The organism is Streptomyces sp. SJL17-4 (assembly GCF_036826855.1).
Lineage (GTDB): Bacteria > Actinomycetota > Actinomycetes > Streptomycetales > Streptomycetaceae > Streptomyces.
In genome coordinates this window covers 4,471,063-4,583,635 of sequence record NZ_CP104578.1, presented here as the reverse complement: position 1 = coordinate 4,583,635, position 112,573 = coordinate 4,471,063, and the positions used below count along the sequence as shown (strand labels likewise).

Annotated in this window: 109 protein-coding genes, 1 tRNA gene, 1 pseudogene and 1 riboswitch (1 of these 112 cut by a window edge); of the genes and pseudogenes, 63 read left to right on the top strand and 48 right to left on the bottom strand. The window is 71.7% G+C overall.

The features are described 5' to 3' along the window. Positions 1 to 41: 41 nt before the first annotated feature. Positions 42 to 539, bottom strand: a complete 498-nt coding sequence (locus N5875_RS20590) for a phosphoribosyltransferase (RefSeq protein ID WP_030323619.1) — start codon at positions 537 to 539, stop codon at positions 42 to 44. A gap of 13 nt (positions 540 to 552) precedes the next feature. Further along, the gene (dcd, locus tag N5875_RS20585) at positions 553 to 1,128 is read right to left on the bottom strand and encodes a dCTP deaminase (RefSeq protein ID WP_017240230.1); all 576 of its coding nucleotides are present in this window, start codon (positions 1,126 to 1,128) and stop codon (positions 553 to 555) included. 402 nt (positions 1,129 to 1,530) lie between these two features. On the opposite strand from dcd, the gene N5875_RS20580 reads away from it, so the two are divergent. The 3 genes from N5875_RS20580 (at position 1,531) to N5875_RS20570 (ending at position 3,298) form a co-directional block, all read left to right on the top strand. After that, positions 1,531 to 1,601: transfer RNA gene (locus tag N5875_RS20580), tRNA-Gly, on the top strand. 342 nt (positions 1,602 to 1,943) lie between these two features. Next, positions 1,944 to 2,141: a hypothetical protein gene (locus tag N5875_RS20575; protein WP_338495330.1), complete on the top strand. Its 198-nt coding sequence runs from the start codon at positions 1,944 to 1,946 to the stop codon at positions 2,139 to 2,141. A 392-nt stretch (positions 2,142 to 2,533) separates the two neighbouring features. Then, entirely contained in the window at positions 2,534 to 3,298 is a 765-nt protein-coding gene (locus N5875_RS20570; protein ID WP_338495328.1) for an alpha/beta fold hydrolase, read from the top strand. 433 nt (positions 3,299 to 3,731) lie between these two features. Here N5875_RS20570 and N5875_RS20565 read toward each other — a convergent pair whose 3' ends face one another. Genes N5875_RS20565 through N5875_RS20555 form a run of 3 tightly spaced genes read right to left on the bottom strand, consistent with a single transcriptional unit; the run spans position 3,732 to position 4,773 of the window. Then, complete coding sequence (locus N5875_RS20565; protein WP_338495327.1) at positions 3,732 to 3,902, bottom strand: hypothetical protein; 171 nt, start codon at positions 3,900 to 3,902, stop codon at positions 3,732 to 3,734. Between the two features lie 26 nt (positions 3,903 to 3,928). Next, positions 3,929 to 4,285 carry a PRC-barrel domain-containing protein gene (locus tag N5875_RS20560; RefSeq protein WP_338495325.1) on the bottom strand — a complete coding sequence of 119 codons (357 nt, stop codon included), beginning with the start codon at positions 4,283 to 4,285 and terminating at the stop codon, positions 3,929 to 3,931. Beyond that, entirely contained in the window at positions 4,282 to 4,773 is a 492-nt protein-coding gene (locus N5875_RS20555) for a DUF5994 family protein (protein WP_338495323.1), read from the bottom strand. Before N5875_RS20555 ends, N5875_RS20560 begins: the two co-directional genes overlap by 4 nt. A 306-nt stretch (positions 4,774 to 5,079) precedes the next feature. On the opposite strand from N5875_RS20555, the gene N5875_RS20550 reads away from it, so the two are divergent. From N5875_RS20550 to N5875_RS20500, 11 genes are all read left to right on the top strand, one after another. Continuing rightward, on the top strand, positions 5,080 to 5,670 hold the full coding sequence (locus N5875_RS20550) for a DUF5994 family protein (protein WP_338495321.1): 591 nt from the start codon (positions 5,080 to 5,082) through the stop codon (positions 5,668 to 5,670). 4 nt (positions 5,671 to 5,674) lie between these two features. Then, the gene (locus N5875_RS20545) at positions 5,675 to 5,884 is read left to right on the top strand and encodes a hypothetical protein (RefSeq protein ID WP_338495319.1); all 210 of its coding nucleotides are present in this window, start codon (positions 5,675 to 5,677) and stop codon (positions 5,882 to 5,884) included. Positions 5,885 to 5,997: 113 nt separating this feature from the next. Next, the gene (locus N5875_RS20540; protein WP_338495318.1) at positions 5,998 to 6,264 is read left to right on the top strand and encodes a hypothetical protein; all 267 of its coding nucleotides are present in this window, start codon (positions 5,998 to 6,000) and stop codon (positions 6,262 to 6,264) included. 42 nt (positions 6,265 to 6,306) lie between these two features. Further along, complete coding sequence (locus N5875_RS20535) at positions 6,307 to 6,579, top strand: hypothetical protein (protein ID WP_338495316.1); 273 nt, start codon at positions 6,307 to 6,309, stop codon at positions 6,577 to 6,579. Positions 6,580 to 6,813: 234 nt separating this feature from the next. Then, complete coding sequence (locus tag N5875_RS20530) at positions 6,814 to 8,010, top strand: PP2C family protein-serine/threonine phosphatase (RefSeq protein WP_338495314.1); 1,197 nt, start codon at positions 6,814 to 6,816, stop codon at positions 8,008 to 8,010. A gap of 170 nt (positions 8,011 to 8,180) precedes the next feature. Then, on the top strand, positions 8,181 to 9,746 hold the full coding sequence (locus N5875_RS20525) for a sigma-70 family RNA polymerase sigma factor (protein ID WP_338495312.1): 1,566 nt from the start codon (positions 8,181 to 8,183) through the stop codon (positions 9,744 to 9,746). A 324-nt stretch (positions 9,747 to 10,070) separates the two neighbouring features. Beyond that, entirely contained in the window at positions 10,071 to 12,455 is a 2,385-nt protein-coding gene (locus N5875_RS20520; RefSeq protein WP_338495310.1) for a non-reducing end alpha-L-arabinofuranosidase family hydrolase, read from the top strand. Between the two features lie 40 nt (positions 12,456 to 12,495). Further along, the gene (locus N5875_RS20515; RefSeq protein ID WP_338495308.1) at positions 12,496 to 15,120 is read left to right on the top strand and encodes an RICIN domain-containing protein; all 2,625 of its coding nucleotides are present in this window, start codon (positions 12,496 to 12,498) and stop codon (positions 15,118 to 15,120) included. Positions 15,121 to 15,374: 254 nt separating this feature from the next. Further along, a complete protein-coding gene (locus N5875_RS20510) occupies positions 15,375 to 16,163 on the top strand; it encodes a hypothetical protein (protein ID WP_338495306.1) in 789 nt (262 codons plus the stop codon). A 17-nt stretch (positions 16,164 to 16,180) separates the two neighbouring features. Next, complete coding sequence (locus N5875_RS20505) at positions 16,181 to 17,350, top strand: sensor histidine kinase (RefSeq protein WP_338495304.1); 1,170 nt, start codon at positions 16,181 to 16,183, stop codon at positions 17,348 to 17,350. A 20-nt stretch (positions 17,351 to 17,370) separates the two neighbouring features. Beyond that, complete coding sequence (locus tag N5875_RS20500; protein ID WP_338495302.1) at positions 17,371 to 18,069, top strand: response regulator transcription factor; 699 nt, start codon at positions 17,371 to 17,373, stop codon at positions 18,067 to 18,069. A gap of 362 nt (positions 18,070 to 18,431) precedes the next feature. On the opposite strand, the gene N5875_RS20495 is transcribed toward N5875_RS20500, so the two are convergent. Continuing rightward, on the bottom strand, positions 18,432 to 19,625 hold the full coding sequence (locus tag N5875_RS20495; RefSeq protein ID WP_338495300.1) for a M23 family metallopeptidase: 1,194 nt from the start codon (positions 19,623 to 19,625) through the stop codon (positions 18,432 to 18,434). Between the two features lie 552 nt (positions 19,626 to 20,177). Here N5875_RS20495 and N5875_RS20490 point away from each other — a divergent pair. The 3 genes from N5875_RS20490 (at position 20,178) to N5875_RS20480 (ending at position 23,273) form a co-directional block, all read left to right on the top strand. Then, positions 20,178 to 20,381: a cold-shock protein gene (locus N5875_RS20490; RefSeq protein ID WP_020133169.1), complete on the top strand. Its 204-nt coding sequence runs from the start codon at positions 20,178 to 20,180 to the stop codon at positions 20,379 to 20,381. A gap of 219 nt (positions 20,382 to 20,600) precedes the next feature. Continuing rightward, a complete protein-coding gene (locus N5875_RS20485; protein ID WP_338495295.1) occupies positions 20,601 to 22,121 on the top strand; it encodes a DEAD/DEAH box helicase in 1,521 nt (506 codons plus the stop codon). An 810-nt stretch (positions 22,122 to 22,931) separates the two neighbouring features. Next, complete coding sequence (locus N5875_RS20480) at positions 22,932 to 23,273, top strand: MerR family transcriptional regulator (RefSeq protein WP_318208100.1); 342 nt, start codon at positions 22,932 to 22,934, stop codon at positions 23,271 to 23,273. Positions 23,274 to 23,340: 67 nt separating this feature from the next. On the opposite strand, the gene N5875_RS20475 is transcribed toward N5875_RS20480, so the two are convergent. Together N5875_RS20475 and N5875_RS20470 are read right to left on the bottom strand one after the other, a co-directional pair. Next, complete coding sequence (locus tag N5875_RS20475) at positions 23,341 to 24,111, bottom strand: GNAT family N-acetyltransferase (protein ID WP_338495294.1); 771 nt, start codon at positions 24,109 to 24,111, stop codon at positions 23,341 to 23,343. A gap of 241 nt (positions 24,112 to 24,352) precedes the next feature. After that, positions 24,353 to 26,554, bottom strand: a complete 2,202-nt coding sequence (locus tag N5875_RS20470; RefSeq protein ID WP_338495292.1) for a VCBS repeat-containing protein — start codon at positions 26,552 to 26,554, stop codon at positions 24,353 to 24,355. 292 nt (positions 26,555 to 26,846) lie between these two features. Between N5875_RS20470 and N5875_RS20465 the strand changes: the two genes are divergently transcribed. After that, on the top strand, positions 26,847 to 26,999 hold the full coding sequence (locus N5875_RS20465; RefSeq protein WP_318208103.1) for a hypothetical protein: 153 nt from the start codon (positions 26,847 to 26,849) through the stop codon (positions 26,997 to 26,999). Here the strand turns inward: N5875_RS20465 and N5875_RS20460 are convergent. After that, a pseudogene (locus N5875_RS20460) lies at positions 26,974 to 27,231 on the bottom strand (ketosteroid isomerase family protein); the annotation flags it as partial. The gene N5875_RS20465 and the pseudogene N5875_RS20460 overlap by 26 nt on opposite strands. Positions 27,232 to 27,300: 69 nt before the next feature. After that, positions 27,301 to 28,443: an MFS transporter gene (locus N5875_RS20455; protein WP_338495290.1), complete on the bottom strand. Its 1,143-nt coding sequence runs from the start codon at positions 28,441 to 28,443 to the stop codon at positions 27,301 to 27,303. Positions 28,444 to 28,667: 224 nt separating this feature from the next. On the opposite strand from N5875_RS20455, the gene N5875_RS20450 reads away from it, so the two are divergent. The 3 genes from N5875_RS20450 (at position 28,668) to N5875_RS20440 (ending at position 31,573) form a co-directional block, all read left to right on the top strand. Then, on the top strand, positions 28,668 to 29,174 hold the full coding sequence (locus tag N5875_RS20450) for a MarR family transcriptional regulator (RefSeq protein ID WP_338495289.1): 507 nt from the start codon (positions 28,668 to 28,670) through the stop codon (positions 29,172 to 29,174). A 164-nt stretch (positions 29,175 to 29,338) separates the two neighbouring features. Further along, complete coding sequence (sigJ, locus tag N5875_RS20445) at positions 29,339 to 30,283, top strand: RNA polymerase sigma factor SigJ (RefSeq protein ID WP_318208107.1); 945 nt, start codon at positions 29,339 to 29,341, stop codon at positions 30,281 to 30,283. An 81-nt stretch (positions 30,284 to 30,364) separates the two neighbouring features. After that, the gene (locus tag N5875_RS20440) at positions 30,365 to 31,573 is read left to right on the top strand and encodes an FAD-dependent oxidoreductase (RefSeq protein WP_338495287.1); all 1,209 of its coding nucleotides are present in this window, start codon (positions 30,365 to 30,367) and stop codon (positions 31,571 to 31,573) included. Positions 31,574 to 31,661: 88 nt separating this feature from the next. On the opposite strand, the gene N5875_RS20435 is transcribed toward N5875_RS20440, so the two are convergent. Then, entirely contained in the window at positions 31,662 to 32,651 is a 990-nt protein-coding gene (locus N5875_RS20435) for a YafY family protein (protein WP_338495285.1), read from the bottom strand. 170 nt (positions 32,652 to 32,821) lie between these two features. Here N5875_RS20435 and N5875_RS20430 point away from each other — a divergent pair, with 170 nt between their 5' ends. Then, complete coding sequence (locus N5875_RS20430; protein WP_338495283.1) at positions 32,822 to 33,604, top strand: NIPSNAP family protein; 783 nt, start codon at positions 32,822 to 32,824, stop codon at positions 33,602 to 33,604. Here the strand turns inward: N5875_RS20430 and sigJ (N5875_RS20425) are convergent. Then, positions 33,590 to 34,534, bottom strand: a complete 945-nt coding sequence (sigJ, locus tag N5875_RS20425; RefSeq protein WP_318208111.1) for an RNA polymerase sigma factor SigJ — start codon at positions 34,532 to 34,534, stop codon at positions 33,590 to 33,592. The genes N5875_RS20430 and sigJ (N5875_RS20425) overlap by 15 nt on opposite strands. 149 nt (positions 34,535 to 34,683) lie before the next feature. Here sigJ (N5875_RS20425) and N5875_RS20420 point away from each other — a divergent pair, with 149 nt between their 5' ends. Then, a complete protein-coding gene (locus N5875_RS20420; protein ID WP_338495281.1) occupies positions 34,684 to 35,151 on the top strand; it encodes a hypothetical protein in 468 nt (155 codons plus the stop codon). 17 nt (positions 35,152 to 35,168) lie between these two features. Here N5875_RS20420 and N5875_RS20415 read toward each other — a convergent pair whose 3' ends face one another. Beyond that, complete coding sequence (locus tag N5875_RS20415; protein ID WP_318208591.1) at positions 35,169 to 35,735, bottom strand: DM13 domain-containing protein; 567 nt, start codon at positions 35,733 to 35,735, stop codon at positions 35,169 to 35,171. A 214-nt stretch (positions 35,736 to 35,949) separates the two neighbouring features. Here N5875_RS20415 and N5875_RS20410 point away from each other — a divergent pair, with 214 nt between their 5' ends. The 6 genes from N5875_RS20410 (at position 35,950) to N5875_RS20385 (ending at position 39,189) form a co-directional block, all read left to right on the top strand. After that, entirely contained in the window at positions 35,950 to 36,360 is a 411-nt protein-coding gene (locus N5875_RS20410) for a VOC family protein (RefSeq protein ID WP_318208113.1), read from the top strand. Positions 36,361 to 36,434: 74 nt separating this feature from the next. Then, a complete protein-coding gene (locus N5875_RS20405) occupies positions 36,435 to 36,881 on the top strand; it encodes a helix-turn-helix transcriptional regulator (protein WP_318208114.1) in 447 nt (148 codons plus the stop codon). Positions 36,882 to 36,886: 5 nt separating this feature from the next. Then, a complete protein-coding gene (locus N5875_RS20400; RefSeq protein ID WP_338495280.1) occupies positions 36,887 to 37,516 on the top strand; it encodes a glyoxalase in 630 nt (209 codons plus the stop codon). 114 nt (positions 37,517 to 37,630) lie between these two features. Next, positions 37,631 to 38,086: a DUF1801 domain-containing protein gene (locus tag N5875_RS20395; protein WP_318208116.1), complete on the top strand. Its 456-nt coding sequence runs from the start codon at positions 37,631 to 37,633 to the stop codon at positions 38,084 to 38,086. Between the two features lie 436 nt (positions 38,087 to 38,522). Then, positions 38,523 to 38,726 carry a cold-shock protein gene (locus N5875_RS20390; RefSeq protein ID WP_015034705.1) on the top strand — a complete coding sequence of 68 codons (204 nt, stop codon included), beginning with the start codon at positions 38,523 to 38,525 and terminating at the stop codon, positions 38,724 to 38,726. A gap of 172 nt (positions 38,727 to 38,898) precedes the next feature. Continuing rightward, a complete protein-coding gene (locus N5875_RS20385; RefSeq protein WP_338495275.1) occupies positions 38,899 to 39,189 on the top strand; it encodes an SCO5918 family protein in 291 nt (96 codons plus the stop codon). Positions 39,190 to 39,234: 45 nt separating this feature from the next. Here the strand turns inward: N5875_RS20385 and N5875_RS20380 are convergent, their stop codons facing one another. Together N5875_RS20380 and N5875_RS20375 are read right to left on the bottom strand one after the other, a co-directional pair. After that, on the bottom strand, positions 39,235 to 39,594 hold the full coding sequence (locus N5875_RS20380; protein WP_318208118.1) for a hypothetical protein: 360 nt from the start codon (positions 39,592 to 39,594) through the stop codon (positions 39,235 to 39,237). Positions 39,595 to 39,613: 19 nt separating this feature from the next. After that, positions 39,614 to 40,216: an MBL fold metallo-hydrolase gene (locus tag N5875_RS20375; RefSeq protein WP_318208119.1), complete on the bottom strand. Its 603-nt coding sequence runs from the start codon at positions 40,214 to 40,216 to the stop codon at positions 39,614 to 39,616. A gap of 173 nt (positions 40,217 to 40,389) precedes the next feature. Here N5875_RS20375 and N5875_RS20370 point away from each other — a divergent pair, with 173 nt between their 5' ends. Then, on the top strand, positions 40,390 to 41,352 hold the full coding sequence (locus N5875_RS20370; RefSeq protein WP_338495273.1) for a helix-turn-helix domain-containing protein: 963 nt from the start codon (positions 40,390 to 40,392) through the stop codon (positions 41,350 to 41,352). A gap of 119 nt (positions 41,353 to 41,471) precedes the next feature. Next, positions 41,472 to 42,431, top strand: coding sequence for a D-2-hydroxyacid dehydrogenase family protein (locus N5875_RS20365; RefSeq protein WP_338495271.1), 960 nt, complete (start codon positions 41,472 to 41,474; stop codon positions 42,429 to 42,431). Between the two features lie 4 nt (positions 42,432 to 42,435). Here N5875_RS20365 and N5875_RS20360 read toward each other — a convergent pair whose 3' ends face one another. From N5875_RS20360 to N5875_RS20345, 4 genes are all read right to left on the bottom strand, one after another. Continuing rightward, positions 42,436 to 42,792 (bottom strand): GntR family transcriptional regulator, encoded by a 357-nt coding sequence (locus tag N5875_RS20360; RefSeq protein WP_318208122.1) that lies wholly within the window; start codon positions 42,790 to 42,792, stop codon positions 42,436 to 42,438. A 2-nt stretch (positions 42,793 to 42,794) separates the two neighbouring features. Further along, positions 42,795 to 43,796: a hypothetical protein gene (locus tag N5875_RS20355; protein WP_338495269.1), complete on the bottom strand. Its 1,002-nt coding sequence runs from the start codon at positions 43,794 to 43,796 to the stop codon at positions 42,795 to 42,797. 279 nt (positions 43,797 to 44,075) lie between these two features. Then, a complete protein-coding gene (locus tag N5875_RS20350) occupies positions 44,076 to 44,951 on the bottom strand; it encodes an alpha/beta hydrolase (protein ID WP_338495267.1) in 876 nt (291 codons plus the stop codon). A gap of 65 nt (positions 44,952 to 45,016) precedes the next feature. Further along, complete coding sequence (locus tag N5875_RS20345; RefSeq protein WP_318208125.1) at positions 45,017 to 45,493, bottom strand: MarR family transcriptional regulator; 477 nt, start codon at positions 45,491 to 45,493, stop codon at positions 45,017 to 45,019. Between the two features lie 92 nt (positions 45,494 to 45,585). Here N5875_RS20345 and N5875_RS20340 point away from each other — a divergent pair, with 92 nt between their 5' ends. After that, the gene (locus N5875_RS20340; RefSeq protein WP_318208126.1) at positions 45,586 to 45,933 is read left to right on the top strand and encodes a DoxX family protein; all 348 of its coding nucleotides are present in this window, start codon (positions 45,586 to 45,588) and stop codon (positions 45,931 to 45,933) included. A 123-nt stretch (positions 45,934 to 46,056) separates the two neighbouring features. Continuing rightward, on the top strand, positions 46,057 to 47,691 hold the full coding sequence (locus N5875_RS20335; protein ID WP_338495265.1) for an ATP-binding cassette domain-containing protein: 1,635 nt from the start codon (positions 46,057 to 46,059) through the stop codon (positions 47,689 to 47,691). Here the strand turns inward: N5875_RS20335 and cobN are convergent. Further along, a complete protein-coding gene (cobN, locus tag N5875_RS20330; RefSeq protein ID WP_338495263.1) occupies positions 47,688 to 51,320 on the bottom strand; it encodes a cobaltochelatase subunit CobN in 3,633 nt (1,210 codons plus the stop codon). The genes N5875_RS20335 and cobN overlap by 4 nt on opposite strands. A gap of 35 nt (positions 51,321 to 51,355) precedes the next feature. Further along, a riboswitch (cobalamin riboswitch) is annotated at positions 51,356 to 51,502 on the bottom strand. Positions 51,503 to 51,634: 132 nt separating this feature from the next. On the opposite strand from cobN, the gene cobG reads away from it, so the two are divergent. Genes cobG through N5875_RS20315 form a run of 3 tightly spaced genes read left to right on the top strand, consistent with a single transcriptional unit; the run spans position 51,635 to position 55,133 of the window. Continuing rightward, positions 51,635 to 52,990 (top strand): precorrin-3B synthase, encoded by a 1,356-nt coding sequence (gene cobG / locus N5875_RS20325; protein ID WP_338499218.1) that lies wholly within the window; start codon positions 51,635 to 51,637, stop codon positions 52,988 to 52,990. Between the two features lie 14 nt (positions 52,991 to 53,004). Then, positions 53,005 to 53,640, top strand: coding sequence for a precorrin-8X methylmutase (locus tag N5875_RS20320; protein ID WP_318208593.1), 636 nt, complete (start codon positions 53,005 to 53,007; stop codon positions 53,638 to 53,640). After that, the gene (locus tag N5875_RS20315; protein ID WP_318208129.1) at positions 53,637 to 55,133 is read left to right on the top strand and encodes a precorrin-2 C(20)-methyltransferase; all 1,497 of its coding nucleotides are present in this window, start codon (positions 53,637 to 53,639) and stop codon (positions 55,131 to 55,133) included. Before N5875_RS20320 ends, N5875_RS20315 begins: the two co-directional genes overlap by 4 nt. A gap of 31 nt (positions 55,134 to 55,164) precedes the next feature. On the opposite strand, the gene N5875_RS20310 is transcribed toward N5875_RS20315, so the two are convergent. From N5875_RS20310 to N5875_RS20290, 5 genes are all read right to left on the bottom strand, one after another. Further along, on the bottom strand, positions 55,165 to 55,581 hold the full coding sequence (locus tag N5875_RS20310) for a hypothetical protein (protein ID WP_318208130.1): 417 nt from the start codon (positions 55,579 to 55,581) through the stop codon (positions 55,165 to 55,167). Positions 55,582 to 55,712: 131 nt separating this feature from the next. Next, entirely contained in the window at positions 55,713 to 57,308 is a 1,596-nt protein-coding gene (locus tag N5875_RS20305; protein ID WP_318208131.1) for an alpha/beta hydrolase, read from the bottom strand. A 7-nt stretch (positions 57,309 to 57,315) separates the two neighbouring features. Beyond that, a complete protein-coding gene (locus N5875_RS20300) occupies positions 57,316 to 57,615 on the bottom strand; it encodes a hypothetical protein (protein WP_318208132.1) in 300 nt (99 codons plus the stop codon). A 206-nt stretch (positions 57,616 to 57,821) separates the two neighbouring features. Then, a complete protein-coding gene (locus tag N5875_RS20295; protein WP_338499217.1) occupies positions 57,822 to 59,336 on the bottom strand; it encodes a serine hydrolase in 1,515 nt (504 codons plus the stop codon). A gap of 123 nt (positions 59,337 to 59,459) precedes the next feature. Next, complete coding sequence (locus N5875_RS20290) at positions 59,460 to 60,191, bottom strand: cobalt-precorrin-6A reductase (RefSeq protein WP_338495262.1); 732 nt, start codon at positions 60,189 to 60,191, stop codon at positions 59,460 to 59,462. A 12-nt stretch (positions 60,192 to 60,203) separates the two neighbouring features. Between N5875_RS20290 and N5875_RS20285 the strand changes: the two genes are divergently transcribed. Further along, a complete protein-coding gene (locus N5875_RS20285) occupies positions 60,204 to 61,331 on the top strand; it encodes a cobalt-precorrin-5B (C(1))-methyltransferase (protein WP_338495260.1) in 1,128 nt (375 codons plus the stop codon). Between the two features lie 13 nt (positions 61,332 to 61,344). Here N5875_RS20285 and N5875_RS20280 read toward each other — a convergent pair whose 3' ends face one another. From N5875_RS20280 to N5875_RS20260, 5 genes are all read right to left on the bottom strand, one after another. Continuing rightward, positions 61,345 to 62,058, bottom strand: coding sequence for a hypothetical protein (locus tag N5875_RS20280; RefSeq protein ID WP_318208135.1), 714 nt, complete (start codon positions 62,056 to 62,058; stop codon positions 61,345 to 61,347). Between the two features lie 220 nt (positions 62,059 to 62,278). Further along, positions 62,279 to 63,565, bottom strand: coding sequence for an SGNH/GDSL hydrolase family protein (locus tag N5875_RS20275; RefSeq protein ID WP_338495257.1), 1,287 nt, complete (start codon positions 63,563 to 63,565; stop codon positions 62,279 to 62,281). 85 nt (positions 63,566 to 63,650) lie between these two features. Next, a complete protein-coding gene (gene cobM, locus N5875_RS20270) occupies positions 63,651 to 64,400 on the bottom strand; it encodes a precorrin-4 C(11)-methyltransferase (RefSeq protein ID WP_338495256.1) in 750 nt (249 codons plus the stop codon). Next, positions 64,397 to 65,623: a precorrin-6y C5,15-methyltransferase (decarboxylating) subunit CbiE gene (gene cbiE / locus N5875_RS20265; protein ID WP_338495255.1), complete on the bottom strand. Its 1,227-nt coding sequence runs from the start codon at positions 65,621 to 65,623 to the stop codon at positions 64,397 to 64,399. Before cbiE ends, cobM begins: the two co-directional genes overlap by 4 nt. 108 nt (positions 65,624 to 65,731) lie before the next feature. After that, entirely contained in the window at positions 65,732 to 65,860 is a 129-nt protein-coding gene (locus N5875_RS20260) for a DUF6126 family protein (RefSeq protein WP_318208139.1), read from the bottom strand. A 109-nt stretch (positions 65,861 to 65,969) separates the two neighbouring features. Between N5875_RS20260 and N5875_RS20255 the strand changes: the two genes are divergently transcribed. From N5875_RS20255 to N5875_RS20245, 3 genes are read left to right on the top strand one after another with little or no spacing between them, the layout of a single operon-like run. Then, the gene (locus N5875_RS20255) at positions 65,970 to 67,058 is read left to right on the top strand and encodes an LLM class flavin-dependent oxidoreductase (RefSeq protein WP_338499216.1); all 1,089 of its coding nucleotides are present in this window, start codon (positions 65,970 to 65,972) and stop codon (positions 67,056 to 67,058) included. 3 nt (positions 67,059 to 67,061) lie between these two features. Then, on the top strand, positions 67,062 to 67,700 hold the full coding sequence (locus N5875_RS20250; RefSeq protein ID WP_338495253.1) for an FMN reductase: 639 nt from the start codon (positions 67,062 to 67,064) through the stop codon (positions 67,698 to 67,700). Between the two features lie 51 nt (positions 67,701 to 67,751). Further along, a complete protein-coding gene (locus tag N5875_RS20245; RefSeq protein WP_318208141.1) occupies positions 67,752 to 68,180 on the top strand; it encodes a universal stress protein in 429 nt (142 codons plus the stop codon). Positions 68,181 to 68,190: 10 nt separating this feature from the next. Here the strand turns inward: N5875_RS20245 and N5875_RS20240 are convergent, their stop codons facing one another. Then, positions 68,191 to 69,390 carry a MerR family transcriptional regulator gene (locus N5875_RS20240; RefSeq protein ID WP_338495251.1) on the bottom strand — a complete coding sequence of 400 codons (1,200 nt, stop codon included), beginning with the start codon at positions 69,388 to 69,390 and terminating at the stop codon, positions 68,191 to 68,193. 149 nt (positions 69,391 to 69,539) lie between these two features. Here N5875_RS20240 and N5875_RS20235 point away from each other — a divergent pair, with 149 nt between their 5' ends. After that, positions 69,540 to 69,911 carry a VOC family protein gene (locus tag N5875_RS20235; protein WP_338495249.1) on the top strand — a complete coding sequence of 124 codons (372 nt, stop codon included), beginning with the start codon at positions 69,540 to 69,542 and terminating at the stop codon, positions 69,909 to 69,911. Positions 69,912 to 69,971: 60 nt separating this feature from the next. On the opposite strand, the gene N5875_RS20230 is transcribed toward N5875_RS20235, so the two are convergent. Then, a complete protein-coding gene (locus N5875_RS20230) occupies positions 69,972 to 70,838 on the bottom strand; it encodes an ABC transporter permease (RefSeq protein WP_338495247.1) in 867 nt (288 codons plus the stop codon). After that, complete coding sequence (locus tag N5875_RS20225; protein ID WP_318208145.1) at positions 70,835 to 71,803, bottom strand: ATP-binding cassette domain-containing protein; 969 nt, start codon at positions 71,801 to 71,803, stop codon at positions 70,835 to 70,837. The genes N5875_RS20230 and N5875_RS20225 overlap by 4 nt, the downstream gene beginning before the upstream one ends. Positions 71,804 to 71,998: 195 nt before the next feature. Between N5875_RS20225 and N5875_RS20220 the strand changes: the two genes are divergently transcribed. Further along, on the top strand, positions 71,999 to 72,574 hold the full coding sequence (locus N5875_RS20220) for a hypothetical protein (RefSeq protein ID WP_338495245.1): 576 nt from the start codon (positions 71,999 to 72,001) through the stop codon (positions 72,572 to 72,574). On the opposite strand, the gene N5875_RS20215 is transcribed toward N5875_RS20220, so the two are convergent. The 4 genes from N5875_RS20215 to N5875_RS20200 all read right to left on the bottom strand — a co-directional run bounded on the left by N5875_RS20215 (position 72,532) and on the right by N5875_RS20200 (position 75,390). Further along, a complete protein-coding gene (locus N5875_RS20215; RefSeq protein WP_318208147.1) occupies positions 72,532 to 72,936 on the bottom strand; it encodes a hypothetical protein in 405 nt (134 codons plus the stop codon). The genes N5875_RS20220 and N5875_RS20215 overlap by 43 nt on opposite strands. A gap of 139 nt (positions 72,937 to 73,075) precedes the next feature. Further along, positions 73,076 to 73,498, bottom strand: coding sequence for a RidA family protein (locus N5875_RS20210; protein WP_338495242.1), 423 nt, complete (start codon positions 73,496 to 73,498; stop codon positions 73,076 to 73,078). 25 nt (positions 73,499 to 73,523) lie between these two features. Continuing rightward, positions 73,524 to 73,997 carry an Rrf2 family transcriptional regulator gene (locus N5875_RS20205; RefSeq protein WP_338499214.1) on the bottom strand — a complete coding sequence of 158 codons (474 nt, stop codon included), beginning with the start codon at positions 73,995 to 73,997 and terminating at the stop codon, positions 73,524 to 73,526. 49 nt (positions 73,998 to 74,046) lie between these two features. Next, positions 74,047 to 75,390 carry a PLP-dependent aminotransferase family protein gene (locus tag N5875_RS20200; protein WP_338495240.1) on the bottom strand — a complete coding sequence of 448 codons (1,344 nt, stop codon included), beginning with the start codon at positions 75,388 to 75,390 and terminating at the stop codon, positions 74,047 to 74,049. A gap of 76 nt (positions 75,391 to 75,466) precedes the next feature. Between N5875_RS20200 and N5875_RS20195 the strand changes: the two genes are divergently transcribed. From N5875_RS20195 to N5875_RS20155, 9 genes are all read left to right on the top strand, one after another. After that, on the top strand, positions 75,467 to 76,279 hold the full coding sequence (locus N5875_RS20195) for an alpha/beta fold hydrolase (protein WP_338495239.1): 813 nt from the start codon (positions 75,467 to 75,469) through the stop codon (positions 76,277 to 76,279). Positions 76,280 to 76,316: 37 nt separating this feature from the next. Beyond that, complete coding sequence (locus N5875_RS20190; RefSeq protein ID WP_318208151.1) at positions 76,317 to 76,748, top strand: hypothetical protein; 432 nt, start codon at positions 76,317 to 76,319, stop codon at positions 76,746 to 76,748. A 14-nt stretch (positions 76,749 to 76,762) separates the two neighbouring features. Beyond that, entirely contained in the window at positions 76,763 to 77,200 is a 438-nt protein-coding gene (locus tag N5875_RS20185; protein ID WP_338495237.1) for a hypothetical protein, read from the top strand. Positions 77,201 to 77,258: 58 nt separating this feature from the next. After that, positions 77,259 to 78,326 (top strand): endonuclease/exonuclease/phosphatase family protein, encoded by a 1,068-nt coding sequence (locus N5875_RS20180; RefSeq protein ID WP_338495236.1) that lies wholly within the window; start codon positions 77,259 to 77,261, stop codon positions 78,324 to 78,326. Between the two features lie 18 nt (positions 78,327 to 78,344). Next, complete coding sequence (locus N5875_RS20175; RefSeq protein ID WP_318208154.1) at positions 78,345 to 78,581, top strand: DUF2630 family protein; 237 nt, start codon at positions 78,345 to 78,347, stop codon at positions 78,579 to 78,581. Positions 78,582 to 78,787: 206 nt separating this feature from the next. Continuing rightward, positions 78,788 to 79,642: an arylamine N-acetyltransferase gene (locus N5875_RS20170; protein ID WP_318208155.1), complete on the top strand. Its 855-nt coding sequence runs from the start codon at positions 78,788 to 78,790 to the stop codon at positions 79,640 to 79,642. A gap of 109 nt (positions 79,643 to 79,751) precedes the next feature. Beyond that, on the top strand, positions 79,752 to 81,704 hold the full coding sequence (locus tag N5875_RS20165) for an FUSC family protein (protein ID WP_318208156.1): 1,953 nt from the start codon (positions 79,752 to 79,754) through the stop codon (positions 81,702 to 81,704). Positions 81,705 to 81,901: 197 nt separating this feature from the next. After that, complete coding sequence (locus N5875_RS20160; RefSeq protein ID WP_318208157.1) at positions 81,902 to 83,377, top strand: APC family permease; 1,476 nt, start codon at positions 81,902 to 81,904, stop codon at positions 83,375 to 83,377. 106 nt (positions 83,378 to 83,483) lie between these two features. Further along, positions 83,484 to 84,473, top strand: coding sequence for a hypothetical protein (locus N5875_RS20155; RefSeq protein ID WP_338495234.1), 990 nt, complete (start codon positions 83,484 to 83,486; stop codon positions 84,471 to 84,473). A 38-nt stretch (positions 84,474 to 84,511) separates the two neighbouring features. Here N5875_RS20155 and N5875_RS20150 read toward each other — a convergent pair whose 3' ends face one another. Then, positions 84,512 to 86,599 carry a PhoX family protein gene (locus N5875_RS20150; protein WP_338499212.1) on the bottom strand — a complete coding sequence of 696 codons (2,088 nt, stop codon included), beginning with the start codon at positions 86,597 to 86,599 and terminating at the stop codon, positions 84,512 to 84,514. 256 nt (positions 86,600 to 86,855) lie between these two features. On the opposite strand from N5875_RS20150, the gene N5875_RS20145 reads away from it, so the two are divergent. Then, on the top strand, positions 86,856 to 88,850 hold the full coding sequence (locus N5875_RS20145; protein WP_338495232.1) for a VWA domain-containing protein: 1,995 nt from the start codon (positions 86,856 to 86,858) through the stop codon (positions 88,848 to 88,850). A gap of 123 nt (positions 88,851 to 88,973) precedes the next feature. Here the strand turns inward: N5875_RS20145 and N5875_RS20140 are convergent, their stop codons facing one another. Beyond that, complete coding sequence (locus N5875_RS20140) at positions 88,974 to 90,071, bottom strand: ATP-binding protein (RefSeq protein WP_338495230.1); 1,098 nt, start codon at positions 90,069 to 90,071, stop codon at positions 88,974 to 88,976. Then, positions 90,068 to 90,724: a response regulator transcription factor gene (locus N5875_RS20135; protein WP_318208161.1), complete on the bottom strand. Its 657-nt coding sequence runs from the start codon at positions 90,722 to 90,724 to the stop codon at positions 90,068 to 90,070. Before N5875_RS20135 ends, N5875_RS20140 begins: the two co-directional genes overlap by 4 nt. Positions 90,725 to 90,817: 93 nt before the next feature. On the opposite strand from N5875_RS20135, the gene metG reads away from it, so the two are divergent. Further along, a complete protein-coding gene (metG, locus tag N5875_RS20130) occupies positions 90,818 to 92,425 on the top strand; it encodes a methionine--tRNA ligase (RefSeq protein ID WP_318208162.1) in 1,608 nt (535 codons plus the stop codon). A gap of 90 nt (positions 92,426 to 92,515) precedes the next feature. Here metG and N5875_RS20125 read toward each other — a convergent pair whose 3' ends face one another. From N5875_RS20125 to N5875_RS20110, 4 genes are all read right to left on the bottom strand, one after another. Then, the gene (locus N5875_RS20125) at positions 92,516 to 92,869 is read right to left on the bottom strand and encodes a DoxX family protein (protein ID WP_338495227.1); all 354 of its coding nucleotides are present in this window, start codon (positions 92,867 to 92,869) and stop codon (positions 92,516 to 92,518) included. Positions 92,870 to 92,968: 99 nt separating this feature from the next. Further along, positions 92,969 to 93,535: a Uma2 family endonuclease gene (locus N5875_RS20120; RefSeq protein ID WP_338495225.1), complete on the bottom strand. Its 567-nt coding sequence runs from the start codon at positions 93,533 to 93,535 to the stop codon at positions 92,969 to 92,971. A gap of 121 nt (positions 93,536 to 93,656) precedes the next feature. Beyond that, on the bottom strand, positions 93,657 to 93,923 hold the full coding sequence (locus N5875_RS20115; RefSeq protein WP_338495223.1) for a DUF397 domain-containing protein: 267 nt from the start codon (positions 93,921 to 93,923) through the stop codon (positions 93,657 to 93,659). Beyond that, positions 93,920 to 94,795 carry a helix-turn-helix transcriptional regulator gene (locus N5875_RS20110; protein WP_338495221.1) on the bottom strand — a complete coding sequence of 292 codons (876 nt, stop codon included), beginning with the start codon at positions 94,793 to 94,795 and terminating at the stop codon, positions 93,920 to 93,922. Before N5875_RS20110 ends, N5875_RS20115 begins: the two co-directional genes overlap by 4 nt. A 152-nt stretch (positions 94,796 to 94,947) precedes the next feature. Between N5875_RS20110 and N5875_RS20105 the strand changes: the two genes are divergently transcribed. The 6 genes from N5875_RS20105 (at position 94,948) to N5875_RS20080 (ending at position 102,916) form a co-directional block, all read left to right on the top strand. Then, positions 94,948 to 95,379, top strand: coding sequence for an ATP-binding protein (locus N5875_RS20105; RefSeq protein ID WP_338495219.1), 432 nt, complete (start codon positions 94,948 to 94,950; stop codon positions 95,377 to 95,379). 290 nt (positions 95,380 to 95,669) lie between these two features. Then, entirely contained in the window at positions 95,670 to 96,530 is an 861-nt protein-coding gene (locus tag N5875_RS20100; protein WP_338495218.1) for a helix-turn-helix domain-containing protein, read from the top strand. Between the two features lie 56 nt (positions 96,531 to 96,586). After that, positions 96,587 to 97,150 carry an SseB family protein gene (locus tag N5875_RS20095; protein WP_338495217.1) on the top strand — a complete coding sequence of 188 codons (564 nt, stop codon included), beginning with the start codon at positions 96,587 to 96,589 and terminating at the stop codon, positions 97,148 to 97,150. Continuing rightward, a complete protein-coding gene (locus N5875_RS20090) occupies positions 97,147 to 97,797 on the top strand; it encodes a hypothetical protein (RefSeq protein ID WP_338495215.1) in 651 nt (216 codons plus the stop codon). The genes N5875_RS20095 and N5875_RS20090 overlap by 4 nt, the downstream gene beginning before the upstream one ends. After that, positions 97,797 to 102,461 carry a putative T7SS-secreted protein gene (locus tag N5875_RS20085; RefSeq protein WP_338495213.1) on the top strand — a complete coding sequence of 1,555 codons (4,665 nt, stop codon included), beginning with the start codon at positions 97,797 to 97,799 and terminating at the stop codon, positions 102,459 to 102,461. Before N5875_RS20090 ends, N5875_RS20085 begins: the two co-directional genes overlap by 1 nt. Before the next feature lie 11 nt (positions 102,462 to 102,472). After that, positions 102,473 to 102,916, top strand: a complete 444-nt coding sequence (locus N5875_RS20080) for a hypothetical protein (RefSeq protein ID WP_338495212.1) — start codon at positions 102,473 to 102,475, stop codon at positions 102,914 to 102,916. 99 nt (positions 102,917 to 103,015) lie between these two features. On the opposite strand, the gene aspS is transcribed toward N5875_RS20080, so the two are convergent. Continuing rightward, complete coding sequence (aspS, locus tag N5875_RS20075) at positions 103,016 to 104,824, bottom strand: aspartate--tRNA ligase (protein WP_318208172.1); 1,809 nt, start codon at positions 104,822 to 104,824, stop codon at positions 103,016 to 103,018. Between the two features lie 171 nt (positions 104,825 to 104,995). Between aspS and N5875_RS20070 the strand changes: the two genes are divergently transcribed. Next, positions 104,996 to 107,116 (top strand): SpoIIE family protein phosphatase, encoded by a 2,121-nt coding sequence (locus N5875_RS20070; RefSeq protein WP_318208173.1) that lies wholly within the window; start codon positions 104,996 to 104,998, stop codon positions 107,114 to 107,116. 173 nt (positions 107,117 to 107,289) lie between these two features. Continuing rightward, entirely contained in the window at positions 107,290 to 108,108 is an 819-nt protein-coding gene (locus N5875_RS20065; protein ID WP_318208174.1) for an MBL fold metallo-hydrolase, read from the top strand. A gap of 19 nt (positions 108,109 to 108,127) precedes the next feature. Here the strand turns inward: N5875_RS20065 and N5875_RS20060 are convergent, their stop codons facing one another. From N5875_RS20060 to N5875_RS20050, 3 genes are all read right to left on the bottom strand, one after another. Further along, positions 108,128 to 109,231: an AI-2E family transporter gene (locus N5875_RS20060; protein ID WP_338495210.1), complete on the bottom strand. Its 1,104-nt coding sequence runs from the start codon at positions 109,229 to 109,231 to the stop codon at positions 108,128 to 108,130. 246 nt (positions 109,232 to 109,477) lie between these two features. Continuing rightward, entirely contained in the window at positions 109,478 to 110,440 is a 963-nt protein-coding gene (locus N5875_RS20055) for a pirin family protein (protein WP_318208176.1), read from the bottom strand. 138 nt (positions 110,441 to 110,578) lie between these two features. Next, positions 110,579 to 111,070 (bottom strand): SseB family protein, encoded by a 492-nt coding sequence (locus tag N5875_RS20050; RefSeq protein WP_187621882.1) that lies wholly within the window; start codon positions 111,068 to 111,070, stop codon positions 110,579 to 110,581. Between the two features lie 129 nt (positions 111,071 to 111,199). On the opposite strand from N5875_RS20050, the gene N5875_RS20045 reads away from it, so the two are divergent. Together N5875_RS20045 and N5875_RS20040 are read left to right on the top strand one after the other, a co-directional pair. Beyond that, positions 111,200 to 111,655, top strand: coding sequence for a hypothetical protein (locus tag N5875_RS20045; RefSeq protein ID WP_318208177.1), 456 nt, complete (start codon positions 111,200 to 111,202; stop codon positions 111,653 to 111,655). A gap of 5 nt (positions 111,656 to 111,660) precedes the next feature. Continuing rightward, positions 111,661 to 112,573: the 5' portion of an alpha/beta hydrolase gene (locus N5875_RS20040; RefSeq protein ID WP_338495208.1), read on the top strand. Its footprint extends 881 nt past the window's final position; the window shows 913 of its 1,794 coding nt (coding positions 1-913); its start codon is at positions 111,661 to 111,663; the stop codon falls past the right edge of the window.

Genomic DNA, 112,573 nt, shown 5'->3' with positions numbered 1-112,573 from the left:
CCGCACCCGGTGGGGGCCTCTTGGCGTCTCGTCCCGCGGGCTCAGGCGTCGAGGACCTGGCCCTCGCGCTTGACGACGGGCGGCTCGACCGACCAGGGGAAGTTGATCCACTCGTCGGTCTTCTTCCACACGTACTCGCACTTCACGAGGGAGTGGGACTTCTCGTAGATGACGGCGGAGCGGACCTCGGCGACGTGGTCGACGCAGAAGTCGTGGACGAGCTTGAGGGTCTTGCCGGTGTCGGCGACGTCGTCGGTGATGAGCACCTTCTTGTCGCTGAAGTCGATCGCGTCGGGCACGGGCGCGAGCATGACCGGCATCTCCAGGGTGGTCCCCACCCCGGTGTAGAACTCGACGTTCACGAGATGGATGTTCTTGCAGTCGAGGGCGTAGGCGAGCCCGCCGGCGACGAACACCCCTCCCCGGGCGATGGAGAGCACGATGTCGGGCTCGTAGCCGTCGTCGGCGATGGTCTGCGCCAGCTCACGGACGGCGCGCCCGAAACCCTCGTACGTCAGGTTCTCGCGTACTTCACTCATGCCTGCGACCGCCTCACACCTGGGTCCGATGGAAGTTCATGAACGAGCGGGAGGCCGTCGGCCCCCGCTGGCCCTGGTACCGGGAGCCGTACCGCTCGCTCCCGTACGGGAACTCGGCGGGCGAGCTCAGCCGGAACATGCACAGCTGGCCGATCTTCATGCCAGGCCAGAGCTTGATCGGCAGGGTGGCGAGGTTCGACAGCTCCAGGGTCACGTGCCCGGAGAAACCCGGGTCGATGAACCCGGCGGTCGAGTGCGTCACGAGCCCCAGCCGCCCGAGAGAGCTCTTCCCCTCCAGCCGCGACGCGATGTCGTCCGGCAGGGTGATGACCTCGTAGGTCGAGGCGAGCACGAACTCGCCGGGGTGGAGGATGAACGCCTCGTCACCCTCGGGCTCGACCTCACGGGTCAGGTCGAGCTGCTCGACGGCGGGGTCGATGTGGGGGTAGCGGTGGTTCTCGAACACCCGGAAGAAGCGGTCAAGCCTCACGTCGATGCTCGAGGGCTGCACCATGGATTCGTCGTACGGGTCGATGCGCACCCGTCCGGCATCGATCTCGGCCCGGATGTCCTTGTCTGAGAGAAGCACGCCCCCACGATACGCAGAGGGCGCGGACCTGCCCCAATCGGCAGGCATCCGCGCCCCGGGCGCAGGTCAGCGCCGCCCGGTCTCCACCGGCACCGCGTGCCGCAGCCGCGCACACCGCGGACACCGGATGAGCCGCCCTGGCCCGATCCGCCCGGCCCCGAGCTGCTGCAACGGGAACGAAGCGGTACTGAACACATGCCCTTCGGCACAACGGACGACGGTGCGCTCCATCGAACCCATCAAGTCCCTTCCCCTACACACATGGTGGACGGGAAGCCACATTAGGGGATCAACGGGACACCCTCCAGACGGCACTCCGCACCCGAAAAAGCACAAGCTTCGCCTCAAGTGGCGCATGGGGTACAGTGTGCAACGATGCGGCACCGATCACCGGGCCGCTGCGCGGATGTAGTTTAATGGTAGAACATGAGCTTCCCAAGCTTATAGCGCGGGTTCGATTCCCGTCATCCGCTCTTCTACGAAGCCCCAGGTCAGCGACCTGGGGCTTGTTTGTTGTCCAGACCTATCCGGGGCTCGCGTGCCCTTCGCGTGCGGCTGCGTTGGAGCCAGGGGGCGGGGGCGGGAGCTTGCGGACGACGGCTCCGGAGCGGCCCGCCGAACCCGTACCGAGCCGGTGTCGAGGTCGATGCCGGCACGGCGCAGCTCGGCCGGTTCCTCCGGCCTCCGACGCCGCCACATCGGGACGGGCTTCACCCGTGTGCCTCGCTTCGCGGTCGACCTGATGCAGACGGTCGCTGTCCGTGTGAGCGTGATCCGAGGTAGTCCGTACCCACGCATCAGGAGGAGTCGCGGTCATGGGCGGTAAGCAGGACAAGCATCAGGAGCCGGGCAAGGGCCGCGAGGCACAAGGGCACCAGCGACCGGGAGACCCCGCGCACCCCCAGCCGGGCAGGCAGTCCCGCGAACGGGGACAGAAGCAGGGCCAGAAGGAGACCTCGCGCCGCGAGGACGAGCTGCTGCGCGAAGAGGACCTTCACGACGAGCCGCTCTGAGCCGCTCTGAGCCGCCCTGACCGGAGCAGTACTCGTCCGCACGTCCAGAGCCCGGTCGGTCCACAGTCACCGCGCCGAGCTCTGTAACGTCCAGGCCGACGCCCGACCTTGAGGCTCGCAGCCGCACACGGCGTCGACGTCATGCCTCATCGAGGCTGACCGCCGCACCCGGCGGGACCGCGCCGAGGCCGCCCGAGCCGGCAGGTCACGGCCCTGCCGGTCGAGGCGCGCCGGAAGCGACTGCGCACCTCCTTTCCCCGCTCTGCAGGTTCGACTCGACAGTGAATGCCCGCATCGCGGGGCGTCGCGTCGCATCCGCCGGACGGAGATCGCAAGACTTGGTCGCCGGTGACCGCCGGCAGCACACGACCACCTGATGAGCAGGGGATGTTGTGACACGACAGGTCATTCCGCACGACGTCATGGGCACCGGCTCCGAGCGAGCCCTCCTGCTCCACAACTGGTTCGGCGACAGGTCGAGCTTCGACCCGATGCGTGACCACTTGAACGGGGACGCGTTCAGCTACGCCTTCCTGGACTGCCGCGGCTACGGCGAGGCGATCGACGCCGACGGCGCGTTCACGATGGACGAGGTCGCCGGGGATGCCTTGGCCGTGGCCGACCATCTGGGCTGGGAGTCCTTCTCGGTCATCGGCCACTCCATGGGCGCCAAGGCGGCCCAACTGATGCTGCTGGAGACCCCGCAGCGCATCCGCTCGATCATCGGCATCTCGCCGGTACCTGCGTCCGGCTTCCCGCTCGAAGGGGAGATGTGGGAGCTGTTCGCCGGGGCCGCGAAGAATCCCGGCAACCGCAGGGCGATCATCGACAACACCACCGGCGGGCTGCGCGATGACGCCTGGCTGGACGGGATGGTGAGCCGCTCGGTGGGATGTTCCTCGGCGACGGCCTTTCGCACGTACCTGGACTCCTGGGCGCGTGTCGACTTCCACGAGCGGGTGAAGGACAACCCGGTCCCCGTCCTCCTCCTCGCCGGCGCGAACGACCCCGCGCTGGGGCCCGAGGCCATGCGAGCGACCTGGATCCAGTGGTATCCGAATGCTCAGCTGGAGGTGCTCCCGGACACGGGACACTACGCACCGGAGGAGTCCCCCGAGGCCGCCGCCGCGGCCATCGAGCGATACCTCGGCCGCTGAGGGTTCAGGATCGGGCTGTCGGGTCGGCGGTGGCACCGTCACACTGCGCGAACGCAAGACCTGTCGAGCTCTCCCTCCCGACCTGTCAGGCCCGCGGTCGTACAATGGGACATGGATCGAGCACGCTCACGTGTGACGATCCGGAAGGGCGGCCTCGGCGGAGTGAATGCGCTGGGGCCGTTGTGACGACCGCCGCCATGAGGCCCGCGTCGCACCCCAGCGTCCGCAGGGCCTCTTCGAGCGCGGCAGAGGTGACCGTGACCGGTGTGCGGTAGGCATCGCCGAGCATCAGCGTCCTCACAGCCAGCGGATCGGTCCCCTCCGGGACGACGGCGTCCAGGGCCCCGAGGCCAAGAGATGGGCACGGTACGTCGGCAGCGGGCTGGTCGCGGCAACCGCTGGCATCGGGGCTGGACCTGACCAGGTCCCGAGGTCACCGGAGCGGGCGGTGGCGGGCTGAGCGGCGGGTGCGCATGGCCATGTAGAGCAAGGCTGCCACGAGTACCGCGATGCCGATGAACAGCAGGAAGAGGAGTCCGTCGGCGACGGCGCCGATGAGGCCCAGGATGATCGCGATGATGATCAGGGCGAGGAAGAGTGTCATGGGGCCACCTCCCGGCGGTCGGGGGCTCAGCGTCTGGCGAGTTGCCGTTCGTCGTTCGTACCGGGTTCGTAGGTGAGGCCGTAGTGGCGGAAGACGGCTTCCTCGTCCTCGAAGGGCAGGACGTCGTCCGGGCCGATGGAGGGGCTCTGTTTCACCAGTTTCCTGTCGTGGGCGACCCGCACGTACCCCGGCCCCACCGTCGCCCCTTCCAGGGGGACGAACACCAGGCGGTGCCGGGTGGGCAGGCCGACGCGGACCGTGGCCATGGCCGGTTCGTCGGTGCTGGTGTCGACGTAGACGGATTCCAGTTCGCCTATCTTGTGGCCGCCGGGGTCCACCACGGCCTGGTTGCGCCACTCGCGGATGTCCGCCGTCTGGATCATGTCTCTCCTCCCTGTTCGGTCGTCGGTGGGGGAAGTGCGGCGACGAGGAGCTCGGTGGCCTGCGTGATGTTGTCCGCGCGGACCGCACGGGCCATGGCCGTGCGGGCGGCGTCGGGTTCCGTGTCCGGCGGCACCACCATCAGTGCGAAGTGGTCCTTGTCGCCTCGGGTGATCAGGACGGTGTCGTCGCCGACGGGGAAGGAGTCGAGGTGCACGACCTGGTCGCCGATGATCAGCCGGGGCGGGATCGCGTCCCACGCGGTGGCGTCCAGGCCGACCCGGGTGATGGGTCCGAGGTGTTCGGTCAGGGCTCCCACCAGCGCGGGAACCTCCTGCTCCACGTCTCGGGTGCGCGGCCACCACGCCCCGTCGAGGACGCCCTGCCGGGAGTGCGTCGTCTCCAGCCGGAGCAGAGCCGTACCGGGGCGCACCGCCTGGTGGATCTCGTCCGGCAGGAGCAAGGGGGGCGGGATGTCGGAGTCGGCCATGGTGGATCCGCTCGTCTACGGGTGAAGTGCCGCGGCCCGTCACGGCCGCGCCCACGGGGCGACAGGCCGCCGGCGGGGCGACCGTGCCGTCATCTCACGGTAACTCCGGCTCCCGCAGGTCCGCCCGTCGCCGCACACTCTTTCGTACGAACCGGAAGTCCCTCCCCGTATCGGGCCGTGAACGGACTGTTCGGACGTACGCTGGAAGTACCGGAAGTACTTCGAGCACCAGCTTTCACGCAGGTGTCATTTCCGGGGAAAACGAACAACCGGGCTGCCGACGGGCGGCCCGGGGGCAGGTCCGCCATGACCACCACCCTCGACAGGACAGCGAACCGCGCCCTCTCCCCAGGACTTCCGGCCCGCTTGTCGCTCACCCCGAAGACCACCCTTGCCGGTCGGCTCGACGGCGCCTGGTGGCCCCGTTCCCGCGACCTGGCAGCCGAGTTGCCGGCGCTGGCCGACGCCCTCGAAGGACGCTCGGGCCGCATCACCCGTGTCCTGGTGAACCCCGGCCACTGGCCCGTCGTCCCGCACAAGGTCGCCGCCACCGGCCACGTCCTGCACGTGGGCTGGTTCACCGAGCAGGACCCGGACAAGGTCATCCTGCTGTCCTACACGACCGGCCGCTGCGACCTGCTCGTCATTCCGCCCGAGACCGAACCCGCCTCCGCGGCCCGGCTGATGACTGCCGCCGCGCTCCCCGGCAGCGTTCTCACCGCGGGCTCGCTGATGTCCGGCGAGGCCGCGACCAGCCGCCGTATGCGGGAGGCACGGAGCAGCGAAGACGCCTGGGAGACCGACGGCGGGGCCGACCCGGCGCCCCGGTCGCACCCAGCGGCGCACCCCGTCGTCGGCGCGCGGATGATCCCGCTGCCGGGACACACCGGGAGGTGAGGACATGGAGACCGTGATCACGCTCCTGGCAGCCGCACTTCTGATCGCGCTCGGCACACGCCTGATCCACCGGCTCAACGCCCAGCACGACGCGCGCATAGCGGCCCACCACTTCAGCGACCCCTACCCCTCCCTCAGCCGTCCCCCCGGTCACAACAACCCCGGGGCGCCCGAACGGATCGCCGATCGGCGGCCTACAGGCACCTGGCCGTGACCTGCCCGACCTCAGACCACTCCTCCGGCCGAAGGCCGCGGGTGGGGCACCCGACACCCGGGACAACCCACCCGCCGGCCTCTCGCTTCTGTCCCGAACGGAGCACGCCCGTCTTGCACCCCACCGAGAACGAACCACTGCCGCAGGCCGAACACGCCGAGATCCGTATCGTCTCCGCCACCCCCGAGGCCGCCCGCGCGGTCGCCGAAGTGATCCGCCGGTGCTTCGCCGGGACGGAACAGCGCAGCTACCCCGTGCCGGGCGGCGGCACACGGCTCCACCTCACCGTCGACACCGAGACCACCGCCGGACCCGCCCGCACCTGGCTCGCCACCAGCAGACCACCCACCGGCACCGGCCCCCACCCCGAGGAACGCTGACCGGCCACGAACGGCACCACACCACGACAGGACCACGCGGCCATGGCGACACTCCACGAGCGGCAGCGGTACCGCCGACAGATCCTCCAGGCGCTCTACGCGGCCGCCGAAGGAAACCGCCTGCTCGGCATCACCGGAGCCGCGCTCAACCACGACCTGCGCATCCCGGAGCAGGATCTCGCCGCCGCCTGCTCCTACCTCGCGGGCGAGGGACTGGTCACCGTCGACTGGGAGCCGGGAAACACACCCGCGATGGTCTCGCTCACCCACCAGGGCATCCGCCTCATGGAAGCGGAGGAGGAAGAGGGCGGCTGAGCCGGTCCGCCTCCGGACCTGCCGGGCTCGAAAGGGCCCGGAGAGGGAGGCCCGGCCACCTGCAACCGGTGTCCCCACATGGTGGCCATGTGGCGTGACCTGCCGCCGAGGAGCATCCTGAAGGCCACATCTCTGGTACGGGCCGCTCCGGTACCCAGTCGCCGCGCGGCCGCGGCACCCGCCCCGTACGGCAGGACCGGGCGAGGTCATCGCCGCTCGGTTGGAGGCAACGGGATGACCCTCGGACGGCTCGGGAAACCCGATCGCTCGGAGAGCTTCGGAGAGGGACTCCTGGGCGCGGTCCTGGACCGGGCGCACGAGCTGCCGCCCGACCGGATCGGGCTGGTCATCGCCGAGACAGTGGGCCGGTTGGGGGGCAGGGATCCGCAGATCCTGCTTCAGGACTACGGGCAGCAGAGGCTGGTGCCCCTGCTCGCCGAAGGGCTGACGGGCGGCGAGCCCCTCTCCATCGACGACTCGGAGGCCGGCAGGTGTTTCCTCACGTCTCGCCCGGTCGAGCTGGCGCTGGCCGATGGGGTACGCGTCCACCTACCGCTGCTCGACGGCGGCGACCAAGCCGTCCTGGCCGTCACCCTGGACGCGGTCGACGACGACGACCGCCGCATCCTGCGCAGGATCGCGGGGTTGGCCGCCGACCTGCTGCAGACCAAGAACAACCACACCGACCTCTTCTTCCGCACCCGCCGCAGCGAGCCGATGAGCGTCGCCGCGGAGATCCAGTGGTCGCTCCTGCCGCCGCTGACCATGACCATGCCGCGCGTCGCCGTCGCCGGAGTCCTCGAACCCGCCTACGACATCGCGGGCGACAGCTTCGACTACGCCCTGAACGGCGACACCTTCCACCTCGCCGTGATCGACGCCATGGGCCACGGCCTGAACGCGGCCACCCTGGCCACCGTCGCCATCGGCGCCTACCGGCACGCCCGCCGCATCAGCATCGAGCTGTCCGAGATCTACCTCTTCATGGACCGGGCGGTGGCCGAGCAGTTCGCCCCCGACCACTTCGTCACCGCACAGATGATGCGGCTGGACACGACCACCGGCCGTCTCCAGTGGGTCAACGCGGGACACCCTGCCCCCGTCCTGATCCGCGAGCACCGTGTCATGGGCCGCCTGGACAGCCCCACCACCCTCCCCGTCGGCTTCGGAGGAGCCCAGCCACAGGTCAGCAGCGTGATGCTCGAACCGGGGGACCGCGTCCTCTGCTTCACCGACGGCCTGATCGAGGAGCACGAGAGCGGGCAGGAGCAGTTCGGCGAGGACCAGCTCATCGACTGGGTGAACCAGCTGGAGAAGGCGGACCGAGGCGTTCGCGCGGTGGCACGGGACCTGTCCCATACGCTCAAGCGAGCACGCGGCGAAGCCACCTCGGACGACGCCACTCTCGTCCTGGTCGAGTGGCGTGGCTGATCCGCCGTCGTGCCACAACGCGTGGTACCGGGCCCTCCAAGGTCGGCACGGGCCGGTCCGTCGGCCCACGGCTCAGGCTTTGGCCGCATACCTTGCCGACGCTAAGGTGAGGCGCCGTACTCGGCGGATCGCTTCCCTGAGGGAAGATCGCTCCCCTGAGGGAGGTGGGGATGGGGCTCATGGACGCGGACCACGCGGGGCTGGTCGTCGCGGCGCAGGCCGGTGACGATCGGGCGCGCGAGGAGCTGATCGCCGCGTACCTGCCGTTGGTCTACAACATCGTCGGGCGAGCGCTGAGCGGACACGCCGACGCCGACGACGTCGTCCAGGAGACCCTGCTGCGCGTGGTGCGCGACCTGCCTGCCCTGCGTGCCCCGGAGAGCTTCCGGTCCTGGCTGGTGTCGATCACGCTCCGCCAGATCAATACCCACTGGCACCGGCAACGCACCTTCTCCGACCGGACCACGGTCATCGACGAGGCACGCCAGATACCGGACGCCGGGGCCGAACCCGAGGACGTCACGATCCTGCGTCTGCATCTGTCGGACGAGCGCCGGCAGGCCGTCGAAGCCGGCCGGTGGCTCGACGAGGACCAACGGGCGCTGCTGTCGCTGTGGTGGCAAGAACGCGCCGGCTCGCTGAGCCGTGACGACATCGCCGCCGCGACGGGACTCACCGTCGCCCACGTCGGAGTACGCCTGCAACGCATGCGCGAGCAGTTGGAACTGAGCCGGGCGATCGTCGCCGCGCTGGAGGCCGACCCGCGCTGTCCGCAGCTGAACGAGACCGTCGCCGGCTGGGACGGTCTCCCCGCATCGGTGTGGCGCAAGCGGATCGCGCGGCACACCCGCGGCTGCCCGGTGTGCATGGCGACGACGACAGAACGGGTTCCGGCCGAACTCCTGCTCCTCAGCCTCGCGCCGCTGGCCGTCCCTGCCGGGCTCGTCGCCGCGCTGGCCGCCAAGGGCCTGCTGTCGGGTACGGCCGCGAGCGCCGCCGGGCTGGCCACGGCACACGCCGTCGTCGGCACGGCGACGGCGACGGCGACGGCGACGGCGACGGCGACGGCGGGAGGCGGTCTCCACAGTGCGCTGATCGGCAAACTCAGCGCGGTGACCGCTCATCCGCTGGTGAGCCTCGCCACCGGCGCGGTGCTCATCGCCGGGACCGCCACCTACGCGACCTGGCCCGAACCGGCGCATCGGCAGCCCGGCGTCATCGCCGCGCCCACGGTCGGCAACCCCACGGTCAGCACTCCCACGCCGATCCCGTCGCGCACCACCACCTCGGCCGAACCGTCCCCGGTGCGTCCGTCCGCCTCCGCGGGCACTGTTCCGCTGGGCGCACAGTCGCTGGAGTCCGTGGACCAGCCCGCCCTGTACCTCACGTACGCCGGCGACTTCGCGACGCTCGGCCGAGAGCCGGCCACGTTCACGGTCGTCGGGGGGCTGGCCGACACACGGTGCGTCACCTTCCGCGCCGCGGACGGCCGGTACCTCCGCCACCGTTACCTGCGGCTGCGGCTGAGCAGCGACGACGGCAGCGACCTGTTCCGTGAAGACGCCACCTTCTGTCCGCGGCCGGGGGCGGTCGCCGGGTCGGTGACCCTGCACGCGCACAACTATCCGGGATCGGTCATCCGCCACCGCGACGGCGGCGTCTGGCTCGATGGCTCCGACGGCACTCGGACCTTCGCCGGCCAGGCTTCCTTCATCCTGCGCAGGCCCGGGGCCTGAGAACCGCTCCACCTTCACCGGTGATCAGGGCGGTGCGCCCATTCCCAGCGACGACCGGACCACGGGGCTCGGCATAACGCTTTCTGCCCGCGAGATGCATCACTGAGCAATCGTCCGGACGGCGCGACTTTTCCGTTACGAGACCGCGAGCGCGGAAGCCTCCCATGCATGGGGTGCTCTTCCCGCCGCTCACCAAGACGGGCAGGCGTGGCGGGTTCCCCGATATCCCCCTTGGACGCATCCCCGGAAGAAAGCCCCTCCCATGACGCGACACGGCCCCACGATCACGGCACCCAGGGTGACCCGCGACCCCCGAGGAGAATCATGAAGGGCCTGCACCGGCTCAGCCGGCGTCGCCGAACAGTGACGGCAGGACTGTCGGCCGCAGCGGTGGTGGCCGGAGTCGTGACGCTCCTCCCCAGCTCCGCCGGAGCCGCGAGCCTGGGTACGCAGGCGGCCCCCTCGGGCAGGTACTTCGGCACCGCTGTGGCCGCCGGCAGGCTCGGCGACTCGGCGTACACCGCGATCGCCGACCGGGAGTTCAACATGATCACCCCGGAGAACGAGATGAAGTGGGACGCCGTCGAGCCGTCCCGCGGCACCTTCACCTTCGGCCCCGCCGACCGGATCGTCGACCGTGCGAAGGCGAACGGACAGCGCGTGCGCGGCCACACCGCGGTCTGGCACTCGCAGCTCCCCGCCTGGGTCGGCTCGATCGGAGACGCGAACACGCTCCGCGGCGTGATGAACCGTCACATCACCACCACGATGACCCACTTCAAGGGCAAGATCTACGCGTGGGACGTGGTCAACGAGGCGTTCGCCGACGGCCCCGGCGGCCAACTCCGCAGCTCGGTGTTCCAGAAGGTCCTGGGCAACGGCTTCATCGAGGAGGCGTTCCGCACCGCCCGTGCGGCCGACTCCTCGGCCAAGCTCTGTTACAACGACTACAACATCGAGAACTGGTCGGACGCCAAGACCCAGGGCGTCTACAGAATGGTCAAGGACTTCAAGGCCCGCGGCGTCCCCATCGACTGCGTAGGGCTCCAGAGCCACTTCGGAGCGGGCGGCCCGCCGGCGAGCTTCAGGACCACCCTGGCCAACTTCGCCGCCCTGGGCGTCGACGTCCAGATCACCGAGCTGGACATCGCCCAGGCATCGCCCACCCACTACGCCGGCGCGGTCAAGGCCTGCCTGTCCGTGGCCCGTTGCACCGGCATCACGGTGTGGGGCGTTCGTGACAGCGACTCCTGGCGCAGCGGCGAACGCCCGCTCCTGTTCGACAACAACGGCAAGCCCAAGCCCGCGTACACCGCCGTCATGAGTGCCCTCAGCTCCGGCCCGGGTACCACCCCGAGCAAGCCGGCCGACGGTACGGGTACGGGTACGGGTACCGGTACGGGGGAGATCAAGGGCGTGGCCTCCGGCCGCTGTATCGACATCCCCGCCTCCACCACCGCCAACGGCACCCAGGCGCAGCTGTGGGACTGCAGTGGCCAGGCCAACCAGCGCTGGACCCACACCGCCGGCAAGCAGCTGAAGATCCACGGCGACAAGTGCCTGGACGCCAAGAGCAAGGGCACCACCAACGGCACCGCGGTGGTCATCTGGGACTGCAACGGCGGCACCAACCAGCAGTGGAACATCCACACCAACGGCACGATCACCGGCGTCCAGTCCGGGCTGTGCCTCGACGCCGTCGGCGCGGCCACCGCCAACGGCACCAAGCTCCAGCTGCACGCCTGTGGGGGCGTCGGCAACCAGAAGTGGACCGCCCCGTCCGGATCGGGCGGCGGCACGTGCGCGCTTCCGTCGACGTACAAGTGGAATTCGACGGGTGCCCTGGCGCAGCCTGCGAACGGGTGGGCCTCGCTGAAGGACTTCACCCACGTGGTGCTGGGCGGCAAGCACCTGGTCTACGGGTCGAACTTCAACGGCTCGACGTACGGCTCGATGACGTTCAGCCCCTTCACCAACTGGTCGGACATGGCGTCCGCCGGACAGAAGGCGATGAGCCGGCCCGCGGTCGCGCCCACGCTGTTCTACTTCGCGCCCAAGAAGATCTGGCTCCTCGCGTACCAGTGGGGCCAGTGGCCCTTCATCTACCGCACGTCGAGCGACCCCACCGACCCCGACGGCTGGTCCGCCCCGCAGCCGCTGTTCACCGGCAGCATCCCCCGCACCGACTCCCCCACCGGCCCGATCGACCAGACCCTGATCGCCGACGACCAGAACATGTACCTGTTCTTCGCCGGTGACAACGGCAGGATCTACCGGGCGAGCATGCCGATCGGGAACTTCCCGGGCAACTTCGGCTCGTCGTACACGACGGTCATGAGCGACACGGAAGCCAGGCTGTTCGAGGCCCCCCAGGTCTACAAGGTCCAGGGCCGGCAGCAGTACCTCATGATCGTCGAGGCGAAGGGCGCGCAGGGGCGCTACTTCCGCTCGTTCACGGCCTCCAGCCTCAGCGGTTCGTGGACCCCGCAGGCCGGCAGCGAGAGCAGCCCCTTCGCGGGCAAGGCGAACAGCGGTGCCACCTGGACCAACGACATCAGCCACGGTGACCTGGTTCGCAACAATCCCGACCAGACCATGACCATCGACCCCTGCAACCTGCAGTTCCTCTACCAGGGCAAATCCCCCACCGCGGGCGGTCCCTACGACCGACTGCCGTACCGGCCGGGTGTCCTCACCCTGCAGCGCTGACTGCCCGATCCACGGTCATACGCAAGGAGAAACACCCCCCATGAAGAACCCCACGAACCGTGGGCGCCGCGGGCGTCACCGCCGTCGCTGGACCGCGACCGGACTGCTGCTCGGAGCGCCCGCCCTCGTCGTGCCGTATCTCCTGTTCGTGCAGGACGACTCGCAGGCCGCGACGGTCGACGGCAATGCCTACTACCGGCTGGTCTCCGTACGCAGCGGCAAGGCGCTGGACGTCAACGCCTTCTCCACCGCCGACGGCACCCGCATCCAGCAGTGGACCGACCAGAACACCGCCAACCAGCAGTGGAAGCTGCGGCCCACCGGGGACGGCTACTACGAGCTGGTGAACCGCAACAGCGGCAAAGTGCTGGGCATAGCGGGCGGTTCGTCCGCCCAGGCGGCCGCCGCCGAGCAGCAGACCGACAGCGCCTCCGCCTCCCAGGAGTGGCGGATCGACGAGGTGAGCGGTTCCGACGTCGTCACCTTCACGTCCCGCAGGAGCGGCCAGGTCCTGGACGTCTCCGGAGGCTCCACGGCCAATGGCGCGGTGGTCATCCAGTACCCCGGCAAGGGCAGCACCAACCAGCAGTGGAAGCTGGTGAAGACGGCCGAGTCCCCGGCGGCCGGGACCGGACCGTACGTGTGGAACAACGCCCAGGTGGTGGGCGGCGGTTACGTCACCGGGCTGGTGTTCAACCAGCGGGAGAAGGGCCTGCTGTACGCGCGCACCGACATGGGCGGCGCCTACCGCTGGGACCCCGCGGCCGAGCAGTGGATCCCGCTGACCGACTGGGTCGGCGAGAAGGACTGGAACCTGCTGGGCATCGACTCGGTGGCCACCGACCCCGTCGACCCCGAGCGGCTCTACCTCGGGGCGGGCACCTACACCAACGACTGGGCGGGCAACGGCGCGATCCTGCGCTCCACCGACAAGGGCCGCACCTTCAAGCGCACCGACCTGCCCTTCAAGCTGGGCGGCAACGAGGACGGCCGCGGGGCGGGCGAGCGGCTGGTGGTCGACCCCGCGAACAACGCCAACCTGCTCCTCGGCAGCCGCAAGAACGGCCTGTGGCGCAGCACCGACCACGGCGTCACATGGAGCCGCGTCTCCTCGTTCCCCGTCAAGGACGGGGCGAGCAGTGGCGGCGGCATCTCCTTCGTGACGTACGGCCCGGCCGGCAGCAAGACGGTCTACGTCGGCGTCGCCGACAGATCCACCTCCCTGTACCGCTCCACCGACGGCGGCAGCACCTGGCGGGCCGTCCCCGGGCAGCCCGCCGGCCAGCTGCCGCAGCACGGCGTGCTCTCCGGTGACGGCTCGCTGTACCTGACGTACACCGACAATCTCGGACCCAACGGCGTGACGGCGGGTTCGGTGTGGAAGCACACGCCGGGCAGCGGGGCGTGGAAGAACATCTCCCCGTCCCAGGGAAGTCACGGCTTCTCCGGTCTGGCGGTCGACCCGCGCAAGCCGTCCACGGTCATGGTCACCACCCTCGGCCGCTGGTGGCCCGAGGACGAGATCTACCGGACCACCGACGGCGGTACGACCTGGAAGGCGCTGGCCGGCAAGTCGGCGCGGGACGCCTCCGGCGCTCCTTACGTCGGCACGCACACCGGGCACTGGATGACCGCCCTGGCCATCGATCCCTTCGACTCCGGGCACGTGCTGTACGGCACCGGCAACGGCATCCTGCGCAGCAAGGACGCCCATGCCTCCGACAGCGGCGGCACCAGCCACTGGAGCATGGGTGCCCGAGGCCTTGAGGAGACCGCGCTGCTGGACGCGGTCGCCCCTCCCGGCGGCGCCACCGTCATCACCTCCATGGGCGACCAGGGCGGCTTCCGGCACGACTCCCTGACCAAGGTGCCCTCCGGGCGGCTGAAGAACCCGTTGATGACCAACAGCACCGATATCGACTTCGCCCAGTCCAAGCCCTCGATGATGGTCCGCGTCGGCCGTGGCGGCGAGCAGGACGGCGCCTACTCCACCGACGGCGGCAGCAACTGGACCGGCTTCAAGGCAGAGCCTGTGGCCGGTGCCCGGGACGGCCGTATCGCGCTGTCGGCGGACGGCTCCACCATCGTCTGGACCGAAGCCGGTCAGGCCCCGTACCGCTCGACCGACAACGGGGCGAGCTGGTCGAGGGTCAACGGCCTGGGCAACGACGCCGCAGTCGTCGCCGACCGCTCCTCGGCCAGGACCTTCTACTCCCTGTCGGGCGGCACGCTCTACGCCGACACCGACGGCGGCGCGACCTTCACCGCCCGCGCCGGCAACCTGCCCACCGGCCGGCTCACGGCCGCCCCCGGCATCGCCGGGGACCTGTGGATCGCCGGCGGTGACAAGGGGCTGCTGCACTCCACCGACGGAGGCCGCACCTTCACCACGCTCACGACGGTGCAGTCCGCCTCCGCCCTCGGCTTCGGCAAGGCGGCGCCGGGCGCCTCCTACCAGGCCCTGTACCTGATCGGTACCGTCAAGGACGTCACCGGCGTCTTCCGCTCCACCGACAAGGGCGCCACCTGGCTCCGCGTCAACGACGACGCCCACCAGTGGGGCAGCATCGGCGGCGTCGGCGTCATCACCGGCGACCCCGACATCTACGGGCGTGTCTACGTCGGCACCAACGGACGCGGTCTCCAGTACGGCGACCCGTCCTGACCCCAGCACACCCGAGCGGGGCCGCAGGCACCACTGCCTGCGGTCCCGCCATGGCTGAGGGAAGACGCCTCCCCGCCCCCTCGACGGCACGCCGTGCCCGATTCCCGTCATCCGCTCGTGAACGAAGCCCCAGGCCGGCGGCCTGGGGCTTCGTCGTTGTCCCGGGGGTCGGACCACGGTCCGATGTGGGAGCGGCGGGGGGATCGGACCGTGCTCCGACGCGGAGAGCACCGACGGGCGGCATCGTTCACGGCATGACGACAACGACACGGAGCACATCCGCCGGACACGGCGCCGCCGCTCCGGCCAAAGGCCGGCTCCTGCCCGTGGTGTGGAACGGCGACGCACCCTTTCCCGGGCGGTGGGTGGGCGGTGTCTCGCTGGTGGCGGCGCCCGTGCTGCTGGGGGTCGGAGTCCTGCTGCGGCTGCCCTACCCCTCCTTCTTCCCGGAGCAGCTCGCCGCCCGCGTGGAGCACCCCGGCCCGGTCGCGGTCTCCTACGGCGCCTTCGCGGCGGGGACCGTCCTGCTGTGGCCGGGCCTCGCCGTGTTGGCGGTGCGGATCGGCCGTCGCAGTCCCGGGGCTGCCCTGTGGGGCGGGGTCCTCGCCGTGCTGGGGCTCTTCGCCCGGACGTTCCACGCCGGCGTGGACCACCTCGCCTTCCAACTCGCCGACCGGCAGGGTGCGGAGGCAGCCGCCCGGTTCGTCGCGGACACGTACGGCGCCTTCCACATCTTCAGCGCCCTCAACGTCGCGATCATGGGAGGCTGGCTGATCCTCGCTGCCGGGGCCTGGCGGGCGCGCGTGCTGGGTCCCGTCCGAGCGCTCGCCCTGGCCGCCACGGCCGCGCTGCCGCTCGGCGTACTCAAGGGCACCACGCCGCTGTCGGTGGTGGCCGTCGCGGGCCTCTGTCTCGCGCTCGTCCCGCTGGGCGTCACCGTGCTGCGCGACGGCCCGGCGCCCGGCCGGGCAACCACGCTGTGCTGGTCCCTCGTAGTCACCGTCGTACTGGTTCTCATGACCCTGATCGGGCGGGCTGGTTGACGATGTACCGTCGGACCATGCGTGTCCCCCGGCGGCTGCACGGCATCGACCTGCTCGCGCTCGACCTGGCGACCGCGTTGCTCATCTCCGCCGTGTACGTCGGCTTCGCCCGGATGGCGGGCGACGGGGTGCAGCCCTCCTACACCGGCCCCGCGTGGGCGGGCGTGCTCGTGGCCGCGGCGGTCGGCCTCCCGGTCGCGGCCCGCCGGCTCTGGCCCGTACCGGCTGCGGCGACAGCCCTCGCCGGAGCCTCCGCCGCCGTCCTCCTGGACATCACGCGCGAGCCGTGGGCCGGGGCCGGCCTCGTCCTCTACGCGGTCGCCCTCGCCCGGCCCCCGAGGCGCTCGGTGCCGGTGCTCGCCGTCTCGCTCGTCCTCGCGGCGACCGCCGTCCTCACCGGGGAGGCCGTCGTCACCCCAGCCGAGACCTGGAGCGGGGCGGTCGGTGTCGCCGCCATGGTCTGGCTGGTCCTCGGCGGCGGCTGGGCGGCGGGCTTCGCCGTACGCGCCCGCCGGGCCCGGGAGGAGGATCGCGCCGCGTACCTCGCCGAACGCGCCGTCGTCGAGGAACGGTTGCGCATCGCACGGGAGTTGCACGACGTCGTGTCGCACAGCCTTGGCCTGATCGTGGTGAAGGCAGGGGTCGCCGGGCACGTGGCCAAGCACCGCCCGGAGGAGGCCGAGGACGCTCTGCGTGTCATCGAACAGACCGGCCGGGCCGCCATGACCGAGATGCGCCGCACCCTGGGTGTGCTCCGCACGGGCCCGGCAACGGCCCCGCTGGGCCCGGCGCCCGGCATCGACGCGCTCGGCGGGCTGGCCGAGCAGGCACGACAGGCAGGCATGGAGGTCGACTTGGACGTCCGGGTGCCGGACGGCGCCCTGCCCGCGGGCCTCGCCCTGTCCGTCCACCGGATCGTCCAGGAGTCCCTCACCAACGCGGTGAGGCACGCGGCCCCCGCGCGCTGCCGGGTGAGGGTCGAGGCCGACCTGCGCGAGGTGCGCATCGAGGTCACCGACGACGGCCTGCGAGGTTCCGGCCAGGACCGGGCGGCGGGTCACGGCCTGGTCGGCATGCGGGAGCGGGCGATGTTCCACGGCGGGACGTTCAGCGCGGGCCCGCGCCCCGAGGGAGGGTTCGCGGTCTCCGTCCGCCTGCCGCAGGACGGCACGACAACGACGATATGAGAGACGCGGGGGAGGACGGTGTGACGGGCGTGACCCGGGTGCTCGTGGTCGACGATCAGGTGCTGCTGCGCGGATCGCTCCGGACCCTCGTCGAGCACGAACCCGGCCTCACCGCCGTCGGAGAGGCGGGCGACGGGGCGGAGGCTGTCGAACTCGCCCGCCTGCACCGTCCGGACGTGGTCCTGATGGACGTCCGGATGCCGGTCATGGACGGGATCGAGGCGACCCGGCTGATCCGCGGCTCCCCCGAGACCACCGGCGTACGGGTGCTGATCCTGACCACGTTCGACCTCGACGAGTACGTCTACGCCGCCCTGCGGGCCGGCGCGGCGGGTTTCCTCCTCAAGGACGCTCCGCCCGCGGAAGTGCTGGCCGCCATCCGGGTCGTCGCCACGGGCGACTCCCTGCTGGCCCCGTCCGTGACCCGCCGTCTCATCGAGGAGTTCAACCGCCGTCCCGACCCGACCCCCGGCTCCCGCCACGCCCCCACAGCACTGACCGGGGTGACGGAACGGGAGCGCGAGGTCCTGGAACTGATCGCACGGGGCCTGTCGAACGACGAGATCACGGCGCGCCTGCACCTGAGCATGGGCACGGTGAAGACCCACATCGGCCGCCTGCTGTCCAAACTGTCCGCCCGCGACCGCGCCCAGCTGGTGATCGCGGCGTACGAATCGGGAGTCGTGTCGCCCTCCGGCGGCGGCCTGGGAACACACTGAGGGAAAGCCCCGGGGAGGGATGATGCCGTCATGGCAGACGAATCGAGACGCTCCCTCTGACGAAGGTTGACCATGCCCCTCACGTGCCCGATCGGACGGGAGACCGCGGGGAACAGCGGGGGCCCCGCGGGAACGTGATCGTGAACTGCCGCTCGCCGCTCTGGGCCACACCGTCAGGGCCTCGCGCTGATCGACGTCTTGTCCGTCCCACAGCCGTGCCGGCACGAGCAGGGAAGCACGAGCAACAGAGGGCGCCGACGGGGCTCGTGAGCAAAGCCCCAGGCCAGAGACCTGGGGCTTTGTCGTTGTCCGATCGAGCCGGTCCGTCGGTCACGCCGACGGTCGGTCCGGCCGGAATCCGGTCAGAACTCGAGCACCTCGCGGTCGAGGGGGTACCGCGCATGGTGAGGGCCGTCGTGCGGTGAGGGCGTGATCGGCAGGACGCCGGTCGGCTGCAGGCCCACGTTGTCGTCCCAGATCCGGGGTTCGACCTGGCCGACGACGCGGAACTTCCGGAAGGTGAACGGCGGGCTGTCGGTCGGGAAGAACTCGGCTGTGGTCATCACCTGGAAGTGCAGGTGCGGCGTGGTCGAGTTGCCGCTGTTGCCGATCAGCCCGAGAACCCGGCCGGGTTCGACGTGGTCGCCTTCCCGGACCTTGAGCGAGCCGGGCTTCAGGTGGGCGTAGAGCAGATAGCGGCCCGGCGCGACCTCCACGGTGACGTGGTTGCCGACGGTCTCCTCGATCGGCGGGACCGGCGGCGTGACGGGCGGCGCGTTGTCCGGGATCCCGTCCTGGACCTCCACCACTCTGCCGCCGGCCGCGGCGACGACCGGCTGCCGGTAGCTCAGGTAGCTGGCGAGCCGCGCGGGGTCGCCTTCCCAGGTCTGGCCTCGCTCGCCGACCCGGTACCAGTCGATCGCGAAGCGCTGCGGTACGTAGAAGCGACCGTTGATCGGGCCGAGGCCGCGCCGGTGGTGGGTGTTGCCGCAGCACGACTCGCTGGAGTACCAGGTGCCGGGGCGGACCGGGGCGTTCAGGTTCAGCGGGGCGGTGCGGCCCGTCGGGGTGATCTGGACCGTCTCCTCGAACGGGGAGGAGCCGGAGGCGGTGAGGACGGCACCCGAGAGATGGTGTTCGAGCACCTTGGGCACCCGCTGGCCGCGATCGAGGGCCAGGTCGAGCCAGATCACCCACTGCTGGGAGCCCGGGATGACGGTCGGCGTCGGCGCCGGGGGCGGCGGGGTGGACCCGTCCGCACCCGGCAGGGGGTCACCCACCGGATTGGCGGCCTGGGCCAGCGCCTGGCCGCTCAGCGAGCCCACCACCCGGTGCGTGCGGGCGTCCCGGACCTCGACACGGTCGAGCCGCACCCGCGAGCTGCTGGGCAGTGCGTTCGTGGTGAGCAGTTCGTACGAGAGGTGCGTCTTGCCGTCCGTGGCGTCGAACGGCGTCGGTTCGGTCATCACGGCCGCCGTCAACGGCGTGAACTGCGGACCGGGCGCCGGCGTGGCCGCGCCGGTCCCGTATCCGGCTGCCGTTGAAGCCGTCAGCATGCCGGCTGCGAGCACGGCGGCGGCGAGCCCGCGACGTAGTGGGCTGCGGCCGGTACGGTTCCGAGGTTCACGCTCTGCCATGGTGCTCTTCCCGTCGTCAGGTCCGGGGCCGTGAAAGGGCACCGGCACGCCCCGCGCCGAGGCGCAGGCCCATGTAATCCGGCGCAGCACCGTTCCGGGCGGACGGCGCCGGAGTCAGGTGCCGAACTACACCCGTCCAGCCGCCTCGACCACCGAGCCGGGCACGTGCCCGCAGGTTCGATTCGTGAACCGGGGATCCCGCTTCCGAAACACTGCGCTCGGGGTGAATCAATATCTACGCCCGCGGGCGCAGAGTTTAACTCGCCCCACCGGGAGAGAATTTACCCCGACGCGCAGAGCGGGATTATTCTTCGCGCCGAAGCCACTGCGGCATGCTACTGTCGATCTCAGTTGCAGTTTTGGTACCCAAAAAACTTAAAGTTTCCGGTCTTTTTCCGGGCGGGGCATCATCGCGGCGACACGGCATCCGCACAGTGTGGATGCCGGCGTAATGCCCAAAGGAGAAATGACATGGCTGCCGGCACCGTGAAGTGGTTCAACGCAGAAAAGGGCTTCGGCTTCATCGAGCAGGACGGTGGCGGCCCCGACGTGTTCGCCCACTACTCGAACATCGCCGCCCAGGGCTTCCGCGAACTGCAGGAGGGCCAGAAGGTCACCTTCGACATCGCGCAGGGCCAGAAGGGCCCGACGGCCGAGAACATCGTTCCCGCCTGAAGCTGACGCGCAGTTCGTAGCTGGGGCCCGCATCCCTCGGGGTGCGGGCCCCAGCTACACGCGTTTTCCGGCAGCGATTGCACCTGCGGGGCTCTCGGCGTTCGTTCGACATCACGCCATTTCGCTTTCGCATTCTCTTCGGCTCGTTCTTATGGTCCCCGCACTGCTCCACCGTTGCGGGAATTCCTTGATGACGTGCCGCATCAAGGAAGGTTCTGCATGAACCCCACACGTACGAACAGCCGCTCCTCCCGCAACCGCCGCCGCACCGGCGGCTCCGGTTTCGGCTCCACCGCCGCTCCGGTTCGGGCCGGTCGCTTCGGCTCGTCCGCCCCGAGCCGTTCGGGAGACCCCAGCCGTTCGGGAGACCCCAGCCGCCGGGGTGGCCACGGCCGCCGGCCCGTCCCGGTACAGGGAGAGTTCGCCCTCCCGAAGACGATCACCCCCTCGCTGCCCGCCGTCGAGGCGTTCGGCGAACTCGACATGCCTGCGGAGCTTCTGGCCGCGCTCACCGCGCAGGGCGTGTCCGTGCCGTTCCCGATCCAGGGCGCGACCTTGCCGAACTCCCTCGTGGGTCGTGACGTGCTGGGCCGCGGCCGGACCGGCTCCGGCAAGACCCTCGCCTTCGGCCTGGCCCTCCTGGCCCGCACCGCCGGGCAGCGCGCCGAGCCCCGCCGGCCGCTCGCCCTCGTCCTCGTCCCCACCCGCGAGCTGGCCCAGCAGGTGACCGACGCCCTCACGCCGTACGCACGCGCCGTCAAGCTGCGCCTGGCGACCGTGGTCGGCGGCATGCCCATCGGACGCCAGGCCGGCGCCCTGCGCGGAGGCGCCGAAGTCGTCGTCGCCACCCCCGGCCGCCTCAAGGACCTCATCGACCGAGGTGACTGCGGGCTGAGCGAGGTCGCGATCTCCGTCCTGGACGAGGCCGACCAGATGGCCGACATGGGATTCATGCCCCAGGTCACCGCCCTCCTGGACCAGGTGCGCCCCGAAGGCCAGCGGATGCTGTTCTCCGCGACCCTGGACCGCAACGTCGACCTCCTGGTCCGCCGCTACCTCACCGACCCCGTCGTCCACTCCGTCGACCCCTCCCAGGGGGCGGTCACCACGATGGAACACCACCTCCTGTACGTGCACGGCGCCGACAAGCACCGGGTGACGACGGAGATCGCGGCGCGCGAGGGCCGGGTGATCATGTTCCTGGACACCAAGCACGCCGTGGACCGGCTCACCCAGGACCTCCTCGACAGCGGAGTCCGCGCCGCGGCACTCCACGGCGGCAAGTCCCAGCCCCAGCGCACCCGCACCCTCGCCCAGTTCAAGACCGGACACGTCACCGTCCTGGTCGCCACGAACGTCGCCGCCCGCGGCATCCACGTCGACAACCTCGACCTCGTCGTCAACGTGGACCCGCCGACCGACCACAAGGACTACCTGCACCGCGGCGGCCGCACCGCCCGTGCGGGCGAGTCCGGCAGTGTCGTCACCCTGGTCACGTCCCACCAGCGCCGCGGCCTGACCCGCCTCTTGGGCGACGCCGGCATCGTCCCCCAGACCACCCAGGTCCGCTCCGGCGAGGAAGCCCTCCACCGGATCACCGGCGCCCGGACCCCCTCCGGCGTCCCGGTCACCATCACCGCGCCGGCGGCCGAGCAGCGTAAGCGCGGCCCGGTGTCCCGTGGTCGACGCAGTCCCGCTGCGACGGCCCGCCGCGTGAGCGGGCGGCAGTCCGCCGCATGAGCGCACGGCCGCGGCAGCCCGCCGCGTGAGCGCACGGCCGCTGCAGTCCGCCGGCGACACGGCGGCCTGAACACCGAGTGAGCCGGAGCAGCAAGAAGGGCCCGACCAGCACGCGCTGGTCGGGCCCTCCTGCGTGGCCGGTCCGAGCGCCTGGCCTGCGGTGCAGGCTGCTCTGCAGATCCTGGACCGGCCACCGAGGTCTACCTCTCCCCGGGAGCCACGAAAATCTATCTCGGCCAGAGTAGACATTGAACAGTGGCGTGGTTATGGTTTCTCTCGTAACCCAGCGAGACAAGAGGGCCTGGCAGAGACGAACTGCCGGGCAGCAAGACCGCAGGTGCAGTTGGCAGGACGGTGCGGTGGTGGAGTTCCGAAGCCAGGGTTGTCGCAGGACGGCGACGGGACTGACGACCGGACCGGGTGGCCCGCAGTGATCAGGGGCCGCCGTGAGCGGTACCGCTGTCATGGCAGTCGCGGTACCCGTAAGTGCGGTACGCAGTAGAGCAGTGCCGGCAGTACGCAGTACCCCGTTGGGTAGGCAGTGGATCACCGAGGGAAGAACGGAGGAGCCGAGCGCCATCAGGATCGCCCGGGCGGATTTCTTGAGCCCGGGTACCGCAGGACATCGATAGCGAGGTGGTCTCCGGTCGAGCAACCGCGATCCCCGCGCACCCGGCAGCAACTCGGTCGGGTCGGCGGAAACCGAAGGCCGGTGCAGTGTCAGGGCCGGCAGATGGTGTAGTAGTTCCTTCGGGGCCCTGGTGCCATACGGCACCAGGGCCCCTCAACGCGTTCACCGGAGAGGTGCAAGTGACAGCAGACGACTCGTTCAACCGGCTCGATGACGACGACTACCCCGCCTACACGATGGGCCGCGCCGCCGAGATGATCGGCACCACCCAGGGATTCCTGCGCGCCCTCGGCGAAGCCCGTCTCATCACCCCGCTCCGCTCCGGTGGCGGCCACCGCCGATACTCCCGCTACCAGCTGCGTATCGCCGCACGCGCCCGCGAGCTCGTCGACCAGGGCACCCCCATCGAGGCCGCCTGCCGCATCATCATCCTCGAAGACCAGCTCGAAGAAGCCCAGCGCCTCAACGCCGAGTACCGTCGCGCCGCCGAATCATCATCCCCTCCGCCGGCCTCGGACTGAGCTGAGTGTGCGCCCGCCGGTACCGGCGGGCCCCGCGAGCATCATGAGGGCCGACCCCTCGGTCGGATCACTGAGAGGCCCACCAGGTCGAGGGCGCGGCGACGGTGTAACCCAGCGACTCGTACAGCGGCCTGCCCAGCTTCGAAGCGGTGAGGGTGACCGGCAGGTCCGCCATGTGGGCGAGGGAGCCGAGCATGACGGCCCGCCCCACGCCACGCGACCGGAAAGCCGACGCCGTGCCGACCCAGTAGTGGCTGCCGACGCCGTCGCCCACGAGGCTGACGCCGGCTCCTGCGGGCACGCCATCGTGCAGGGCGACGAACACGTCCACGCCCGGCTGCTCGATCAGCGCCGCCGGGAACAGCTCGCCGGGGTGGTAGGGCGTGAATCCGGCCAGCTCGAAGCCCTCGATCACGATCCGCTCGGCCGCCTGGAGGTCCTCGGGCCGCCGTACCCGGATCACGTCCAGCGCCGGTTCGTCGACCGGCCCGGGCGGGCGCAGCATGACCGGCATCTGCCAGCTGCGCATGCCCAGGTGGCTCAGGTCGGTCGAACCGAACGGATCCTCGACGTTCACCGGGCCCGCGGCTCGGCGTACCAGCTCGCTCGACTCGGCCAGTTCGTCCGGGTCGAGGACCGGCTCCTGGATCAGGATCCGCAGGCCGGCCCGCAGGCCGCCGTCGACCGCGACGAATCCGCGGCGTCGGATGACCTCATGCCCCCGGCATCGGCCGGTCGCGGCCCAGAAGGCGGCGGAGTTACGGGCCTGACGCATCGGCGCCTGGGCCGAGGTCATCACGGACGTGGGCTGGTCGGCCGAAGTGGATCTCGTTGTCATCGGGCCAACGGTAGTGCCCAATGGACAGAGCACACGGGCCACTTGCGTACGAGCTGACTGGGCCACCTGCGTGGCTGCCGCGAGCAGGGCCGGCCGTGACGGTCGCCGAGACGGCGGACCTGAAAGCCACGTCAGGAAGAACGTGCCCAAGCCCCTGCGGACGGCGGCGGAGAGGCTCGCACCCGTGCGGTAAGGGGAGGCCGGGTGGTGCGGTGGCCTCCCCTCCGTGCGTACCGCGGGGTCAGAACACGAGGTCCGACTGGTTCGCGTTGACCTGCTCCAGGTGCATGACCTCGCCGGTTCGGAACGGGGCCTTCCAGTCGCCGGTGCTCTTGTACAGCTTCGGCGTCTCGTACGTCGCGCCGAGGCCCATGAGGTCGGGGCGCCCGTCGCCGTCCGCGTCACCGGCGGCGATCAGCGGCCGGAACGCGTTCCAGCCGCTGCCGATCTTCGTGCGGGGTGCGAACGTGCCGTCGCCCTTGCCCAGGTAGAGCCAGAGGATGCCGTCCTTGTCACGGGCGACGAGATCGCCGGCGGGGCCGCCCGCGATGTTGCCGACGGCCGTGATGTCGTTGTGGACCCCCCAGCCGGTGCCGATCTTCTTGCGGGGGAGGAACGGCTTCGTGGCGCTGCCGGTGCCGGTGTAGAGCCAGAGCGCGCCGGACCTGTCGGTGGCGAGCGCGTCCACGCGGCCGTCGTTGGTCAGGTCGCTGCCGGACGTGATCTTGTCGTAGACCTGCCAGCCGCCGCCGACGTGGACCCGGGTGGCGAAGTTGCCGGTGCCGTTGCCCTGGTACAGCCAGAGCACGCCGGACTTGTCGCGGGCCAGGAGGTCGCCGACCGGCGTACCGCCCAGGTTGCCGGCGGCCTCGATCCGGTCGTAGACGCCCCAGCCCGAACCGAGGTAGGTCCTGGCCCCGGCCTCGTTGATGCCGCGCCGCTCGTCGATCGGACGGTAGAAGAGGTCCGTGCGCCACAGGCGGCCGGCGGAGTCCCGGCTGAGCAGGTCGGGGCTGCCGTTGTCGTCGAAGTCGTGCGGCTGGGCCTTGCGGACGACCTTGAACGCGCCCTTGGCGGTGACGTCCGGACCGATGCCGTTGACCGGCTCGCCGGTGAACTCCCAGGTGTAGTCGCCGTTGGGGACGTCCGCGTCCCAGTTGTTGTCGACCCAGGCGAACGCCGGCGTGCTGCTGCTGGGGGCCCCGGTCATGGCGTAGGACTTCCCGGTCCGCACATGGCGGACGGTGAGCTTCGGGTTCCACACGTCGCGGGACAGCGTCCACTTGAAGACGAACCCGTTGACCCGGTCGAGGTCGAGGACCGCCGGGGGCACGGTGGAGGCCGTGGCGACGACCTCGGTGGGCTCGCCGGTCGCCGCGACCAGCTCGGCCGTCAGGGTGTCGCCGCCCGTGGCCGCGATCCGGTACATGCCCTCGCCCCGGCCGACGAGACCGCCGCGCGCGTACAGGCTGCCGTCGGGGGCGGACGTGAACTCGTAGGCGTGGTCGAGCACCTTCACCGTCGCCTTGGTGGTGAGGTTGTAGGCGGTGATGGCGTGGTGGACGCTCGGCTGGGCGAAGCCCATGCCGCCCTTCTGCCCGTACAGGACCCAGTCGCCGACCAGGCCGACCTGGAGGTTGCCGGACGAGGGCGCCTGCGGCACCGGGGCCTCCTGCACGGCGCCGGTGGCCCGGTCCGCGACGAAGACCCGGGGGCCCTGGTCCGTCGCCGCGGCGGCGGACCAGGCGGTGTGGGTCGCGGAGACCGCCTGCGCGCCGACGCCGGGGGTGCCGAGGGTGAGGACGCCGGTGGCGAGGTCGAGGAGACCCCACTTGCCCAGGCCGTTCTGCGTGAAGGCGACCTTGGCGTGCGCGGGGGTGGCGGGCGTGACCATGACGGAGCTCGCGTCGGCGGGGAGACCGGTGACCGTCACCGTGGGGGCCTCGTCGACGTGCTTGCGCAGCACCGTGCCCGCCTCGGTCACGACGGTCGTGAAGACGGCGTCACCCGCCGCGCCCGCCCACTTCGCGTCGGCGCCCGTCAGGGAACCGACGGGGACCTCCAGGGAGCCGTTCGTCGCCAGGTTCCGCTGCGTGATCTGGTACGCGCCCCTGAAGACCAGGAAGTCGGTGGTCGGCGTCGACCGCAGGTACACCGCGCCGTCGTACCCCTGCCCGGTGCCGTCCGCGTACCGCCGGAAGGTCGTGATGTTGGTGTTGGAGGTCGTCAGGAAGCCGGTCACACCGGCCCCGACGAGCCTGCCGCTCTTGGGGTACGCGATCGGGTCCGCGGTCGTCGCCGCCTCCGCCGCGAGCACACCGCCCGCGACCGGAGCGGCGTACGTGGGGGCGGTCAGCGCGGTCGCCCCGAGCGTGACGGCGAGAACGGTGGTGACGGCGCCGGCGAGCCGCCGTCGCGTCGAACGGGCCAGAGGCACAGGCATTCCTCCCGAGAACATCAGGCGCACCATGCGCCCCACCGGTTTTGACCCCCGAGCAGTCAAATGGTTGTACGCCTCCGGGGCCCGCATCGAGTGGACGGTCCGGCATGGACAACGGCGACGGAGACGCTTCGGCGCCCACGACGGAGACGCGTCGGCACCCGCGACGCCGTGATGGCGTCATCCGGCTCGGCAATGATCCGGTCCGAGCCGCTCGTACACCGTCACCCTGCGACCGTGGCTCTGCTCCTCGGCCACGAACGAGAAGCACTGCTTCAGCACGGAGATCTTCGTCTTGTCCCGCTCGGCGGTCACCGGTGTCGCCACCCGGGGTGCCCGCGACTGGGACACGGGCGTCGGCGGACTGCTCAGGGAGGCCGAGGCCGCGTGCGAGATCCCGGTCCAGGAGCTCGCGGACACGGTCACCGACCGGCTGTTGCCGCCTTGAACGAACGGGCGGAGGGCTGCGGCTTGTCGAGGGCGTTGTCGACGGCGAGGTTGCCGGTGACGTGAACCACGACGCTTTGGTTCGCCCCGGGCTGCGCGTCGGTCGAGTCGATCCGCGTCTTGACGTGCATCAGCTCGGGCTTCTTGAGCTGCGCGACGATGTCGCTCGCCCCCCGGTTCTGCGTGCCCTCCCAGGTGAGCATCGACTCCGGCCGGTAGAGACTCGCGAGGCTGTCCCGCGCGGACGATGCTGTTGAAGTCCGTCCCGCGCGGAACGTAGCTGGCCGACTATGTTGCGTGCGTCAGCCGCCCAGGGTGATCAGGGCCGCGATCGCCGGGCCGAAGGCGCCGCCCAGCTGGTAGCAGAGGTTGAACAGGCCGATCGCCGTGGGGCGTTGGGCGCTCGGCGCTGCCTGGGTGGCGTACACCGCGAGCGTGGCCTGGCCCGCGCTCGCGGTGATCACGGCCGGCGTCGCGACCAGCAGGAGCAGCGGCGCCCAGGGGGTCAGCACGGCGATGAGCGGGGCCAGCGCTCCCACCACGAGCAGGATCGTCAGGACCCGCGGGCGGCCCAGCCCGGCCGCGGCCGCGGCCAGCACCATGGAGAGCACGGATCCCACGAGGAGGGCGGCAAGTTGGCCGGCGCCGATCGTGGCGGTCGACCAGTCGGTTCGGTCGCTCAGCAGCTGCGGGACGGTGAAGAGCAGCGTGAAGTACGAGGTCGCGAAGGCGCAGGCGAGCAGGGCGGAGAGGGTGAAGGCCCGGGTGCGCAGCAGCGCCGCGGGGACGAAGCCCGTGGGGTGGGACCGGATGTGCAGGGCCAGCAGCGAGCTCGTCAGCAGCGCGGCGGCGACCGCCGGGAGCGGGTGGCGCGGGATGAGTACGAGGGCCGTCGCCGCCAGGACCAGCAGCGCGGCGCCCCGGCCGTCGAAGGGGGTGGTCCGCGCGGGTGCGGACAGGTCGGCGCGGCGCATGACCGCCGGCAGGGCCAGGAGGGCGACCGCCCCGACGGCGAGGGACACCCGCCAGGAGGCCGTGCCCGCGATCGCCGAGCCGAGCAGCGGTCCGACCGCGCCGAGTATCCCGAAGCCCGCCGTGATCACCCCCATGCGCCGGACCGAGCCCGCCAGGCTCATCGCCGCGGTGATCAAGCCCGCGCCGCCCACCGCCTGGGCCGCCCGGCCCGCCATGGCCAGCTGCAGCCAGGGCGCCACGGCGACGACCGCTGTGCCGGCCACGACCAGGGCCGCGCTCAGCCGGAGCGTGGCACCCAGGCCGCGGCGGCGCAGCAGGCCGGCCATCAGCGGGGTGCCGACGGCCATGGCCCAGGCGAAGACCGTGACGAGCCAGGTCGCCGTGGCCGTACGGATGCCGAGGGAGTCGGCCATGCCGGGCAGGATCAGGACCGGGCTGTTGGCGCTCGCGGCGATCGGGGTGGCCAGCAATGCCAGCCATCCGACCGGAACTTGACCCGGCGTCGGAGGGGCGGGCGCTACGGCGGGGCTGGGCGCTACGGCGGGGCGGCGGCGGAGGCGGAGAGCGAGCTCGGACACGGGGTGCTCCTGTCGTTCAGCCTTGATAATCTCAACGTTGAGATAAAAGCAGCCCGACTCTCTCAACGTCAAGTGTCTTAACGTTGAGAAGATGTCCATTGAGAGGAGTGTCGGCCATGAGCGATGCCGTGGACGCGATCATCGGCCAGTGGGCCAAGGAACGCCCCGACGTGGTGGAGGACCTCTGGCCGGTGCAGTTGTTCGCACGGATCCAGCGGCTGGCCCGGGCGGTCGACAAGTCGGCCAGAGCCGTGGCCGCCGCACACGGCGTGGAGCACGGCGAGTTCGACGTCCTCACCACGCTGCAGCGCTCCGGGCCGCCCCACACCCTCACCGCCGGCGCCCTCCTCAAGGCGTCCATGGTGACCTCCGGTGCGATCACCAACCGCATCGACAGGATGGAGGCCAAGGGCCTGGTCGAGCGCGTACGCGACGGCGACGACCGGCGCACCATCAAGATCCGCCTCACCGAGCACGGACACGAGGTCACCCGGGCCGCCTTCGCCGACCACCTGGCGAACTACGCACAGCTGCTCGCCGACGTGGACCGCGACGTGGTCGAGAAGACCGCCGAAGGCCTCCGCCACGTACTGGAGGCCTTCGGCGACACCACCATCAAGTGAGCGGACTCCGTACGGACTCCATACGGACCCCATGCGGTCTCCGTGCGGACTCCGTGCGGACTCCATACGGACTCCGTGCGGACTCCCTGCGGACCTCGCGGCTTCGTCACGGAGCGGACCCGGGCGGGTGGACGCGGCCCGCGTACAGGGCCGATCATGGGGCGATGCCGCTCCTTACGTACGAGGCCGATCTGTTCGAGCGTTCCAGGGGACGCCTGGAGGCGATCGCCTACCGCCTGCTCGGGTCCGCCGGCGATGCCGAGGACGCGGTGCAGGAGACGTACCTGCGGTGGCACGCGACCGACCGGGAGCGGATCGAGACGCCCGAGGCGTGGCTGACCAAGGTGCTCACCAACCTCTGCCTCAACCAGCTCACCTCCGCACGGGCCCGGCGGGAGACCTACGTCGGGCAGTGGCTCCCGGAGCCCGTGCTTGCCGGGGACCGGATGCTCGGTCCGGCCGACACCGCCGAGCAGCGCGAATCGGTGTCCCTCGCGATGCTCACCCTCATGGAGCGGCTGACGCCCAACGAGCGCGCGGTGTACGTGCTGCGCGAGGCCTTCGGGTACGCGCACCGCGAGATCGCGGAGATCCTCGACCTCACCGAGTCGAACTGCCAGCAGATCCACCGGCGCGCCCGACAGCACCTCGCCACCGACCGGGCCCGCACCGAGGTCGACGCGGTCGCCGCGCGGAAGGTCGTCGAGGAGTTCCTCGCCGCGGCCCTCAGCGGCGACACCGAGCCGCTGATCCGGCTGCTCACCGTCGACGCGGTCGGCGTGGCCGACGGCGGACCCCGCGTTCCGGCCCGCAGGACCCCGGTCATCGGCGCGCTCGGCATCGCCCGCTACCTGCGCGGGCTGTTCCGGCCGAGCGCCGCCAAGCGGGCCATCGCCGGCGGCGACGCCGTACTCCACGCCGGCGTCGTCAACGGCGGTCCCGCCGTGCTCGTCGCGATCGGTGAGCGGATCGCCGGCGTCATCTGCCTCGCCCCGACGCCCGACGGTGTCGAGGCGGTCCACATCCAGGTCAATCCCGACAAGTTGGAGCGCATCACCCGCCAGTGGGCGGCAGCCGGCCCCCATCACCCGCTCCGAGAGCTGTGGTGACCCAGGTCACATCCGATTCCTGTCAGGGATCGCGGGGCTGTCCGGTTCAGGAGGTGAGTCCAACCGGATAGGGAGCCAGCCATGAAGCACCGCATCGTTGTCCTCGGAGCCGGGTACGCCGGAGCGATCGCCGCCGGCCGCCTCGCCAAGCGACTGCACCGCGACGACGTCGAGATCACCCTGGTCAACGCCGAGCCCGAGTTCGTCGAGCGGGTGCGTCTGCACCAGCTCGCCGCCGGCCAGGATCTGCCGAGCCGCCCGCTGCGCGACGTGTACGCGGGCACCGGCGTGGAGCTCCGGTCGGCGTGGGTCACCGCCGTCGACGCGGACCGCAGGACCGTCCACCTCACCGGTGAGCACGGCGCCGAGACCCTCGGCCACGACACTCTCGACTACGACACCCTCGTGTACGCCCTGGGAAGCACCGCCGGAGCCCTCGGCGTCCCCGGTGTCGCCGAGCACGCCCACGGCGTCGCCGGGAAGCAGGACGCGCTGCGACTGCGGGCGCGCCTCGGCGAGTTGGCGCCGGGCGGGACCGTGCTGGTCGTCGGCGGCGGCCTGACCGGCATCGAGGCGGTCACCGAGATCGCCGAGGCCCGCCCGGACCTGGACGTCGCCCTCGCCGCCCGCGGCGGTGTCGGCGACTGGCTCAGCGACAAGGCCCGGCGTCATCTGCGCACCGTCTTCGACCGGCTCGGCATCACGGTCCACGAGCGCGCCGACATCACCCGTGTCGACGCGCACCGCGTCGTCACCGGTGAAGGGCGGGAGATCCCGGTCGAGTTGACCGTCTGGACGGCGGGCTTCGCCGTGCACCCGATCGCCGCCGCCACGACCCTGGAGGTGTCCGACACCGGGCGGATCGTCGTCGACGCCACCATGCGCTCGGTCTCCCACCCCGATGTGTACGCCGTCGGCGACGCCGCGTACGCCGAAGGGCCGGGCGGCAGGCCGCTGCGGATGTCCTGCGCCACGGCGTCCCCGATGGCCTGGCAGGCCGCCGACGCCCTCGCCGCGCGCCTGACCGGCCGCAAGGTTCCCGAGAACGCGATCGGCTACGCGGCGCAGTGCATCAGCCTCGGCCGCCGCGACGCCATCTTCCAGAAGGTGACCCACGACGACGAGGTCACGTCCACCGTCGTCACGGGCCGGGCCGGCGCCCGTATCAAGGAGCTGATCTGCGCGGGCGCGGCGTGGAGCGTCTCCCACCCGACGATGATGATGCCGAGCCGTCGCCACCGCCTCGTGACGACCGCCGAGCCGGCCGCACCCCGCCTCGCCACCCGGTGACGCGGGCTCTCTCCCGGGCGCTGTGGTCGTGGCGTACAGGCGCCACGACCACAGCGCACACAGCGCACACAGCGCACACAGCGACTGTTCACGCCTGCACGGACGCGTAGGTCCGGGCGAGCGCCCGAACCGTGTCGGCCATCGCCCGCCGGAGTTCCTCCGGTGCGACGACCTCGACGTCCGTGCCGAGACGGAGCAGTTCCCCGCAGGCGTGCCCGATGCTCTCGGTCGGGATGACGGCCTCGATCCAGCCCTCGCCGTCCGCCACCTCCGTCGCGGTGGCCTCACAGGCCCGCGCCACCTCGGGCGGCACGTTGTCGGCCAGCCGCTCTCGCCCCCTCGGCGACAGCCGGACGGTGGCGGTGCCCGTGTGGCGACGCGCCTCGAACTCGTCGAGGTACGACGACCAGTACGCCTCCAGGACGAACTCCTCCGGCCTCTCGAAACGTTCGTCGTCCCTCATCACCGCGTCGAGGATCCGGGCGATCCGAAAGGTGGCGGTCCTGCCGTCGACCCCCGCCACGAGGTACCAGGTGCCCGACTTGAGGACCAGGCCGTACGGGTGCAGCCGACGGTCCACCTCCCGCGGTTCGCGCCAGCGGCGGTACCGCACGTCCACCGCCCGCCGGCCGAACACCGCGTCCACGAGCAGCGGCAGATACGGAGTCGCCTCGGCCTCCCGGTACCAGCCCGGAGCGTCCAGATGGAACACCGCGTCGGTACGCGTCGCCTCCTCGCGCAGGGCGGCCGGCAGGGCCGCCAGCAACTTCAGTCTCGCCGCCGCCACTTCCGCCGCCAGCCCCAGATCGGCGGCGGGCGCGGGCAGCCCGGCGAGGAACAGCACCCTGGCCTCGCTCTCGCTCAACCCGGTGAGGTGCGTGCGGTAGCCGTCGAGCAGCTGGTAGCCACCGGTACGGCCCTGCTCGGCGTAGACCGGGATCCCGGAGGCCTGCAGGCGGTCGAGATCGCGGTACGCGGTCCGTACGGAGACCCCCAGCTCGGCGGCGAGACGTCGAGCCGACATACGGCCCCGGGTCTGGAGCAGCAGCATCATCGACAACAACCGGTCGGCGGGCATGGGGGGATTCTGCTCCAGGCACCCGAAGCACCGAAACCACCGAAGCCACCGAAGCCACCGAAGCCACCGAAGCCACCGAAGCCACCGAGAACACTGACAGGTGGTGGCACGCCCCGGCCCTAGCGTCTGTCCGGTCCGGCCCGCTCGAAACAACCACCCAGGAGCCCGTCGTGCCCAGCACTCCCCGTATCGCCCCCGCCGTCCACCCCGCCGTGATCGAGCTCCGCCAGTACACCCTGCGGCCCGGCCGCCGGGACGAGCTCATCGAGCTGTTCGACCGGGAGTTCGTCGAGACCCAGGAGGCGACCGGGATGCTCGTCCTCGGTCAGTTCCGGGACCTCGACGATCCCGACCGCTTCGTCTGGCTGCGCGGCTTCACGGACATGGAGACCCGGCGGGAGGCCCTCTCCGCCTTCTACGGCGGGCCGGTCTGGGCGGCACACGGCCCCCGGGCCAACGCGACCATGGTCGATTCCGACGACGTCCTGCTGCTGCGGCCGCTGCCGGTCGGCGCGGACGCCGGGAGCGGCTTCGCGGTGTCCCCGTCGGAACGTGGGCGGGAGGGCAGCGCCGCACCGGAACGGGGAGGCGTACCGAAGCGGTTCGTCGCCGTATCCCTGTGGCACTTCCCGCCGGGCGACGAGGACGGCCCCGCGCTGATCCACGACCGTCTCGTCCCCGCGCTGCGGGAGACGGGGCCCGCGCCCCTCGCCGTACTCGCCACCGAGCCGGCGGACAACACGTTCCCCCGGCTCCCCGTCCGCACCGGAGAGAACGTGGTCGCCGTCATCACCTCGTACCCGGACGAGCAGGCACACCGCCGCCACCTCGCCGACGCGACGGACCACCACCCCCTCGTACGCGACGAGATCCTCCCGGCCGTCGAACGGAGGCAGTCGGCGGCCCCCCGTCACCTCCGCCTGACGCCCACCGCCCGCTCACTCGTCCGCTGAGGGCGTCCAGGGCTGGAGCTTCTCCGGGTTGCGGACCGCCCAGATGTGCGTGATCCGGTCGTCCGCGAGGCCGAACGCCGCCACCGTCACGGTCGTACCGCCCCGTTGGGCCACCAGGCCGGGGCGGCCGTTGACCGAGCGGACCTGGAGCGTCATGCCGGGCGCCATGTCGCCGATCGCGACGATGTAGCGGGCGATCTCCCCGGCACCGGTGATGGGGCGGAGTGCCGCGCCGACCAGGCCGCCGCCGTCGACGACCACCGTGGCGTCGGGGTTGAGCAGACCGACGAGGGCCGCGATGTCCTGGGCCTCCCACGCCTGCTTGAAGTCCTTGATGACACGCGCCTGCACGCCGGTCGGCAGCTCCGGCGTCCGGGCCGCCCGGACGCGCCGGCGGGCCGACGAGGCGAGCTGCCGGCACGCCGCGGGTGTGCGGCCGACGATCGTGGCCAGTTCGGTGAAGGGGTACCGGAACACGTCGTGCAGGATGAACGCGACCCGTTCGGCCGGGGTCATGGATTCGAGGACGACGAGGAAGGCCATGTCGACCGACTCGTCGAGGGCGATCCGGTCGGCGGGGTCGGTCCCGCCGTCACCCGGCAGGCCGTTCAGCCACTCCACCGTGTCGGGCAGGGGCTCCGGGATCCATTCGCCCACATAGCGCTCGCGCCGCGCCCGCGCCGAGCCGAGGACGTCCAGGCAGATACGGCCGACCACCGTCGTCAGCCAGGCGCCGGGCGCCTCGATGGCCTCCTGCTGCCGGCCGGACATGGCGTACCACCGGGCGAAGGCCTCCTGGACGGCGTCCTCCGCCTCCGCCAGGGAGCCGAGCAGCCGGTAGGCGACGTTGATCAACTGCCGGTACTCGCCCTCGGGCCGGGCGGCGACGGGCGCGAGCCCGCGTTCTGGGTCCGTACGGCTGCCGCTCATGGTGATGGTGTCCCCCTCGTTCGATCTGCGCTCGCCATGATCGGCGAGACCCACATCACTCCGTAACCCCGGTACGGCGCCTCACATTCTCGGTGGCTGCGTCGTCGGACTGTCGAGAGAGCGACCGGCAGCGGAAGGACGGGATCATCATGGCCACGCGGACGACAGCGGAGACGGCGGCGGCAGCAGCGGCATCGACGGTGACGGTGACGGCGGTGGAGGAGCGTCGCGGCGGCCGGTTCGCGGGGTTCGTGCGCGTCTCGATCGCCCTGCAGACGGCGAGCATCTTCTTCCAGGCCGTCACCGCCGGAATGGCGCTGACCTCAGAGGCCGGAGCGACCGTGCACGACTTCGGGTCCAAGGGCACGTACGCGATGTCGATGCTGTACCTGATCGCCGCCGTCCTGGCGTGGCGGCCGGGCGGCGCCCCGGCCCGGCCGGTCCTCTACGCGACCGGATTCCTGGTCCTCGGGACCCTGCAAGTAGTGATGGGCGTCAACCATGTGATGGAGGTTCACTTCCCGCTGGGAGTCCTGATGTTCGGCCTGAGCCTGCTCGATCTGGGGCGGGTCGTGGTCCAGCGGATGCGTCCGGCGGCGGAGGCTGAGGCGGCCTGAACGAACTCCCTTCCGCGCTACACCGCCAGGAGCTTCGCCGCGCCGAAGGAGACGTCGAAGCGGTCGCACCAGATGGCGACGCTGGAGTAGTCGGCGACGTCCACTCCGGCCGGGACCGTGTAGTTCTGGTCGCCCTTGTTGCCCTTGAGCTTGCCGAGGCTGACGTACTTGCCGTCGTCGAAGACCCGCCAGCCGGCCGTGCCCTCCTTCACCGGTGCGTCGGTCAGCCAGACGCGCAGGTCGGGGCCGTTGCTGGTGTCGAGGTTCTCCAGGCGGAGGACGTGCGAGCCGTCGGGGAGGCGGACGAGCCTGGCCGTACCGGTGGTCGTGTGCTCGTGGCTGATCAGGGCGCCCTGGGCGACCGCCTTCGGGTCGGCCGGAGCCGGGGGCGCGGCGGGGTCTGCGGGGTTGGCCGAGTCCGCCGGGTTCGCGGGGCCCTCCGACGCCCCCGGCACCCCCGACGCCCCCGGCGCGGTCGGGAACGCCTCGTGCACCGTGTCGTCCTGCCACAGCTTCCACGGCTGGAACCAGTACACCCCCGCGCCCAGTACCAGCGTCAGTGCCACCAGTCCGGCGACCAGCAGCCGCCGCCGGCGCCCACCCGTCCGCCGCGGATCGTTCCCCGTGCTGCTGCCTGCCACAGTCCGTGCCTCTTCCTCGCGGGTCCCACCTGCTGCGTACCCCCATTCAAGTGCGGTCCGTGCCCCCGTACCAGAGCCATCGGCCGACAGAGGTCTTACGGCCACATTCGTCAGGAATCGAGAAGCGGTGGCGTGCGGGCCCAACTAGCTTGTGGACATGGACATCACCATTCACACCACCGTCCTCCCGCACGAGGATCCCGACGCCTCCCTCGCCTTCTACCGCGACGCCCTCGGCTTCGAGGTGCGCAGCGACGTCGGCCAGGGCAGGACCCGGTGGATCACCGTCGGACCCGTCGGACAGCCCGGTACGTCGATCCTGCTCGCGCCGCCCGGCGCCGACCCGGGAGTCACCGAGGCCGAGCGGCGCACCATCGCCGAGATGATGGCCAAGGGCACCTACGGCTGGATCCTGCTCGCCACCCCCGACCTCGACGCCACCTTCGAGAAGGTGCAGGCGGGGGACGTCGAGGTGGTCCAGGAGCCGACCGACCAGCCGTACGGCGTGCGCGACTGCGCCTTCCGCGATCCCGCGGGCAACCTCGTCCGCGTCCAGCAAGTGCGCTGACGCGTCCAACGACTGCGCCGACGCATCCAGCGAACTGCGCTGAAAGGATTCGCCCCATGTGTCATCCTGCGTGGATGAGCGCACTGACCGAGGCGCAGCGCCTGAAGGACCTGGCGCGGTTGCGCCGCGTTCGCGACCGGATCGACCGGGAGTACGCACAGCCGCTGGACGTCGAGGCGCTCGCCCGCGGGGTGAACATGTCGGCCGGGCACCTCAGCCGCCAGTTCAAGCAGGCGTACGGCGAGGCCCCGTACTCCTACCTCATGACGCGGCGCATCGAGCGCGCCATGGCGCTGCTCCAGCGCGGCGACCTCAGCGTCACCGACGTCTGCTTCACGGTCGGCTGCTCCTCTCTCGGCACCTTCAGCACCCGCTTCACCGAGCTCGTCGGCGTCTCGCCCAGCGTCTACAGACGCCAGGTCGCCGACGGCGAGGCCGGGCTGCCCTCGTGCGTGGCGAAGCAGGTCACGCGACCGGTCAGGAATCGAGAAGCACCGGTGGTCACCCCCCGCCTAGCGTGAGTCTCATGAACGCCATCGCCTCCATCACCCTCGAGGTGGCCGACCTCCCGGCCGCCGACCGCTTCTACACCGCCTCCGGTCTCGGCGCCCATGTGCGCCTGCGGGCCACCGACGCGCCGACCACCGGTTTCCGCGGCTTCTCGCTCTCCCTCACGGTGGACCGGCCGGCCGACGTCCGGCACTTCGTCGACGCGGCCCTCGCCGCCGGCGCCACCTCGCTCAAGCCCGCGTCGAAGTCCTTCTGGGGCTACGGCGGCGTCTTCCAGGCCCCGGACGGGACCATCTGGAAGGTCGCGACCTCGAACAAGAAGGACACCGGCCCGGCCACCGGCCGCGTCGACTCCTTCGTCCTCCTCGTCGGAGCCACGGACGTCGCCGCCAGCAGGACGTTCTACGTCGAGCACGGCCTCACCGTCGGGAAGAGCTTCGGCCGCAAGTACGTCGAGTTCGCCGCCGCCGAGGGCAGCCCGGTCAAGCTCGCCCTGTACGGGCGCCGCGCCCTCGCGAAGGACGTCGGCGTCCCCGCCGACGGCGAGGGGTCCCACCGGATCGTGCTCGGCGGTCAGGGCGCCGGCGCCTTCACCGACCCTGACGGGTTCACCTGGGAGGCCGCTTCCGTGGCCGCCGCGTCCTGACCCGTACGCGGTAGTCCCCCTCCTCCCTCAGCTCCATCTCCCGCGCCATCTCCCACTCCATCCCCGCACCATCTCCGCACCATCCCCAGCCGGCCTTGTGAGAGGAACCCCGTCATGTCGAACACGCGGTCGTCCGCCAAGAAGTACGACGGTTTCACCGAGGAAGAGCGGGACGCGATGAAGGAGCGCGCCACGGAGCTCAAGAGCACCACGCGGCGCGGCTCGCGCTCGGCCAAGGCCGACGGGGAGGCCGATGTCCTGGCGAAGATCGCCGAGATGACGGGCACCGACCGCGTCCTCGCCGAGCGGCTCCACGCGATCGTCAAGGAGCACGCGCCGGGCCTGGCGCCGAAGACCTGGTACGGGATGCCCGCGTACGCCAAGGACGGCAAGGTCGTCTGCTTCTTCCAGAGCGCGCAGAAGTTCAAGAGCCGCTACGCCACGCTCGGCTTCAGCGACCTCGCCCAGCTCGACGACGGCACCATGTGGGCGACCAGCTACGCCCTGACCGAGCTCACGGCCGCCGACGAGGCCCGGATCGCCGCGCTCATCGCGCAGGCCGCCGGCTGACACCCCCGCCCGACACCCGCCCACGCCCGCCCGACGCCCGCCCGCCCGACGCCCGCTCGACGCCCGGTCGACGCCCGCCCCGGGACGGGCTCGGGACGGGCTCGGCCCGTCTCCGGCCCGCGTCCGACCCGTGCCCCACGCGGGCGAATAGCTGCGATCGCCCCGTGAGAATTCGAAGCTACGCGCGGTGAAAATTTGTCATGTAAACACACGGGATGCGACAGGGCGAAATCTTCACCCGGCACACTCCGCCCCATCGTGCTACTGTCGATATCAGTTGCAGTTGTGGGTCCCGAACGTACGAGTGCCCTTCCGGTTTTTCCGGCGCTGGGCACCCTTTTTCATTTCCGGGCTTTTTCCGGACGGGGCGATCATCGCAGCGACACGGAGCACACACAGTGTGAGCTCCGAGCACTGCCCCGAAGGAGAATTTGGCATGGCGACTGGCACCGTGAAGTGGTTCAACTCGGAAAAGGGCTTCGGCTTCATCGAGCAGGACGGTGGCGGCCCCGACGTCTTCGCCCACTACTCGAACATCGCCGCCTCCGGCTTCCGTGAGCTGCAGGAAGGCCAGAAGGTGAGCTTCGACATCGCGCAGGGCCAGAAGGGCCCGACCGCCGAGAACATCGTCCCCGCCTGACACCCGGCGCTGACGCGTAGCACAAGCTGACGAGCTGAGGCCCGCACCTTTGGGGTGCGGGCCTCAGCTCTTTGCAACCCTGAGAACCTCGGTACCCTTCAGTACCCCTCATCGGCTGCGGGAATTTCCCTGGCAGGCCCCCCTTCTGGACCACTTCTCCGCAGGAGTCACCATGCGCTGTGTCATCGCCCGCTTCCCCTTCGAGCTGACCAAAGCAGGCGTGCTCGAATCCATGAAGGGCGTCAAGCCCGAACCCGCCATCGGTGACGTCGTCGTCATCGGGCGGCGCCAGTACCCCGTGAAGCAGGTCGGCGAGGTCGTCACCCGTCAGGACCGCCGCGACTTCAGCGTCGGCGAGGTCGTGCGGGCCATGACGAAGCTCGGCTTCACCTGCCTCACGGTCACCGCCGAGGAGCAGGCCTCGCCCTCGCCCTCGTCCTCACCCTCCGAGACGACCTTCTGACCGGTCAGTGGCCGAAGTACCGGCGCTCTGTGGCCGACGTACCGGTCAGTGGTCGAAGTAGCTGAAGTCGCCCACCGTCCAGGCACTGACGTCCTCGAGGGCGACCCGGTACATGCCGCCGGTCTCCGGGATGCCCACCGTGCCCTGGAGGATCCGGGCGAGGTGGAAGTGCAGGTGGGTGGGTGGCCCGTCGGCGCGTTCGGAGGGGCTGAAGACTCCGGAGAACTCGCCCAGGCGGGCGGAGTCCGTCAGGACCTCCGACACACGCTGTCGCCACAGGGCTTCCGGTGCCAGCCGTCCGGTGAGGACCGCACCCCCCACGATCACCGTCATGGACATCTGATTGCTCTGCCCGGACTCCACCGTGGCGGCAATGTCAACGAGCAGCTCGTCAGGCTTCGACATGGAAGTCCATTCTAGGCGGCTACAGCGGCGCCGTGTCGTCCGCCGGGAACGCCGGGCCGTGGCCCGGGACGATCACGTCGGCCGCGGCCAGGACGCGGAGGCGGGAGTCCTTGAGGACCGTGTGGTCGGGGGCCACCGGGTCCTCCACCGGGCCGTTCGGCCGCCACCACAGGTCACCCACGAAGGCGACGACACCCGCGCCGGTGCCGGCGAGGAGGGTGATGTCCTCGGGGCTGTGGCCGGGGGTACGGATCAGCCGCAGCGACGGGGCCAGCTCGTGGCCCTCCGCGTCGCGGTCGGTCCACTGGTCGTCCTGGTAGATCGCCTTGTGGTCGTGGACGCGGGCCCGGCCGAAGAGGCCGACGTTCATGGTGTTGTCGGGGTGGTGGTGGCTGAGCACCACGTCGGTGATGTCGTCGGGTCCCAGGCCGAGTTCGGCGAGCGGGCCGAGGATCCGCTCGCGGCTCGCCACCATGCCGGGGTCGACGATCACATGGCGGTCGCCGTCCCGCACGTACGAGACCGTGGCGGCGACCCCTGGGCCCGTGGAGAGCGTGTATCCGGTGGTCAGGATCGTGTAGGTGGCGGTGCGGGCGCTCGGTGCGTCGTCGTGGTTCGTCATGCCCCAAGTCTTCTGCGCGGTACGGATCTTCACGAGTGGCCGTACTGCCACCGATCGCGGGAATCGTGCCAACGCCGTGCCGCAGTCACCGCTGCCGCCGTCACCGCTGCCGCCGTCCTCGGTACCACTCCCGGCCCCCGTGCCACTCCCGGCCCCCGTGCCAGACTCGGCCCATGCCGCCCTTCGTCACCGTCGCCGCCTACGCCCCGCACGGGGTCGGCATGCTCGGCGCGGGCATCGTCTCCGAGGTGTTCGACGCGCGCGGCGGGGGACTTCCGCTCTTCGACTTCGCGCTCTGCACCGACCGGCCGGGGCACGTCCGTACCGACGTCGGTCTGCCCCTCGTCGTCGAGCACGGCCTGGACCGGCTGGCCGCCGCGGACCTGGTGATCGCCCTCCCCTGGGCGGAGTTCCGTACTCCCCCGCCGCCCGCGGTGCTCGACGCGCTGACCGCCGCCCACGCGCGCGGGGCGCTCGTCGCGGCCCACTGCGTCGGGGCGTTCGCCCTCGCCGCGGCCGGGCTGCTCGACGGGCGGCGGGCCACCACGCACTGGCGGTTCGCCGGGCTCCTGGCCGAACGCCACCCGGACGTCACCGTCGAACCCGACGCCCTCTACGTCGACCAGGGCACCGTCGTCACGGGCGCGGGCGCCGCCGCGGGCTTCGACCTCTGCCTGCACCTGCTGCGCCGGGAGTACGGGGCCACCACGGCCAACGCCATCGCCCGGGACCTGGTGCTCCCCTCCCACCGGGACGGCGGCCAGGCCCAGTACCTCGCCACGCCCGTACCCGAGGACAGCAGGGACGACCGGCTCACCGACGTCCTCGCCTGGGCCCGTGAGCATCTCCACGAGCCGCTTCCCGTCGCGGAGCTGGCCCGCAGGGCGCTGATGAGCCGCCGCTCCTTCGCCCGGCGGTTCGCCGCCTCCACGGGGACCACCCCGCACGCGTGGCTGCTCTCCCTGCGCCTGAGCCGGGCCGAGGAGCTCCTGGAGACCACGGACCTGCCGGTCGAGGAGGTCGCCCACGCGGTCGGCTTCGGCAGCGCGGCGGTGCTCCGCGCCCAGTTCGTCCGCCGCCGCGGCGTCCCGCCCCGGTCGTACCGCCGTTCCTTCACCCGTACGCCCACCGCCTGAGGCGCCCGGGAGGTCGGACGAGAGCCGCGGCCGTCAGGGCCAGGGCCGAGCCGGCTCTGCAGGATCGCGATGTCGGCAGGAGGGCGATCCGGCCCCGGGGCGTGCGCGATCATGCCGTCATGAAGCTGCGCTGCGCCGTACTCGACGACTACCAGGGCGTGGCCCTGGCATCCGCCGACTGGAGTCCGCTCGCCGACCGCGTCGACGTACGCGTCCTGCGCGAGCACCTCGCCGACCGGGACGCGCTCGTCGCCGCCGTCGAGGACTGCGAGATCCTCGTCGTCATGCGGGAACGGACCCCCGTCGACGCCGGGCTCCTGGCCCGGCTCCCCCGGCTCCGGCTCCTGATCACCTCCGGGATGCGCAACGCCTCCGTCGACGTCGCCGCCGCACGCGCGCGCGGGGTCACCGTCTGCGGCACGGCCAGCAGCTCCGAGCCGCCCACCGAACTCACCTGGGCGCTCCTCCTCGGCCTCGCCCGGCACGTACCGGCCGAGGCGCGCGCGCTGCGCGAGGGCGGGCCCTGGCAGTCCACCGTCGGCGCCGACCTGGCCGGCCGGACCCTCGGTCTCGTCGGCCTCGGCAAGATCGGCGCCCGGGTGGCCCGGATCGGCCTCGCCTTCGGGATGGACGTACGCGCGTGGAGCCCGAACCTGACGGAGGAGCGGGCCGCCGAGCACGGCGTACGGCCCGCGAAGGACAAGCGGGAGCTGTTCGCGGAGAGCGACTTCGTCTCGCTCCACATGGTGCTCTCGGACCGCACCCGCGGCCTGGTCGGGGAGCGCGAGCTACGGGCGATGCGCCCGCACGCGTACCTCGTCAACACCTCCCGGGCGGGGCTCGTCGACGGCGGTGCGCTGCTGCGGGCGCTGCGCGAGGGGTGGATCGCGGGGGCCGGGCTCGATGTCTTCGAGACGGAGCCACTGCCCGCGGACGACCCGCTGCGGTCCCTGCCGAACGTGCTGGCGCTGCCGCACCTCGGCTATGTGACGGAGGGGAACTACGGGCGGTACTTCGGGCAGGCGGTGGAGGACATCGAGGCGTTTCTGGCGGGGTCGCCCGTACGGGAACTGTCGTGACGGCCTAGCCCAGGCTCGTCCGCGCCAGTTCCACGAACTCCTCGTCCGTCAGTCCCAGTTCGCGGGCGTCCGCCGCCGCCTCGCGGAGCCGGGAGACCAGGCGGGCGCGGTCGGGGGCGGTGACGCCCGGGACGATGAGGGCGCCGCGGCCCCGGCGGAGTTCGATCAGGCCCTCCTCCCGGAGCCGCTGGTAGCCGCGGAGGACGGTGTGGACGTTGACGCCCAGGGAGTCGGCGAGTTCCCGGGCGGCCGGGAGGCGCTCGCCGGGTGCGGCGGAGCCGTCGGCGAGGGCGCCCCGGACGCAGGCGGCGATCTGGTCGCCGAGGGGCACGGCGGAGGCCGGGTCGACACGGAAGAGCACGGTCAGACCTTCCCATGCCGCTCGGCGAGCGTGTTGAGGAGGGCGGCGGCGGTGCCCGCGTCGGGCACGGTGACCGCGAACTCGCGCCCGCTGTCCCGCCGTACGACGAGGGCCTCGCCGGAGTGCAGCACCACGCCCGTACGCCCGGCGCGGACCCGGTAGCCCCAGCCGCCGAAGTCGGCGAGCACGGCGGCGGTGTCGAGCTCCCGGACGCTCGCGCCCGCGACCTCGTCGAGCGGCACGCGCACGCGTGGCCGGGAGACGAGGGAGGGCCGGACGGTGACGCCGCGCCGGTCGACGGTGACCCGGACCCGGGCGAGGGCCAGCCCGGGTACGCCGACGACCAGGCCGAGCAGCGCGAGCAGGGCGCCGGGCCAGGGCGCGAGGACCAGGCCGGCCGGGACGGCGGCGAGGGCGAGCACGGAGAGCACGGTCAGCGGCCGGGAGCCGGTGGCGCGGGTCCAGCCGGCGACCTCGCTCGCGCCGAGCGTGAGCCGGGGCGCGTCGGGCTCGCCCTCGGGGGCGTCCGGCCCGTCCCCGGCCGGTACGAGGCGGGTCAGCGCCCAGCCCGCGAGGGCGCAGAGGGCGGCCACGGCCGCGCCGAGCGCCAGGGTGGTGAGCGGGGCGACGACCTGGGCCGGGTCGACGGCGTCCAGGTTCTCCCGTACGAGGAGGCCGAGCAGCGCTCCGGCGAAGCCGGCCGTCGCCCAGGCGCCCCAGAGCGCGGTACGGCGGACGAGGACCGTCCAGCCGGTGCCGAGTCCGATGAGCAGGGCGACGCCGATGACGGCGAACGCGGTGCGGCCGGTGAAGCCGTCGGCGCGGCCGCCGTCGACCCCGGAGAAGTGGGTGGCGAGGGTGTCGGGGATGCGGTCGTCCCAAACGGCGAGCAGCGTCAGGTGGCCGACGAGGGCGAGGAGGAACGGGAACGCGGCGAGCGCGCGAAGAAGCCCTGTGGCGGGCGTTGCTGATGTTGCCGGAGTGGTCGGCCTGGCTCGGTTCATGAGAAACCCTCCCTTGTTCGCATCAGCATAGAACAAGTTGTTCGCACTGCGCTAGAACAACTAGTCCTCCTTTCGGATGCGGACCCTGTCCACAGGTTGTCGAACGGCACACATGCTGATGAATGGGGAGATCTTCATGCGTCGACGCGGCGGCGGTGAAGGCCGCCGCCGCGACGAAGAGCTGACGTAGCCGGTCGGCCGACGTATCCGGTCAGTCGGCGCGGCCGGTCAGCTGCCCCACCCGCTCAGTCGGCGCGGCCGGTCAGCTGACCCACCCGCTCAGTTGGCGCTCTCGTCGAGGACCGCGCGCAGTGCCTCCGCGAACTCCACCGGAGCGCCCTGCTGGCCGAACTCGCCGCCCAGGAAGCCGCCGTGGTGGCTCGGGAAGACGGCGAGCGGGGTGCCGACGCCCTCGGCGACGGCGACCGCCGCGCGGGCGGCGAAGGTGCCCTCGGACTCCTTGCCGGCCGCGACGACGATCCGGGTCGGCGCGGCGCGCAGGGCGGGGAAGTCGGGGACGTAGGAGGTGCAGCCGCGGATGTTCTGGCCGAGCAGCGGGTCGCCGCGCGAGCCGTCGTCCTCGGCGGGCAGACCGAACGCGGCCGGGGAGGGGGCGGGCTCCTCGGCCCAGTTCGCCGGGAACTCGCCCGTGCGGGCGGTCAGTGCCAGGAACTTGGCCATCGCGGGTCCCCAGCCGTCCCGCAGATAGGTCGCGTGGACGTCCGCGCAGACCTCCAGGGCCGCCGCGCGGTCCGGGACGACCTGGGCGGTCGGGGGCTCGTGCGCGACCAGGGTGTGCACCAGGTCGCCGCGCCGGGCGACGAGCGCGAGGGCGTTGACCGCGCCGCCACTGCTCGCGAAGACGTCCACGGGTCCGGCGCCGAGCGCCTCGATCAGCCGGGCCAGGTCGTCGGCGTGCTCCTCGGGGAGCGTCTCCGTCGCGCCGTCGGTGCGCTCGCTGCGGGACACCCCGCGCGGGTCGTACGTGACGACGGTCCGGTCGGCGAAGTGGGAGGCGAGCGTGGTGAAGCCGGTGGCGTCCATCGGGGAGCCGATCAGCAGCAGGGGTCGCTCGGCGGTCCCGGTGCCGGGGCGTACGTCGTAGCGCAGGGTCGCGCCGGCGGTGTCCAGGACGCGGGTGTCGGTCTCGACCATGGTGGTCTCCTCGGTGGTGGGCCGTTCGGCTGTTCATGGGGGTGGACCCCCGGCCCCACCGGAACTCATCGGTCGCGTGCGCCCTCCGGCGATCCTTCCTGCCCGCCGTCGCAGTCGTGCTCGGCCGCGTCCACGACGACTCGGTCCAACAGGCCGCGCAGCAGGACCTGTTCGGCCTCGGTGAGGTCGCCGAAGAGTTCGCGCTCGGCCGCGCTCACGGCCGCGTCGACCCGCTCCAGGGCGGCGGCGCCCGCCTCGGTGATCTCCACGATGTGACGGCGCCGGTCGGCCGGATCGCGGCGCCGCTCGGCGAGCCCCTCCGATTCCAGCTCGTTGAGGATCGCGACGAGTTGGCTGGGGTCGATCTCCATGGCGGCGGCCAGCTCGCGCTGGCTCATCGACCCGGGGGCGAGCTGCATCAGCGTCATCGCGTTCCTCGGGTGGAGTCCGGCCACGCCCAGGGCGGCGCGGATGCGCGCGCCGGTGAGCTCCCCGCGGAAGGAGAGGAGGAAGCCGAGGCGGTCGGTCGGGAGAGCTGCCATGTCGTCCACCGTAGCAGCGGCCCTATTGTGGAGCGAGGGAAACCGTTGATACAGTTCAACGATTGAAGCTGTCGGACCATCGGAGCTGATCCATGTTCATCGCTTATGCCGTCGTCGCCGCGCTGCTCGCTTTCGCCCTCTCGGCCTCGGCCTTCCTGACCTTCACCCGCAACCCACAGATCGTCGGCAGCATGACCAAGCTCGACGTGCCGGATTCCTGGCTGCCACGCCTCGCGACACTGAAGGCGGCGGGCGCGCTCGGCCTGCTCGCGGGGCTCGCCGTGCCGGTGCTCGGCGGGGCGGCGGCGATCGGCGTCACGCTCTACTTCATCGGCGCACTGATCACCCACCTGCGGGCGAAGGACTACGAGATAGCGCCGGTCGTGGTCATCACGCTGCTCGCGATAGCCGCGCTCGCGCTGCGCACGGTCTCGGCCTGACGAGACGGAGCGTCTTGCGAAGGGGTCACATCCGGAGTACCGTCGACGACATGAGACGAGACGTCTCGTTTCGATTGCGCTCGATCTCGCCCGATCTTGTCGTCGACGAACAGGAGTCACCCTTTGTTCCGTGCCCAACTCACCGACGTCACCAAGCGCTACGACGACCGGCACGTCCACCACCGGACCGTGCTCGACCGGGTCTCCCTCTCCGTCCGAGCCGGTGAACGCCTCGGCGTCGTCGGGGACAACGGCTCCGGGAAATCGACCCTCCTCCGACTCCTCGCCGGCCTGGAGACCCCCGACAACGGCACGGTGACGGTCGAAACCCCCGGCGGCCTCGGTCACCTCGCCCAGACCCTGGACCTGCCCGCGACCGCGACCGCGACCCCGGCCCCGGCCCCGACCCCGGCTCCGACCGTCGGTGACGCCGTCGACCACGTGCTCGCGGACATACGGGAGCTGGAGCGGGCGATCCGGGCGGCGGAGTCGGCGCTCGCCGAGACCGGTGACCTCGCCGGATACGAGGAGCTGCTCGCCGCCTACGAGGCGCGGGGCGGCGCGGGAGCCGACCGGCGGGTCGAGACCACCCTTCGGCGGCTCGGCGAACCCGGCCCGCTCGACCGGGCCCGGCCCCTCGGCACCCTCTCGGGCGGGCAGCGGTCCCGGCTCGCGCTCGCCGCCGTCCTCGCCGCCGAGCCCGAACTGCTGCTGCTCGACGAGCCGACCAACGACCTCGACGACGCGGCCGTGGCCTGGCTGGAGGAGCGGCTGCGCGCCCACCGGGGCACGGTCGTCGCCGTCTCCCACGACCGGGTCTTCCTCGACCGGGTCGCCACCGCCGTCCTCGAGGTCGACGAGGACCGCCACACCGTCCGCCGCTACGGCGACGGCTACAGCGGCTACCTCGCCGGGCGGGCCGCCGAACGGGCCCGCAGACAGCGGGAGCACGAGGAGTGGAGGGCCGAACTCGTCCGGTACAGGGCGCTCGCCGACACGAACATCGACCGTTTCTCGGCCATCCCGCGCAAGGCACCGGCCGCGTTCAGCGGGGCGGGCGCCTTCCGGGCCCGGTCACGGGCGCACGGGGCGATGAGCCGCATCCGGGCCGCCCGCGAGCGCCTCGACCGGCTGACCACCGACCCGGTGCCGGCGCCCCCGGAGCCGCTGCGGTTCCACGCGGAGCTCCGTGGGGAAGGCGCGCCCGTCGACCTCGCCGACGTCCGCGTGGACGGCCGGCTCCGGCTCGACGCCCTGCACCTCGACGCGGGCGAGCGGCTCCTCGTCACCGGCCCGAACGGCGCCGGGAAGAGCACCCTCCTGAAGGTGCTCGCGGGCGAACTCGTCCCGGACGCGGGCACGGTGGACGTGCCTGCCCGGGTCGGAATGCTCCGCCAGGAGACGGCCCCACCCACCGACCCCCGTACGGTGGGCGAGGCCTTCGGAGCGGACCGTACGGACCACCTGCTCGCCCTCGGTCTCTTCTCCGCCGGGGACCTGACAACCCCGGTCCGGTATCTGTCGACAGGACAGCGCCGGAAACTCGAACTGGCGCGCCTCGTCACCGAACCGGCCGATCTGCTCCTCCTCGACGAGCCGACCAACCATCTGGCCCCGGCGCTCGTGGAGGAGATCGACGCCGCGCTCGCGCACTACCCGGGCACGCTGGTCGTGGTCACCCACGACCGGCGCCTCAGGGCGGGCTTCCGGGGCCGCCGCCTCGAACTGGCACCGGCCCCGGAGCTGGTGACGACCTAGTCGTCGTCGGAGGAACCCTCCAGGTCGCCCTCGGTCTCCAGGAACACCTGGCGCAGGGCGGCCAGGGTCTCCGGGTCCGGCTTCTCCCACATGCCGCGCGACTCGGCTTCGAGGAGCCGCTCCGCGATGCCGTGCAGGGCCCAGGGGTTGGCCTCCTTCAGGAAGGCCTGGTTCTCCGGGTCGAGGACGTACTCCTGGGTGAGCTTGTCGTACATCCAGTCGGCGACCACGCCGGTCGTGGCGTCGTACCCGAAGAGGTAGTCGACGGTCGCCGCCAGCTCGAACGCGCCCTTGTAGCCGTGGCGGCGCATCGCCTCGATCCAGCGCGGGTTGACCACGCGGGCCCGGAAGACCCGGGAGGTCTCCTCGACGAGCGTCCGGGTGCGGACGGTCTCGGGGCGGGTGGAGTCGCCGATGTACGCCTCGGGGGCCGTGCCCTTGAGCGCGCGGACGGTCGCCACCATGCCGCCGTGGTACTGGAAGTAGTCGTCGGAGTCGGCGATGTCGTGCTCGCGGGTGTCGGTGTTCTTCGCGGCCACCGCGATCCGCTTGTACGCCGTCTCCATCTCGGCGCGCGCCGGGCGGCCTTCGAGCCCGCGCCCGTACGCGTACCCGCCCCACACCGTGTACACCTCGGCGAGGTCGGCGTCGGTGCGCCAGTCGCGGGAGTCGATCAGCTGGAGGATGCCCGCGCCGTACGTGCCCGGCCGGGAGCCGAAGATACGGGTCGTGGCGCGCCGCTCGTCGCCGTGCTCGGCGAGGTCGGCCTGGGCGTGCGCCCGGACGTAGTTGTCCTCGGCGGACTCGCCCTCAAGACCGGCGACCAGCCGTACGGCGTCGTCCAGGAGCCCGATGACGTGCGGGAACGCATCGCGGAAGAAGCCCGAGATGCGCAGGGTGACATCGACGCGCGGGCGGCCCAGCTCGGCGAGCGGGATCGGCTCCAGGCCGTTCACCCGGCGCGAGGCCTCGTCCCACAGCGGGCGGACGCCGAGCAGGGCGAGCGCCTCGGCGACGTCGTCGCCGGCGGTGCGCATCGCGCTCGTACCCCAGAGGGAGAGGCCCACGGACGTCGGCCACTCGCCGTTGTCGGTGCGGTAGCGCTCCAGGAGGGAGTCGGCGAGCGCCTGACCGGTCTCCCAGGCGAGCCGGGACGGCACGGCCTTCGGGTCGACGGAGTAGAAGTTCCGGCCGGTCGGCAGGACGTTGACCAGGCCGCGCAGCGGCGAACCGGAGGGGCCTGCCGGGACGAAGCCGCCGTTCAGGGCGTGCACGGCGTGGCTGAGCTCGTCGGTGGTGGCGGCCAGGCGCGGCACGACCTGCTCGCAGGCGAACCGGAGCACGGCGTGCACCTCGGAGCCGTACGCGGCGGCGACCGCCGGGATCGCGTCCACGGACCAGTCCGCCGCCTCCATGGCCTCGACCAGCTCGCGGGCCTTGGCCTCCGCCTCGTCGGCGGTGGTGCGGGTCGCGGCCGACTCGTCGAGACCGAGGGCCTCGCGCAGGCCGGGCAGCGCCTGCGTGCCACCCCAGATCTGACGGGCGCGCAGGATGGAGAGGACCAGGTTGACCCGGGCCTCGCCCTCCGGGGCGCCGCCGAGGACGTGCAGACCGTCGCGGATCTGGGCGTCCTTGACCTCGCACAGCCAGCCGTCGACGTGCAGCAGGAAGTCGTCGAAGCCGTCGTCCTCGGGGCGCTGCTCCAGACCCAGGTCGTGGTCGAGCTTGGCGGCCTGGATCAGCGTCCAGATCTGGGCGCGGATCGCGGGCAGCTTCGCCGGGTCCATCGACGAGATCTGCGCGTACTCGTCGAGCAGCTGCTCCAGACGCGCGATGTCGCCGTACGAGTCGGCACGGGCCATCGGCGGCACCAGATGGTCGACGAGCGTGGCGTGCACGCGCCGCTTGGCCTGGGTGCCCTCGCCCGGGTCGTTGACCAGGAACGGGTAGATCAGCGGGATGTCACCGAGGGCCGCGTCCGGGCCGCAGGCTGCGGACAGGCCGGCGTTCTTGCCGGGCAGCCACTCCAGGTTGCCGTGCTTGCCCAGGTGCACCATGGCGTCGGCGCCGAAGCCGCCGTCCTCGGCGCGGGCGGCGATCCAGCGGTAGGCCGCCAGGTAGTGGTGGGACGGCGGGAGATCGGGGTCGTGGTAGATCGCGATCGGGTTCTCGCCGAAGCCGCGCGGCGGCTGGATGAGGATCAGCAGGTTCCCGCGGCGCAGCGCCGCGAGGACGATGTCGCCCTCCGGGTTGCGGGAGCGGTCCAGGAACATCTCGCCGGGCGCCGGGCCCCAGTGCTCCTCGACGTGGGTCCGCAGCTCCTCGGGGAGCGTCGCGTACCAGCGCTTGTAGTCGGCGGCCGGGATGCGGACGGGGTTCTTGGCGAGCTGCTCCTCCGTCAGCCAGTCCTGGTCGTGGCCGCCGGCCTCGATGAGGGCGTAGATCAGCTCGTCGCCGTCGCCGGAGACCAGGCCGGGGAGGTCCTCGGCGGGCCCGAAGTCGTACCCCTCCTCACGGAGGCGGCGCAGGAGGGAGACGGCGGAGGCGGGGGTGTCGAGGCCGACGGCGTTGCCGATGCGGGAGTGCTTCGTCGGGTACGCGGAGAGGACGAGCGCCAGCCTCTTCTCGGCGTTCGGGATGTGCCGGAGCCGGGCGTGCCGTACGGCGATCCCGGCGACGCGGGCCGCGCGCTCGGCGTCGGCGACGTACGCGGGCAGGCCGTCCTCGTCGATCTCCTTGAAGGAGAACGGCACGGTGATGAGCCGGCCGTCGAACTCCGGGACGGCGACCTGGCTGGCGGCGTCCAGCGGGGAGAGACCCTCGTCGTTCTCCTCCCAGGCGGCGCGCGAACCGGTCAGGCAGAGCGCCTGGAGGATCGGCACGTCGAGCGCGGCCAGCGCGCCCGCGTCCCAGGCCTCCTCGTCGCCGCCGGCCTGCGCCTCGGCGGGCTTGGTGCCGCCGGCCGCGAGGACGGTGGTGACGATCGCGTCAGCGGTACGGAGCCGGTCGAGCAGCTCCGGCTCGGGGGCCCGCAGGGACGCCACGTACAGCGGGAGGGCCTGGGCGCCGGCGTCCTCGATCGCCTCGCAGAGCGCGTCGACGAACGCGGTGTTCCCGCTCATGTGGTGGGCGCGGTAGTAGAGCACGGCGACGGTCGGGCCGTCGGTCCGCTTCGGGGTGCGCTCCAGCGGACCCCAGGTGGGGGCGGCGGCCGGGGCCTCGAAGCCGTGGCCGGTGAGGAGCACGGTGTCGGAGAGGAAGCGGGCCAGCTGCTCCAGGTTCGCGGGGCCGCCGTGCGCGAGGTAGGCGTGCGCCTCGGTGGCGACGCCGACGGGGACGGTGGACGCCTCCATCAGCTGGGCGTCGGGGGCCTGTTCACCGCTGAGGACGACCACCGGCTTTCCGGCGGCGCGGACCGCGTCGAGGCCCTCCTCCCAGGAGCGGAGGCCGCCGAGGAGCCGTACGACGACGAGCTCGGCCTCGGCCAGGAGGGCGGTCAGTTCGGCGAGGGGGAGACGGGCGGGGTTGGCGAAGCGGTACTCCACCGGGCCGCCGGCCGCGGCCGCGTTCGCGTTCGCCGCGCGGGCGCTGAGCAGGTCGGTGTCGGAGTGCGACAGCAGCAGAAGCATGGCGAGCGCAGGCCTTCCTCGGGGTTGTCCGCGCCCCGGGTGGTCGTATGGACGGCGGGAGTTCCTGACTCACCCGTTCCGTCGTGCCTGGTACGGGCTCACAGTGGCGGGACCGCGCCGGATTCTCACCGGGCTTCCTCCCCGGGGTCCTGGGACCCCATGCCGTCTGCATAGTAGATCGTGCGGTCGACGACCCGGGCCGGGTGAGGCAGTCGGCCGGATCACACCTGCCGACGGCCGGGCACCGGGTGGGGCGGACGCAGGGCGGTCGGGCGGCCGGATCGCGGCCGGTGGCCGGCCGGCGGCCCGTCGGTATGCTCGCCGCCATGCCGCCCACCCCGCCCCCGACGCCCGAGCCGGGCGAACCTCGCATACGGGACCGTGGCGACGCGTGCCCCGGGGCGCTGCGCCTGCACTCCGCCGACGACGGCCGCCTCGCCCGACTCCGCCTGCCCGGCGGCCGCTTGACGTCCCGTCAGGTCGAGTTCCTGGCGGACGCGGCGGAGTCCCTGGGCGACGGACGGCTCAGCATCACCTCCCGCGGCAACGCCGAGCTGCGCGGCCTCGCCGACGACTGCGGGGCGGAGCTCGCCGCGCTCCTCGCCGAGGCGGGCCTGCTGCCCTCCCCCACCCATGAACGCGTCCGCAACATCGTCGCCTCCCCGGCCGCGGGGCTCGACGGACTCGGCGCCGCCGACGTGCAGTTGTGGGCCCGCGAGCTGGACGCCCTGTTGTGCTCCGCCCCCTGGGCGGCGGCCCTCTCCGGCCGGTTCCTCTTCGTCCTCGACGACGGGCGCGGCGACGTGGCCGGGCTCGGCGGCGATGTGACCTTGGTCGCAGTGCAGGGCGGAGGTGCCGAGCTGCACGTCGGCGGGCGGGCCTTCCGTGTCGCCGACGCCGACGCGGCCCGCGCGGCCCTGGCCGCGGCGGGCGCGTTCCTGGACGCGGCGCGGGACGCCGGGACCGGCGCCTGGCGGGTCCGGGAACTGCCGGAAGGCACCGAGATCGACGCGACGGGAGCCCTGGCTGCCGCGGGACTGCCGACCGAGCCGGTCACGGCGCAGAGCCCGGGACTGCCGACCGAGCCGCTCGCACCGCAGCGCGTGCCCGTGGTGCCCGCCCCCGCCTCCGCCTCCGCCTCCGCTCCCGGAGCCGTACCCCCGCCGCCGCTTCCCCACGGTCCAGCCCCCTCCCCCGGCCCCCTCGGCTCCGCCGCCCTCTCCGTGCTCGCGCCCCTCGGGCGGCTCACCGCCGCCCAGCTGCGCGCACTGCTCCCCGCCGACGAGGTGCGGCTCACCCCCTGGCGCGGCGTCGTCGTGGTCGGCGCCGGGGCCGAACGGCTGCCCGCCCTCGACGCGGCCGGGCTCGTCACCCGCCCCGACTCCCCCTGGGCCGGCGTCACCGCCTGCACCGGACGGCCCGGCTGTGCCAAGTCCCTCGCCGACGTCCGCACCGACGCCACCACCACCGCCACGGCTGCCGGAACCGCCACCGCTGCCGCGCCCGGTCGCCCCGTGCACTTCTCCGGGTGCGAGCGCCGCTGCGGACACCCGCACGGTGCCTGGACCGACGTCCTCGCCACCGCCGGCGGCGACTACCTGGTGGACGGCGTCCCCACCCCCCGTACCGCCCTGCCCGAAGCCGTGACCGCGGCCCGCACGACGAGATGAGCGAGAGCAACAGGATGTTCGACTACGAGAAGGACGGGGCGGAGATCTACCGCCAGTCCTTTGCCACGATCCGCGCCGAGGCGGATCTGGCGGGCCTGCCCGCCGACGTCGCCCAGGTGGCGGTCCGGATGATCCACGCCTGCGGCATGACCGACCTCGTACGCGACATCGCCTGGTCGCCGCGGGTCGTCACGAACGCCCGCGCCGCCCTCCGGGCCGGAGCGCCGATCCTCTGCGACGCGCAGATGGTCGCGAGCGGAGTCACCCGGCGTCGGCTTCCCGCCGACAACGAGGTGATCTGCACCCTCTCGGACCCGTCCGTGCCGGCCCTCGCCGCCGAACTCGGCACCACCCGCTCCGCCGCCGCCCTCGAACTGTGGCGGGACCGCCTCGAAGGCTCCGTCGTCGCCATCGGCAACGCGCCGACCGCCCTCTTCCACCTCCTGCAGATGGTCGCGGAAGGGGCCGGGAAGCCCGCCGCCGTCCTCGGCATACCGGTCGGCTTCATCGGCGCCGCCGAGTCCAAGGACGCCCTGGCCGCACAGGACCTGGGCCTCGACTACCTCGTCGTACGGGGCCGGCGCGGCGGCAGCGCCATGACGGCCGCCGCGATCAACGCGATCGCCCACGAAGCGGAGATCCAGAAGTGACCGAGAATCCGACCGGCAAGCTGTACGGCGTCGGGCTCGGCCCCGGCGACCCGAACCTGATGACCGTCGCCGCCGTGAAGGCCATCGCCGCCGCCGACGTGATCGCGTACCACTCGGCCCGCCACGGCCGTTCCATCGCGCGCTCCATCGCCGCCGAGCACCTCCGTCCGGACCACATCGAGGAGCGGCTGATGTACCCGCTCACGGTGGAGACCACGGACCACCCGGGCGGCTACCGGGGCGCCCTGAACGACTTCTACGAGGAGGCCTCGGCCCGCCTCGCCGCGCACCTCGACGCCGGCCGCACCGTCGCCGTCCTCGCCGAGGGCGACCCGCTGTTCTACGGCTCGTACCAGCACATGCACAAGCGGCTCGCGGACCGCTACGACACCACCGTCATCCCCGGTGTCACCTCGGTGTCCGCCGCCGCCGCGCGGCTCGGCGAGCCGCTGTGCGAGGCGGAGGAGGTCCTCACGATCATCCCCGGCACCCTGCCGGAGGACGAGCTGACGGCCCGTCTCGCGGGTACCGACTCGGCGGTCGTGATGAAGCTCGGCCGCACCTTCCCCACCGTGAAGCGGGCCCTGGAGCGGGCCGGCCGGCTCGACGACGCCCGGTACGTGGAGCGGGCGTTCATGGCGGGCGAGCGGACCGGCGACCTGGTGGACGTCGACCCCGAGTCCGTCCCCTACTTCTCGGTCGCGGTGCTGCCCTCCCGTATCGACGCGGAACCTCCCGTACGGGAGCGGGGCGAGGTCGTCGTCGTCGGCACCGGCCCGGCGGGGGCGCCCTGGCTCACCCCCGAGTCGCGCGGCGCGCTCGTCAACGCCGACGTCCTCGTCGGCTACACCACCTACCTGGACCGGGTGCCGGTGCTGCGCCCCGGGCAGATCCGGCACGGCTCCGACAACAAGGTCGAGTCCGAGCGCGCCGAGTTCGCCCTCGACCTGGCCCGCCGGGGCCACCGGGTCGCGGTCGTCTCCGGCGGCGACCCGGGCGTCTTCGCGATGGCCACGGCCGTCCTGGAGGTCGCCTGCGAGCCGGAGTACGCGGACGTGCCCGTACGGGTCCTCCCGGGGGTGACCGCCGCCAACGCGGCCGCCGCCGCCGCGGGCGCCCCCCTCGGCCACGACTACGCGACGATCTCGCTCTCCGACCGGCTCAAGCCCTGGGACGTCATCGAGGCCCGGCTGCGCGCCGCGTCCGCCGCCGATCTGGTCCTCGCGCTCTACAACCCGGGGTCGAAGTCCCGTACGCACCAGGTGGCCGCCGCCCGCGACCTCCTGCTCGAACTCCGGTCGCCCGAGACCCCGGTGGTCGTCGCCCGCGACGTCGGCGGCCCCGAGCAGTCGGTCCGGGTGGTGACCCTGAAGACCCTGGAGCCGTCCGAGGTCGACATGCGCACCCTGCTCCTCATCGGCTCCTCGCAGACGCGGGCGGTCGAGCGGGCCGACGGCCGGACGATCACCTGGACGCCGCGCCGGTACGGCTGACGGCCCCGACGCCCCTGACGGCTGACCGAGGTCAGAACTCCTGCTGCTCGACGTCGGGCGGCAGGAGGCAGGGGGTGCTCACGACGAGCACGATCAGCTGGTCGTCCAGGTCCTCCGCGGAGACGGCGAAGCGCTGCTCCGGCTGCCTGGCGTCGACCAGGTTCACGGGATCCTTGGCCGGGTCGGACCGGTAGCCCTGGATCTCGAAGCCCTGCTTCTCCAGCTCGTCCTTGATCGCGCTGATGCCCGCCTTCTGCCGGTCCCTGGGCAGCTTCGCGCGGAGGTTGTACCGCAGGGTGAAGCGGCCGTCGCTCGCCGACTCCCCGCCCTTGCCCAGGCAGTTGGAGAAGTTCGCCTGCCGGGTCGACGCGACGATCTCCGCCCCGGCCGTGCGCGCCATGGAACTCGTCCAGTGCTCGGCCCACTCCTCCGCCTTCTGCTTGCTCATGCGGGGCAGAGGATCGTTCTTCGCTTCGTCGGACACACAGCCCCCCAGGAGCAGTACGAGAACAGGTACGAGGGCGAGCGAAGCCCTCCGGACAACGGGTCGGGTCACGGAACTCCTCAGGGTCACGGGCGTCATGAGGCGGGAGCGCCCTCCGGCTGCTTCCCGGCGATGATGCGACCCTGGTTCGCCAGGCTCTGGCTGCCATCGTCCCAGTAGTCGCTGTGCTCGCTGGTGTCGACGTACATGTGCTCGGCTCCGAAGCCGGGATCCGCCGGGTTGGGACCGAGGGTCTTGTCGGCGGCCCAGTTGACGACCCCGTCGTCGGAGCCGATCCCGACGTAGAGCCGCGAGGGTGAGACGTGGAGCTGGTCGGCGCGCTCCACGTTCATGCCCGGGCTGCCGACGACGATCATGTCATCGGTGTCCAGTCCCCGGCCGCCGGAATCGGCCGTGCCCACCATGGTGGATCCATAGCTGTGACCGATGACGGTCATATGGGTCCGCTCGCCCTCGTGCGAGACGCGCAGACCGTGCGTGAAGTCCCGGAGGGTCTCGGCGTCGTTCTCGGCCCGGGCCGGCGTGGCGACGCTGGCGTCCAGCTCGGGGGCGTCGTAGTCGAGCCAGGCGATGACGGCGACATCCTTGCCCTGGCCCGGGGTGCGCTCACCGGCCGAGTCCTGCAGCTTCTCCGCCCGGTCGATCGAGTCGGTGAAGTTGTCGAGCTGGTTGTCCGTGCCCGGCACCGACACCGCCGTGTGCGCCGCCTTGTCCGGGTTGCCGACCGAGACGACCGCCCTGCCGTCCCCCTCCGTGCTGAAGCCCAGCAGGTGGAGCCGCTTGTGCTCCGGGGCCGAGTCCGACTTGTCCAGCCGGTCCTTCATCGCCTGGAGGCCCCGGTAGCTGGAGCGGTCGTGGTAGCCGAGGTCGTTCTCGCGCAGCGCGTAGTCGTTGAGGCGCATGTCGAGGACGGTGCGGTTGGCCTGGTCGCGGGTGGTCGCGGGCAGGCCGTCGAGGCCGCCGACCTGCTCCGGGTACGCGGCCAGGTACATCCGCTTCTCCTCCTCGTCCAGACCCTTCCACCAGTCCGCCGAGCGCTGCGGGTCCGTGCCGTCGGGGATGTCCTTCTTGTCGAGGCCGGCGAAGGCGGCGACGCGGGCCGCGTCCTCCTGGGCGTGGGCGCCGCCGTACCGCTTCTCGAGGTCGAACGGGTCTATCTGGCGCAGGACTTCGGCGCCCTCGTTGCTCGCCGCCTCCGCCTCCGCCACGGCCGCGTCGATCCGGGCGCGGAAGCCGCCGAGCCCGGAGTTGGCCTCGCGCTGGACGTCCGCGTAGTCCGGGTCGTTGTGGTACTTCGGGTCCACGGCCTGCTTGGGCTCGACCCAGCCGTCGTCGCGGACCACGTGGCCCGCCGCCTCCGCGTCGGCGACGGCGGCGCGCAGCTTGCGCTGTGCCGCCTGCATCTTGGTGTTGAGGGTGTCCAGGGTGGTGGCGATCAGCTGGGCGTTGGTGCGGCCCGTCCCGAGCTTGCTCTCGGTGGCCTCCATGGCGTCGAAGCCGTACGAGGCGCTGACACCCGTCCAGCCCGCCCGGTGCAGCGGTCCTGTCACGCGCCTGCCGCTGCCCGTCTGCGTGTTCGTCAGGGCGTCGGCGAGCTTCTTCCACGAGCCGACGGCGCTGTCCAGGTCCGCGAAGTCCTGCTTCATCAACTGGGCGAAGTGCTCCGTCACGGCGCCGTCACCAGCCCTGGAAGCAGGAGATGACGTCCTGTTCCATGACGTCGCGCCCGTCGGCGAGATGGCGCATGCCCTGGGCGTGCTCGGAGAGCCTGCCCCGCAGGGTCTCCAGGGCCGTGCCCCAGCCTTCGCCCGTCTGTCCCATGCGCGGGCCCACGGTCCACGGCCCGAAGGCCGCGGCGGCCGACGCCAGATCGGCGCCCGCCTTGCGCAACGGCTCCCGCAAGTCCGCCGCCAGAGCGTCGGCGGCGCCGGCCGAAGCCCGCAGTTCCCCCGCCGAGACGTTGAGATCCCAACCCACGTGTGTCCCCCGATGCGCACGCCATGCTTCCGATACCCGGGCGAGACTAGCCGACCCCACCCGGTCGTGATCAAGAGCAAATCCGAAACCGTGATCTGCCCGCTCACCGCATGGGCCGGCACGGTGCCACCGTTCGCAACTGCACCCGAGCCGCCGCCTCTTGGCGAGCCTCGGTCAGGCTCGCGGACAGTCGCGGTCAGTGCCGGTCAGTCGCGGGTGAAGGTGCCCAGCCCCTCCTGGTCCAGGTACTCGACGCGGACGGTCTTGCCGTCCGGGGAGAACGTGACGCCGGTCGGGCCGACGGCGTTCTCCCCGCGCGTCGGAAAGCTGAACGTGTCGCCGTCGTAGTGGGTGAGCTTGTACGACTGGGGCTCCGGCCCCAGTCGCAGGACCAGCCCGCCGCCCTCCTCCGCCACCGTCAGACGACCGTAGTAGTCGCTGGTGTACGTGCCCGTGTAGGAGTCGGCGGCCTTCGCGGGGGTCGCGTCCGCCGGGGGCTTCGCGAAGTCCGTGTCGGAGCGGCCGGCGTCCGCCTCCTGCTCGTACAGGGCGTTGACGATCGGCAGCCAGTCCCGGCTCGGCTTCCCGTTCTGCGCGGTGTCGAAGAAGTCGAGGGCGACGGTGTCGGCGACGCCGACCGGCGCGCCATTGGTGAGGACGACGATGCCGAGCTGCTCGCCCGGCAGCATCGTGACGTTGGTGTGCGCGCCGAGCGCGAACGCGCCGGTATGGGAGAGGCGGAGGCGGCCCTCGTCGTCGTACGACACGTTCCAGCCGAGGCCGTAGAAGCCGGTCCGCGCGGCGGGTGCGTGCGCCGGGTTGGCGACGGACTCGGGGTGGTGGGTGAGGTCGAGGGCGTCCTCGGCGACGATCCGCTTCCCGTCGAGCTCGCCGTTGGCGAGCTGGAGCCGCAGCCAGACCGCCATGTCACGGGCCGAGGAACTGACGCCGCCGGCGGGGGACTGCGCGTCCGGGTCCCGTACGAACTGTGCCTTCCAGGTCCCGTCGGCCTCCTTGACGTGGCCGTGGGCCCGGTCCGGGTTCGAGAGGAAGTCCTGGAAGGTGGAGCTGGTGTCGTTCATGCCGGCAGGCTTGTAGAGGGTGTCCTCGGCGAGCTTCGCCCAGGGCACGCCCTTCTCCGCAGCGACGGACTCGGCGGCCGCCGTCAGGCCGAAGTTGGTGTACGCGTAGCTCGCGCGGAACGGTGCGAGGGGCTCGTACCGCAGATGGGACAGGATGTACTCCTGGTCGTAGCCGAGGTCCTCAAGGAGGTCGCCCGCGTGGTCGGGGAGGCCGCTGCGGTGCGAGAACAGGTCGGCGACGGTCACATGGGAGGTCACCCACGGGTCCTTCAGCCGGAACTCGGGGAGTTCGGGGTTGGCCGGCTTCTGCCAGCCCTCCACGCCGACCGCTCCGGAGACGACGGTGGAGGAGACCGGCTTCGACACGGAGGCCAGCTGGAAGACGGTGTCGGCGTCGACCTTGCCGTCCTTGCCGACCTCGCGGACGCCGTACCCCTCGATGCGGACGACCTCGTCCTTGTACACGACGGCGACGGAGACCCCGGGCACGCCGGTCTTCCTCATCAACTCCGCGACACTCGGATCGAGCCGACCGACGGCGCGGTCCACGTCCGCCCGGTCGAGCTCGGGCGGCGGCTGGGCCGGGGGAGGCTCGGGTGTCGGCGTCGGGGTCGGACCGGTCCCGGCGAGGGAACCCATGCCCAACACGGACACGATCCCCGCGGTGACCAGCCATCGGACGGTAACCACGCTTCCATTGAACGCTTGCCGGGGCCGCCTGTCGCGTGGAGAGGACGGGGCCCTGGCGTACCGGGACTCGCCCTACGGCATGCGCAACTGCACCCAGGCGGCGGCCTCCTCCGGGGTCGCCGCCGTCGGTACGCCCTCCGGGACCGGGGGGCGGTGGACCACCACGACCGGGATGCCCGCCTCGCGGGCCGCGGTCAGTTTCGGGGCGGTCGCCGCGCCGCCGCTGTCCTTCGTCACCAGGACGTCGATCCGGTGGCGGGCCAGGATCTCCCGCTCGCCGGCCAGGGTGAACGGCCCCCGGTCGAGGAGGACCTCCGCGCGGGCCGGCATCGGGGCCTCCGGGGCGTCCACCGAGCGGACCAGGAACCACTCCGGGCGGTCCGCGAAGGCCGCGAGGCCCATCCGGCCGGTCGTCAGGAAGACACGGTCGCCGAGGCCGTCCAGGGCGCCGGCCGCCGCCTCCAGGGACGCCACGGAGACCCAGTCGTCGCCCTCCCCCGGGACCCAGCCGGGGCGGCGCAGCGCGAGCAGGGGAACATGGGCGGTGGCGGCCGCCCGGGCCGCGTTGAAGCTGATCCTCTCGGCGAAGGGATGCGTGGCGTCGATGACCGCGTCCACGGCGTGCGCGCCGATCCACTCCGCGAGCCCGTCGACACCGCCGAACCCGCCGATCCGCACCTCGCCCTCGGGCAGCCGGGGGCTCGCCACCCGCCCCGCGAGGGAGCTGGTGACCCGGGCCTCGCCGTGCAGCAGGCCCGCGAGGGCGCGGGCCTCGGTGGTCCCCCCGAGAATGAGTATGTGCACAGGAGCCTCTTCGTGACTTCAGGCGGCGGGCGTGAGGCCCAACTCAAGCACACGGGTCTCCGCCCGGGGTGGACGACGGGTGCCTGCGCGACGGCGGCGACGACGGCCGCGTACACGGCGCTCCTGACCGGCGATTTCCCCGACCCGGTGACCATCACGCTGCCGAAGGGCCAGACGCCGTCCTTCGCGCTGACGGCGGAGTCCCTCGGCGGCGGTACGGCCATGGCGGCGGTCACGAAGGACGCGGGCGACGACCCGGACGTCACGCACGGCGCCGTGATCCGTTCGACGGTACGGCTCCTCCCGGCGGGCTCCGGCGTCGTCTTCCGGGCCGGCGAGGGCGTCGGCACGGTCACCCTGCCGGGCCTGCCCCTGGAGGTCGGCGAACCGGCGATCAACCCGGTGCCCCGGCAGCTCATGCGGGAGCACGTGGCCGAGGTCGCGGCCCGGCACGGCGGCGGCGGGGACGTCGAGATCACCGTCTCCGTCGACAACGGCGCCGAGATCGCCCGCTCAACCTGGAACCCCCGGATCGGCATCCTGGGCGGCCTGTCGATCCTCGGCACGACGGGCGTCGTCGTCCCGTACTCCTGCTCGGCGTGGATCGACTCGATCCGCCGGGGCGTGGACGTGGCCCGCGCGGGCGGCCTGACGCACGTGGCGGGCTGCACGGGCTCGACGTCGGAACGGACGGTCTCGACCCTCTACGACCTGCCGGAGATCGCGCTCCTCGACATGGGTGACTTCGCGGGCGCGGTCCTCAAGTACATCCGCCGCCATCCGGTCGACCGCCTCACGGTCTGCGGCGGCTTCGCCAAGCTCTCCAAGCTGGCCGCCGGCCACCTGGACCTCCACTCGGCCCGCTCCCAGGTCGACAAGGGCTTCCTGGCGGAGCTGGCCCGCACGGGCGGCGCGTCGGAGTCCCTCGCGGCGGAGATCGCGGACGCCAACACGGGCCTCGCCGCGCTCCGCCTCTGCGAGGCCGCCCACGTCCCCCTGGGCGACCTGGTCGCCGCCCGCGCCCGCGACGAGGCCCTGGCGGTGCTCCGGGGCGCCCCGGTGGCGGTGGACGTGATCTGCATCGACCGGGCGGGGACGGTGGTGGGACGGTCGGCGGTGGCGGGCCCGGGCGGCGCGTAGCCTGCCGCGCCCGTCAGGCCGTCGGGTAGCCGATCTCCCGTACGTCCTCCGCGAGGTCCGCGAGTGTCACCTCCGGGTTGAGGGCGGCGACGAGCTCCGCCGTCAGGGGGCGCAGGGCGAGGACGTGCCGGACCGCCTCGACGTCGACCGGGCGCTCGTAGTAGTCCGAGGCCCACTCCGCGTACGCCTCCGCCGAGCGGTCCGTCAGCAGGTGCATGAGGCGGGCCGAGCCGTCCGGGTCCTCGCGGTCCTCCAGGTCCGTGAACTCCACCGGGCCCGTGTGCCAGGCCCTGTCCGCCGGCTCGCGCCACAGACAGGCGGTGGTCACGTGGACCCCGTCCTCGTCCGTGAACGCGGGCTCCGTCAGGTACTCCCGGAAGGCCTCCGGGACCCCGTCGAGCACCCCGGGCCACGTCTGCCCGTCCGCGAGCGGGCCGAACGGGCTCATCGGCGACTCGTGGTCGAAGACGCGCGCGAACGCCCCCGCCGGGGAGAGGACGATCGTGTACTCGTCACCCGAACCGTCCTTCATCGACGCCAGCTGCTCGGTCTCCGACCAGTGCGCGTCGAAGGAGTAGTACCGGCTCTCCCACTCCGGGCACAGCACGGCCTCCACCATCGCGAGCCCCCGGCTGTGGTCGCGCAGTTCCTCGATGCCCGGCAGCGCCCGGGCCACGTCGTAGACAGTCACCCCTCCATGAGACCGCATGCCGCTGACAGCCGACATGCGGCCCCCGGGCCACGAACCTAGGCTTACCGGCACATACCCACCGAGCGAGAGGCAGCCCCATGGCCAAGCGAGGCAACAAGCGGCGCGCCCGCAAGAAGAAGAACGCCAACCACGGCAAGCGGCCGAACGCCTGAGTCGTGGAATGTTCCACGTGAAACGTGAACATGAAACGTGGAACGGACGGTGGCCGGGCCTTTCAGGCCCGGCCGTCGGCGTGTCACAGCGCGTCGAGGTCCACCGCGCGCGCCATCGCGTCGTAGCCCGCCGCGTTCGGGTGGACGCCGTCGCCGAAGTCGTACTCCGGGTTCAGCAGGTCCGACTTCCCCGGGGCCGGGTCGGACAGGGCACGGTCGAAGTCGACGACCGCGTCGTACGCGCCGCTCGTCCGGATCCAGTCGTTGACCTCGTCGCGGACCGCCTCGATCGCGCCGTACGCCTCCGCCGGGTACTGGAGCACGTCGGTCTTCGAGCCCTTGAGCGGGATCATCGTGCCGCCGACCGCCCGGATCCCCTTGGCGTGGGCCGCGCGGATCAGCGCGCGGTGGCCCTCGATGAGTTCCGCCGCCGTCACCCTGGTGTTCGGGGCGGTGCAGGGGAACCTGCTCGCGTCCGCGTACCCGAGGATCAGGTCGTTGGTGCCCTCCAGGATGACGACCGTGCCCACCCGCGGCTGGTTGAGGACGTCCCGGGCGAAGCGCGTGGTGGCCTTCTCCCCGAAGCAGGGGGAGTCGTTCAGGATCCGGTTGCCGCCGATGCCGAGGTTGAGGACGGGCCGGGGGCGCCCGTCGGCGGCGAGGCGCCGGGACAGCTGGTCCGGGTACCGGTCGTCGGCGCCGAGCGTCGCGCCGTAGCCGTCGGTGAGCGAGTCGCCGAAGGTCACGACCGCCTTCCGCGTCGGCGCGCCCGTCACCTCCACGCCCTCCAGGTAGTACCAGGACAGGCTCGACTCGGTGTACGCGCCCGCGCCCGTGTCCCGCAGGTGCTCGCCGCTCGCGCGGTACGAGAACGCCCCCTGGGCCAGGTCGTGGTACGTCGCCGGGCCGGTCGCCGCGGCGAAGTACAGGGTCACGCTCAGCCGCTCGCCCGCCTTCACCGGAAGCCGGACCACGTCGCTGACCGCCTTCGCCCCCGCCGGGACCGTCACCGAGGCGGCCCCCGCGAAACGCACGGTCCGGACCGTCCCGGGCTTCACCGCCGCCCCGTCGCCCGCCCGGGCCACGCTCGCCCCGGTCAGCCGCAGCGGGGCCGTGCCGTAGGCGTTGGAGACCCGGATCCGCAGGTCGGTTCCCTCGGCGGACATCCGGACCACCTGGCGTACGGAGTGGTTCTCGAAGCCCTGCTGGGACCAGTTCGGGTAGAAGTTCGTGGAGGGCCGCTGCACGGCCGCCGTCCACGCCCCGTTCCAGCGCGTGCCACCCCGCTCGGCGGATTCGGCGGACGCAGGGGGGATCGCCGCTCCGGCGAGGAGCAGGGCGGCCAGGGCGGTTACGGGCAGGGTGCGCATCTTCGTTTCCTCTCGTCGGTCAACTCACTGACGCGTCACGGCGATCCGATGTGACCGACGGGAGGAAAAGATTCGGAGAAAGCGGTCAGCAGACGTGGCGGTCCCGCGCCGGGTCGTACAGGTGGCTGTCGCGGAACTCCGACGCGCCCAGCGTGCGGCCGACCAGGATCACGGCCGTCTTCGTGATGCCGGCCTCCTTCAGCTGGGCCGCGATGTCGTCGAGCGTGCCCCGCAGCACGATCTCGTCGGGGCGGCTGGCCATCGCCACCACCGCCGCCGGGCAGTCCCGGCCGTAGTGGGGGACGAGTTCGGCGACGACCCGGTCCACGTACCGCGCGGCCAGGTGGAGGACGAGCAGCGCGCCGCTGCGGCCGAGGGTCGCCAGGTCCTCGCCCTCGGGCATGGGCGTGGCCTGCTGTGCGATGCGGGTGAGGATGACCGTCTGGCCGACCGTGGGGACGGTCAGCTCCCGCTTCAGCGCGGCCGCCGCGGCGGCGAAGGCCGGGACGCCGGGGACGACCTCGTACGGGATGCCCGCCGCGTCCAGGCGGCGCATCTGCTCGGCCATCGCGCTGAACACCGACGGGTCGCCCGAGTGCAGCCGGGCCACGTCCTGGCCGGCCTCGTGGGCCGCGGTGATCTCGGCGACGATCTGGTCCAGGTCCATCCGCGCCGTGTCGACGAGCCTCGCCTCCGGCGGGCACTCGGCGAGCAGCTCGGTCGGGACGAGGGAGCCCGCGTACAGGCAGACCCCGCACGCCGCGAGCGTCCGCGCGCCGCGCACGGTGATCAGGTCGGCCGCGCCGGGACCCGCGCCGATGAAGTAGACGGTCATCGCTCTTCAGAACCTTTCGTTACGGACCACTGCGTGACCGGCATCGCCTGGCGCCAGCCGGTGAAGCCGCCGACGGGGACGGCCGCGGCCACGGCGAGCCGGATCAGTTCGCCGCCGTGGCGGCGGTAGCGGTCGGCGAGCAGCGCCTCGGACTCCAGCGTCACGGTGTTCGCGACGAGCCGGCCGCCGGCGGGCAGCGCGTCCCAGCAGGCGTCGAGGAGGCCGGGAGCGGTGAGGCCGCCGCCGATGAAGATCGCGTCGGGGGTCGGGAGACCGGCGAGACCCTGCGGGGCCGGGGCCGTCACCACCCGCAGGGAGGGGACGCCGAGGCGGTCGGCGTTGCGGGTGATCCGCGCCGCCCGTTCCTCCGACTTCTCGACCGCGACCGCCCGGCAGGCGCGGTGGGCCCGCATCCATTCGATGCCGATGGAGCCGGAGCCGCCGCCGATGTCCCAGAGGAGTTCGCCGGGCGCGGGCGCGAGGGCGGCGAGCGTGGCGGCGCGTACGTAGCGCTTGGTGAGCTGGCCGTCGTGCTCGTACGCCTCGTCCGGCAGTCCGGGCACCGCGCCGAGCCGAAGCGTGTCCGGGTCCCGTACGCAGTCGAGGGCGAGGACGTGGAGCGCGTCGGTCCGCTCGTACGGCCAGTCGGCGGCGGTCCCGTCGAGGAGCTGCTCGCGCTCCCCGCCGAGCTGCTCCAGGACGCGGATCCGGGTGCCGCCCCAGCCGGTCTCCCGGAGCAGCGCCGCGACCCGCGCGGAAGTGTCGGGGCCCTCGCCGAGGACGAGGAGCCGGCGCCCGGGGTGGAGCGCGGCGGACAGCGCGGCGAGGGGCCGGGCGACGAGCGAGACGGTCTCGACGGCTTCCAGGGGCCAGCCGAGCCGGGCGGCGGCGTACGAGACGGAGGAGGGGTGCGGGTGGATCCGGAGGCGGTCGGCGCCGACGGTCTCGGCGAGGGTGCGGCCGATGCCGTAGAAGGAGGGGTCTCCGCTGGCGAGGACAGCGGTCGTCCGGCCCTCGTGGGCGGCGAGCAGTCCGGGGACGGCGGGGCGGAGCGGGGAGGGCCAGGTCACGCGCTCGCCGGGGCAGTCCTCGGCCGGGAGGAGGCCGAGCTGACGGGGGGCGCCGATCAGGACCTCGGCGGTCCGCAGGACACGGCGGGAGCTCTCGGGGAGCCCGTCCCAGCCGTCCGCGCCGATTCCGACGACCGCTATCGCACCGTTCACCCGCGTGACTTTACGTGAGGGCCGTTTTCCGGCGGTACGTGGCGGGCCCCACTCGGGCCCCACTCGGGCCCCACTCGGGTCTCCCTCCCGCCGTCCCTCGCGCGGCGCCTACTTCTGGGCGTTCTGCCCCACGTAGAACAGGATCCAGACGAAGCCGGCGAACGCGTGCGTCGCGAAGACGTAGATGAAGACGCGGAGCATCACTCCGCGTTCTTTCCAGCGCTCCAGATCAGTCATGCGCTCCAGGGTACGGGCAGGAATAGACGGCGGGGTGGCACCGTTGAGCGGGATAGTTTAAGCTTCAACCACTAGCCGCGAGGCACCAGGAACGCGAGAGGTGAGCACGATGCAGTTCGGGATCTTCACCGTCGGCGACGTGACGACCGACCCCACCACCGGCCGCACCCCCACCGAGCACGAGCGGATCAAGAACACCGTCGCCATCGCGCTCAAGGCCGAGGAGGTCGGACTCGACGTCTTCGCGACCGGTGAGCACCACAACCCGCCGTTCGTGCCCTCCTCCCCCACCACCCTCCTCGGGCACATCGCCGCCCGCACGGAGAACCTGATCCTCTCCACCTCCACCACGCTGATCACCACCAACGACCCGGTGAAGATCGCCGAGGACTACGCGACCCTCCAGCACCTCGCCGACGGCCGCGTGGACCTGATGATGGGCCGCGGCAACACCGGCCCCGTCTACCCGTGGTTCGGGCAGGACATCCGGCAGGGCATCCCGCTCGCCATCGAGCACTACGCGCTCCTCCACAGGCTGTGGAGGGAGGACGTGGTCGACTGGGAGGGCAAGTTCCGCAGCGCCCTCCAGGGCTTCACCTCCACCCCGCGCCCGCTCGACGACGTCCCGCCGTTCGTCTGGCACGGCTCCATCCGCTCCCCCGAGATCGCCGAGCAGGCCGCCTACTACGGCGACGGCTTCTTCGCGAACCACATCTTCTGGCCCAAGCAGCACACCGAGAAGATGGTCCGCCTCTACCGCCAGCGGTACGCCCACTACGGCCACGGCACCCCCGAGCAGGCGATCGTCGGCCTCGGCGGCCAGGTGTTCATGCGCAAGAACTCGCAGGACGCGGTACGGGACTTCCGCCCGTACTTCGACAACGCGCCGGTCTACGGCCACGGCCCGTCCCTGGAGGAGTTCTCCCGGGAGACCCCGCTGACCGTCGGCTCGCCGCAGGAGGTCATCGAGCGCACCCTGTCCTTCCGCGACTACGTGGGCGACTACCAGCGCCAGCTGTTCCTCGTCGACCACGCCGGACTGCCCCTCAAGACGGTCCTGGAGCAGCTCGACATCCTCGGCGAGGAGGTCGTACCGGTGCTGCGCAAGGAGTTCGCCAACCTGCGCCCGGCCGGCGTCCCCGACACCGCGCCGCTGCACCCCGCCGTGATCAACTCCCGTACGCAGAAGGAGTCGTAAGCCATGCAGACCCTGAAGCTGGTCGCCGTCTCCGCCGGCCTCAGCTCCCCCTCCTCCACCCGGCTGCTCACCGACCGGCTCCTCCAGGCGGCCCGGTACCGGCTGGCCGAGCAGGAGTACGCCGTCGACGTCCAGGTCGTCGAACTGCGCGACCTGGCCGTCGACATCGCGAACAACTTCGTGACCGGCTTCCCCTCCGGGCGGCTCCAGGACGCGATCGACGCGGTGACCGGCGCCGACGGGGTCATCGCGGTGACCCCGGTCTTCACCGCCTCGTACAGCGGGCTGTTCAAGTCCTTCTTCGACCTGATCGACCCGGCCGCGCTGACCGGCACCCCGGTCCTCATGGGGGCGACCGGCGGCACCGCCCGGCACTCGCTCGTCCTGGACCACGCCCTGCGGCCGCTCTTCGCCTACCTGCGGGCCCTCGTCGTGCCGACCGCCGTCTACGCGGCGTCGGAGGACTGGGGCACGGGCGGCGACGAGGCCTCCCCGACGGGATGGGGCGAAGGGCTGCCCACCCGGATCACCCGGGCGGGGTACGAGTTCGCGGACACGGTCGCGGCCCGGCCGTCCCGGCGGACGTTGGACGACGAGGTCGTCCCGTTCGAGAAGCAGTTGGCCGATCTGCGACTGGATTGATCGGTTTGTTACGTTGTGGGGGAGTTTCCCGACAACGGACGGAGGTCGGCGATGGCCGGCAGGATCGTGGTGGGCGTGGACGGCTCGGAGCCTTCCCTGAAGGCGCTGACGTGGGCGGCCGGACAGGCCGCCCTCACCGGGGACTCCCTGAACGCCGTCATCGGATGGGAGTACCCGGCGGCCTGGTCGACGGCGCCCGGGGTACCGCCGGACTTCAACCCCGAAATGCTCGCCGAGCAGATCCTGGACGAGTCCCTCGCCAAGGTGCTGGACCCGGCCGTCGCCGCCGGCGTGACCCGTACGGTCGTCAGCGGCAGCCCGGCCCAGGCCCTGGTCGACCAGGCCGAGGGCGCGTCCCTGCTGGTCGTCGGCGACCGAGGCCACAGCGGCTTCAAGGCGGCGGTCCTCGGCTCCGTCTCCACCAGGGTGGCCCAGCACGCCCCGTGCCCGGTGGTGGTCGTCCGGGGCACGGGGGACTGACAGGGCGTCCTCAGGCGGGCACCACGTCCGCCACCACGCACGCCACGTTGTCCGGCCCGCCCAGGTCCCGCGCCAGCGCGACCAGGGCTTCCGCCGCTTCGTCCGGACCGACGCCCGCGGCGAGCGCGCGGCGGATGCCCTCGGCCGGCGCGACCGCCGAAAGCCCGTCCGTGCACAGCAGATAGCGGTCGCCGGGCCGCGTCTCGTGCACTCCGAGCTCCGGCTCGGGCGGCACGTCCCCGCCGTCCAGGGCCTTCAGGAGCAGCGCCCGGTCGGGGCGGTCCGCCGCCTCGGCCGGGTCCAGTTCGCCCGCGTCGACGAGGGCCTGGACGACGGTGTGGTCGCGGGTGAGGCGCACGAGCGCGCCGTCCCGCAGCAGGTACGCCCGCGAGTCGCCCACGTGCGCGAGGGCCAGGCGGCCGCCCGTCCACACGGCCCCGGTCAGGGTCGTGCCCGAATCGGCCAGCCCGGAGACCGCGCCGTCGGCCGTGCGCACCGCGTCCTCCAGGGCGTTGAGCACGTCCCCGGCGCGCGCCGAGGGGGCCGGTGGCGGTACGGCCTCCAGTGCTCCGACGGCGGCCAGCGCGGCCCGCTCGCCCTCGGGGCCGTACCCGTCGGCGACGGCCAGCAGGTGCGGGCCCGCGTGGGCCGCGTCCTGCTGGGCGGCGCGGACCAGGCCGCGGTCGAGACGCACGGCGGTCCGCAGGACGAAGGCGGGCGGGCCGGCCGGCCCGGTGGCCGCCCAGGCGTTCGTGGCGGCGTGCACGGCGCTCACCTCGTCGGTCATCGCGCCGGGCGTCTCGCCGGCCGTGTCGTCGGTCATCTCGTCGGTCGTCTCGTCGTTCATCTCGTCGGGTCCCTTCAGCCGGTCCACCAGGGAGGCCGCCAGGTCCCGCCGCGCCGCGGTCTCCGTCTCGACCCGCGCCCAGTAGCCGCGGATCGCGCGGGCCGCGCCCGCCGCGTCCGACGCGTACAGCGCGCAGACCCGTCCGACCTCGGCGAGCGGCATGCCGATCCGCCGCAGCCAGGCGATCAGCCGGGCCCGTTCGAGCTGTTCCACGGCGTAGTAGCGGTAGCCGGTGAACGGGTCGACGCGGGCGGGCGGCAGCAGGCCGAGCTCGTCGTAGCGGCGCAGAGCCTTGGCGGAGAGCCGGGAGGCACGTGCGAAGTCCCCGATGGTCAGCATCGGCCCGGACACGGGCACAGGCATGGGCTCTTCGTCGCGCACGGCTCGATTCTCCTCCCTGTGCCGGGCCTTCCGCCCGGCACGCCCGATGCTGGGCCTTCCCGGCGGGGGAAGGTCAACCGCGAGGCGGCGCACGCCGTGCGCCGGGCCGCCTCCCGGCGCATGATGCCCTCATGGACATCAAGCTGGAACTGGTCGCCGTCCCCGTCACCGATGTCGACCGCGCCAAGGCCTTCTACGAGAAGGTCGGATTCAACGCCGACCACGACGTCCTCGTCAGCGACGACATCCGGTTCGTCCAGATGACCCCGCCGGGCTCGGCCTGCTCGATCGCCTTCGGCAAGGGCCTCACCGAGATGACCCCGGGCTCCCTCGACAACATGCAGGTCGTCGTCACCGACATCGAGGAGGCCCACCGCGAACTCACCGCGCGCGGCGTCGAGGTCGGCGACATCGCCGACATGCCGTGGGGTTCGTTCGTCTTCTTCGCCGACCCCGACGGCAACCGCTGGGCGGTCCAGCAGACGACCCCGCGCGACCAGTAGCGGTAGCGCGGGGCCGGTCCGTCACTTGCGACCGTCGATCGCGGCCGTCGATCGCGGTCGTCACTTGCGGTTGTAGAGCCGCATGGTGATCGCTCCGAAGACGACGATCAGCACCGCCGACCACCCGAGCGACCAGGCGATGTCCGCGGCCGGCCAGTTGCCCGCCATCAGTTCGCGTACCGCCGTCGCCAGATGGGTCACCGGGCTGTTGTTGACGAAGGCCTGGAGCCAGCCCGGCATCGTCTTCGGGTCGACGAAGACGTTCGAGAGGAACGTCAGCGGGAAGATCACCATCATCGAGACGCCCATGACGGACTTCTCGCTGCGCAGCAGCAGACCGAACATGGTCCAGATCCACGAGAACGCGAACGAGAAGACCACGAGCAGCGCGACCCCGAGCAGCACGCCCACGATCCCGCCGTCCGGCCGGTAGCCGATGATCATGCCGACGGTCAGCATCACGGCCGAGGCGATCAGATAGCGGACGACGTCGCCGAGGAGATAGCCGACCATCGGCGCGGGCCGCCAGATCGGCAGCGTGCGGAAGCGGTCGAAGACACCCTTCTCGATGTCGGTGTTGACCGAGACCCCCGTGTACATCGTGATCATCACGACGCTCATCACCAGGATGCCGGGCAGCAGGAACTGGATGTACGAGGAGACCGACCCGGCCAGCGCACCTCCGAAGAGGTACGTGTACATCAGCACCATCATGATCGGGAACGCCGTCACGTCGAACAGCTGCTCCGGCACGTGCTTGATCTTCAGCATGGCCCGCCAGCCGAAGGTCATCGAGGCGGAGAGCGCGCTGGGGCGCGGCGGGCGGGAGTGACCCACCAGCAGCGCCGCGAGTTCGTCGGCCTTCGGGGCGACGAAGTCGAGCGTCTCGGTCGTCCGGGTGTCCTTGCCGTTGGTGACGGTGGTCATGCGGTCGTTCCTTTCCTGTCCGTCAGTGCCAGGAAGACCTCGTCGAGGCTGGGCTGGCCCAGCGCGAAGTTGTCGACGGTGATCCCGGCCCGCGCCAGCTCCGCCAGCGCCCGCGCGGCCTGCTCGGCGGCGCCCAGGTCCGTCCCGTGGCCGTTGACGGTGGCGGTGAGCGCGACCGGGTCGGCGTCGAGCTGGACGGTGGCGTCCAGGGCGCCCACGATGACCCGCTCGGCCTCGGGCCGCTGCTCCGGGTCCCGGAGGCGTACGTGCACGGAGCCGGAGCCGACGGAGGCCTTCAGCTCGCCCTTCGTGCCCTCCGCGATCACCTTGCCGTGGTCGATGACGGCGATCCGGGAGGCCAGCTGGTCGGCCTCGTCGAGGTACTGGGTGGTCAGCAGGACGGTGGTGCCCTGGGCGACGACCGCGCGGACGATGTCCCAGACCTGGTTGCGGCTGCGCGGGTCGAGGCCGGTGGTCGGCTCGTCGAGGAAGAGCAGGTCGGGGGTGTTGAGGATGGACGCGGCGATGTCGATACGGCGCCGCATGCCGCCCGAGTAGTTCTTGACCTGCTTGTCGGCGGCCTCCGCGAGCCCGAACGCGGCGAGCAGCTGCCCGGAGCGCTCGCGGGCGGCGGGGCGGGTGTGGCCGAGCAGCCGGCCGAGCAGGACGAGGTTCTCGGTGCCGGTCAGGTCCTCGTCGACGGAGGCGTACTGCCCGGTGAGGCTCACCCGGCCCCGCACGGTGTCGGCGTCCTTGACGACGTCCTTGCCGAAGACGCGGGCCCGGCCGCCGTCGGGCCTGAGCAGGGTGGCGAGCATCTTGACGGCGGTGGTCTTGCCGGCGCCGTTGGGCCCGAGGACTCCGTACACGGTCCCGGCGGGGACGCGGAGGTCGATGCCGTCGACGGCGCGGTTGCTGCCGAAGACCTTGACCAGGCCCTCGGTCTCGATGGCGAGGTCGGTCATACCGTGGATCCTCCAGGGGAAGAGGGCGCGGAGCAGACGCGCTCGAAAAAAGCGCTTCTCCCAGTCTCCGTCGACCACGGCCGGATCGCCAGAGCGGCGGAACCTCGTCGGATGACGCCGTCTCCCCCGCCCGGCGGAGGCGGACCGGTCTCCGGAGCGACGTCCGGGGGCGGGGCCCGGCGGGACGCTGGTCCCATGCTGAGAATCAAGGCCCTTCCCGACGTGCCCCGTTGGGCCGTCCTCGCCGCCCATGCCGTCCCGCTCGTCACCCTCCCGTCAGGGCTGTGGCGTCTCGCGCTCGTCGCCGGGCTGCCGGTCACGCAGGACGCCGAGTGGGGCGTCATGAGCTGGGGGGAGTCCATGTACGTGGTCTCCCTCAGCGTCGTGTCCGAGCTCCTCGCCTTCCTCACCCTGGGGCTCGTCCGCTCCTGGGGCGAGGTCTTCCCGCGCTGGATGCCGTTCCTCGGCGGGCGCCGGGTGAACCCGGCCGCCGCGACCGGCGCGGCCCTGGCCGGGGTGACGGGGCTGGGCGCGATCGTGGCCTGGGGCGTGTACGCCTCGTACGCGGACCTGGGGCCCGGCATCCCCGCCACACCGGCGCAGGACGCCCTCCTGGCCGTCTGCTACACGCCGCTCCTGGCGTGGCCGGTGCTGCTCGCCGTCGTCGCGGTCGCCTACCACCGGCGCCGCCGGGACGGCGGGAAGCGTCCGGCCGGGGGTGGGACCCGTCAGTACGGCGCGGGCCGTCCCTCGGCGTCCTCGTGGGTGTAGAAGAGGTAGTAGGCGCCGATCCCGTTGAGCGCGGCCACGGTCAGCCCGAGTCCGCTCGACGAGAGGACGCTGGCGCCCGACAGGCTGAAGAGGAAGCCGACCGCGATGCCCGACAGCGACCCCCAGGCGGCGGCCCGTGCCTCGCGGGGGAGGGCGCGGCCGTAACGCCGGAGGACGTAGATCCCGGCGCCGAGCACCACGGCCGAGATCAGGCCGAGCCACAGCTGCCCCAGGGTGGTGGGGCCACCCTGGCGGACCACGGTCGCCGCGTAGAGGCCGTACAGGACACCGACGACGATCGGGGTGGCCAGGCCGTGGGTGCTGAACGGCTTCCGGACGGGTATCGCTGCGTGTGCGGCCATGGCAGGAGCTCCTTCGTCTCTCGCCCCCCTGCTGCTTCCCGCACCCTCAAGGGCACACCCGCGCCGTACGCCCCGCAAGTGGATCAGGCGGCGGGGGCGGGGCGGCGGCGTCGGGCGGGCGGGAGCGGGGCGTACGGCGTCAGGCGGCGGGGCGTACGGCGATCGCGTCGATCTCGAAGAGCATGCCCGGCAGGGCGAGCGCCGCGACGCCGCTGAGGGTCTGGGCCGGGAGCCGCTCGCCGAAGTGGGCGTGCAGGCCCTTGCCGAGGGCCTCCAGCTTGGCCATGTCGTGGTCGACGACGTACGAGCCGAGACGGACGACGTGCTCCAGACCCAGGCCGACGCCTTCGAGGGCGAGCCGCAGGTTGGTGAGGGAGAGCTCGACCTGGGCGGCGAAGTCGCCGGGGACGGGCGAACCGGACGCGTCGGAGGCGTACTGGCCGCCGATGAAGACGAGCTCGCCGGGCGCGGAGACGGCGTGGCTGTAGCCGAAGGGGGTCGGGTCGTGGAGCGTGTCGGGGTTGGTGATGACCCGCTGGTCGGCGGAGGTCTTGGCGGTCATGAGCGATCGTTCCTTCCGGAGAGTGTCAGGCGTTGGCGAACCAGTGGCGGAGCCGTTCGGGCGCGGCCGGTGCCTGGAGTTCGGCCCGCAGCCGGACGTCGTCCAGGGTCTGGGCCATGAGCTCCCGGCGCCAGGCCAGGTCGGCCCGCCCCATGGCCCCGGCGATGGCGCACTCGGCGGCGTACGTCTCCGGCGTCCCCGCGCCGGGCCCCTTCCGCCGGATCTCGGTGCAGCGGAAGGCCTCGTCAGGGCCTTCGACGGCGGCGACGACGTCCATCAGCGTGATCCGGTCGAGGGGGCGCGCCAGCCGGAAGCCCCCCTTGGGTCCGGAGACCGAGGTGACGATCCCGGCGCGGGCGAGCGCCTGGAGCTGCTTGTTGAGATAGGCGGGGGGCAGCTCGTGGTAGGACGCGAGGCGCGCGGCGGTGACCGCCCGCTCGGCCCCGATCCAGGCCAGGTTCAGGCAGCTGTGCAACGCCCACTCCACGCCCTCACTCATCTTCATATCCTGGACCTTACATGTCCAGGATATGAAGGCCCAGGGGTTTTCAACCCTCCTCCGCCGCCAGCGCCGCCAGCCGCCCCAGCGCCTCGTCGAGGACCGCTCGCGGCGGGGACGCGAGCCCGATCCGGATCGCGTCCGGCGCCGTCCCCGTACCGTCCCGGCCGCCCACCGCGAAGGCGCCGCCCGGGGTGACCGCCACGCCCGCGCGTGCGGCGGCCGCCGCCGTGAAGGTCTCCGCCCGCCAGGGCGCGGGCAGCTCCCACCAGCAGTAGTACGCGTACGGGGAGGTCCGGACGACCTGCCCGGCGAGCCGTCGCCGGACCAGGGCGTGCCGGGCCCCCGCGTCCGCCCGCTTGGCCGCGACCACCTCGGCGACCGTTCCGTCCGAGGTCCACCGGGTGGCGGCCGCGAGGGCGAGCCCGCCCGCCGTCCAGGCGCCGGAGCGCAGGGCCTCCGCCACCGCCGCCCGGAACCGTCCGGGGACGACGAGGTAGCCGACGGTCAGGCCGGGGGCGAGACGCTTGGAGAGGCTGTCGACGAGCAGGACCCGCTCGGGGGCGTGCGCGGCGAGCGGCGCGGGCGCGTCCGGCACGAGGAAGGCCCAGGTGGTGTCCTCGACGGCTGTCAGGTCCAAGCTCCTGAGCAGCTCGGCCAGTTCGGCCCGGCGCACCTCCCCCGCGGTCGAGGAGAGCGGGTTGTGCAGGGTGGGCTGGAGGTATACGGCGGCCAGCGGCGCCGCCCGGTGGGCCGCCGCGAGCGCCTCGGGCCGTACCCCCTCGTCGTCGAGGGCGAGCGGTACGAGCCGGATGGAGAGCGTCTCGGCCACCGCTTTGACCAGGGGATACGTGAGGGCCTCGACGCCCAGTCGGCCGCCGGGCGGGACGAGGGCGGAGAGGGCGGCGGCGATGGCCTGCCGGCCGTTCCCGGCGAAGAGGACGCTCTCGGGGTCGGGCGCCCAGCCGGGCCGGGCGAGCACGGTCGCCGCCGCGTCGCGGGCCTCCGGGGTGCCGGTGGCTGCGGCCGGCCGGGACACGGCCTCGGCCAGGACGTCGGACCGGGCGAGGGCGGCGAGGGCCCGGGCCATCAGCTCCGACTGCCCTTCGGCGACGGGGTAGTTGAGCTGGAGGTCGACGGGTGCGGCGCCGGTCGCCTCGGCGAGCTCGGGCCCCGGGAGCGGGGGCGCGGCCCGGACGAAGGTGCCGCGCCCGACCTCCCCGACGACGAGGCCGCGCCGGGCGAGCTCGCCGTACACACGGATGGCCGTCGAGTTCGCGATGGCGTGCCGGCGGGCGAAGACCCGCTGCGGCGGCAGCCGGTCACCGGGCTTCAGCCGCCCGTCCCGTACGGCCGCCTCGACGCGATCGGCGATCCTCCGGTACTCCTCCATACCCAGCCCCTCCCTCATTGCACCGAGAGCAAAGATCTTATTGCACCGAGCAGTTGCGCCTGCCTAGCCTCCGACCATGGACTTCGTACAGATCGACGACACCCCGATCGCCTACGAGGACCGAGGCTCCGGCCCCGCCCTCCTGCTCGTCCACGGCCATCCCTTCGACCACACCATGTGGCAGCCCCAGATCGACCGTTTCTCCCGCACGTACCGGGTGATCGCCCCCGACCTGCGCGGCTACGGCCGCACCCCGCTGGGCACGCACCCCGCCTCCACCGCCCCCGCCTCCACCGGCCTCGGCGTCTTCGCCGAAGACCTCGCCGGCCTCCTCGACCACCTTGAGATCGACGACTACGTCGTCGTCGGCCTCTCCATGGGCGGCCAGATCGCCATGGAGCTCTACCGCCGCCACCCGGAGCGCGTCCGGGGCCTCGTCCTCGCCGACACCTTCCCCGCCGCCGAGACCGACGAGGGCAAAGCCGCCAGGAACGCCATGGCCGACCGGCTCCTCGCCGAGGGGATGCGGGGGTACGCCGACGAGGTACTGGACCGGATGGTGGCCCCGTACAACACCCACGCCGCCCCGCACGTGCACCGCATGATGTCCGCGACCGACCCGGCCGGCGCGGCGGCCGCGCTCCGGGGCAGGGCCGAGCGCCCCGACTACCGCAAAACCCTGGCCACGGTCCCGTTCCCCGCGCTCGTCGTCGTCGGCCGGGACGACTCGTACACCCCGGTCGCGGACGCGGAGGACATGCACGCGCTCCTCCCCCACTCCACGCTCGCCGTGATCGAGCGGGCCGCGCATCTGCCGAACCTGGAGCGCCCCGACGACTTCGACGCCGTACTGGAGAACTACCTCCGCTCACTCGTACGGCCCAACTGAACGTTCGGAACGGAACGAACGCTCCGACGATGGGTCCATGAGCCACAACACGGCACCACCCCGCAGGTCCACGTCCTCCTCCGCCGCCTGGGCGAGCGGCGGCACGCTCTTCGCGGGCGTCCTCATGCTCGTCACCGGCTTCATGGACGTCTTCCAGGGCATCGCAGGCATCGCCGAGGACGACATCTACACACGCGTCGGCGACTACGTCTTCAAGTTCAACCTGACCACCTGGGGCTGGATCCATCTGATCCTCGGCGTCGTGGTCGCGATCGCCGGCTTCGGCATCCTCAAGGGGGCGGAGTGGGGACGGGTCGCCGGTATCGCGCTCGCGTCCCTGAACATCCTGTTCCAGTTCCTGTTCCTGCCGTACCAGCCGTGGTGGGCGCTGTTCTCGATGGCCATCTCGGTCTTCGTGATCTGGGCGCTGGCGACGGACGAGGCGTACGGCCGGGAAGAGAAGTTCTGAGGGGCGGGCGGGCGATGAGACGCACGACGGCGGCGGCCCTGTCCCTGGCCGCCACCACCGCGCTCACCCTCACGGTCACCGGGTGCGACACCGTCAAGGAGACGGCGGGCGACATCGTCTCCTCCGCCACGGCGGCGGTCGCCTCGGCCGCCGAGGAGAAGATGAACGAGGTCAAGGACGGGGTGAACGCCACCGGCGACGTGAGCGCCGGGCCGACGAGCACCGACGGGGACCGGACGGTCTCCGAGATCACGGCGACCAACCCGAAGGACAAGAACGCCGACTACACGATCATGGTCACCTTCCGGGACGCGGACGGGAACTTCCTCGACTCGGTCGTCCTGAACATCGACGGAGTGGAACCGGGGAAGTCCAAGACCGGTACGGCGCGCAGCAATCGGTCCCTGTCGGGCGGACCGAAGGCGGAGATCGCGCAGGCCCTGCGACACTGACGGGGTGGACCGAGTCCAGACCGCAGATCACGCAGAGCACGGGGAGACGGCGGAGCCCGTGAACAGCAGTCCCGCCGATCCGGCCCCCGAGGCGACCCCCGAGCCCCACCCCGGGGCCACCCGCGAGCCGGCTCCCGAGGCGACCCGCGAAGTGGCCCCCGCACCGCCGCCCCTGCGGCCCAGGCACCGCGTCATGGCCTGGGCCGCAGGGCTGCTCATGGTGGTACCGGCGCTGATCACTGCCTGCCGCGCCCTGGACACGGACGCGGTGACCCCGGTCCCCCAACTCCTCGCGTTCCTCCCCTGGCTGACCGTCCCCGCGGGCCTCGCCCTGCTCCTCGCCGCCGTGGCCCGGCGCCGGGTGCTCACCTTCGTGGCGGTCCTGGTCCTGGGCGCGACCGCCTGGAGCACCGTGCCGTACATGCCGCAGACCGTCATCTCGTACGGGCTGCCGCTGGCGCGGGTGAAGGTCATCGCGTCGAACGTCGAATTCGGCCAGGGGACGGGTTCGTTGATCGAGCTGATGCGGCGGGAGCGCCCCCAGCTCGTCTTCGTGTCGGAGTGCGACCGCGCCTGCCGGGGCGCCCTCACGAAGACCTTCGCCACGGAGCTGCCGCACTACGCCTCCGTCGAGGGCGAGGGCTCGGTCGGCTCGATCCTGCTGAGCTCGTACCCGCTGCGCGACTGGCGGATGATTCCGTCGACCATGGGCATGCCGGGTGCCACGGCGGAGATCGCGGGCGTGCCGGTACGGCTCCAGCTGACGCACCCGATGCCGCCGGTGCCCGGGCAGGTGTCCCTGTGGAAGCGGGAGCTGGGCCGGGTGAAGGCGGCCGTCGCGGCGCAGCCCACCGGCCCGATGCTGGTCGCGGGCGACTTCAACGCCTCGCAGGACCACGCGGCGTTCCGCGGCATCCTCGCGGCGGGCGGGCTCCAGGACGCGGCGCGGCGGGCGGACGAGAGCCGGGCGCCGACCTGGCCGGCGGAGGGCCCGCTGCCGCCGTTCGTCCAGATCGACCACGTCCTGGTGAGGGACTTCAGCGTCCGCGAGGTCCGCTTCCCGGACCTCCCGGGCTCCGACCACCGGGCGGTCGTCGCCGATCTCGACCTGCGCGGGCCGCGCTGATCGGCGACGCTGGAGGACATGGAGAACGAGGAGATCCTGGACGACATCGGCGCCCTCGTCGAGGAGGAACGCACCCTCCGGCAGCGCACGGGCGGCCTCCTCCCCGAGGAACGCGCCCGCCTGTCGGAACTGGAGGTCCGGCTGGACCAGTGCTGGGACCTGCTGCGGCAGCGCAGGGCGAAGGCGGAATTCGGCGAGGACCCGGACACGGCGACCCTCCGCCCGGCGACAGAGGTCGAGTCCTACCGCAACTGACGCCCCCGCACGGGGTGCGGCGGCGCCGTGCGCGACCGTGCGCACCAAAGCCGTCCGGCGCCGTGCGCGACCGTGCGCGCCGAAACCGTCCAGCGGCTGCGCGTGGCTGCGCGCCGCTTCGTACCCGTACCTAGGCCGAAAGAACCAGGTGAGGCACCGCACCCGGCCCGAGGCCGCCGCATGCCACGCTGCGTAGGGTCGGAAGCATGACGAGTCACGACGAGACCCCGCAGGACTCCGCCCCCCGGCCGGACATCGACGCCTATCTCGCCCGCACCGGCTGGACCGGGGAGCGACGGGCGGACGCCGCGACGCTCCGGTCGCTGCACCGTGCCCATCTGTACGGCATCCCCTTCGAGAACCTGGACCCGATCGCCGGTTCCGCCCCCTCCCTCGCGCTGCCGGACCTGGAGGCGAAGCTGGTCCGCGGCGGCCGGGGCGGCTACTGCTACGAGCACAACACCCTGCTGGCCGCCGTCCTGGAGGCCTTCGGCTTCGGTGTGACGCGCATGGCCGCGCGGGTCGTGCTCGGCGCCCGCGGCGCGATCCGGCCGCGGACCCACATGCTGCTGCTCGTCGACGTGCCGGGCGAGCCGGACCCGTACCTGGCGGACGTCGGCTTCGGCTCCTCCGGATCGCTGCTCGAAGCGGTCCCACTGGTCGCGGACACCGAGTTCCGGGCCGCGAACCGCCGTCACCGCCTGGTCCACCGGCCGCACCGCGGGCCGCTGGAGCTGTGGGTGCTCCAGGCGTACGAGGACGACGAGTGGACCGATCAGTACGCGTTCACCGTGGAGCCGTACGAGGCCCCGGACTTCGAGGTCATCAACTGGCACGTCGCGACCAACCCCCGCTCCCCGTTCTCCCACCTCCTCTACGTCCAGCGCTCGACACCGGACCGCCATCTCGCGCTCAGCGGCCGCCACCTCGTCGAGACCCGCGCGGACGGCTCCCGCAAGGAGCGGGAACTCTCCGGCCGCGAGGAGATCACCCGGGTGCTGACCACCGAGTTCGGCATCGCGGTACCGGACGGACTGCCGCTGGACGCACCGGCCGACTGACCGTCCCGCGGAGGCTCCCCGGGAAGGACGGCGCGCGGACCGCGGAAGCTCCCCTCGAAGGACAGCGCGCGGACCGGGGCCCTCGGCGGCAGAGACGTAGGTTGGGCGCATGGCACGCCCCGCAAGGACCGCACGGCTCTCCCCGCCCGCCTGGCTCACCACCGGCTTCAAGCCCGCGCCCGCGCCCGTCCCCTGGGCCGCCGTCGGCCGCGCCGCCGTCGCGCTGTCCGTGCCGCTCGCCGTCGGTCTTGCCGTCGGGCAGCCCGCCTACGGGGCGCTCGTGTCCATGGGCGCGCTGTCCGGGGTCATCGGCGACACCGCCGACGCCTACCGGATGCGGATCCTCAACATCGCCGTGCCGCAGCTCTTCGGTGCCGTCGGAGTCACCCTCGGGACCCTTGTCTTCGGGCACGGCTGGGTCGCCGTCGGCGTGCTCACGCTCGTCGCGCTCGTCTCCGGGATGATCTCCTCGATCGGCGCCGTCGCCTCCGTCTCCGGGCTGCTCCTGCTCCTCAACGCCGTCGTCGGCGCCGGACTCCCCATGCCCGACCCCTGGTGGAAGGCACCGCTGCTGCTGGGCCTCGGCGGACTCTTCGTCCTCGCCCTGACCCTGCTCGGCTGGCCCCTGCGCCGCGCCGCCCCCGAGCGGTCGGCCGTCGCCGACACCTACCGGGCCGTCGCCGATCTGTACGAGGCCACCGGAACCGACGCGTACGACGAGAAGCGGCAGGCCGTCACCGCCTCCCTCAACCAGTCCTACGACCTCGTCCTCGCCCGCCGCGCCCGCCAGCACGGCCGCGCGTCCTCCCTCGTCCGGCTGCTCGCGCAGCTGAACGTCGTCATCCCGCTCGTCGAGGCCGCCCCCGCCGCCCACCTCCGCGCCCGGCTCCACGGCCCGCTGTCCGCCACGATCCCCGCGGCCGTGCGCGAACTCGCCGACGCCGTCGAGGAGGGCCGGACCGGGGCACCCGTACTCGATCTGCCGACCCCCGAGCGGCCCGCCGAGAAGGCCGTCGACCACGCCCTGCGGCACGCCGCCGCCGTCGTCCACAAGGCCGAGCCCGACGTGCACAACGTCGACGACCGGCTCGGCCGCCCCGCCGCGCTGCGGGTCCGCGTCCGCCGGGCCACCCGCGCCGTGCTGTTCTCCGAGGCGTCCTGGCGGTACGGGCTCCGGCTCGCCCTCTGCATCGGGCTCGCCCAGGCGCTCGTCTCGCTGATCGCCGTCCCCCGCTCGTACTGGGTCGCGCTCACCGTCACCTTCGTCATGAAGCCCGACTTCGGCTCGGTCTTCTCCCGTGCCGTGCTCCGCGCCTTCGGCACCGCCGCCGGCCTGCTCCTCGCCGCGCTCGTCCTCGCCGAGGTGCCGCGCGGCTGGTGGGACGTCCCCGTGATGTGCGTGCTCGCCGCCCTCATCCCGGCCTTCTCCGCGAAGGGGTACGCCTTCCAGACCGCGGCCATCACCCCGGTCATCCTGCTGCTCTCCGACACCCTCAACCAGCAGGGCTTCGACCTCGTCATGCCCCGCCTGTACGACTCCCTCATCGGCTGCGGCATCGCGCTGATCGCCGGCTACCTCCTCTGGCCCGAGTCCTGGCACTCCCGGATCGGCGACCGGCTCGCGGACGCCGTCGCCGACACCGCCGCCTATGTGACCTGCGCGTTCGGAGGGACGGAGGACCAGGGCGGGCGGCTGCGCGCCCGGCGGAAGCTCTACCGTGACCTCTCCACCGTCCGCTCCGAGTTCCAGCGCGCCCTCACCGAACCGCCGCCCACCGGGACCCGCGCCGCCGCCTGGTGGCCGCTCGTCGTCGCCGTCGAGCGGATCGTGGACGCCACGACCGCCGCCCGGATCCGGGTCAACCACGGCGCTCCCGACCCCGATCCCGCCGAGGTCGTCGCCGTCGAGCGTGAGCTGCGCGAACTCGCCGAGGGAATCCGGGAATCGGAGACCCTCGTCGAGGTCCGCAGCGAGCTTCCCGGCGACGAGAACGGAGTCCTCGCACCGCTCCGCCAGGAGGTCCGCGCGGCCCGCGCCATCGCCGGTCCCGACCTGCGGTAAACCTCCCCACAGGGGCGTACGGGAGGACTTACCGGCGGTCACGGAACGGAACCCTCCCCACCGCCGTTACCCGAAGCCATCCGGGCGACTACGATGCGCTCGATCTCACCGTGATCCGCGCCCGCCGCGGTCGGGAACCGGCCCGGCGGACGGGCCACTTCGTCCTGCCTCACCCCCCGCGCCCCGAGGACACCGCCATGCGCACCACCACGAACAGAGGGCTCCAGCCCAATGTCCTCGGTACCTTCGACACGATCGTGATGGCCGTCGCAGGCAGCGCCCCCGCCTACTCGATGGCCGCGACCACCGCCGTGCTCTTCGGCGCCGTCGGCTACGCGGGGCCCGCCGCCCTGCTCTACTGCGCGATACCGATGTTCGGCATCGTCCTCGCGTACGCCCGCCTGGGGCGGATCGACGTCAACGCCGGTGCCGGCTACTCCTGGGTGGGCCGCACCCTCCACCCCTTCCTCGGCTTCCTCTCCGGCTGGGCCCTCGTCTTCGCCGCCACCGTCTTCATGGTGGCCGGTTCGCTGCCCGCCGGCGCGCTCACGCTCGCCCTGTTCGACCAGGACCTCGCCGACAGCACCCCGCTCGCGGCGGCCGTCGGCGCAGGCTGGTTCCTGATGATGCTGCTCGTGGTCATGGGTGGCGCTCGGCTGACCGTCCGGGCCCAACTGATCATGTCGGGCGTCGAGATGCTGATCCTCCTCGGCTTCATCCTGGCGGCCGTCGCGCACCGCGGGCGGGCCACCGCCTTCGACTGGTCCTGGTTCGGCCTCGGCCAGTTCGACGGGCCGCAGGGCTTCGCCGCGGGCGCGCTGATCGCCGCGTTCTACTACTGGGGCTGGGACGTCACCAGCAACCTCAGCGAGGAGACCCGGAACAGCCGCCGCACCGCCGGACTCGCCGCGCTCGTCGGCGTCGGCTTCGTCTTCCTCCTCTTCGTCGCCGTCACCGTCATCGTCAACGTGCTGCTGAGCGCGGAGGAGATCCGTACCGCGGGACCCAACGTCCTCGCCGTCATCGGCCAGCAGGTCTGGCCCGGGATCGGCGGCAAACTCCTCGTCGTCGCCGTCCTGCTGTCCACCGTCGCCACCCTGGAGACCACCCTCCTCCAGGTCACCCGCTCGCTCTTCGCGATGGGCCGCGACCGGACCCTGCCGTCCGCGCTCGGCACCGTGCACCGCCGCTGGAACACTCCGTGGGTCGCGATCGTCGCCGTCGGCGGCGCCGCCCTGCTGATGTTCGCGGCCGCCGCGGCCGCCGGCTCCGTGCAGCAGATCCTCCGGGACGCCGTCTCCGCGATCGGACTCCAGATCGCGTTCTACTACGGGCTCGCGGGCATCGCCGCCGTCGTCGCGTACAAGTCGGTCCTCCTCCGCTCCGTACGGAACCTGCTCCTCGGCGGAGTCTGGCCGCTGCTCGGCTCGGCGTTCATGCTCTGGGCCTTCGTCGAATCGCTCGGCGAACTCTCCACCACCGCCCTCACGATCGGCCTCGGCGGCCTGCTCCTCGGCGTCGTCCCGCTGCTCGTCCACTGGCGCAAGGGCAGCGACTACTACCGCCCGGCCCGCCTGGACGCCGCCCGCGCGATGGCGGCAGCGGAGGGCTCGGGCCCGGCCACCCGCACGCGCGGCGGAACCAGGGACAAGAGCTACGCAACGGATTTCTGATCCACGCCCTCACCAAGGGCACAGAACCAACAGCACAGCACCAACAGCACGGGAACCCAAGCGAGTCACCACTTCTGACGGCAGCCGAACCCGAAGGAGGCCCCCGATGGCCGTACGCCGCCGTTCCGCGCGCTCGGCGCGTGCGGAGCGCTTCGCGCCCGACTTCGACCCGGACTTCGGGGACCGCGCGCTGACCGAGGCGCGCCACGACATCGTCATCGGCCGCTGGCAGGGCGTACGGGACCTGCTCGCCGCCACCGGTGACCGGTGGGCGCGCCGCACCCACCGGCTGCGGCTCCTCTCGCACGCGGCCGCGAGCAGCTCCACCGTGGAGACCTGGCGGGCCGCCGAGCCGGGCAATCCCGACGCGGCGGTGCTGCGGGCGGCGACCGAGGTGGTACGGGTCTTCGACGCGGCCATCGCGGCCGGCCGGGGCGCGGCCGTCGAGCGGGGCAGGATCGACGCCGCCGTCGACGCCTGCCGGGGCGCGGCCGAGGCGGCGCCCGCCGACCCGATGCCGTGGGTGTCGCTGCTCTCGGTGGCCAGGCTGTACGAGGGCGGGGTGCAGCGCCGTGAACTACGGCACTGGTTCGACGAGTTGCGGCGCCGGGACCCGTACAACACGGAGGGCCACATCCAGGTGCTGCGCTACTGGTCGGCGCGGTGGCACGGGACGCACGGGAGCATGTACGACTTCGCGCGGGACGCGGCGGGGGTGGCGCCGCCCGGCTCTCCGCTGCCCGTGCTCGTACAGGTGGCCCGGGTGGAGGAGTACCGGTACATCGCGGACGGGGCGCTCGGACGCGGCCCGGTGCGCGGCTTCGACCAGCACTGGAAGCACGAGCTGGCGGTGACGGAGCTGCGGCGCACGCACGCGCGGTGGATCGGCGGGCGCGAGCCGGGGGCGCCGGTGGCGCCGGAAGAGGTCGGTGACCTCAACTTCCTCGTCCACGCGGCCTGCTACGCGGGCCAGGTGGAGATCGCGCGGGAGCTGCTCGGGATGCTCGGCGCACGGGCGGCGTGGGTGCCGTGGGCGTACACCGGGGACCCCGAGGAGCAGTTCGTACGGTTCAGGGAGGGCCTGGGGGTGGAGTGAGGGTGACGTGAGCACTCCACCCCCGGGCGCCGGTGGTGCTAGACGCCGATGTCGCGGCCGTCCGTACGCCACACGGCGACGACCGACGGGCGGACGAGCTTGCCCGGTCCGTCGGGCCACTCCGACTTCGGGTTCTCGACGGAGGCGCCGTCGATCTCACCCGGGTGCTGCACGGCCACCAGGACGCGACGGTCCTGGATGATCGGGCCGCAGGTCTCGGCACCCTTGGGCACGGTCAGGAACTGCTTCAGCTCACCGCGGCGCTCGCCCTGCGTGGCGACGCCGAACAGACCGTCGTGCGAGCCGAGCTGGGCACCGTCCGTGGAGATCCACAGGTTGCCGTGCGGGTCGAAGGCCACGTTGTCCGGGCAGGAGATCTGGGAGACCTTCTCCTTGGGGTAGCCCGCGAAGTAGGTGGCCGGGTCGTTCGGGTCACCGGCGACCAGGAAGAGGCGCCAGGCGAAACCGTCGGAGGACGGGTCGTCCCAGTTCTCGGCGAGTTCGAGGATCTGCCCGTGCTTGTTGAGGTTGCGCGGGTTGGCCTCGTCGGCGCCCGGGTTGGTGCCCTTGCCACGGTTGGTGTTGTTGGTGAGCGCGACGTAGACGCGACCGGTGCGCGGGGACGGCTCGACGTCCTCGGGGCGGTCCATCTTGGTGGCGCCGACCTTGTCACCGGCGAGGCGGGTGAAGACGAACACCTCCTCGGCGGTCATGCCGGGCACGTGCGACTCGGCGCCGTCCGGGCCGGCGGTGGCCAGCGGGATCCACACACCGGACCCGTCGAACTCGCCGTCGGTGGGGTGCTTGCCGGTGCCGTCGATCTCGGCGGCCGGGGAGTCGCCGGTCAGCTTGGCGACGTACAGCGTGCCCTCGTCGAGCAGCGTGAGGTTGTGCTCACGGGCGGCCCGCGAGTTCCCCTTCTTCATCCGCTTGCTGGACACGAACTTGTAGAAGTAGTCGAAGCGCTCGTCGTCACCCATGTAGACGACCGGGCGGCCGTCGTCGGTGAGACGGGGCTGCGCGGCCTCGTGCTTGAAGCGGCCGAGCGCGGTGCGCTTCTTCGGGGTGGAGTCGGGGTCGTACGGGTCGAGCTCGACGACCCAGCCCTGACGGTGGACCTCGTTCGGCTCCTGCTTGAGGTCGAAGCGCTTGTCGAACAGCTCCCACTTGCGCTCGGTGGCACCGGTGCCGACGCCGTACCGCTTGTCGGTGGCGCTGGAACCGTTGGCGAAGTACTGGTTGAAGTTCTCCTCGCCGTGGAGGGTGGTGCCCCACGGGGTGGTGCCGCCGGCGCAGTTGTTGAGCGTGCCGAGGACGATACGGCCCTCGGGGTCGGCCGAGGTCTTGACCAGGTCGCCGCCGGCGGCGGGGCCGGTCAGCTCGAACTCGCTCGTCGTGTGGAGACGACGGTTGAGGTGGTGGCGGGAGACCGGGGAGAGCTTGCCGGTGCGGTGCTCCTCCTGGACGACGACGACCGAGAGGCCGTGCGCGGCCCAGGCGATCTCGACCTGCTCGCGGGTCGGGTTCGCGGCGTCGTAGTTGCGGAACATCAGGACTTCGTCGGTGTACTCGTGGTTCGCGACGAGGACCTGGCGGTTGTGCTCCCCGCGCAACGGCAGCAGGGAGAGGAAGTCGTTGTTGTAACCGAACTGGCCGGCCTGGGCCTTCGCCGTCTGCTTCTCGGAGTCGAAGGCCGGGGCGCCGCGGAGGATCGGCTCGCCCCAGCGGATGACCACGTTCTGCGAGTAGCCGGAGGGGACGGTCACCTGGTCGGCGGTGTTGGGCGCGACCGGGGTGAAGCGGAGACCGCGGGCGCCGTCGGCCTTGCCGCCGTGGCCGTGGCCGTGACCGTGGCCGTGACCGTGCTTGTCGGGACCGGCGACGGCCTCGGGCGCGGTGCTCAGCGCGAGGGCGCTGCCGGCGGCGGAGGCGACCGTCACGACGGCGGCGGCGCGGAGGGCCGAACGGCGGGAGAGGACACCGGCTATGACGTCGCCGGCGTACTCGTTGTCGCTGGTGTTGGGAACCTCGTGGAAGCAGGCGTCACCACAGCGGTAACGGCAGGTGAGAGCGGAACGTCCGCCTCCGTGGGGGTTCGTGCTCAGCAGCGGCAGCAGTTTGCGCACTTCGTCCTCCTCCGGCGCACGCTGCGCCGACATGGTGTCGGGTAAACCTTCGGCGCGACGCTATGTGCGCACATCTGCACAGGGACGGCGACGGAGTGAACGACGAATGAATGCACGGCAACCGGGGGCGACCGGGTCGCCGAGAAGGGGAGGGGTGGCCGCTAACCTTACGTGTCCGCCCTGGCCAGGGATGAACGTCCCGAAACACCCAGTACGGACATTCACACGCACCCCACTCATGCGAAAGGGTTCGCCCATGGGTATTCGGAGCATGCTGCGCAAGGTGTTCGGCCGAGACCGCGAGGAATCCCCGGCGACCTCCGTCGTCCCGCCCCAGACGCGTGAGACCACGTTGACGGCTTCGCCTGCGGAGGCGACGACGGCTTCGGCGACGGTGCCGGTGCCGGCCAGGTCGACGGCGTCGTCCGGGGCCGGGTCCACGTCGGAGTCCAAGTCCGGGGACACGTCGGAGGCGGTGGCGCGCCGGGCGGCGGACGACTTGGTGGCGGCGTCGTTCGACAACCCGCAGATCCCGCGGGCCCGAGCGAAGACACCGTCGGCCACGCCGGAAGCGCCTGCGGCGGAGACGCCTGCCGCTGAGGCGAAGGTGACGGCCGAGGCGGAGACGCCTGCTGCCGCTGCTGAGGCGGCGCCGGTCGAGGCGGACACGGCGGACGTCGAGTCGACGCCCACTGCCGCTGCCGAGGCCAAGGCGGAGCCGGAGTCGTCGGCCGACGCCGAGCCCGAGGCGGAGACCGCGTCCCCGGAGGCGGCCGAGCCGCAGGCCGAGGAGTCGGTGGAGGCGCCGGTGGCCGAGGAGTCGGCCGAGCCGCAGGCCGAGGCCGAGGCCGCCGAGGTGGAGCCGGAAGCGACCGCCGCTGCCGAGGCCGAGGCCGCTGACGCGGTGGAGGAGCCGGAGGCGGCTCCCGTCGCCGAGGCGACCGAGGTCGTGGCGGACGCTCCCGCAACCGAGGCCGAACCCGCCCCGCAGGCACAGGACACCGAGCCCGAGGCCGCTGTCGTCGCCGACGAGGCGGAGCCGGAGGCGACCGTTACCGCCGACACGGCAGAGGAGCCGGAAGCGGCTCCCGTCGCCGAGGCGACCGAGGTCGTGGCGGACGCTCCCGCAACCGAGGCCGAACCCGCCCCGCAGGCACAGGACACCGAGCCCGAGGCCGCTGTCGTCGCCGAAGACACGACCCCGGCGGCAGAGGCCGCCGAGGACTCGCCGGCCGAGGCCGCCGAGGTGGAGCCGGAGGCGACCGCCGAGGCCGAGGCCGAGGCCGACACGGCCGTGGCCGCTGACGCTGACGCGGTGGAGGAGCCGGAGGCCACCCCCGCCGCCGAGGCGACCGACGTCGTGGCGGACGCTCGCGCGACGGAGGCCGAGCCCGCCCCGCAGGAGCAGGAAGCCGAGCCCGAGGCCGACACGGCGGAGCCGCAGGCCGCCGAGCCCGCCGAGGCCGAGCCTCAGGCCCAGGCCGAGGCCGAGGCCCAGCCCGAGCCCGTCGTCTCCGAGGCGCCCGCCCCGGAGCCCGAGTTCGCCGCAGCCGCAGCCGCTGCCGCGGCAAAGGCGGAGCCCGAGCCGGAGGAAGTCACCGTCCCGGCCGCCGGCGACCGCCTCCCCCCGCACCTCGCCGACGCCTACGACGCCGCCGCCGCGCAGCTCAAGGCGCAGGGGCTCGCCGGAGCACGGGCCGCCGTGTACCTCGTGGTCGACCGGTCCGGTTCGATGCGCGGGTACTTCAAGGACGGGTCCGTGCAGCGGCTCGCCGAGCAGGTGACCGCGCTCGCGGCGCACCTCGACGAGGACGCCACCGTCACGACCGTGTTCTTCTCGACGGACATCGACGGAACGGTCGACCTGACCCCCGCCGACCTCACGCCCACCCGTATCGACGAGGTCAACGCCACCCTCGGTCGCCTGGGCCGGACCAACTACCACCGCGCCGTGGAAGAGGTCCTCGCCCACCACGAGAAGGCCGACCCGACCCGCACCGCCCTGGTCGTCTTCCAGACCGACGGCGCGCCGGAGTCGAAGACCGCCGCCACCCAGGCCCTGGCCGAGGCGGCGGAGCGTCCGCTGCACTGGCGGTTCGTGGCCTGGGGCGAGGAGGACAACAAGGCCTTCGACTACCTCCGTAAGCTCGACGGCACTCCCCGTACCGGCACGTACTTCGCGGGCGCGACCCCGGTCGAGACCGCGCACGCGGCCTTCTACGGCGGCCTGCTCGCGGGCCTGGAGTTCTGAGGGCCCTAAGAGGAGTAGTTCAACGGCGCGGGCCGGGTACGGGATCTTCCCGGACCCGGCCCGCGGGCGTGAGGCCCCAACCCCCACGAGCCGGGAGGTGAAGCGACCTTCAGGAGGGGACCTTCAGGAGGCGACCGGCAGGGTCACCGTCACCACCAGCCCGCCACCCTCCCCCGCGCCCCGCGCCACCGCGCCCACGCACCCCCCGTGCGCCTCCGCGATCGACCGCACGATGGACAGTCCCAGCCCCGCGCCCGGCCCCATCCGGTCCCGCCCCTCGCCGCGCCGGAAGGGTTCGAAGAGCCCGGCCACCTCGTCGGGCGGGACGACGGGTCCCGTATTGGTCACCGTCAGGACGCCGCCCTCGGCCCGTACGGCGACTGTGCCGCCCTCCGGCACGTTGTAGGCGACCGCGTTCGCGACAAGGTTCCGTACGAGCTGCCCGAGCAGTACCCGGCTGCCCCGTACGACACCGCCGTCGGCCACCACGTACGCGTCCGCCCACTCCTCCTCGGCGAGCTCCCCGAGCCGCACGTCCTCGCGTTCGGCGAGCCCCCGCTCGCTGCGGGCGAGGAGCAGCAGACCGTCGATGAGGCGTTCGCTGCGCCGGTTGGCGTCGAGGAGCACCTGCCGTACGTCGCAGTCGTCGTCGAGGCCGACCTGGATCGCGACGCGCTGGGTGGCGAGCGGGGTGCGGAGTTCGTGGGAGGCGTTGGCGATGAACCTGCGCTGGCTGTCGAAGGCGGTCTCCAGGCGGCCGAGCAGCGCGTCGATCGTGTCGCCGAGCTCCTTGAGCTCGTCATCGGGCCCGGTGACGGCGATCCGGTCGTGCAGGTTGCGTTCGGAGAGGCGCCCGGCGCGGGCGGTCATCTCGTGCACGGGCCGGAGCACGCGACCGGCGGTCCACCAGCCGACGACGACGGCGCAGCAGGCCATGACGAGCAGGGCGAGGCTCGACCACATGAGCATCTGCTCGCCGGCGGCGCGGCTGATGTCGTCCCCCAGCTCGTACGCCTCGACGACGGCGACCCCGTTCGCCACGCTGTCCGCACGGGCGACGATCGCGTCGGTCTCGTCGTCCGTCCCGGCGAGGACGAGCAGGTTCACGACGAGCAGCAGCACGGTCCCGAGGACCAGGAAGGCACCCCCGTACACGAGCGCGATCCGCGTCCGGATGGTGGACCCGGACCCCAGGTATCCCGAGTCGCCGCCCGGTCTCACAGCTGGTACCCCACGCCCTGCACCGTCCTGATCAGCCCCGGCTCGCCCACCTTCGCGCGCAGCTTGCTCATGCAGACGCGTACGGCGCCGGTGAAGGGGTCGGCGTGGGCGTCCCAGGCGCGGTCGAGGAGCTCCTCGGCGGAGACGGCCGCCCCGTCGGCCTCCAGGAGGATCTGGAGGACGGAGAACTCCTTCGGGGAGAGGTCGAGGTCCCGCCCGTCGCGGGTGGCGGTCCGCCGGACGGTGTCCATGCGGAGCCCGTACCGCTCCAGGAGCGGCGGCAGGGCCGCGCGGGCGGAGCGGCGCCGCAGGGCGCGGACCCGGGAGACCAGCTCGGGGAACTCGAAGGGCTTGCCGAGGTAGTCGTCGGCGCCGAGGTCGAGGCCGGTGACGCGGTCCTCGGTGGCGGCGGCGGCGGTCAGCATGAGGATGCGGGTCGGGGAGCCCTCGGCGACGAGGCGGCGGGCGACGTCGTCGCCGTGGACGCGCGGCAGGTCGCGGTCGAGGACGAGGACGTCGTACGGGTGGAGCCCGAGGTGGTCGAGGGCGGCGTCACCGCTGTGGACGGTGTCGACGGCGAAGCCCGCGCGCCGCAGTCCGGTGGCGACGAGCTCGGCGAGGGGTCGTTCGTCCTCGGCTACCAGTACACGCATGGGGGCCATCCTCCGCCCACGGCGGGCCCACCACCCCGGCGCCCCCGGATATCGATGTGAGTGGATCTTCGTGGGGCCGTTAGGATTTCGACCATGGCGGCCACTGGATCCGAGAAGCAGGGGGCGAAGGCGTTCTACGTCACGACCCCCATCTACTACGTCAACGACGCTCCTCACCTGGGCCACGCCTATACGACCGTCGCAGGCGACGTGCTCACGCGCTGGCACCGTCAGCGCGGCGAGAAGGTGTGGTACCTCACCGGCACGGACGAGCACGGTCAGAAGATCATGCGCACGGCCGAGGCGAACAACGTCACGCCCCAGGCCTGGTGCGACAAGCTCGTCGAGGAGGCGTGGAAGCCCCTCTGGGAGCACCTGAACATCGCGAACGACGACTTCATCCGCACCACGCAGAAGCGTCACACGGACCGCGTCCAGGAGTTCGTGCAGGACCTGTACGACAAGGACGAGATCTACAAGGGCGGCTACGAGGGCCCGTACTGCGTGGGCTGTGAGGAGTACAAGCTCCCCGGCGATCTCATCGAGGCCGAGGACGGCACGAAGCTGTGCGCCGTCCACAAGAAGCCGGTGGAGATCCTCAAGGAGGAGAACTACTTCTTCAAGCTGAGCGAGTACGGCCCGAAGCTGCTGGAGTTCTACGAGGCGAACCCGGGCTTCATCCAGCCGGAGTCGGCCCGCAACGAGGTCGTGAACTTCGTCAAGCAGGGCCTGGAGGACCTCTCCATCTCGCGCTCGACGTTCGACTGGGGCGTCCCGGTGCCGTGGGACGAGAAGCACGTCATCTACGTGTGGATCGACGCGCTGCTCAACTACGCGACGGCCGTCGGCTACAACGAGAACCCGGAGAAGTTCGAAGAGACCTTCCCGGCGAACGTCCACCTCATCGGCAAGGACATCCTGCGCTTCCACGCGGTGATCTGGCCGGCGATGCTGATGGCGCAGGGCCTGCCGGTCCCGGGCCGGGTGGCGGCCAACGGCTGGCTGATGGTCGGCGGCGAGAAGATGTCGAAGTCGAACCTGACCGGCATCAAGCCGCAGGACCTGACCTCGCACTTCGGCGTGGACGCGTACCGCTGGTACTTCCTGCGGGCGATCGCGTTCGGCCAGGACGGTTCGTTCTCGTGGGAGGACTTCTCCGCCCGCTACACGAGCGAGCTGGCGAACGACTACGGCAACCTGGCGTCCCGCGTCGCGGCGATGGTCGGCAAGTACTTCGACGGCGCGCTGCCGGCCTCGACGGCCGACGGTGACGCGGAGAAGGCGATCCACGAGGGCCTGGCCAAGGCCGTCGCGACGGCCGACGCGAAGATCGGCGAGGAGCTGGACTTCCAGGCCGGCATCCTGGCGATCTTCGACTTCGTGAAGCAGGTCAACGGCTACATCACGGAGCAGGAGCCGTGGAAGGTCGCGAAGGACGAGTCGGAGGAGGGCCGGGCCCGCCTGGCGACGATCCTCTACACGGCCGCCGAGTCGCTCCGCGCCGTCGCCGTCCTGCTGAACCCGATCATGCCGGAGACCTCGCAGGCGCTGTGGGACTCGCTGGGCGCCGAGGCGTCCCTGGGCGCGCTGGCCGCGCAGCCGGTCCAGGACGCGGCCGAGTGGGGCAAGCTCCCGGCGGGCGCGACGGTGACGAAGGGCGCGGTGCTGTTCCCGCGCCTGGAGGAGCCGAAGAAGGACTGACGTACGTACGACTGACGTAGGACTGACGTACGAAGAAGGCCGCCGTCTCCGCTGAGCGGGGACGGCGGCCTCTTGCGTACGGTCACCAGGTCACCTGGTCAGCACGAGGGCGGCGACGGCAGGGGCCATGTAGACGAGCGGGAAGGGCACGTGGCCGTAGGAGCGGGCCCGGACGATGGTGATCACGGCGCCGGCGAAGTACAGGATCAGCCCGATCGCGGCGAGGGTGCCGACGACCGGGAGCCAGAACCCGGCGACGAGCCCGAGGGCCCCGGCGGCCTTGGCGGCCCCGAGCCAGTTCCACCACGAGCGCGGGACGCCGTACTGGGCGAGGGGCTCGACGACGAAGGCGGCCTTGAAGAAGATCGCCGCGGCGGAGAACCCGGCCATGAAGGCGGCGACGGCGGTGATGACGACAGCGGTGGTGGACATCTCGGTGAACATCGCGACGGCTCCTTCAGCCTCTCCGTATCCGCCTCGACCGAGCCGGACACAGCACTGACGGAGCGGGGGAGGGATGTGTGACAGCCCGCGCGAAAAACTTCACCGAACCCAGTTCTTCAACGGCTCCGTGTCCAGCTCCATCCCCACCGGCTCCGGCAGGGTGACCGTCTTGCCGAAGGGCACGGTCACGACCATCTCGTACCGTTCGCCGTCCGGCTGGGAGTGGACCTTGACCTCACCGGCGGTCCTGTCGATCAGCAGGTAGACGGGGATCCCGGCCTCGGCGTAGGCGTGCGGCTTCTCCACCCGGTCCCGCCGCCCGGTGTCCGAGTCGCCGGACGTGACCTCGACCGTCATGAGGACCCCGTCGGGACTGGCCCACTCTCCCTGACCGACGAAGGTGTCGAGTGGCACGAGGCAGCCATCGGGGCGGGCGTTGCCCTTGCGGTACTTCTCGACCCTGAGACCTTGGTCGGGATAGAGCCACCAGCCGGCGTCGGCCTGGATGCACAGGCGGGTGAGCCACTCGACGATCCGCCCGTGGTTGCCGTCCGGGGCGGCCCTCTCCCCGATCCTCCCGCCGATGAACTCCAGGCGCAGGGACTCGTCCACGCGTTCGCCAAGACGGGCGAGTTCCTCGAACCCCTCCTGAGACAGAACGCTCACGGCAGACTCCTCCTGGATCGGCGGCGCAGTCGCCACGCCGACACCGTGGCATATGCCAAGAGCCCGGGATCGAGGGATCCGGGCTCTTCACACATGTGGGTTACGGAGGCGGGGCGGGGGATCAGCCGATCGCCGCGTACGAGACGAAGCCCGCCCAGGCACCTGGGGTGAGCGCGAGCTGCGGGCCGTCGAGGACCTTGGAGTCACGGACGTGGACGGTGGCGGGGGTGGTGGCGACCTCGACGCAGGACTCGCCGTCGTTGCCACTGCTGTAACTGCTCTTGCGCCAGGCGACCTCGATGCAGGAGTCACCCTCGCTGCCGCTGCTGTAGCTGCTCTTGAACCAGGCCAGTTCGGAGGCGTCCCCGGCCGAGGTGTTGCGGATCATGTCTCTCCCAGCAGTTGCTCGATGAGGGCCGACGACTCACGGGGGGTGAGAGCCTGAGCCCGGATGATGCCATACCGCAACTCCAGGATATGGAGCTGTTTCCGCTCGGTCACCGGCCGACCGTTGGCCACCACCGGCGAGCGCCCGACCACCGATCCGTCCCCGAACTTCAGCACCTCGATGCCGCCGTCTACTCCTGCGTGTTCCTCGCGGTCCATCGGCATGACCTGAAGCTCGACGTTCCGCATCCCCCCGACCTCCAACAGTCGCTCCAATTGGGGGCGCCGCAGGCTGCGCCCGCCCAGCGGACGGCGCAACGTCCACTCCTCCAGGACGAAGCTGATCTCTGGCGCCGGGTCCCTCTGGAAGATGCTCTGCCGTGCCACACGCCCGGCTGCCATCCGCTCCACCTCGTCCTGCGTATACGCCGGCCGCCGCATCAGCAGCAGCCCGCGCGCGTACTCCGGCGTCTGCAGCAAGCCATGGATGTTGAGCGGGTCGTACAGCTGGATCTCGACCGCCTTCCCCTCCATCTTCGCCAAGGCCCGGACCTTCTTCGGGTAGCGGACCTTGGCCACGTCCTCCTTCATGGCCGAGAGCAAACCCCCCGCCCCCAACACCTCGTCCGCCTTGTCCAGGAACTCGGGTCGTGGGATCCGCTTCCCGCTCTCGATCTTGTAGATGAGGTCCTCGCCGTACCCGGTGGCCGTCCCCAGCTCGACGGCCCGCATCCCCACCGCCTCCCTCCGCAGCCTCAACTGCCGCCCCACAGTCGCGACTACGGCCACACCCCAGTCATCGTCGGGATCGACCTCCCACCCCGGCTCGTCCGCCTCGGTCTTGAGCCGCTGCGCCCCACCGTCCACCGACATACCCGCACCCTTCCCTCGCCCCTTCGTGGCGCGACACCTCCCCCGGGAGGGCTCCGGACAGCCCGGACAGCAGTGGACAAGCCCCGGACAGTCACCCTACGCATCGGCGTCGTCACTGTTCACGCTAAGCGGGGGCGGCCACGCTCGGTGATGTGAATCAGCAGAACACCACCCAAGTCCTTTCGCTCGCACGCCACTTCACGGTCCTCCTGTCACCCACGCCACGCGGGGCCCGGCTCGCCCGACTGCTCGCCGTCGAGTGGCTGCGGGACCAAGAGGTGCCGTACGAGGCGACCGAGGCCGCCACCCACGTCGTCGCCGAACTCGCCGCGAACGCCGCCACGCACGGCCGGGTCGCCGGCCGGAGCTTCCGGCTCGCGCTCCTGGGCCGGGAGGGAGTCCTGCGGATCGAGGTCACCGACACCCGGGGTGAGCGCCTCCCACGCGCCCAACCGCCGCGCCCCGAGGGCGACTCCGGGCGCGGGCTGATCCTGGTCGAGGCGCTGGCGGACAGGTGGGGCGTGGAGCTCGGCCCCGTACCCAGGAAGACCGTATGGGCCGAACTCGATCTTCGGCACCGCTGACCTGCGAAAACGACGCACGCACCGAAACCCGGGAACCCGGGATCCGGTGGGGCGGGCGGTCCTTCCAAGAAACGACGAGAGAGAAAGAACCCTCACCAAACCCCACCCCTCCCGCCCCACCGGCACGCACTCACTCATGCGGGTGAATGACACCAACTCGGCTGGATTCGAGAGGGGTTGCCTGCAATACGCTCAGCCCGATCGGCATATGCCACCGGACATAGGTCGGCCCCCGCAGGGAGGGCAATCCCAAGGCGAGGGCCTGACCACAAGGAAGTAGGAGCTTCCCCATGGGTACCCAGCACACTAGCGCGCAGCCCTCCACCGCGTCCCGTAAGGGCGCGAAGAACCCCACCCCTCGGCGTTCTTGCGGCGGTGTGATTCACGACAACGTCCGGCACACCACCCGCTTCACCGTGGTCGGCAACCACCTCACGCAGCACGCCGCGCTGTCGCTCGTCGCGATCGGTCTCTCCGCGCACATCCAGTCGCTGCCCGCCGGCTCCCCGGTCGACATCAAGACCCTCTCGCAGCGCTTCCCCGAGGGCAGGACGCGGATCGCCGGCGGCCTGCGCGAGCTTGAGGTGCACGGCTACGTGCGCCGGATTCGTGAGCGCACGGAGGACGGCCGGATGGTGACCCGTACGGTCTCCTGCAACCACCCGGGCCGGAGGGGCGACGAGGAGGAGGAGTCGGCGGAGGCGCCCAAGCCCAAGCCGCCCACTCGCCGGACGGCGGAGCCGAAGCGCCGCGCGCTGCCCGCCGTGCCGCAGCCCGCGTACCCGGCGCCCGACCTCCTCGTCACCGCTCTCGGCGTCCTCTCCGGCCTCCGCCGCGAGGACGCGCGCCTGCACCTCTCGGCCACGGACGTGGAGCACCTCGCCCCGGGCGTCGCGGCCTGGCTGGAGCGCGAGCTCACCCCCGCCGACGTACGCCGCGTCCTGACCTTCGGTCTCCCGGCGGAACCCCTGAGCCGCCCGGCCGCCCTCCTGGCCCACCGCCTGAACGCCCAACTCCCGCCCCTCCCGCCCTTCCGCACCCCGGGAGACACCCCGCCCGTCCGACACCCCCTCCAGAACTGCGACACCTGCGACCGCGCCTACCGCGCCCCCGAACCCGGAACGTGCGAAGCATGCACGCCCACGACGTGACGAAATCGGGCGCTTGTTCGTTGCTCGTGCGAATGGCCGCGTGGCAACATGCGTGAGTGAGTCGGAACGGGGACGAAACACCGAAGCCTCAACAATTTGCGCGGCTGGCCGAGTTGGCAGAGGAGCCAGCTCCATTGGTGCGGCCGGAGCCGGAGCCGGAACCGGAACCGAATCCGGCGACCGCGCACGCGCGGACTACCCCGAATGCAAGCCCTGCGGACGAGGCGGCGGTGGCGCGGCGGGAGTTTGCGCGATTGCTCGGTGAATTTCGGCGTACGGCCGTGCTGGTGCCGTTCGACGACCACGGAAGTCTGTGGACGGCGGACTTCAACGGGGTCCGGTGGATCTGCGCCTTCTCGGACGAGGAGGCGCTGGCGCGGTTCGCGGTGGCCCGGGGAGACGCCGGTCGCGAATGGACGTACCGGACGATTCTGGGCGCGCGGCTGCTCGACGTGATGGTGCCGATGCTGCCGGGCCCGGGCGGGGTCGCGCTGGACGCGGGCAGCGCGGACGGGATGGTGTTTCCGCCGGTGGCGGGGATCGTCCCGGACGAGGTGGCGGTGGATCTCGGGGGAACTGCGGAGTTCACGGGGACGGGGATGGGGACGGGGACACGATGAGCGGCGGGAATCAGCCTGATCTCGCGGCGCCGGCGGCGGCGCTTGCGGAGATAGCGAAGGGCATCGACCTGGCGCATGCCGAGCTGAAGGAGCTCGGCATGATCGGAGAGGCGTCGACGGGCCGGGGATTCTCCGATCTCGCCCTGTCCGGCCTTGAGTTGGGGCACGGCGGCCTGACGTCGGAGTTCGAGACGTTCTGCAACCGGTGGGAGTGGGGCATACGTGCGCTGACCCAGCGGGGAAACGGTTTCGCGCAGGCGGTCGGCCTGTCGGCGGGCTCGTTCGCGGAGCAGGAGCAGTACATCAAGGACTCGATCAAGATCGGCGTGAACTCCCTCAACGGAAACCCGCACCTCTCCGAGGACGACGTCAAGAAGATGAGCTGGGACACCGTCCGCGACCAGCACATGTGGGACGACGCCGACTGGAGCCCGGAGTCGTTCGAGGGCGCGCACCAAGAGGTCAAGCAGACCTGGAAGAACACCGCGTACGACGTCGAGGACTCGATGCTCGACGGGCTGGAGCGCTCGGGTGTGATCGATCCGACGACGCGGGACGGAGCGGACCGGAGACTCAAGGACCTGCTTGATCCCGACCAGGCGACCGTCGACCAGGCCGAGCAGCCGCGTTGGGGGGAGAACCGCTGATGGTGGACTTCGGAGGTCTCCTCGACAAGGGCATCGACAAGATCGGTGACGGCATCGACAAGGGCAAGGAGCTGCTCGGCGAGGGCATCGACCACGCCACCGACAAGGTCGGCCAGGGCCTGGAGAAGATCGGTGCGCATGAGATCGCGGACAAGGTCGAGGACTGGGGCGACGAGACCGCGTCCTCCCTGGGCGCGCAGGTCGGGGAGCAGCAGCTCGGGCAGACCGAGGAAGCGAACGAGCTGATCCACGGCAAGCCCGAGAAGATCGCCGAGGCGGTGAAGAACCTCCGGGACTTCCAGCGGGCGTTCGACCTGGTCGGCGGCGGGATGAGGAAGCTCGACGCCGGCCACTGGAAGGGCGAGGCGGCCGACGCGTTCCGGGAGAGGTTCCAGACCCTGCCGACCGACTGGCTGCGCGCGGCGGACGCGATGGAGAACGCGGCCAAGGCACTGGAGACGTACTCCCAGGCGGTCGTGAGCGCGCAGGGCAAGGCGCGTGAGGCGATCGCGCTGTACAAGGAGGGCGACGGGGACTCCAAGGCGGCGGTCGACACGTACAACAAGAAGGTCGACGCCTACAACGCGGCCCGCACCGGCGACAGTCCGCTCCCGGACCCCGGGCCCTTCTCCGACCCCGGCAAGGCCAAGCGGCAGCGGGCAAAGGAGATCCTCAACGACGCGCGGAAGGCACGGAACGAGGCCGGGGACACCGCGAAGGCAGCGGTCGGTGCCGCCCTCGCGCACGCGCCGAAGGAGCCGACGGGCCGCGAGCGGGCCAAGCAGGAGCTGATGGACTACGCCCTGGGCCAGGGCATCGAACTGGCCCACTTCGGCGGCGGAGTCGTCAAGGGCACGGCCGGCCTCCTCAACTTCGTCCGCTCGGTCAACCCGGTGGACCCGTACAACCTGACCCACCCGGCGGAGTACTACAAGGGCGTCAACATGACGCTCGCGGGCCTGGTGTCCACGGCGGCCAACCCGGACCGGGCACTGAAGAACGCCTGGGAGGCTGCGAAGGGCGACCCGTCGGAGTTCCTCGGCCGACTGGCACCGGAGCTGCTCGGGACGAAGGGCGCGGGCGTGATCCGGGGAGGCCTGCGCGCCGGCCTGAAGGACGCGACCACGCACGTGCCGGACACGAGGAAGGCGGTCGGGGACGGGCCGGGCAGCAGCCGTGGGGACCACGAGAAGGACCCGCCGACCACCTGCAAGCAGGGCAAGGAGACGAAGTGCGACCGCGACCCCGTGGACATCGCCTCGGGCCGGGTTCTGCTGCCGCAGAACGACATCGCCCTGCCCGGTTCGCTTCCCCTCGTCTTCCGGCGGACCTTCGACTCCTCGCGCCGCTCGGGACGCTGGTTCGGCCCGACGTGGTCGTCGACGGTGGACCAACGTCTTGAGATCGACTCGGAGGGCGTGGTCTTCAGCTGTGACGAGGGCAGCCTGCTCGCGTACCCGCACCCGGCACCCGGCGTCCCGGTCCTGCCCACGCACGGCAGGCAGTGGCCGCTGGACCGGGTCGGGGACGGCTACACCGTCACGGACCCGGACAGCGGCACGGTCCGGCACTTCACCGACCACGGCGACGAACTCGCGCTCCTGGCCCAGATCGACGACCGCAACGGCCGCTGGATCGGCTTCGAGCACGACGAGTCGGGTGCCCCGACGGCGATCGTCCACCACGGCGGCTACCACCTGAAGCTCACGACGAGCGAGGGCCGGGTCACCGCCCTGCACCTCGCGGGAGCGGCGGCGGACGGCTCCGACCAGGAGATCCTGCGGTACGGCTACACGGACGGCCACCTGACCGAGGTAACGAACTCCTCCGGACGCCCGCTGCGCTTCGGCTGCGACGAACACGGCCGCATCACCTCGTGGACCGACACCAACGGCAGCCGCTTCGACTACGTCTACGACGAACAGGACCGCTGCACCTACCAGTCGGGCACGAACGGACACCTCGAAACCAGCTTCACCTGGGACGACGTCGACCCCGCGACAGGCCTCCGGACGACCTCTCTCACCGACGGACTGGGCCACACCAAGCGGCACGCGATCAACGACCTCGCTCAGGTCGTCGCGGAGATCGACCCGCTGGGCGCGGTCACGCGCTTCGCGTACGACCGCCGCAACAGACTGCTGTCCCGGACGGACCCGCTGGGGCACGTCAGCTCCTTCAGCTACGACGAGCAGGGCCGCCTGACGCTCCTGGAGCGTCCGGACGGCCGACAGGCGCGGGTCGAGTACAACGCCGACGGATTCCCGATACGCATCACCGGCACCGACGGCAATGTCACGCGGCAGACCTTCGACGAGCGGGGCAACCGCACGTCGGTGACGGACCCGTCGGGCGCCCGCACGGAGTTCGCGTACGACGACTCGGGCCGGCTCACGTCGGTGACGGACTCGCTCGGCGCCACCACTCACCTGGTCCTGGACGGCCGGGGACTGCCGGTCGAAATCACGGATCCCCTGGGCGCCACCACCCGCTACGCGCACGACGCCTTCGGCCGCACGGTCCGGATCACCGACGCTCTCGGCGCGGAGACCCGGATGGAGTGGACGGTCGAGGGCAGGCCGTCTCGGCGCACCGCACCCGACGGCACGACGGAGTCCTGGACGTACGACGGCGAGGGAAACTGCCTCAGCCACACGGACGCCATGGGTGCCACGACCCACTTCACGTACACCGACTTCGACCTGATGACGTCCCGCACGGGCCCGGACGGTGTCAGGTACGAGTTCGCCCACGACACCAACCTGCGACTGAAGCGGGTGACTAACCCGCAGGGCCTGACGTGGGACTACGCCTATGACCAGGCGGGCAGGCTGCTCACCGAGACGGACTTCGACGACCGCACACTGAGCTACGGCTACGACACGGCGGGCCGTCTGGTGTCGGGGGCGAACGCTCTCGGCCAGAGGATCCGGTTCGAGCGCAATGCCCTCGGTCGGATCGTCCGCAGGGACGCGGAAGGCGCGGTTACCACCTACGAGTACGACGTCTTCGACGAGCTGGCGGCAGCGAGCGGCCCCGACGCGACGCTCACCCGTCTCCGGGATCGCTACGGCCGCCTCGTCTCTGAGACCGTCAACGGCCGGACGCTCTCGTTCTCGCACGATGGCGTGGGCCGGCGTACGGGACGAACGACGCCAGGCGGTTCGACGAGCACATGGTCGTACGACGCGGCGAGCCGCCGTACGGAGCTGACGTCGTCGGGCCGGACACTGGCCTTCACCCACGATGGCCTCGGCCGGGAAACCACTCGCCGCATCGCCGATTTCGCCGTCCTGGAATCGTCGTTCGACGCGATGGGCCGCCTGACCGCTCAGGAGGTCACCGGCGATTCGGGTCGCCGCCTCCAACACCGGGCGTACACCTATCGCGCGGACGGCGGGCTGGTCGGCATCACAGACGCGCTCTCCGGTGCCCGTCACTTCGATCTGGACGCGGCAGGCCGGGTCACGGCCGTCCACGCACGCGGGTGGACGGAGCACTACGCCTACGACGAGGCAGGAAACCAGACGGAAGCGTCCTGGCCGGCTACCCACCCGTCGCAATCCGCAACAGGTGCGCGTGCCTACCAGGGCACTCGGATCGTCAGCGCGGGTGGCGTCCGCTACGAACACGACGGCCAGGGCAGGATCGTCCTGCGCCAGAAGACGCGTCTCTCCCGAAAGCCCGACACCTGGCGCTACGAGTGGGACGCGGAGGACCGACTCACCGCGGTGACGACTCCCGACGGGACGGTCTGGCGCTACGCGTACGACCCGCTGGGCCGCCGAATATCCAAGCAATCCCCTCTCGAGACGGTCCACTACACCTGGGACGGCACGACTCTCTGCGAGCAGAGCACCGAGAACGTCACCCTCACCTGGGACCATGCGGGCCTGCGGCCCCTGGCGCAGACGGAACACCGCACAGACACGGACGACAGACGCTTCTTCGCCATCGTCACTGATCTGATCGGTACGCCGACAGAACTCGTCGACGAGTCGGGTGACGTGGCCTGGCGCACGCGCTCCACGCTCTGGGGCACCACCACGTGGACCCGCGACGCCACGGCCTACACCCCGCTCCGCTTTCCGGGTCAGTACTTCGACCCGGAATCGGGCCTTCACTACAACCACTTCCGCTACTACGACCCGGAATCGGCGCGCTATCTCAGCCAAGACCCTCTCGGGCTCGCCCCCGCCCCGAACCCGACGACGTACGTCGGCAATCCGCACACGTGGAGCGACCCTCTGGGGCTGGGGCCATGCCCACCCAAGGGCGAGCATTCCAACCCGTTCGAGACTCGCGAGGAGGCTAGAAAAGCCGCCTACGAACTGGCGGGCATCAAACCCGGAGAGGCCGAATTCTGGACCGAATGGGACGTTGGTCCGGACATCACGAGAAAGCACAGTCCGGGATACGTATATTCATCTGAGCCATCACACTGGGGCAGTTTTCGGCAGTATGAGACCCCTCAAGGGTCTCGCGTTGTAGTAGAACACACACACGACCCGGCAGGGCCCCACTTCCATGCGGGCAAGCCCAAGGACGACGACAGTCGCACCTTCGTGAACTTCGGGTGGGACAATTCGAACTACAGAAAGATGGAGCGATATGCAAAGATCAACAAATCAGGAGGAGATCACCATCTGTTCTACAACGAATAGGACTCGCGCGCATGGCTGAGCCGACGAGACACGCCTGGTTGGCCCGTATCTCCGCTACGGGCCTGACAGTTTCCGACGACCCGACACCCGATGATGTCCCCTCTACACAGGAGGCCTGGCAGAGCGTCATCAATTGGGAGGTCGAACCCGTAGCCAAAATCCCCTTGAGTCATCCTCAAGCCCTGCGGGAGGTGGACCGCTACTGGCACGTCCACGCTTTGGAGAATGACCTTTTCAGCGCCGACAATTCCTTCCTGCTGAGCATTTCCGGAACCGGGTCGCAGGCATTCGGATGGGCTCTGGTGAAGTGGTCGCCCGGGGCAGAGCTGTCAGCACGGCTCGTGAACCGTGGCGAGGTGCTGAATTTTGTTTCCATGTCACTGAACGGCAAATCGGTATGCGCCGTGACCGAAGAGGATGACGACTACTGGATCGTCGTCCAGCACCTGCGGTGAAAAGTGCCAACGGACCGCTTGGTCGCGTCGGACAAGCGAAAGGCCCGGAATCCGAGTGGATTCCGGGCCCTTTCAGATCGCGTGCAGATCGCGTGACGACTACCGCGCCGCGTCCGGGTGGACCGCTTCCGCGATGTCGACGGTCTTCTTCTCGACCGGCTTGCGGAGCTGGATGTTCAGCTCGCGCAGGCGGGACTCGTCCAGCTCCGTCGGGGCGCCCATCAGGAGGTCCTGGGCGTTGCCGTTCAGCGGGAAGGCGATGGTCTCGCGGATGTTCGGCTCGTCGGCCAGGAGCATCACGATGCGGTCGACGCCCGGGGCGATGCCGCCGTGCGGCGGGGCGCCGTACTCGAAGGCGCGGAGCATGCCGGCGAACTCGTGCTCGACCGTCTCGCGCGAGTAGCCCGCGATCTCGAAGGCCTTGAACATGATCTCGGGCTCGTGGTTCCGGATCGCGCCCGAGGAGAGCTCGATGCCGTTGCAGACGATGTCGTACTGCCAGCCGAGGACGTCCAGCGGGTCCTGGGTCTCCAGGGCCTCAAGGCCGCCCTGCGGCATGGAGAAGGGGTTGTGCGAGAAGTCGATCTTGCCGGTCTCCTCGTCCTTCTCGTACATCGGGAAGTCGACGATCCACGCGAAGCGGAAGACGTTCTCCTCGAACTGGCCGGCGCGCTTGGCGGCCTCGACCCGGACCGGGCCCATGATCTTGGAGACCTCGTCGAACTCGCCCGCGCCGAAGAAGATCGCGTGGCCGGGCTCCAGACCGAGACGCTCGGTGAGGACCTTGATGTTCTCCTCGGTGAGGAACTTGGCGATCGGGCCGGTGAGGGCGTTGCCCTCGCCGACGCGGACCCACGCCAGGCCCTTCGCGCCCAGGGAGACCGCGAAGTCGCCGAGCTGGTCGAAGAACTTGCGCGGCTGGTCGCCCGTGTTCGGGACGGCGAGCGCGCGGACGTGCTTGCCCGCGAAGGCCTTGAACTCCGAGGCCTCGAAGACGTCGGAGATGTCGACGAGTTCGAGGGCGGTACGCAGGTCGGGCTTGTCGTTGCCGTACTTCAGCATCGACTCGCGGAACGGGATCCGCGGGAACGGCGAGGTGACGTGGCGGCCGCCGCCGAACTCCTCGAAGAGCTCCGTCATGAGCTTCTCGATCGGCTGGAAGACGTCCTCCTGCTCGACGAAGCTCATCTCGACGTCGAGCTGGTAGAACTCGCCCGGCGAACGGTCCGCGCGCGCGTCCTCGTCGCGGAAGCAGGGCGCGATCTGGAAGTACCGGTCGAAGCCGGAGATCATCAGCAGCTGCTTGAACTGCTGGGGCGCCTGCGGCAGCGCGTAGAACTTGCCCGGGTTCAGACGGGACGGGACGACGAAGTCGCGGGCGCCCTCGGGGGAGGTCGCGGCGAGGATCGGGGTCGCCATCTCGTTGAAGCCGAGGGCCACCATCTTGGAGCGGATGGAGGCGATGACGGCGGAGCGCAGCATGATGTTGCGGTGCATGCGCTCGCGGCGCAGGTCGAGGAAGCGGTACTCCAGGCGCCGCTCCTCGTTGACGCCGTCGTCGGCGTTGATGGTGAAGGGGATCTGCTTCGCGGCGCCCAGGACCTCGACCGTGAGGGCCTCGATCTCGATCTCGCCGGTGGCGAGCTCCGGGTTGACGTTGTCCGCGCCACGCGAGACGACCTTGCCGTCGACGCGGACGACGGTCTCCTTCGTCAGCTTGTCGAGGACCTCGGCCGCGGCGGTGCCGGGCCGGGCGACGAGCTGCGTGATGCCGTAGTGGTCGCGCAGATCGATGAAGAGGATGCCGCCCAGGTCGCGCCGATTGTGCAGCCAGCCGCTCAGCCGGACGTCGGTGCCGACGTCAGAGGCGCGGAGCTCGCCGCAGGTGTGGGACCTGTACCGATGCATCGTCGTTCATCCAGTCTTCGGGATCTGTGGTCGTGGGACGCCGCCCTGTGGCCCCTGTCACAGATGTCACAGGACACGCGGGCAGACCCACCCAGAGTACCGGCCGGGCCAAGATCGGTTTTCGAATACGCTCAGTGGCGATCTGGTGTCCGATATTCATAAAGTGGGGCAATGCGCACCGAGGACGTCCTGGCCGCGATCGCGACCGGCCTGTGGCGCTGGGACAACGCGTCCGGGATCGTCTCGCTCGACGCCGAGGCCGCCCGGCTGCTCGGGCTGCCCACGGAACCCGTTCGGCTCACCGAGGCGGCCGTGCGCTCGCGCTTTCATCCCGTCGACTGGAACGAGATCGACGGGGTCGTGAACCTCGCCGTCGCCGAGGGGACGCTCGCCGAGGCGCGGCTGCGGATCATGGACGAGCACGGCCGGGTGATCCGTACCGTACGGAGCAGGTCGAAGCCGCTCATCGAGGCGAACGACTACCAGCTGGTCGGCACCCTCCAGGAGGTCGCCGAGCAGGTGCCGGGGACCGCCGCGCACACCCCCATCACGGGTGACTGGCGCCGGTCCCGCGAGGCGTTCCTCCTCGACGCCGGACGAGCGCTCGCGGAGGCCCGGTCGACGGCCGAGGTGCTGCGGGTGGCCGCCTCCCTCTCGATGCCCGGGTTCTCGCCGGACGGGCTCGCGGTCTTCGGGGTCGCGGGCGACCGGCTGACGGTCATCGGCCACCACGGGCACAGCGAGGGCGACGAGGGGCCGTTCTCGTCGATGTCGCTCGACACCGACTACCCGGCGGCGGAGGTCGCGCGGACGGGCCGGGCGATCTATCTGCCGAGCCCCGAGGAGTACCTGCGCCGCTTCCCCGTGACCTGGCCGCTCGCGCAGCGCTTCGGCCGCCGTTCCTGGGCCTTCGTGCCGCTGGTCGTCGCCGGCCGCACGATGGGGGCCTGGATGGCGGCCTTCAAGCACCCGGTGGCCTTCACCCCCGACGAGCGGTCGGTGCTGACGACGGTCGCCCGGATGCTCGCCCAGGCCCTCGCACGCGCGGGCGTGGCCGAGTCCGAGCGCGAACTGTCGCTCGGACTGCAGCGGACGATGATGCCGGTCCTCGGGCCCGGCATCCCCGGCATCCAGGTCGCCGCGCGGTACGTGCCGACCGGCGGCGGGCTCCAGGTCGGCGGCGACTGGTACGACATGATCCGGCTGCCCGGCGGCACCTCCCGCTCCGGCGGGCGCGGCGCCGGGCGCATCGCCCTCGTCATCGGCGACGTCCAGGGCCACGACGTGCGGGCCGCCGGCCTGATGGGGCAGCTGCGGATCGCCCTGCGCGCGTACGCCTCCGAGGGCCACCGGCCGGACGCCGTCCTCTCCCGCGCCTCGCGTTTCCTGTACGGGATCACCGACGGCGACGACGGGGAGGGCGAGGCCGGTCCGCGCTTCGCCACCTGCCTCTATCTGGAGGTCGACCTGGAGAGCGGGACCGTCGACATCGCGCGGGCCGGGCATCCGGACCCGGCGGTACGGATGAACGACGGAACGGTTCTCCTCAGGCCCACCGCGGGCGGCCTCCCCCTCGGCATCGACCCCGACACCGACTACCCCACCACCCGGCTCACCCTCGAACCCGGCGAGACCCTGATGATCTGCACCGACGGCCTCCTGGAGACCGGCGGGCACGACCTCGACACCGGCTGGGAGCGGGTCCGCGCGCTCCTGGAGTCCCACGACGGCGAGGACCTGGAGGCGCTCGCCGACACGCTCGTGGAGGCCGTCCACGGCCCCGGCTCCCACTACACGACCGGGCCGCTCGCCGACCGCCGCGAGGACGACATCGCCGTCCTGCTGCTCTCCCGCCGGCCCGCCGGCGCGCTCCCGGAGGCCCCGCGCCGCACCCTGATGACGATCGCGCAGGCCGAGCCGGAAAGGATCGCCGAGGCGCGCGAGCAGGTACGGCAGCTGCTGCACGACTGGCGGGACGAGGAGCAGCTCGACTCGGCGGTCCTCATGGTCTCCGAGATGGTCACCAACGTCCTCGTCCACACGGACGGCGACGCGCTCCTCGTCGCGGAGGTCGCCTGCGGGGAGAAGGCCCGGCGGCTGCGCGTCGAGGTCTCCGACGGGAGCGACGAGCTGCCGCACAAGCGCCACCCGGGCGAGATGGCGTCGAGCGGACGCGGCCTGGTCCTGATGGAGATGCTCGCGGACGCGTGGGGCGTCGACCCGCGCGGCGACGGCAAGGCGATCTGGTTCGAGCTGAACGAACCGGACTCGGGGCAGGGCTGCTGCGCGTAGCCCGATCGGCGGGCGGGGCTCAGCCGGGGCCCACCCCGGGCTCACCGTGTGCGGGGCTCCTGGGTGCGGGGCAGACTGGTGGCGTACGGCCATCCGGGGGACCCATGTCGGGGGGACCACGCCGGGGGGACCCACGTCGGGGGGACCACGTCGGGGGGACCACGGAGCACGCCATGGACACCCACAAGGTCGGCAGCGACACCACCGTGCTGGCCGACAGCCTCGAAGCACCCGGCATCGGGCACATCCCCGCCAACGCGTACGTCCTCACCGCCGCCGAACCCGTCGTCGTCGACACGGGGCTCTCCCTGGCCGACCGGAACTTCATCAACACGCTCGGCTCGGTCATCGACCCCGCCGACGTCCTGTGGATCTGGCTCACCCACCCCGACCGCGACCACACCGGCGGCCTCTTCGACCTGCTCGTGGCCGCGCCCCGGGCGAAGGTCGTCACGACCTTCATCGGCGCGGGGATCATGACCACGGAGCGCCCGCTGCCGATGGACCGCGTCTACTTCCTCAACCCCGGCCAGTCCCTCGACGTCGGCGACCGCATGCTGCGCGCCTTCCGGCCCCCGCTGTTCGACAACCCCGCCACGGTCGGCTTCTACGACGAGAAGACCCGGATCTGCTTCAGCTCCGACTGCTTCGGCGGGCCCATGCCGACCGCCGAGCTCGCGGAGAGCGGGCACGCCAACGACCTCAAGCCCGAGGAGCTGCGGCAGACCCAACTGCTGTGGGCGAGTGTGGACAGCCCGTGGGTGCACATCGTGGACCCGGCCAAGTACCGGGCGACGATCGATCCGCTGCGGGAGATGGCCCCGGAGATCGTGCTGTCCACGCATCTGCCGCCCGCGGTCCGGATGACGGCGTCGATGATCGACACGATCTCGATGGCCCCGGACGTGGACCCGTTCGTCGGTCCCGACCAGGCGGCCCTGGAGCAGATGCTCGCCTCCTTCGAGCCGGGCGGCCTGCCCACGGCGACCTGAGAGTGAGCGGCGCGCGGCCTCAGGCTCCAGCCGTGTCCGGCGTGTCCGGCGCGTCCGGCGTGTCCGGTGTGTTCGGCGTGTCCGGCTTCCCGTACCGCGTCCGCAGTTCGCCGAGGATCCCCGTCGCCGCTGCCGTCAGCGGTACGGCGAGCAGCATGCCCAGGATGCCGGCGACCGACGCCCCGGCCGTGATCGCCAGCATCACCGCGGCCGGGTGCATCTGCACGGTCCGGCTCTGCACCATCGGCTGGAGCAGGTAGCCCTCGATCATCTGGACGGCCAGGACGATGCCGAGCACCCACAGCGCGATGGCGAAGCCCCGGTCCGCGAGCGCGACGAGGACGGCGATCGCACCGGAGAGGAAGGCGCCGAGGTACGGGATGTAGGCGGTGACGAAGACGAGCGCGGCGAGCCCCACCGCGCCGGGCACGTCGAGGACGACCAGGCCGAGGCCGATGAGGATCGCGTCGACGAGGGCCACGAAGGTCGTCCCGCGCATGAAGCCCTCGACGGCCTCGAACGCGCGGCGTGCCATGGCCTCGACGAGGTCGCCGGTGGTGCGGGGGACGAGGGCGCGCAGGGCGCCGGCGGCCCGGTCCGAGTCCCGCAGGAAGAAGAAGATCAGGACCAGGGAGAGGGCGGCGGTGGCGAGCATTCCGCCGACGACGCTGAGACCTGTGAGCACGCCCGACGCGGCCGTTCCGCCGAACTGCTTCAGGAGGCCCTCGGCGTTCTTGGCGAGGTCGTCGAGGGAGGTTCCGGCCGGTCCGAGGTGCTCGGCGATGTCGGTGGCGGCCTGCCGGAGCGAGGCGACGATCTGGTCGCCGGTCTCGATGAGCGCGGCGACGACGATGTACGTGGCTCCGCCGACGACCGCGAGGACGGCGACGACGGTGAGCGCGGCGGCGGCCGACCTCCGGACCTTCATGAGGAGCAGGCGGCGGTAGAGGGGTCCGAGGAGGGCGGTGCCGAGGATCGCGAGCAGGACGGGGGTGACGACCGTCTCGAAGACGACGCACAGCCAGATGCCGACGGCGGCGACTCCGGCGGCGAGGAGCAGGACGACGCACCAGGCGGCGACCCGGCGTGCGGGTTCGGGAAGGAGCGGGGACGGCGTCTGCACCCGACCACCGGACCACGCACTCCGGCGTGTCGTCGCGCCCGGACCGGCCGTACGGGTGACGGGGCGTCAGCGACACTCCGTCCCGTACGGACGTCCACGCGCGCGTACGGGCGGAAGGTCCATCCCATACGGCCCCACACGCGCGCGTATGGGCGGAAGGTCCATCCCATACGGCCCCACACGCGCGCGTACGGGGCCGGGCGCGCCGCCCGACCCCGTACCGAGTCCTGCCGTTCCTACCCGTTCCTACTCGCCCATGCCGTGGACCGCCGGGATCGTTCCGAGGCGGCCCGCCTGGAAGTCCTCGAAGGCCTGGCGGAGTTCGGCCTGGGTGTTCATGACGAACGGGCCGTAGTGGGCCATCGGCTCACGGATCGGCTGTCCGCCGAGGAGCACGACCTCCAGGTCGGGGGTGTTCCCGTCCTGCTTCTCGTCGGCGCGGACGGTCAGCGAGCCGCCCTTGCCGAAGACGGCGGTCTGGCCCATGTGGACCGGGCGCCGCTCCGCGCCCACGCTGCCGCGGCCCGCCATGACGTACGCGAGGCCGTTGAAGTCCTCGCGCCACGGCAGGGTGATCTCGGCGCCCGGCCGCAGGGTCGCGTGGATCATCGTGATCGGGGTGTGGGTGATGCCCGGCCCGTCGTGGCCGTCGAGCTCGCCCGCGATGACGCGGAGCAGCGCGCCGCCGTCGGGGGAGGTGAGCAGCTGGACCTGGCCGCCGCGGATGTCCTGGTAGCGGGGGGCCATCATCTTGTCGGAGGCGGGCAGATTCACCCACAGCTGGAGGCCGTGGAAGAGGCCGCCGCTGACGACGAGGGACTCCGGCGGCGCCTCGATGTGGAGGAGGCCGGAGCCGGCCGTCATCCACTGCGTGTCGCCGTTGGTGATGGTGCCGCCGCCGCCCTGGGAGTCCTGGTGGTCGAAGGTCCCGTCGATGATGTAGGTGACGGTCTCGAAGCCGCGGTGGGGGTGCCAGGGCGTGCCCTTGGGCTCTCCGGGCGCGTACTCCACCTCACCCATCTGGTCCATCATGATGAACGGGTCGAGGTACTGGTAGTTGATCCCCGCGAAGGCGCGGCGGACCGGGAAGCCCTCGCCCTCGAAGCCCGTGGGGGCCGTGGTCACGGCGAGTACCGGGCGCGGAGTGGCGTCGGCCTGGGCGGCCACGCGCGGCAGGGTGAGCGGGTTCTCGACAGTCACTGCGGGCATGACGGACCTCCTAGAGCGGCCTTCTCCGACCTTGTACGTCCACTTTAGTTGAACGATGAACTTCTTGCCACCCAGAACGCGGAACGCCCGGGAGGAATTCCTCCCGGGCGCTCTCCCACGTCGTGAGTCCAGCCTGCGTCAGCCGTACATCCGCCGCATCGCGAAGTCGACCATCTGCTCCACGGCCTTCGCGTCGAAGACCATCCGGTGGTCGCCCTCCATGTCGAGGACGAAGCCGTAGCCGGTCGGCAGCAGGTCGATCACCTCGGCGCCGGTGATCACGAAGTACTTCGACTCCTTGCCCGCGTACCGCCGCAGCTCCTTGAGCGAGGTGAACATCGGGATGACCGGCTGCTGGGTGTTGTGCAGGGCGAGGAAGCCGGGGTTGTCGCCGCGCGGGCAGTAGACCTTGGAGGTCGCGAAGATCTGCTGGAAGTCCTCGGGCGCGAGCGTGCCCGTGGTGAAGGCGCGGACCGCGTCGGCGAGGGAGGGCGGCGAGGGCTCCGGGTAGAGCGGGGGCTGCTGCCCGTACCCGCCCTGCATGCCGCCCTGCATGCCGGCCTGCATCCCGCCCTGCTGCGGCGGGGCGTACTGCTGCTGGGCACCCGGATTCTGCTCGTAGCCGTACATGGGGCCAGCCTATCGACCGGGCGACCCGGCGGGGCCGCCCATCCGATTCTTCTCACGCCCCGGGATCCCTTGCTAAGTTCGCACCAGCAATCTGACTGTCATACACAGGGCTGTGACACGGGGGCGGGAATGACGCTGAACGCACGCTGGCAAGGGCTCTTCGAGGACACCGCGCCATCCGGCCCGTCCGAGCGCCCGGCCGCGATGACACTCGCGGGCACCACGGCCGGGGACGGCGGTGGCGCGAACGGCAGCGGCGGCACCGACCTCAAGGCCGATGTCGGCCCCTGGCACCAGGCGGGCAACGCCTCGGGCGAGCTGCGCGTCTCCACCGGCACCTCGCTGACCGACCTGGAGCGGGGCAACGAGGGCGTTGCAGACGGAACGGCCGGATTCGACTCCTCCGCTGCGCTCACCGAGATCCTCGGCACCTGGAAGGCCCGCCTCACCTCCGTGCGCGACGAGTGCGGACGCCTGGAGGGTGCCCTCAAGAGCGCGGGCCGCGACTTCGGCGAGCGCGAGGCCGACACCCAGCGGCGCATCGCCGCCGGGGCGCCCGCCCCGGCTCGGACGAAGGAGGGCTGACCCGGATGCCCACCTGGCAGCAGCTGCGCGACGTGAAGCTGAACGAGTACACGGACGCCGCGGACGGCTGGGGGAAGATCTCCTCCCGCTCCAACGCCGACAAGGACCGTGTCGACAACGGCATGTTCGCCAAGATCCACGCCACGCAGAAGGGTGAGGCAGCCGAACGCGCCTCAGCGGACGTCCAGCAGCTCTCCCACAACTACCAGTACCTGCACACCGAGTGCGGACTGGTCCGTACGGCGCTCAACGGCCTCGCCACCGAACTCGCCGCCCCGCAGAAGAAGCTGAAGCAGGCCCTTGAGGACGCCGAGAACCTCAAGTTCACGGTGAAGCCCGACGGTTCGGTGGACTACCCGACCGATTCCCTCGTCCTCGCCCCCGGCAACAACACCGCCGAGCACGGCGCCCCCGTCCCGCTCGCGCCCGGCAAGGGCGAGGGGGTCGGCAGCGCCGACGCCAACAAGGGCAAGGCCGAGGACATCGCGCAGCGCATCGGCGACGCCGTCCGCGAGGCCGCCGAGATCGACAGCCGTTACGCCGCCGCCCTGCGCAGGCTCAAGGCCGACCCCGGCCTGGAGGTCAGCGACGCGGACCTCGCCGACGCCGCCGCCGACACCAAGGCCCTCCAGCAGGCCGCCGGCACGTACGCCGACGACGACAAGATCCCGAAGGGCAAGTCCCCGCAGGACAACGCCGAGTGGTGGAAGTCGCTCACCCAGGAACAGCGCGACGAGTACGCCACGCTGTACCCGGCCTCGGTCGGGGCACTGGACGGCCTGCCCGCCACGGTCCGCGACGACGCCAACCGGATGGTGCTCGCGGAGACCCGCGCCCAGACGCAGCTGGAGCTCAACGCGATCCCCAAGCCGCCGCAGCAGTACCTCCCCAACCCCAGCGGCTCCTATCCCGCCGTGA

Bases quoted from the DNA above. Each gene is read 5' to 3' on its own strand.
- N5875_RS20470 (WP_338495292.1), bottom strand. From the start codon at position 26,554: ATGCCTGTGCCTCTGGCCCGTTCGACGCGACGGCGGCTCGCCGGCGCC.
- N5875_RS20555 (WP_338495323.1), bottom strand. From the start codon at position 4,773: ATGGCCGACTCCGACATCCCGCCCCCCTTGCTCCTGCCGGACGAGATC.
- N5875_RS20065 (WP_318208174.1), top strand. From the start codon at position 107,290: ATGGACACCCACAAGGTCGGCAGCGACACCACCGTGCTGGCCGACAGC.
- sigJ (WP_318208107.1), top strand. From the start codon at position 29,339: ATGCCGCTCCTTACGTACGAGGCCGATCTGTTCGAGCGTTCCAGGGGA.
- N5875_RS20560 (WP_338495325.1), bottom strand. From the start codon at position 4,285: ATGATCCAGACGGCGGACATCCGCGAGTGGCGCAACCAGGCCGTGGTG.
- N5875_RS20370 (WP_338495273.1), top strand. From the start codon at position 40,390: ATGCCGCCCTTCGTCACCGTCGCCGCCTACGCCCCGCACGGGGTCGGC.
- N5875_RS20175 (WP_318208154.1), top strand. From the start codon at position 78,345: ATGGAGAACGAGGAGATCCTGGACGACATCGGCGCCCTCGTCGAGGAG.
- N5875_RS20435 (WP_338495285.1), bottom strand. From the start codon at position 32,651: ATGCCCGCCGACCGGTTGTTGTCGATGATGCTGCTGCTCCAGACCCGG.
- N5875_RS20230 (WP_338495247.1), bottom strand. From the start codon at position 70,838: ATGACCACCGTCACCAACGGCAAGGACACCCGGACGACCGAGACGCTC.
- N5875_RS20385 (WP_338495275.1), top strand. From the start codon at position 38,899: ATGCGCTGTGTCATCGCCCGCTTCCCCTTCGAGCTGACCAAAGCAGGC.
- N5875_RS20235 (WP_338495249.1), top strand. From the start codon at position 69,540: ATGGACATCAAGCTGGAACTGGTCGCCGTCCCCGTCACCGATGTCGAC.
- cobM (WP_338495256.1), bottom strand. From the start codon at position 64,400: ATGACCGTCTACTTCATCGGCGCGGGTCCCGGCGCGGCCGACCTGATC.
- N5875_RS20070 (WP_318208173.1), top strand. From the start codon at position 104,996: ATGCGCACCGAGGACGTCCTGGCCGCGATCGCGACCGGCCTGTGGCGC.
- N5875_RS20205 (WP_338499214.1), bottom strand. From the start codon at position 73,997: ATGAGTGAGGGCGTGGAGTGGGCGTTGCACAGCTGCCTGAACCTGGCC.
- N5875_RS20420 (WP_338495281.1), top strand. From the start codon at position 34,684: ATGGCCACGCGGACGACAGCGGAGACGGCGGCGGCAGCAGCGGCATCG.
- N5875_RS20255 (WP_338499216.1), top strand. From the start codon at position 65,970: ATGCAGTTCGGGATCTTCACCGTCGGCGACGTGACGACCGACCCCACC.
- N5875_RS20380 (WP_318208118.1), bottom strand. From the start codon at position 39,594: ATGTCGAAGCCTGACGAGCTGCTCGTTGACATTGCCGCCACGGTGGAG.
- N5875_RS20240 (WP_338495251.1), bottom strand. From the start codon at position 69,390: ATGCCTGTGCCCGTGTCCGGGCCGATGCTGACCATCGGGGACTTCGCA.
- N5875_RS20355 (WP_338495269.1), bottom strand. From the start codon at position 43,796: ATGAACCGAGCCAGGCCGACCACTCCGGCAACATCAGCAACGCCCGCC.
- N5875_RS20185 (WP_338495237.1), top strand. From the start codon at position 76,763: ATGAGACGCACGACGGCGGCGGCCCTGTCCCTGGCCGCCACCACCGCG.
- N5875_RS20505 (WP_338495304.1), top strand. From the start codon at position 16,181: ATGCGTGTCCCCCGGCGGCTGCACGGCATCGACCTGCTCGCGCTCGAC.
- N5875_RS20115 (WP_338495223.1), bottom strand. From the start codon at position 93,923: ATGATCCGCAACACCTCGGCCGGGGACGCCTCCGAACTGGCCTGGTTC.
- N5875_RS20565 (WP_338495327.1), bottom strand. From the start codon at position 3,902: ATGACACTCTTCCTCGCCCTGATCATCATCGCGATCATCCTGGGCCTC.
- N5875_RS20575 (WP_338495330.1), top strand. From the start codon at position 1,944: ATGGGCGGTAAGCAGGACAAGCATCAGGAGCCGGGCAAGGGCCGCGAG.
- N5875_RS20295 (WP_338499217.1), bottom strand. From the start codon at position 59,336: ATGGGTTCCCTCGCCGGGACCGGTCCGACCCCGACGCCGACACCCGAG.
- N5875_RS20395 (WP_318208116.1), top strand. From the start codon at position 37,631: ATGTCGAACACGCGGTCGTCCGCCAAGAAGTACGACGGTTTCACCGAG.
- N5875_RS20375 (WP_318208119.1), bottom strand. From the start codon at position 40,216: ATGACGAACCACGACGACGCACCGAGCGCCCGCACCGCCACCTACACG.
- N5875_RS20090 (WP_338495215.1), top strand. From the start codon at position 97,147: ATGAGCGGCGGGAATCAGCCTGATCTCGCGGCGCCGGCGGCGGCGCTT.
- N5875_RS20210 (WP_338495242.1), bottom strand. From the start codon at position 73,498: ATGACCGCCAAGACCTCCGCCGACCAGCGGGTCATCACCAACCCCGAC.
- N5875_RS20190 (WP_318208151.1), top strand. From the start codon at position 76,317: ATGAGCCACAACACGGCACCACCCCGCAGGTCCACGTCCTCCTCCGCC.
- N5875_RS20200 (WP_338495240.1), bottom strand. From the start codon at position 75,390: ATGGAGGAGTACCGGAGGATCGCCGATCGCGTCGAGGCGGCCGTACGG.
- sigJ (WP_318208111.1), bottom strand. From the start codon at position 34,534: ATGAGCGGCAGCCGTACGGACCCAGAACGCGGGCTCGCGCCCGTCGCC.
- cobG (WP_338499218.1), top strand. From the start codon at position 51,635: ATGCTCGCCGCCATGCCGCCCACCCCGCCCCCGACGCCCGAGCCGGGC.
- N5875_RS20155 (WP_338495234.1), top strand. From the start codon at position 83,484: ATGGCCGTACGCCGCCGTTCCGCGCGCTCGGCGCGTGCGGAGCGCTTC.
- N5875_RS20310 (WP_318208130.1), bottom strand. From the start codon at position 55,581: ATGAGCAAGCAGAAGGCGGAGGAGTGGGCCGAGCACTGGACGAGTTCC.
- cobN (WP_338495263.1), bottom strand. From the start codon at position 51,320: ATGCTTCTGCTGCTGTCGCACTCCGACACCGACCTGCTCAGCGCCCGC.
- N5875_RS20215 (WP_318208147.1), bottom strand. From the start codon at position 72,936: ATGGCCGCACACGCAGCGATACCCGTCCGGAAGCCGTTCAGCACCCAC.
- metG (WP_318208162.1), top strand. From the start codon at position 90,818: ATGGCGGCCACTGGATCCGAGAAGCAGGGGGCGAAGGCGTTCTACGTC.
- N5875_RS20340 (WP_318208126.1), top strand. From the start codon at position 45,586: ATGTTCATCGCTTATGCCGTCGTCGCCGCGCTGCTCGCTTTCGCCCTC.
- N5875_RS20135 (WP_318208161.1), bottom strand. From the start codon at position 90,724: ATGCGTGTACTGGTAGCCGAGGACGAACGACCCCTCGCCGAGCTCGTC.
- N5875_RS20275 (WP_338495257.1), bottom strand. From the start codon at position 63,565: ATGCGCACCCTGCCCGTAACCGCCCTGGCCGCCCTGCTCCTCGCCGGA.
- N5875_RS20125 (WP_338495227.1), bottom strand. From the start codon at position 92,869: ATGTTCACCGAGATGTCCACCACCGCTGTCGTCATCACCGCCGTCGCC.
- N5875_RS20145 (WP_338495232.1), top strand. From the start codon at position 86,856: ATGGGTATTCGGAGCATGCTGCGCAAGGTGTTCGGCCGAGACCGCGAG.
- N5875_RS20485 (WP_338495295.1), top strand. From the start codon at position 20,601: ATGAACCCCACACGTACGAACAGCCGCTCCTCCCGCAACCGCCGCCGC.
- aspS (WP_318208172.1), bottom strand. From the start codon at position 104,824: ATGCATCGGTACAGGTCCCACACCTGCGGCGAGCTCCGCGCCTCTGAC.
- N5875_RS20410 (WP_318208113.1), top strand. From the start codon at position 35,950: ATGGACATCACCATTCACACCACCGTCCTCCCGCACGAGGATCCCGAC.
- N5875_RS20535 (WP_338495316.1), top strand. From the start codon at position 6,307: ATGGCGACACTCCACGAGCGGCAGCGGTACCGCCGACAGATCCTCCAG.
- N5875_RS20515 (WP_338495308.1), top strand. From the start codon at position 12,496: ATGAAGAACCCCACGAACCGTGGGCGCCGCGGGCGTCACCGCCGTCGC.
- N5875_RS20390 (WP_015034705.1), top strand. From the start codon at position 38,523: ATGGCGACTGGCACCGTGAAGTGGTTCAACTCGGAAAAGGGCTTCGGC.
- N5875_RS20365 (WP_338495271.1), top strand. From the start codon at position 41,472: ATGAAGCTGCGCTGCGCCGTACTCGACGACTACCAGGGCGTGGCCCTG.
- N5875_RS20045 (WP_318208177.1), top strand. From the start codon at position 111,200: ATGACGCTGAACGCACGCTGGCAAGGGCTCTTCGAGGACACCGCGCCA.
- N5875_RS20530 (WP_338495314.1), top strand. From the start codon at position 6,814: ATGACCCTCGGACGGCTCGGGAAACCCGATCGCTCGGAGAGCTTCGGA.
- N5875_RS20160 (WP_318208157.1), top strand. From the start codon at position 81,902: ATGCGCACCACCACGAACAGAGGGCTCCAGCCCAATGTCCTCGGTACC.
- N5875_RS20110 (WP_338495221.1), bottom strand. From the start codon at position 94,795: ATGTCGGTGGACGGTGGGGCGCAGCGGCTCAAGACCGAGGCGGACGAG.
- N5875_RS20525 (WP_338495312.1), top strand. From the start codon at position 8,181: ATGGGGCTCATGGACGCGGACCACGCGGGGCTGGTCGTCGCGGCGCAG.
- N5875_RS20345 (WP_318208125.1), bottom strand. From the start codon at position 45,493: ATGGCAGCTCTCCCGACCGACCGCCTCGGCTTCCTCCTCTCCTTCCGC.
- N5875_RS20450 (WP_338495289.1), top strand. From the start codon at position 28,668: ATGAGCGATGCCGTGGACGCGATCATCGGCCAGTGGGCCAAGGAACGC.
- N5875_RS20280 (WP_318208135.1), bottom strand. From the start codon at position 62,058: ATGTCGGCTGTCAGCGGCATGCGGTCTCATGGAGGGGTGACTGTCTAC.
- N5875_RS20220 (WP_338495245.1), top strand. From the start codon at position 71,999: ATGCTGAGAATCAAGGCCCTTCCCGACGTGCCCCGTTGGGCCGTCCTC.
- N5875_RS20400 (WP_338495280.1), top strand. From the start codon at position 36,887: ATGAACGCCATCGCCTCCATCACCCTCGAGGTGGCCGACCTCCCGGCC.
- N5875_RS20350 (WP_338495267.1), bottom strand. From the start codon at position 44,951: ATGGTCGAGACCGACACCCGCGTCCTGGACACCGCCGGCGCGACCCTG.
- N5875_RS20085 (WP_338495213.1), top strand. From the start codon at position 97,797: ATGGTGGACTTCGGAGGTCTCCTCGACAAGGGCATCGACAAGATCGGT.
- N5875_RS20440 (WP_338495287.1), top strand. From the start codon at position 30,365: ATGAAGCACCGCATCGTTGTCCTCGGAGCCGGGTACGCCGGAGCGATC.
- N5875_RS20520 (WP_338495310.1), top strand. From the start codon at position 10,071: ATGAAGGGCCTGCACCGGCTCAGCCGGCGTCGCCGAACAGTGACGGCA.
- N5875_RS20055 (WP_318208176.1), bottom strand. From the start codon at position 110,440: ATGCCCGCAGTGACTGTCGAGAACCCGCTCACCCTGCCGCGCGTGGCC.
- N5875_RS20490 (WP_020133169.1), top strand. From the start codon at position 20,178: ATGGCTGCCGGCACCGTGAAGTGGTTCAACGCAGAAAAGGGCTTCGGC.
- N5875_RS20510 (WP_338495306.1), top strand. From the start codon at position 15,375: ATGACGACAACGACACGGAGCACATCCGCCGGACACGGCGCCGCCGCT.
- N5875_RS20590 (WP_030323619.1), bottom strand. From the start codon at position 539: ATGAGTGAAGTACGCGAGAACCTGACGTACGAGGGTTTCGGGCGCGCC.
- N5875_RS20165 (WP_318208156.1), top strand. From the start codon at position 79,752: ATGGCACGCCCCGCAAGGACCGCACGGCTCTCCCCGCCCGCCTGGCTC.
- N5875_RS20495 (WP_338495300.1), bottom strand. From the start codon at position 19,625: ATGCTGACGGCTTCAACGGCAGCCGGATACGGGACCGGCGCGGCCACG.
- N5875_RS20320 (WP_318208593.1), top strand. From the start codon at position 53,005: ATGTTCGACTACGAGAAGGACGGGGCGGAGATCTACCGCCAGTCCTTT.
- N5875_RS20550 (WP_338495321.1), top strand. From the start codon at position 5,080: ATGACCACCACCCTCGACAGGACAGCGAACCGCGCCCTCTCCCCAGGA.
- N5875_RS20260 (WP_318208139.1), bottom strand. From the start codon at position 65,860: ATGACTGATCTGGAGCGCTGGAAAGAACGCGGAGTGATGCTCCGCGTC.
- N5875_RS20250 (WP_338495253.1), top strand. From the start codon at position 67,062: ATGCAGACCCTGAAGCTGGTCGCCGTCTCCGCCGGCCTCAGCTCCCCC.
- N5875_RS20100 (WP_338495218.1), top strand. From the start codon at position 95,670: ATGGGTACCCAGCACACTAGCGCGCAGCCCTCCACCGCGTCCCGTAAG.
- N5875_RS20050 (WP_187621882.1), bottom strand. From the start codon at position 111,070: ATGTACGGCTACGAGCAGAATCCGGGTGCCCAGCAGCAGTACGCCCCG.
- N5875_RS20245 (WP_318208141.1), top strand. From the start codon at position 67,752: ATGGCCGGCAGGATCGTGGTGGGCGTGGACGGCTCGGAGCCTTCCCTG.
- N5875_RS20225 (WP_318208145.1), bottom strand. From the start codon at position 71,803: ATGACCGACCTCGCCATCGAGACCGAGGGCCTGGTCAAGGTCTTCGGC.
- N5875_RS20545 (WP_338495319.1), top strand. From the start codon at position 5,675: ATGGAGACCGTGATCACGCTCCTGGCAGCCGCACTTCTGATCGCGCTC.
- N5875_RS20195 (WP_338495239.1), top strand. From the start codon at position 75,467: ATGGACTTCGTACAGATCGACGACACCCCGATCGCCTACGAGGACCGA.
- N5875_RS20475 (WP_338495294.1), bottom strand. From the start codon at position 24,111: ATGACAACGAGATCCACTTCGGCCGACCAGCCCACGTCCGTGATGACC.
- N5875_RS20170 (WP_318208155.1), top strand. From the start codon at position 78,788: ATGACGAGTCACGACGAGACCCCGCAGGACTCCGCCCCCCGGCCGGAC.
- N5875_RS20080 (WP_338495212.1), top strand. From the start codon at position 102,473: ATGGCTGAGCCGACGAGACACGCCTGGTTGGCCCGTATCTCCGCTACG.
- N5875_RS20405 (WP_318208114.1), top strand. From the start codon at position 36,435: ATGAGCGCACTGACCGAGGCGCAGCGCCTGAAGGACCTGGCGCGGTTG.